Below are 115,343 nucleotides of genomic sequence, written 5' to 3'. Positions count from 1 at the left end.
GTCGACCTGCACCGGGTCGCCGACCACACTGACCGACCGGTTCTGTCGGTGACCTACGAGGAGAGTAACGGGCTGGAGTCCGCACTCCGCGAACAGTTCGACGGCGACGCCCTCGACCGACGGCTGGCGACGTACCGCGATCAGCCCGACCGCCAGCGTGTCTGCGTCGCCGACGACACCGTCTTCGTCCGCGCCGTCGGCCTCGACGACGACGCGGCGGCTGCGGTCGTCGACGGTTTCACGCCGGAGGGTGGCCGCCCGGAACCACTCCGGGTCGCGCGCCTGGCCGCCCGCGGGGCTGACGATTTCCGGCGCGATGGCTCGGCCTGACGACCCGGTGCAGGCGACTCACTTTTGGTCCCGCCTGCCGGAGCGTCCCCATGGGCGAGATGGAGGATCTGGAGGTAGTCGAATGCACGCGCTGTCCCGGCCTCGCCGAGTGCCGGAGCCGGATCGTCAACGGCGTCGGCCCCGCGGACGCGGACCTGCTGTTCGTCGGCGAGGGACCCGGGGCCAACGAGGACGACCAGGGCGAACCGTTCGTCGGCCGGAGCGGCACGGTACTCGACGACGCGCTCCGGACCGCCGGGCTGGCGCGGGCCGACGTGCGGATCACCAACTGCGTGCGCTGTCGGCCGCCGGATAACCGCGACCCCCGGCGCGAGGAACTGGCCAACTGCCGGGAGTACCTCGACCGGGAGATCGACGCCGTCGATCCGACGGTGATCGTCACGCTCGGGAAGGTGCCGAGCGAACACCTCCTGGATCGAGACGTCGCCGTGACCGGCGAGGCCGGCGACACGTTCGACTGCCCCATCGCGGGCGAGACCCGGACCGTCATGGTCTCGGTCCACCCGGCGGCGACGCTGTACGACCGGAGTCAGGAGACGACCTTCGAGGGAACCATCCAGCGGGCCGCCGACCTGACGGGCGCGGGTGGGCAGTCGACGCTCGGCTCGTTCTGAGTGACGATGCAACGTTCGACCGTAGCGGAACTGACTTGACCGGCACCCGCCAACCAGCACACATGAGTGCGACCCAGACGGCCGCCGAAGTGGTCGTCGTCGACTACGGGCTGGGGAACCTCCGGAGCGTGACCCGCGGGCTGGAGCGGGCGGGCGCGTCGGTGGCAGTAATCGAGGAACCGGCCGCCGTCGACAGCGCCGACGGCATCGTCCTCCCGGGCGTCGGCGCGTTCAGCGAGGGCATGGAGAACGCCGGCCCCTTCCGGGCGGCGCTGGCCGACGCCGCCGACGCGGGCACGCCGCTCTTTGGCATCTGCCTCGGGATGCAGATGCTCCTGACCACGAGCGAGGAGGCCGACCACGCCGGCCAGGGCGAGGCCGAAGGGCTGGACCTGATCCCCGGGACCAACCGGCGGTTCCACGGCGACCAGAAGGTGCCCCACATGGGCTGGAACGAACTCGACGTACAGCGAGACCACCCGCTGGTCGACGGGGTCGACAGCGTGGGATCGCAGATCCCACAGGCAGACGGAGTCGCCGAAGGCGGCTCCGTCGACGGGGACCACGCCTACTTCGTCCACTCCTACTACGCCGAACCCGAGGCCGACGCGGCGGTGGTCGCGACGACCGACTACGGACCCGACTTCCCGAGTATCATCGCCGACGAGAGCGGGACCGTCTTCGGCACGCAGTTCCACCCGGAGAAGTCGGGGGAGACGGGACTGCAGATTCTGCGGAATTTTGTCGATATCTGTGCGGAGCGCTAGTCCGTCGTACCGGGTGCGAACGAAGTGAGCACCCGGCTTTTTCGCCCACGTTTTTGCCGCGAGTGGTGCGTGAAGCGCACCCGAGCGGGAAAAAGGTGGATCCGGAGAAGTCGGGGGAGACGGGACTGCAGATTCTGCGGAATTTTGTCGATATCTGTGCGGAGCGCTAGTCCGTCGTACCGGTCGCGAGCGGAGCGAGCGACCGGCCTTTTTCGCCCACGTTTTTGCCGCGAGTGGTGCGTGAAGCGCACCCGAGCGGGAAAAAGGTGGTCGTGGAGATCTGCGCGGAGGGGTGAGCGCGGCTTTGCGGACGGTTTCAGGGTTCCGACGTTGCCAGCGGCAGTGAGACGGTGACGGTGTTACCGTCGTCGTCGGTCTCGAAGCTGATGGTGCCGTCCGAGAGGTCGACGACCCAGTAGACCAGCCAGAGGCCGAGGCCGCTGGTGTGGGTGACGTCGTCCATCTCCTGCTCGCCGGTCAGGACGCGGTACTCGTAGTCGGGGATCGGGGGGCAGGTGTCTTCGATTTCGACGACGGCGCGGTCGTCGACCTGCGCCGCGGTAATCCGGATCCACGGCGCGTCGTCGGCGTGTTTCGCGGCGTTGCCGAGCAGTTCCTGGATCGCGGTGCCGATCTCGCCGAGCGCACAGGCCGGCAGCGACGGCGGGAGGTCGGTCTCCACGTCGACATCGTAGTCGTCCTCGACCGTCGCGATGGCGTTCTCGATGGTGGTCGTCAGATCGACTCGACACGGCGTGACGGGATCGGTGAGCAACTCGATAGTCCGGCGCTGTTTCTCGGCTTTGTGGAGCAGTGCCTGGGCGGTTCGCTCGATGGCTGCGGCGTGGCTCGGCGGATCGTCTTCTGGGTGTTCGGACACGTACTCTGCGTGGCCGATGACGGTGTTGAGGTCGTTGCGGAGGTTGTGTCGGAGGAGCGTGTCGATCACGCGCAACTGTCGCTCGCGGCGTCGCCGGTCGGTCACGTCGCGTGTGAACCCGACGATCCGGACGACTTCGCCCGCCTCGAAGATCGGCTCGGCCTGCACCCAGACCCAGCAGCTGTAGTCCTGCCGGGGGTTGACGCGGTACTCCATATCGACCGATTCGCCGGCCGAGAGACGGGTCATGGCGTCCTGAACTGCCGACCGGTCGTCGGGGTGGGTCGCTTCGAGGAAGCGCCGGGGGTCCGCCCGGATGTCCTCGACCGGCTGGCCGTAGATCGACTCGTAGGCCGCGTTGAGAAAGAGCAACTCCGACCAGTCGGCCGAGAACATCCACAGCACGTCGTCGGCCTTGGCGGCGAGTTCTTCGAGTCGCTCGGCGGTCGCGTCGCGCTCGCGTTCGGCCCGGACGCGCTCGGTCACGTCCCGCGAGCTGACGACGTACCCCTCCTCCGGGTCGGTGAGTTCGGCGATGCGGCTCTCCAGCCAGACGTAGGACCCGTCATCGGTCCGATGGCGGTACTCGACCGTCCTGTCGTACTCCGTACCCGCGACGAGCCGTTCGAACCGCGACAGGACCCGTTCGCGGTCGTCGGGGTGGATGTACTCGAAGGCGGTCTCCCCACGGAGTTCCTCGGGGTCGAAGCCGAGAACCTCCGCTGTCGCCCGGTTCAGGTAGCGGAAGGTCCCCTCCTCGTCGAGAACGACGATCTTGTCCCGGGCGTGTTCGAGTAACGCCTCGGCTGGACCGGACCATTCCATCAGTTAAGAGCGGCCGGCGACGATAAAAAAGGTGCGTGTGAATATCGCGCCGTTTCGGCGTGAAAAAATTCCACTCAGTAGAACGCGATGGGGCCCGTCTCGGACCCCTCTTCCTCGGTGACCTTCTCGCGGGCGTCCTCGAAGTCCGCCATACGGACCTCGGTGCGGCCGTCGCGGATGGCGAACATCCCGGCCTCGGTGGTGAGGCTGGCGAGCTCGGCACCGCTGAAGTCTTCGGTCTCGGCGGCGATGGCCGCCAGGTCGAGTTCCTCCGCGAGGTTGAGGTCCTTCGTGTGGATCTCCAGGATGCGTTCGCGGCCCTCGGCGTCGGGCTTGGCCACTTCGATGAGGCGGTCGAAACGACCGGGCCGGAGGATAGCCCGATCCAACATGTCGAAGCGGTTGGTGGCGGCGATGATGCGGATTTCTCCCCTATCTTCGAAGCCGTCCATCTCCGAGAGCAGTTGCATCATCGTCCGCTGGACCTCGGCGTCGCCGGAGGTCTTCGATTCCGTGCGCTTGGCCGCGATGGCGTCGATCTCGTCGATGAAGATGATGGCCGGTTCGCGTTCGGAGGCGAGTTCGAACAGGTCCCGGACCAGCCGGGCGCCCTCGCCGATGAACTTCCGGACGAGTTCGGAGCCGGCCATCTTGATGAAGGTGGCGTCGGTCTCGTTGGCGACCGCTTTGGCGAGCATCGTCTTCCCCGTGCCCGGCGGGCCGTGCAGGAGGACGCCGCTGGGCGGGTCGATGCCCACTTCACGGAACTGCTCGGCGTTGATCAGCGGTTCCTCGACGGCCTCTCGAACTTCACGGATCTGTTCGTCGAGGCCGCCGATGTCCTCGTACACCACGTTCGGGCTGTGGTCGACCTGCATCGCCTGGGCGCGGGCGTCGGTCTCGGCGTCCAGCAGCGTCTGGACGGAGAAGGAATCGTTGATCGCGACCCGGTCGCCCGCCTCCAGGTCCTCCTTGAGGTTCGGCGACACCTCCGTCAGGACCTCCTGGTTGTTGCCGTGCTGTTTGACGATGACACCCTCGTCGGTGACTTCCTCGGCCGTCGCGATGTACAGCGACGACGTTTTGAGCGTCTCGTTCTCTCGTTCCAGCCGGTCGACCTCGCCGCTGAGGTTGTCGCGACGCTCCTGGGCCGAGTCGAGTTGCGACGAGAGCTCGTCGTTGACCTGTTCCAGCTCGATAAAGTGCTCCCGCAACGCATCCAGCCGCTCTTCCGGAGACATCTCCGGATCGAGGTCGAGGCGCGGCCGGTCCGGGAGCGACGGACTCCGGGACATCTGACTGTCGTTGCTAATGGGTGCTCGTAAAAGGGCCTTTGGGTCGCGGCTATCCTACCCCACCCCAGTCCTGACCGACCGAGCCGGCCGATTTCCGATGGTTTAGGTCAGGTCCGCGAACTCGTCGAGGTAGTCGTCGTAGACGCCGAGTGCCGACTCGACCGGCTCGGGCGAAGCCATGTCGACGCCCGCACCCCGGAGCAGGTCCAGCGGGTACTCCCGGGACCCCTTCCGGAGGAAGTCGACGTACTGCTCGGCCGCCGGTTCCCCCTCGTCGAGGATCCGGTCGACCAGCGCGACCGCCGCCGAGATGCCGGTCGCGTACTGGTAGACGTAGAAGGCCCGGTAGAAGTGGGGGATGCGCATCCACTCGCGCGCGATCCGGTCGTCGATCTCCGCAGGCTCGTAGTAGTCGCCTTTCAGGTCCCGGTAGAGTTCGTCCAGCCGGTCGGGAGTTAGCGCCTCGCCGGCCTCGGACAGTTCGTGGGCGCGGTGTTCGAACTCGGCGAACATGGTCTGGCGGTAGAGGGTCGAGCGGAACCGTTCGAGATACTCGTTGAGGACGTGCCGGCGGAGTCGCTCGTCCGCGACGGTGTCGAGCAGGTGGTGGGTGAGCAGCGTCTCGTTGACCGTCGACGCGACCTCGGCCACGAAGATCTCGTAGCCGGAATAGACGTAGGGCTGTTCCTCGCTGGTGAGTTGCGTGTGCAGGGAGTGGCCGAGTTCGTGGGCCAGCGTGTACATCGAGGACACGTCGTCCTGGTAGTTCATGAGGATGTACGGCTGGGAGTCGTAGGTGCCGCCGCTGTAGGCCCCGGACTGTTTGCCGTCGGTCTCGTACACGTCGACCCAGCGCGACTCCAACCCCTCCGCGAGCCGGGACTGGTACTCTTCGCCCAGTGGCGCGACGGCCTCGACGACGTACTCGCAGGCCGCCTCGTAGGTGACTTCCGGGCTCTCACCCTCGACCATCGGGACGTAGAGGTCCCACATCTGCAACTCGTCCGCGCCGATCGCGTCGCGCTTCAGTTCGGCGTGCCGGTGGAGGCTGTCGAGGTTCTCCCGGACCGTGTCCACGAGGTTGTCGTACACGTCGACGGGGATGTTCGGCCCGTCGAGGGCGGCCTCGCGGGCGGTGTCGTAGTTGCGCGCGTTCGCCAGCTTGCTGTCGGTCTTGACGCTGTTCTTGTAGGCCGCTCCGACCGTGTTACGGACCGTCTCCCACTCGTCGTAGAACTGCTCGTACACGTCCCGCCGGAACTCGCGGTCGGAATTTTTCTGGAGCGTCGTGAAGTTGTTGAGCGTGATCCGCTTCGTCTCGCCCTCGGGCGTCTCCACCGCCGGGAACTCCATGTCCGCGTTGGCGAGCGTGTTGTACACCTCCCCGGGTGCACCGGTGACCTCGCCGAGTTCGGCCAGCAGGTTCTCGACCTCGGCCGAGCGGGTGTGGTCTTTCATCCGTAACACGTCGTCGAAGTAGTGGTCGTAGACTTCGAGGTCGGGTTCCTCGGCCACCATCGCCTCGATCTCCTCGCGGTCGAGGTCCTGTAACTCGGGCTCGATGAACGAGGCGGCGCTCTGGGCCTCCGAGGACAGCGATTGGGCCCGCGCGAGCAGGGCCTGGTAGTGGCTGTCGGTCGTGTCCTCGTCACGGCGCATCCGCGCGTAGGAGGTGACGTTCGAGACGGTCCGCATGATCTCCTCGCGGAGTTCCAGTACCGCCAGCAGCGTCTCGGCGTCTTCGGTCACCTGCCCCTCGTACGCCTCCAGGTCCGCGAGCCGCTCCTGCACCTCTTCGAAGGCGTCCTCCCACGCCTCGTCGTCGGCGTAGAGCGCCTCCAGATTCCACTTGTGTTCCGCGTCGATGTCGCTTCGTTCGGGAACCGAACTCATTGCCCCGGCTACGTGCGGGCGCGAAGTAAGCCTTTACGCGCCGGAGGGACCCGCCGGCTCGTCCTCGGCCCGTGCCGGCCGCGGCAAGCATTTGGGGTTGCCGGCCGAACCCGACCTATGGACATCGACCGGGCGCTCGGCCGTGCCTGGCGCGACGACGCCCCCTGGGATCTGCTGACCCGGCTCTGTGAACTCGACGACCGACTGGGCGGGCACCCGGGTGAAGCCCGCGCGGCCGAACTGGTCGGGGACGCCCTCCGCGATGCGGGGGTCAGAGATGTCGAGACGCACCCGTTCGAGATGGCCCGGTGGACGCGCGGGCGGACCGCTCTCACCGTCGCCGTCCCCGACCGCGATCTCGAACGCGAGTTCGAGGCCGTCGCGCTCCCCTACTCCCCCGCCGGCGAGGTGGACGCGGCCCTCGTCGACGTGGGCCACGGGACACCCGAGGAGATCGCCGACGCCGACCTCCGCGACCGCGTCGCGCTGGCGAGTACGGGCACGCCGGTAGGGGCCGACCGACGAATCCACCGGATGGAGAAGGTCGGACAGGCCGCGGACGCGGGCGCGGCGGCGTTTATCTTCGCCAATCACGCCCCCGGACAGCTTCCGCCGACCGGCGCGCTCCGGTTCGGCGAGGCCGCGGCCATCCCGGGCGTCGGCGTCAGCGCCGAGACGGGCGACTGGCTCCGGGAGTACGCCGACGCGGGGGCGTCGGTGTCGCTCTCGGTTACGGCCGACACCGAGCGCGGGACGAGTCGCAACGTCGTCGGCCACCTGGGACCCGACACCGACGACGCGACCCTCCTCGTGGCGCACCTCGACGGCCACGACGTGGGCGAGGCGGCGTTGGACAACGGCTGCGGCGTCGCGGTCCTGCTCGGTGCGCTCCGGATTCTCGGCCACATCGAGAGCGGTCTCGGGACGCGAGTCGTGGTCGCGGCGGTCGGGAGCGAGGAACTCGGCCTGCTCGGGAGCGAGGCGCTGGCCGCGGACCTCGACCCGGACCGGCTCCGGGCCGTCGTCAACTGCGACGGCGTCGGTCGGTTCCGCCGGCTCCGCGCGCTGACTCACACCAGCGATGTGCTGACCGACCTCGCCACGGGCGTCGCCGACGACCTGAACCACCCACTGGAAGTCAGCGAGCGCCCCCACCCCTACAGCGATCACTGGCCCTTTCTCCGTCGTGGGGTCCCGGCGATCCAGCTCCACAGCGAGCGCCCCGACGACGAGGGTCACTGGGAGCGGGGCTGGACCCACACCCGCGCCGACACGCGCGAGAAGGCGGACGTGCGGACGCTCCGCGAACACGCGATGGTCACGGCCCTGCTCATCAGGCGACTCGCCAGTGACGGCCGCGCGCCGCCCCGCGTCGACCCCGCGACCGTCCGCGAGCGACTGGTCGAGACCGGCGCGAAGCCCGGGATGGTCGCCGCGGGTATCTGGCCCGACGAGTGGTGACCGCTCAGCCGTCCTCCTCGGTCGTTCCGCCGACGCCGGCGATCAGGTCCTCGGCCACTCTCGCTCTCGTCGCGTGCCTGACGCGGCGCTCCCGGAAGATCTCGCGGGTGCTGGCCGCGGCCTCGGGGTCGCGCTCGAACGCCAGGTTGGGGTAGGTCACGTCGGCCAAGACCAGCGGCTCCGCCGGTGCGGCCGGGACGCCCGCGGGTCCGGGCAACGGCTCCGCGGCCAGCACGCGGTCGACGGCCCCGAGGTCGCGCTCGCCGCGAGCGATCTCGTCGAGCAGGGCCACGAGCCGGCGGACGAGCTGGCGGGCGAACCCGTCGGCCTGGACCCGCACCACGAGGTACTCACCGTCCCGGTCGATTTCGCCATCCAGGCCCCGCACCGTGCCGTCGTCGTCGGGCGTCAGGTTGTGGAAGTCGTGTTCGCCACGGAGGGCGTCGAGTGCGGCTGTCGCGCGCTCGTCGTCGACGGTCTCGGCCGGTGCGTGGAGATGGTAGACGTACTCGCGACGCGTCGCGTCGTGGGTGGCGTGAAAGTCGGCCGGTGCATCGGCGACGGCCCACACCCGCACGTCGGGTGGGAGTTCGCTGTCGAAGGCCCGTGGGGTCAGCCAGTCGGGCGCGTCGAAGGCAACAGTTTGAGCGAGCGCGGAGACGCCGGCGTCGGTTCGGCCCGCGGCCGCGTAGTTCGGCGGTGCGTCCGACCCGGCGTCCAGTACGTCCAGGTCCGAAAGGGCCGCCAGCAGGGTATCGGAGACGGTAGCCACGTCGGGCTGGCGCTGGAACCCGTGGAACCGTCGCCCGTCGTACGCGACCCGGTACGCGCGCATGGATCGTACCAGTTCGGCGAGCGCGATGAGCGTTTCGACGGCCCCCAGCTGAACTGGTCCCGCGAACTAAGTAGTGCCCGCTGGAAGCAGGGGGTATGTATCACGTGTTACTCGCGACCGAGGACGAGCCCGCAGCGCTCGTCGACACCGTCACCGACCTCCCCGCCGATCCCGAGGAAATCGAGGTCACCGTCCTCAACGTCTTCGAACAGTTCGAGGTTCGCGACGAGGGCGAAGCCGTCTCCTCCGAGGCTATCTACGACGAAGACGACGTGCCCGAGAGCGTCACGACGGCCGTCGACGCGCTCGAAGCCGCCGGTGTGACTGCGCGGGTCCGCCACGAGCACGGCGACCCCGCGACGGTCATCCTGGAGACTGCGGCCGAACTCGACGTGGACGCCATCGCCGTCCACGGTCGGAAACGATCCCCCGTCGGCAAAGCCCTGTTCGGCAGCGTCACACAGGCCGTCCTCCTCGACGCCGAGCAACCGGTCCTCGTCGCGACCGGCGACGACGACTGACTTCCGAATTCTCCTTTTCAATCTTTCGACCGTTCAACACGGCCGTTCGAGAGAAGTGGCTGTAACCGCACGACGGAAACGGTGTGAAAATCGGTGCAAGTGACGCCAATCCGGTGGAATGCACCGCCAGGGCCATCTCTTTATACGACCCTCCCGCTCCAAGCTGGGGATGCAATGCGCCTGAACACCCGAACTGGTTCGCTGCTGCTGGCGCTCGCGGTGGTCCTCACCGCGACGGTGCCCGCAGCGGCGGCCGCGAGCACGGACGCACAGGTCGAGAACGAGACGGACGGCGAGGCCGAAGCCGAAGCCGGTGCCGAGGTCGCGGTGACGGCCTCCGGTAGCGCCGACGCGGACGGCGAGGCCAGCGGCTCGGCGGCTGTGACCGTCGACGCCGCCGCCAGCGCGTCGGGCAACGGTGATGCCCGCGCGGACCGCGGCGAAGCCGCCGCCGAGGGCTCGGCCGAGGTGAGCGCCGAGGGGAAGGTCGTGCTGCCCTTCGGCATCGTGATCGACCTCCCGTTCGACGGGAGCGCTCAGGCCGACGCGAACACCAACACGAGTGCGAGCGCGGACGACGGTGTGGATAGCGACGAGGGTTTCGTCGCGACCGTCCTGCGCCTGTTCGCCGACGAGAACGCCGAGGCCAACGCCCGGGGCGACGAGAACGCTAACGCGGCGGGCAACGCCGAGGCCGACCTGGCGGCTGACGCCGAGGCCGAAGCCGACGCCGAGGCGGACGCGAACGCCAGCGCCGCCGTCGACGACGCCCGCGAGGACGCACGCGACGAACTGAACGAGGCGCTCGACGAGCTCGACGAGGAGTCCAGTGACGAGCTGGCGGACGCCAACGACGAACTGAGCGAGGAGGTCGACGGTCTGCAGGACGAACTCGAGGACTAACGGCGCTCCCTCCACGCACCCTACCCAACACCCACGCCCACCCGACTCCCCACGGGACCCACCCGAATCCCATTCACATGTTCCGCCCTGACACCCCTGCTGGCGCTTTTCGTGCACCGGGGTCCCGTCCGCGGTTCGCATCCGAAGATAGATTACGATCACTCGACCTATCTCCAGACAGACGGAATGCAACGAGTATCCCGGTGGCTGCTGGTCGGCGTGGCCGTCGTCGTCGCCTGCTGGCTCTGTACCGGCCCGGTGGCGGCCCAGTCCGCCGGCGCGGACAACGAATCGCTGTCGCCCGACAGCACGCTCATCCGGATCGACGCCGGTGCCGACGGGACCGCCGCCTGGGAGATCCAGTACCAGTTCTACCTGACCGATCCGGGCGAGAAGGAGGCCTTCACCGCTTACCGCCAGGAGATCGAGGCGAACCGTTCGACCTACGTCGAGGACTTTGCCGCCGACATCCGCCCGTCGGTCCGGCAGGCCGAGAACGAGACCGGCCGCGAGATGGCGCTCTCGAACGTGACGGTGACGGTTCGCCGCCAGCGCCTCGCCCAGTCGACCGGCATCGTCACCTACCGCTTCGCCTGGTCCGGGTTCGTCGGCGGCAACGCCTCGACGCTCCGGATCGGCGACGCCATCAGCGGCTTCTACCTGGGCCCGGACACACGACTCACCGTCGCCTGGTCCGACGGCTACCGGCTCGACAGCGTGACGCCCGAACCGACCGAGACCAGACGCGACCGGGTCGCCTGGGCGGGCGAACTCGGCTTCGGTTCGACGGCACCGCGAATCGTCGCCAGCGAAACGGTCGACTCGGAGCCGGCGACGGCCGGCGGGTTCCCGTTCCTGGCGGCCGGCGTCGCCGTCCTCGTCCTCGCTACACTCGGAGCCGCCGGCGTGCTGTACGTCCGCAGACGGCCGACCGACGGGGCCGACGGACCCGGCGACGGCGCGGCTGTGGCCGAGTCGACGGCCGGATCGACGGCCGGGACGGCGGCCGCATCCGACGGCGACGACGGGGCCGGCGACGGCGCGGCTGTGGCCGAGTCGACGGCCGGATCGACGGCCGGGACGGCGGCCGCATCCGACGGCGACGACGGGGCCGGAGACGGCCCGTCGGCGGCCCTGCTCAGCGACGACGAGCGCGCGCTGTCGGCCATCCGCGACCACGGCGGCCGGATCAAACAGCAGGAACTCGCCGACGCCTGCGACTGGGGGGACTCGAAGACCAGCCGCGTCGTCTCCCGGCTCAGGGACGACGACGAGATCGAAGTGTTCCGCCTCGGCCGCGAGAACGTCATCGCACTCCCGGAGGAAACCCATGACTGACACCCAATCAGGACTCTCGAACCGCCTGCGCCCGCTCGTCGCCGCGGTGCTGGTCGGCTGCCTCGTCGTCGGAGCCGCCGTCCCGGCGGCCGGCCTGCTGGCCGACTCCCCGACGGCGGACACGGCAGCCACCGACGGTAGCGCCACCGCCGCCACCGCCGGGCACGCCGCCAGTGCCGATGCGGCGCAGGCCGGTGACGCCGGCGGCAACGCGAGTAGCGCGAACGCGACGGCGTCGGCCGGGGCGCGCCTCGCCGGAGCCATCGGGAGCCAACAGTCCGAGGTAGCGGGCGAACTCGAAACCCGGACGCTGGTCGTCAGGCTTGGGCGCGCGGACTCCCTGGAGGAGCGGGCGGCGGTGCTGGCAGTACTCGAAGCGCGCGCCGACGCCCGCCTCGCCTCGCTCCGTGAGCGCCGCGAACGCCTCCGGGCGGCGGCCGACAACCGCTCGGTCTCGCCCGGCGCGTACGCCTACCGCGCGGCCACGGTCTCCGTCGAGGCGGCCGTGAACCGGCGGCTGGCCGACCGCGGCGAACGCGCCACGGCGGACCTCCCCGACGCCGTCACGGCCGAGTACGGGCTCTCGGCCGAACGGTTCCGCGCACTGGCCAACCGCTCGGACTCCGTGCGGGCCGATCTCCGGAACGATCTCAGAGCGCTCGGCCGATCTCTGGTCGCCGACGAGATCGGTGAGGACGAGGGGATCGACGCCGAGGACATCCTCGATGGCCTCAACGAGACCGTCGCCCCGACCAACCGGACCGACTGGCCGTTCGACGAAAACGACTCGACGCTGGGTGACGCGCTCGACGAACTGGGCGCGGACAACGAGTCGTTGGACCTCGGCGACGTGATCGAAGACGACGCGAACGATTCCGACGCCCCGTTCGGCGGCACCCTCGACGGGAACATTTCCGACGAGGACGGCCTGCTCGACGGCACGGACGACGGGCTACTCGGCGACACCGAGACGACGACCGACGACTCGTCCGGTGACGACGGCACCGGTTTCTTCGAGGACGACACGGTAACGGCCGAGGAAGAGCCGGCGGACGGCGGCGAGACGACCGATGACGGCCTGTTCGACGGCTAGAAGTCGTCGAAGGTCGGCCGGTCGTGGTCGCCCGGGAACTCCGTCAGTGGGACCTGTTGCTGGTCACCGGAGGCCATGTCCTTGACCGTCACGGCGTCGTCTTCGAGGTCCTGTTCGCCGACGATGACGACCGTCTCGGCGTCGACCGAGTCGGCGTAGTCCAGCTGGCCGCCGAAACTCCGGTCCGAGAGGTCGGTCTCGACGACGTGGCCGCGCTCGCGCAACTCACGGGTGATGTCGGCCGCCACGGCACGCGTATCGCCGACCTGCAGGACGTAGTAGTCGGTCGTGAACCCTTCGTCGGGCCAGACGCCCGCGCGCTGGAGCAGCAGGGACAGTGGCGCGAGACCGGGCGCGACCCCCACAGCGGGTGTCGGCTGCCCGCCGAAGCTCTCGATCAGGTCGTCGTAGCGACCGCCGCCGAACACCGACCGGGAGACCTCGCCAGTGGCGTCGAAACACTCGAAGACGACGCCCGTGTAGTAGTCGAGTCCGCGGGCGGTCTCCAGCGAGAGCGTGCAGTACTCCCGCGCGCCGAAGTCCGCGGCCACGTCCAGCACGTTCTGGAGGTTCGTCACCGCCGCCTCGACCCGGTCGGTCCCGGCGAACTCGATCAGGTCGTCGAGATTCTCCTCGTCGGTCGCCAGCAGGTCGTCGAACTCGGCGGCCTGGTCGTAGGAGAGCCCCGCCTCGACCAGCAGGTCGTGGTACTCCGACTCGTCGATCTTCTCGGATTTGTCCACCGCGCGGATGGCCTCGCGCGTGTCCACGTCGGCGTCGAACGCTTCGAGGAGACCGCCCAGAATATCGCGGTGGGAGACGCGGAACTCGAACGCCTCGTTCGTGAGCCCGAGGTTCGTCAGGGCGTCGGCGGCGAAGGCGAGCACTTCGGCGTCGGCCGCCGGTTCCGAGGAGCCGAAGATGTCCACGTTGGTCTGGTAGAACTCCCGGAACCGACCCTGCTGGACCTGCTCGTAGCGCCAGAACGGCCGGGTCGAGACCCACTTGATCGGCTTCGAGAGCTCCTGCTGTTTGGCCACGACCATGCGCGCGACCGTCGGCGTCAACTCGGGGGTGAGCGACACGTCGCGGCCGCCCTTGTCCTCGAAGGCGTACAGTTCCTCGACGATGCCCTCGCCGCTCTTGTCCACGTACATCTCGGTGCGCTCCATCGCCGGGGTCCCGATCTCGCGGAAGCCGTACCGCTTGGCCGTGGCCTCCAGCGTGTCGATGACCTCTCGCCGGGGCCCCATCTCCGCGGGGTAGAAGTCGCGAAAGCCCTTCAGGCCGTCGTACATGTGCCCCGATTTGGGGACCCCGCGCTTGAAACTGTCCTTTGGGTACCGGCCTGCCCCGTCGATCGATCCCAGGACAGGCCGGAGCCTTCCTTAGTCTCGGCTCCGAGGTCCCACTATGGGATCGGACGGCCTCGTCGACCTCGATCAAGACTGCTGGACGGCACTCGCGAAGTACAACCTCCTGCTGGCGACGTTGTTCGGCGTCGCCGCCGTCGCCGCCAGGGCGACGCTCCCCTCACAGAATCTACTCGTCGTCCAGAACGCCACGCTCGCGGTCGTCTTCGGCGGCATCCAGACCTACGCCTGGCTCTCGGCCTGAGCCGTCACCGCCCGCGCAACCCCACCACTCGCGTCTGGTCGTGGGCGGGAAACACGTCCTCGACGGCCCCGTCCTCGAACTCCTCGCGGATCACTTCGCGCAACTCCGCCTCGTAGTCGCCCTTGAGAATCTCCTCGCTCGGCCCCTCTTCGACGACCAGCCGCTCGTCCACGAGGTCGTCGACTGCACCGCGACCGAACCCCGACAGCGGCGCGATGTAGTCCACGTCGTGGCGGTCTTCGAGACTCTGGGCCTGTGCCCGCGAGACCGTCGGCACCCGGTCGTCACGGCGCGTGCCGTCCGCGACTGCAGAAAAGGACTCCCCCGCGACGACTTCGAGGACGTGATCGTGAACCTGCTGGATGCCGTTGCGCGGGAAGCCGTCCTCTACCATCTGCGCGGCGGCATCGCGAGCCACCGACTCGTCTACCTCCACCGTTTCCAGTGGAAAGTCCACCGCCTCGGCGGCCTCGCGGGCGTGGTCGGCGGCGTCGGTGATCCCGAACGTCGCCGACACGAGGGTGACCTCGTAGAACGGGTCCAGCACGAGCGCGGCCAGCGTCGAATCTTTGCCGCCGCTGTAGAGGACGCCGACGTCCATCTACCGGCGTTCGATGTCGAAACTCTTCGAGTCGGGCTTCAGCTCCGAGAGCAGGTCCTTCATCTTCTCCTCGTCGATCTTGCCCTGGATGCGCCCGCTCCGGGCCAGCGCGATGACCTGCTTTTCGACCTGCTCGCCGAACTGGGGCTTGGACATCTTCACCGTGTTCAGCCGCTTGCGCGCCCCGTCGGTCAGGTGCTGGCGGAGCAGGGCCTTCTTCTGGGCCTCGGCCTGCTGGCGCTGGGCCTCCTGTGCCTCACCGCCGCCCTGGCCCTGTTGCTGCTCGCGCAGCTTCTCCATTTTCTCCTGTCGCAGTCGTTCGAGTTCCTCGTCGTCGGGCTCGCCACTCATGACTACCCGACACTAGCTCGGTCAGCCGCAAAACCCTAACGGACCACCTTTTTACTGTGGGGGGATTCGCCGGAGGCGAACCCCCCTTGTAAAAACGTGGGCGAAAAAAGGCGCGAGCGCGACCGCCGGTCGCGCTCGCGAGGAACCGGCGGCCAGAGGCCGCCGGATGCTAGTTGCCCACCGCATCCGCTACGCCACAGCTACCGCACTGCGACCGCCACAGCTACCGCACCGCGACACCCGCCGCTACCCGTCCAGAGAAAACCGAGAAGATCGGCTCAGGCGTACCGTTCGAGTTCCGGCCGGTCGAGGTCTTCCAGAACTTCGCCCGCGGTGTCGTCGAGCAGGCTCTTGCCGTCGGGGGCGACCTTGCGGCCTTCGCCCTGGGCGATGTTGATGTAGCCGGCGTCTTCGAGCTGCTGGAGTGCGGTCCGGATGACCTTCCCGGAGCCGTCCGTGCTGTTCGGCGGGCGGACCCGGTAGCGGGTCGAGCCCTGCTTGGAACCGCCGTACTCGGTCCGGAGGCGCTCGACGCCGACGGGACCGTCGACGGCAACCTTCCGGAGCAGGCTGGCGGCGCGGCGCTGCCAGAAGTCCTCCTGCTCGGGGGGGAGTTCGCGACCGGCGCCGGTCTTGGTGTAGCGGGCCCAGTCGGGTGCTGTCACTGCCTCTTCCTCGGCGAGCTTCTCGGCGACCGCCTCGATGAGATCCTCGGCGGGCGCGTCGTAGAGCGTCGTCATTGCATCTCCGTTCCGCGCGGCGTCATAAAAGCGCATCGTTAGCGTCCCGTCGCAACCGTCACTCCGAGTTCGCCCGCCGTTTCTGGCTCCGCCGTGTCCAGATCGCGGCCGCGATCCCGCCGCCGGTGATCGTCGAGAGCCAGTACGTCGCGGCGCGGTGGATGAAGACGGCGGCGAACGCGGTCGACCCGGCGATACCGGTCGTCGCCACGAGTAGCGCGGCGAAGGCGGCCTCGATGCCGCCGAGTCCGCCCGGGAGCGGTGTCACCCCGGCGATGGAGCCGATCGGGACCACGATTATCACGGCGGCGAACGGGACGGTGACTCCGACGGCGTACGCGGCCACCCACAGCGCACTGGCGAGCGAGATCCAGCCCGCCAGCGAGAACCCGAGCGCCGTGATGATCGTCCGTCGACTGGCCGCCACGCGGTCGATGGCCTCGAAAAAGCCCTCGATGCGGCGCTCGATGACCGCGGGTTCGATGGGCTCTCGCCCGGGGACGAGACTCCCGACGCCGCGGATGACCGGTGTGAGAACGCGCACGACGGCGGCTTCGAGTTCGTACCGGTAGCGCCAGCCCAGGAAGGCGGCCAGGGGCACCGCCGTCGCGAGGACGGCGACGGCCCCCGCCGCCAACAGCAGGTTCCGACCCAGCGTCACCGTCTGGACGGCGATGTAACCCAGTCCGAGCGTCGCCAGCCCGATGGAGGGGACGAAGTGGAGCGCGTCCACCGACGCGATGGCCGCCAGGCCCGTCTCGTACTCGGTGTCGGCCGACTCGGAGATCAGCAGTGCCGACAGCGGTTCGCCGCCGGCCTGCCCGAACGGCGTGACGTTGTTCGCGAACATCGCGGAGACGAACACGAGGACGGCCCGTGGGGCACTGACGGGTGCGTCCAGCGCCCGCAGAACTGTGTGGAGCGCCATCCCCCACATGGTGAGCCAGCAGACCGCGACCGGCACGACCAGCAGTGCGATGGGGAGGCTCGCGGACCGCAACGCCTGCACCGTCTTGTCGATGCCGACGATCCAGAAGACGACCCCGAGGACGACGATGGCGGCGGCGAACCCGAGGGCCGTCGCTCCGCGCTCCCCGTCCATATCTCGCCCGTGGACCGGTCGTCGCTTGAAGCCTCCGACTCCGGTCCGAGGGGGTGTTTTCTTAACGGGCGGGTGCGATGACACCCTATGGACGAGCGGGCGGCCCTGTCGCTGCTGGCCGACGACCTCCCCGCCGCGGGCGACGACGCCGCCGTCGTCGGCGAGCAGGTCCTCACGACGGACATGCTCCACGACCGCAGGGACTTCCCCGACGGCACGACCAGGTACACCGCCGGCTGGCGGGCCGTCGGCGCGTCGCTGTCCGACGTGGCCGCGATGGGCGCCGAAGCTACCGCCGCCGTCGCGGTGTACGCCGCCCCCGACTTCGACCCCGAGGCGTTGCGCGCGTTCGTGCGCGGCGCGCAGGACGTGTGTGCCTACGTCGAGGCCGAGTACGTCGGCGGCGACCTCGACGACCACGAGGAGTTCACCGTCGCCACCACCGCTCTCGGTCGAACGGCCGACCCCGTCCGGCGCTCCGGTGCCGAATCCGGCGACGCCCTCTGTGTGACCGGGACGCTCGGCCGGAGCGGGGCCGCACTCCGCCTGTTCGAGCGGGGTGACCAGGAGTGGGCCAACGATCTCTTTCGGTTCACGCCACGGGTCGTCTCCGGACTGGCTATCTCCTCCTCTGCGACCGCGATGATCGACTCCAGCGACGGGCTGGCCCGGTCGCTCCACCACCTCGCCGACGCCAGCGACTGTGGCTTTGCCGTCGAGACGCCCCTGCCCATCGACGACGCCGTCGACGACGTGACCGACGACCCCGCCGACCGCCGCGAACTCGGCGTGTTCTTCGGCGAGGACTTCGAACTCGTGTTCACCGCGCCACCCGACAGTCTGCCGGGGCTCCGGGACGTGTGCGACGTGCCGATCACCCGGATCGGGACCGTCACCGATGGGTCCGCGGTCACGCTCGACGACGTGTCGCTCCCGGATCGCGGGTACACGCACGGCGAGGAATAAGAGTCCCTCAGACGCTGACGGGGACCGGCGTGAAGCAGGTCAGCCCGATCAGGAAGGTGACGGCACCCAGCGCGAACCGCTTCCTGTCGAGTCCGTCGTCGCTGATCGGCGTCGTCGGGCCGGCGTAGGCCAACCCGAGCGCGAGCGTCCCCCAGAGGAACCAGACCAGCGTCACGTCGCTGCTCCGGCCGAGCAACTGGAAGGCCCCCAGTCCGAACAGCGCGGCCGGCACGGCGGCACCGATGGTCTCGGTGCGCTCGCCGAACATCGCGCGGACGATGTGGCCCCCGTCGAGTTGTCCCACCGGGAGCAGGTTCAGGAAGGTCAGGAAAGCCCCGAGCCAGCCGCCGAAGACGACGGGATTGAAGATCAGTTGGGGGTCGCTGTAGACGAGTTGCTGGCCGGTCACGGCCGCGATAGCCTGCAACAGCAGTGGGTGGTTGAACTGCACGCCGAAGGGGTTGGTGACCGGCGGGAGGTGGAGCCCGATCACGGTGACGACGACGGTGGCGACCAGCCCCGCGAGCGGGCCGGCGATACCGATGTCGAACAGCGCCTCGCGGTCGGGGATCCGGCCTTTCATGCGGATGACCGCGCCCATCGTGCCGAAGGGTGGGATCGGCACGGGGATGAAGTAGGGAAGGCTCGCGTCGACACGGTGGTAGCGGCTCGTGACGTAGTGGCCGAGTTCGTGGGTGCCGATCACGCCGAGGACGGCCGCGGTGAAGGGCCAGGCACGGAGCGCGGAGGCGGGGTCGGCGACGGCGTTGCCCTGGTACCACAGCGAGCCGACGAACAGCGTGGTCGCCACTGTAGCCAGTGCGAGCGCGACGTTCGTCCAGGGAATCCCGTCGACGCCGACCGTCCGTGGCTCGGCGACCAGCGCGTACGTGCCGGGTCCTGTCGGGCCGGCCGGCTGGTGTCGTCGGAGAGAGATCTCGTACCCGTACTCGCGAAACAGGGGGTGGACCTCGCGTTCCAGGGCGTCGGCGGAGACGGTCGGACGGCCGACGTAGAGGAGCCTGTCGCCGTCGGTTCGGACCTCGTGGACGCGAAACACCGACGCGAACTCCTCGACGGGCGGGCCGTCCCCCGGCGTCCGGGCAGCCGCCATCGAACAGTAGTTACGGGTCGGTACTGTAAAAACCTCGTGTCGGCGTCGTGGCCGTTCGCAGGGCGTCGAACGGTCGGTGGTCGATTCGGCGGCGGGGCGTCGGGCGGGCGTGGTGTCCGATCAGACGGATTCGATGCGCCACGTGGTCGCACTCGTGTACGACCACTTCTCGATTTCCAGCTCGCTGGCGGAGTCTTTCAGCTTCACCATCAGCGCACCGATCTCCTTGGGCGACAGTCCGACTTCGTCCGCGATGAACTTGCTCTTGAAGTACAGCTCACCGTCCTCGGCCTTCCGGGAGAGGAAGGCCTTGAGTCGTTCTTCCTTGCTCGCGGTCTCGTCGTCCGTCGTGGAGGGCTGTGTGGTTGCACTCATCTGTGACACCTCATCCCTCCCTTCCGACCACGACCACATATAAAGCCAGGAACCTTCGCATCACTTCGGCGGTTTTAGCGACGCTTTGCGTTTGTCCGTCCGTGAACCGGTGTAAAACGAGTCTTTCAGAACGTTTCGAGAATAGTCGAGATGTTTTATAAAGCTCTTACACTCCGTCAGAGGCGGATCGGGAATCCATCGATCTAACTGTATGACGGGCGTCTCACACCAGGCATCTACCGGGTCGTATTGCCGATACTATCGTGGCGCGCGGCCGGGGTGACCGGCGAGCGCGCGGGCCACGACCGGTGGCTACTCCCGTTCGTGGACCCAGAACTCGTCGTCGACGGTGACCTCTTTCTTGAACAGCGGCACCTCGTCTTTGAGACGGTCGATGCCGTCCTCCACGGTCCGGAAGGCCTCGCGGCGGTGGCCCGCCAGTACGACGACGAAGACGATATCTTCGCCGTACTCGATGACGCCGGTGCGGTGGTGCAGCACCACGTCGAGGACGCCCTCGCGGTCTTCGAGTTCGGCCGCGATGGCTTCCATCCGGTCGTCGGCGACGCCCTCGTACTTCTCGAAGGCTAGGTACTCCGTCGGGTCGTCGTCGGGGGCGTCCCTCGCGCGGACGCGTCCAGTGAAGGTGGCGATGGCACCCGCTCGCTCGGCCCGCGGGGAACGCTTGACCCGCTCGACCAGCGATTCGAGCGTCTCGCGCGGTTCGGTCCCGGCCAGCGCGTCGAGAACGGCGTCGAGGTCCACGTCCTCGGCCGTCGGCGCGGCGGCCAGTTCCGGCCCGGCGTGGTCACGGTTGCCCAGCACGACCTGCGGGATGGCGGCGTCGCTGAACCCCTCGACGATGGCGTAGTCGTAGTCTGGGGCGAGCGCGTCCAGTGTGTCGTCGAGCGTGCGGTCCTCGCCCGTGGCGAACCAGCCCTCGTCGTCGGTGAGGCCGTAGGTCGTCGCCGCACCGGCCGTCCGGTGGCGTGCGGTGTCTTTCCCGTCGGTGTCGATGTCGGGCGCGTGCGTGAGGTGTTTGATCGTCGCCACACGGCCGCGCTCGGCCAGTCTGCCGGCGAGCCGTTCGACCAGCGTCGTCTTCCCCGAGTCCGAGGGCCCGACGACCCCGAGTATGTGCATACCTGCTTGTCGGGTCGCGCGGCGCATAGGCCTTCGGGACCGAGCGACCGGCCACCGCCCGGGTGGTCCCACTCCACGTCCGCCTGTGATGATTAAGGCCGTTAAATGAAAATATACACAATACTTAATCCTCGCCGATCTCACTCCATGCTTGTGTTATGAAAGTCGATAATCGCAGACGACGTACGTCGCTTATCGAATCATTTTTTGATATTCTAAACTTCCCCCTGCTGGGGGTTGGTGTCGCGTGACCGGACGGGCGACCGACATCGCCGATCCGGAGCGACGTGCGCTCGTGAACGCACGTGGCGCGCTGAAAGTCGTTCGGACGGCGTCCGTCTCCGTCGACGACGGACTGGGTGATATCGACGACAGGATGGCGACGCAGGCCGAGGAGATGCGTTCGGTCCTCGCGGACGTTTCGGATCTGAGTGCGACCATCGAGGAGATGGCCGCGAGCTCGCAGGAGATCGACGAACGGACGACCCGCGCGGCCGAAGCGGCGAGCGAGGGCCGTGCCGCCGCCGGGGCGGCGATGGAACGCATGGAGTCAGTCCGTGAGACGGGTGTCGCCGCCACCGAGGAGATGCAGCGACTCCAACAGCGGATCGACAGCATCGAGAGTGCGCTCGGGAACATCGACGATATCGCGGAACAGACCAATATCCTGGCGCTGAACGCGTCCATCGAGGCCGCCCGAACCGACGGTGACGGCGACGGGTTCGCCGTCGTCGCCGACGAGATCAAGGGACTGGCCGCCGAGTCACAGCAACTCTCGGACGATATCGCCACGACGCTGACCGAAGTCCGCGAGGCGACCGACGCGACCGTCTCCAGCCTCGACGAGGCCGTCGACGAGATCACCGCGAGCGCACGACAGATCGAACGAGCGGCCGACAGCCTGGCCGACGTGGCCGAGACCGTCGAGACCACGTCGGAGGACGTGGCCGCCATGTCGGCGACGACCGACGAGCAAGCCAGAGTCAGCGAGAGCGTCGCCGACCGGTGTGAGCGCGCGGCAGAGCGGACGGACGCCATCGAAGAAAAACTCGCCACCATCCGCGAGGCTCGGACCGAGCAGACCGCGATGCTCGGTGAAATCTCCGAGGCCATCGGCGATGCCGTCCCGCCGCTCGCTCCCGACACCGTCGAGACGGTGCCGACCGGAATCCCCGAACTCGACGAACGGGTCGACGGACTCGTCCGTGGTGGCCGCATCGTCCTCCGGTACGACGTGGGGTCGGTCGCCGATCTGGTCGCGGGACTGTGTTCGGCGGCACTTGCTACCGGTCTCGCCGTCTCGCTCACGCCGCCGCCGGGCCTCGACGAGGCGACGCTGGCCGAATCGCTCGAACGCCAGCCACGAACTGCACTCGAAAGTGACCGGCTGTTCGTCCTCGACGCGTTCGACGACTGGCGTTCCCGCCGGAACGTGTTCGATCTGTCGTCGTCCTCGCTGTCGACGGTCAACGAGCGGACCGTTCGGCGCCGCGATGCGCCCCTGCTGGTCGTGGGCAACGTCGCGGCGGAGATCCGGACGCTGGGCGAACAGCGGGCACGCGAGGCTCGCTACGAGAACGACGCCGGCGTCTTCGACGCTCGGGATACGGTCCTGAACGTCGTCGACGACGGGACCGTCGACGACACCTTCGGCGCGTTCTACGCCGGCGCGGCCGATCAGGTGTTCGAGCTGTCCCGTTCGGCCGGTGAACGTCGCCTCCAGGTCCGTACCTCCCCGACCGGCGGGGACGGCGCTACGGTTTCACTCACCGGTCTCGACAGTGTCCGACCATGACAGCTACCACACCGGAAGACCGATTCGGCCACCTGTTCACACTCATCGGCGATTCCGTCGTCGAGATCGAACTCGTCGACGACGAACCCATCGTGCGAACGGTCAACCCCGCGTTCGAGAACGTGTTCGGCTACGGCCGCGACCGGATCCGGGGCGAGTCACTCAACGACTTCATCGTCCCGGACGACTGCGCTGACGAGGCGACCCGCTTCGACCGGCGGACCGCCGCGAACAAACCCAACACGGGACTGGTGACCAGGATGACGACCCAGGGGCCTCGTGAGTTCCTCTATCGTGGGGTTCCGTACGAGCGGGACGCTGGGCAGTATGGTTTCGCCATCTACACCGACCTGAGCGATCAACGCCGGTACGAACGCCACATTCAGGTCGTCCACCGGTTGCTCCGACACGACCTCCGGACCGACCTGCAGGTGATCATGGGAACGGCGACCCAGGTGGTAGACCGAACGACGGACGACGAGATCGCCGCGCTCGCAGAGACCATCGCCGACCGTGCCGAGCGCCTCGCCACGGTCGGCGAGGAGGCCAAGACAGTCGAACGAATTCTGCTCGACGAACACGACCCCGAGCCCATAGACGTGGCGGGACTCTGCCGGACGGTCGCCGACACGGTGGCCCACACCTACCCGGAGACGAATATACAGGTGTCCACTCCGGACACGCAATCCGCCATCGGCGTCTCGCGGCTCAAAGAGGCCATCGAGGCCCTCCTCGACAACGCTGCCACGCACGGTGGTGACACCGTGGACCTGTCCGTCCGCCCGCACGGCGACCGGGTCGTCGTCGAGGTGATCGACGACGGGCCCGGTATTCCGAAGAACGAGCGGGCCCCCGTGTTCGAGGACAGCGCGATCACCAAACTCGAGCACGGGCGCGGGTTCGGTCTCTGGCTCGTCCGCTGGGTGGCCGAGATCTGCGGCGGCCACCTCGAATACGAGCGACACGACGGGCTGACGGTCGTCAGACTGCGGCTCCGGCCGGCCCGGACCGACGGCCAGCCGCCGGCGGCGGACACGGACCATGCCTCCGTCTCCCCGCTTGACAACCCTTAAGCCGGCAACAGGGCAACCGTGACGTAATGAAAGTCGTCGTCTCTATCGGCGGGAGCGTCCTCGCACCGGATCTCGATCCCGACCGGGTGCGCGCCTACGCGGACGTGGTCGAGTCGCTACTCGCGGCCGGCCACCGCGTCGGCGTCGTCGTCGGCGGTGGCACGGTCGCCCGCGACTACATCGCCTCGGCCCGGGAACTCGGAGCCAACGAGATGCAACTCGACCAGCTGGGCATCGGCGTCACGCGGCTGAACGCCCGCCTGCTCATCGCCGCGCTCGGCGAAGCGGCCGCACCGACGCCCCCCGAAACGTACGAGGACGCCGGGGCCGCCTTCCACCGTGGCGACGTACCGGTGATGGGCGGCGTCGCGGCCGCACAGACCACCGACGCCGTCAGCGCCGCGCTCGCGGAGTACGTCAACGCCGACCTGCTGGTCTACGCCACGAGCGTCCCCGGCGTGTTCAGCGCCGACCCCAACGAACACGACGACGCGACGAAGTACGCCGAACTCTCGGCCGACGAACTCGTCGACGCGATCGCCGACATCGAGATGGCCGCCGGGAGCAACGCCCCCGTCGACCTGCTGGCCGCGAAGGTCATCCAGCGGGCGAACCTCCGGGCCGTCGTGCTCGACGGCACCGACCCCGAGGCCGTCGAGCGCGCGATCCTCGACGACGACCACGACGGGACCGAGATCGTCCCGGGTGATGGGACGTGACCGACGACCGTGCACCACCCGCAATCGACGTGGACCTGGACGAGGACGCGATCTACGACCCCTACGCCGTCGGGACGAACGACCGGCGGGCCTTCTGGGCCGACGCCGTCGCGGACGCCATCCTCGAAACTGAGCCCGCCGACCCCATCGTGATCAAGGGCGGTGTCTCCCCTTCCGGCGTGCCCCACATCGGTCACTTCAACGAGATTCTGCGGAGCTACTTCGTGGCCGAGGCTCTCCGGGATCGGGGCCGTGAGGTCCGGCAGGTGTTCACCACCGACGACAGGGATCCGCTCCGAAAGATTCCCCGGACGCTCGCGGACCTCGGTTGGAACGTGGTCGACTTCGGCGACGACGCCGTCGACTCCGCCGCGGTCGGTCAGAACCTCGGCAAGCCCTACACCGACATCCCCGATCCGTTCGGCTGCTGTGACTCCTACGGCGCACACTTCTCGAACCTGTTGCTCGACGCGGCCGAACTCGTGGACGTGCCCATCGAGGTCGTCTCGAACACGGAGCTCTACGCGGCCGGCGAGTTCGAGCCCGTCACCCGTGACCTCCTCTCCCGGGCCGACGCGGCCCGCGACCTCCTGAGCGAGTACCAGGACAGCGTCGACGAGGACTACACACCCTTCACGCCCCGGTGTTCCGAGTGCGGGACGCTCACGGGCGAGGTCACGAGCGTCGACCTCGACGCCGGCGAAGTCGAGTACACCTGCACGGACCTGGAAGCCGGCGACCGGACGATCCAGGGCTGTGGCCACGAAGGGACGGCCACGCTCCGGGACGGCAAGCTCCCCTGGCGGTTCGAGTGGCCCGCCCAGTGGGACATCCTCGGGGTCGATTTCGAGCCGTTCGGGAAGGACCACGCCGAGGGCTCCTGGCCCAGCGGCGAGGATATCGCCCGGAACCTCCTCGATATCGACCCGCCAGTCCCGATGGTCTACGAGTGGTTCACGCTGAACGGCGAGGCGCTCTCCTCGTCGTCGGGCAACGTCGTCACCGTCGCGGAGGTCCTCGAACTGCTCGAACCCGCGGTGTTCCGGTACTTCTTCGTGAAGAACCCCCGGAAACAGCGGGATTTCAGCGTCGAGACGCTCGACCAGCTGGTCGACGAGTTCGACCGGTTCGAGCGGGTCTACTTCGGCGACGCCGAGCCACGCGACGAGACCGAGGCCGAACTCGTCGAGCGAGCCTATCCGATGATCGTCGATTCGGTGCCCCAGCAACAGCCCGTCCGGATCCCCTACACGTTCGCCGCGGTGCTGGGGATGACCGACGACTTGGAACTGCGAGAGACGATGGCCCGCAGGGAGGGCCACATCCCCGACGACGCGACGCCCGAGCAGGTCCACGCGGCCCTGTCCCGCGTCGAACAGGCCCGCGCCTGGGCCGAGCGGACCGACAACGAGTACAACTACCGGCTGGCCGAGGCCCTGCCGGACGTGGAGTTCGACGCGGCGACGGCCGCCGCGCTGGACGACCTGGCCGCGTTCGTCGCCGAGCACGACGACGGCGAGGAGATCCAGGGCGAGATCTACGAGGCCGCCAAGCGCCACGACATCGAGGTGAGCGACTTCTTCAGCGCAGGCTACCAGCTCTTTCTCGACACGGATCAGGGCCCGCGCCTCGGCCCCTTCCTCGCGGCGCTGGACGAGGCGTTCGTCCTCGACCGGTTGCGCCGGGAGGCCTGAGGGTCGTTCGCGGCTGGCCGCCCCTGCCCCGTGATCTCGCCTGATCTGTGCCGAACCAAACCCTCTTGACCGACAGGCCCCTCACTTCGAGCGATGGCAGACCTGTGGCTGTGGGTACTCGCCGGCATCCTCCTCTACACCCTGGCGATGATGGCATTGCGGACGCAAGGATGGCTTCCGAGCTACATCCGCGTGTCCGGTCCGATCACGACCATCCACACCCAGCGCGGGCGGGCCTTTCTGAACTGGCTCGCCAGCCCAAAGCGATTCTGGCGCGCCTACGGCAACTTCGGCGTCGGGATCGCCTTGGTGACGATGGGCGCGATGCTGGTCGTCGTGCTGACGGCCGCGGCCGGAAGCATCCTCTCGCCCGAAGCGACGCCCTCCGAGGTGCGCAACCCCCAGAACGTCCTCGTGATCCCTGGCGTCAACGAGTTCCTCCCGCTGTCGGCCGCCCCCGGAATCGTCTTCGGCCTCCTTGTCGGCCTCGTCGTCCACGAGGGCGGCCACGGCCTGCTCTGCCGGGTCGAGAACATCGACATCGACTCGATGGGACTGGCCTTCCTCGCCTTTATTCCCGTCGGCGCGTTCGTCGAACCCGACGAAGAGAGCCGCAACGAGGCCGACCGTGGCTCCCAGACCCGGATGTTCTCCGCCGGCGTGATGAACAACTTCGCGATCACCGTCGTCGCCTTCGCCCTGCTCTTTGGACCCATCGTCGGTTCCATCGCTGTCGCCGGCGGGACGCCGGTCGGCCAGTCCCTCCCCGGGTCGACTGCCCAGGAGGCGGGCGTCGAGCGCGGCGACCTCATCACGGCCGTCAACGGCACCGAAATCGTCGAACCCGGCGAACTGGAGACCGTCCTCCGCGAGACCGAGAGCCAGCGGGTCGCAGTCGAACTCAACGGTGAGCGGACGATCCAGGTGACCAGGGAGCCGACGATTACGGCGTCGATCCCGCAGGTGATCGACGGGCGCGGGAACGAGCGCGGGATCAACTGGAGCGAGCGGAGTCCGACCGACGTGGTCGCGGTCAACGGGACGAACGTCAGCACCGAACGCGAGTTCGAGCAGGCAGTCACGAACCACACCGTCGCGACGGTCGAGACCGAGAACGGCTCCGCAACGTTCCCCACCGGCGCGTTCGTGATCCGGGTCTTTGAGGACGGGCCGCTCGGGAACACGACGGCACCGACCGACCGGTACCTGATCGTCACTTCGGTCGCGGGCGAGCGGGTGATCGACCCCGCGACGCTGAGCGAGGCCCTGCGCGACGAGCAACCCGGAACCACGGTTGCGGTCGAGACGTACGTCCTCCGGGACGGGGACTTCGACCGGGAAGTCTACAACGTCACGCTCGATCCGCACCCGAACGAACCGGGTGGGTTCGTCGGCGTCGCACCCGCCCGCGGCGTGAGCGGTCTGGTCGTCAACGACTTCGGAATCAAGACCTACCCTGCCGAGGACTTCCTCGGACTCCTCCAGGGTGACGCCGGTGCCTTCGGCGGCCTGACGGACGGATCCGTACTCGGCCGCGTGTTCATGGTGTTGATCCTGCCCTTCATCGGCGTCCTCCAGCCACAGATCGGCTACAACTTCGCCGGGTTCGTCCCCGAGGTGGCCAACTTCTACACGACGACCGGATTGCTCGGTGGCCTGGGCAGCGGCGTCCTGATCGCGGCCAACATGCTGTTCTGGACCGCCTGGGTCAACCTCCAGCTGGGGATGTTCAACCTCGTCCCGACCTTCCCGCTGGACGGTGGCCACATCCTCCGGACCAGTTCGGAGGCGATCATCTCGCGGCTCCCCGTGGAAGGTGGTCGCCGGCTGACGACGACGGTCACCGTCTCGATCAGCCTCCTGATGCTGGCTGGCCTGTTCCTGATGATCTTCGGGCCCGGTCTGATCGCAGGCGGCTGACCGACCGGAGAACGGAAACCTCCTTACGGAGCCGTCCTAACGGACGCGTATGACTCAGCGTGACCCGCCGCCGACGGAGGAGGGATGGTACGCACTGCACGACTTCAGAACCATCGACTGGGACGCCTGGCGCGAGGCCCCCGAACGCCGTCGCCAGCGCGCACTCAGTGAGGGCATCGAGTACCTGCAGTCCCACGCCGCGCTCGAGGACGTAGCCGACCCCGGCGAATTCGGCGGCGGCCACACGGCCGTGTTCACCGTCGTCGGCCACAAGGCCGACCTCATGATCGTCCACCTGCGCCAGACGGTCGGCCAGGTCGAAGCCGCCGAACGCCGGTTCGAGCGGACGGAACTCGCCGCGTTCACCGAGCAGCCGACCTCCTACCTCTCGGTGACCGAGGCCTCGGGTTACACCGAGCGCGCCCGCGAGTACTTCGAGGGCGAGGTCGACGACGACTCCGGGCTGGCCCAGTACATCCAGCAGCGACTCCACCCCGAGATCCCCGACGCCGACCACGTCTGTTTCTACCCGATGAGCAAGCGCCGCCAGCCAGAACAGAACTGGTACGACCTGCCCTTCGACGAACGGGCCGAACACATGGCCCGTCACGGCGACATCGGCCGGAGCTACGGCGGCAAGGTCGAGCAGATGATCGCCTCCAGCGTCGGCTTCGACGACTACGAGTGGGGCATCACCCTGTGGGCCGACGACCCCACCGACATCAAGGACCTGCTCAACGAGATGCGTTTCGACCCCTCCAGCTCGAAGTTCGCCGACTTCGGCCCCTTCTACTTCGGCAAGCGCTTCCCGCCGGAAGACCTGGACGCCCTGCTCGCCGGCGAGCCCGTCCCGACCGACCGCGAGGCCGCCGACGCAAGCGGGTCTCCGCATGGCGAGGGCCACGGTGACGGCGACGCGGACGATCACGGCCACTCCCACGGCGGCGACGACCACGCCCACGGCGAGGCCGACGGCGACGACCACCCGCCGGCGACCGAGGCGAGCGACGACAGCGACGACGGCGACTCGGGGTCCTCGGGCGGCCGCCCCGACCCGGGCGACGCCGACATCGATGCAGACGACGAACTCGAAAGCAAACTCGCCAACCTCGGCCTGTTCCCCGGCCAGGACTACGACGAGGGGACCTACGGGCTGGTCTTCTACTCCGAAGCCGACGCGAGCGACCTGGCCGACGAGGTCGACGGCCTCCGGGGTAACTTCGACCACTACGACACGCACGTCCTCACGACCGTCCGCGCCAACGAGGGCCGGGCGGCCATCGCCAGCGTCTGGCAGACCGAAAGCGCCGCCGACACCGCCGCTGGCTTCCTGAACGACCTGGCGGGCATCGTCGAGGGGTACCGCGGGCCGCTCGGCGAGCAGGATGCCGACGACGAACCCGAGGCGGCCGGGACTGACGACGAGATCCGCGGCCAGCTGGTCGAGGAAGACATCTACGCCGGCCAGCCCCGCGGCGAGGACGTGTTCGCGCTGGTGCTCTACTCGGACGCCGATTCCCAGACGCTGTTCGCGGAGGTCGAGGATCTGCGGGAGAGCTTCGATCACTACGACAGCCACGTCAAAACCGCCGTCTACGACACCCGAGCAGAAGACAGCGACCGCTCGGCCGTCGTCTCCCTTTGGGAGACGGAACAAGCCGCCGAGAAGGCCGGTGGCTTCCTCTCGGACCTGCCGAAGGTCGTTGGCCGCGCCGGCGAACAGGACGGCTTCGGGACGATGGGGATGTTCTACACCGTCAAGCCCGACTACCGCGCGGAGTTCACCGACCGGTTCGACGACGTGGGTGAACTGCTCGCCGACATGGACGGCCACCGCGAGACGGCCCTGCTGGTCAACCGCGAAAACGAGAACGACATGTTCATCGCCAGCCAGTGGGACTCACAGGACGACGCGATGGCATTCTTCCGCTCCGAGGAGTTCTCCGAGACCGTCTCGTGGGGCCAGGAAGTCCTCGACGACCGGCCAAGACACGTTTTCCTGGCCTAGCATCTTTTTACTGCGGGGGGTTCGCGGAGCGAACCCCCGTCTGCTCACGGGCGGCGAAGCCGCCCGTTCGCATGGTCTGCGGGAGCTTTGCTCCCGCACTACTTGCAAAAACGTGCGTGAAAAACCGCTCGGCGCTCACTGCGTTCGCGCCGAGTGAACCGCGCTCGCTTCGTCGCCGGCGTGGTTCAAGAGAGCAAAGCTCTCTCGTCATCACCAGAACGCTCCGCGTTCTGGTTAGCAGCCAGATGCCGACGGCGTCTGGCGACATCACGAAAGGCGCCTCGCGCCTTTCGAACGACGACGCGCCGGCTGCCAGCGGGACCTCCGGTCCCGCCCTGCTCGCGCGGATGCTAGTTTCGGGTAGCCTTGAGTGAAACAGTTGATACAGTGAGTATGCATATGCAGTATCCAGACCGAAAGTGACTCACTCCCGTCACAATCCTCAGAGTGGGGCTTCAAGCCTTGACGTACGAATTCATCCTATTATAACAGTGGTTCGGCTCGTGAGAAGGACTCAGGCACGGTTAGTGTAACAGTAGTGACTGTACCCCTTTCTGTATTGAGATTGATTTTTACTTTGGCTCCGGGCTTTAGTCCGAGTCCTGATTCAACTGCAGCCATGTTTAGGTGTAGTGTGACCTGCTCGTCATCTTCAAGAACTACATTGTTGTCTTGCAGTGGTTCAGTTGTGAATCTAGTTTTGTTGGCGCTGGCCTTAGTATATGTAAAATGCTGAACAGTCGATGAACTCACATACGTTACAACGGCGTTGGAAAGATCAATATCCCCGGCCCCTGGTGCGCTCCGAACTGTAACACTCACCCGTGAGAGACTCTCTTTTGCAGATCGAATTTCAGCTGGGCGCTGCTCATCAACAAACCATCTTGAATCGTCTCCCCCGATCTCGCGGAACTCCAACTCCGCGGTGCAGTCTGATGCTGCGTCAACTTTTGCTGAGAGTGGTGACGACGCGGTCGTGATGACGTAATTGGAACCATCTGCATCAATATGCGTGACTCGAATATTATCTTCAGACGTTTTCTCAAATTTCAGTCGATCATCAAATGGTAGTGGTTCGTCTGAACGGACCCCATTAATTATCAGATGATATGGTGGCGAGCAACCACCCCCGCCCCCACCTTGGCTAAACACTTCTACTTCCCTACCTGATGGAATAATAAGCTCTTCTTGTACCAAACTGTTCTCGGTGAGGAAATCCAGATAGTGCACTTGGCTACTCTTGAGTATAATCCGATCGTTCGCTTCTGCGACGGTCCCATACTTGCTTATGAAAGTGACACGATCTGAAACCTGTGCAGATGCTGCTTCCCCAGTTTCCTCGGACTGGCTTTGTAAGAACTCCGTCGTTGAAAGAAGCACACCACCAGCCATGCCTGCAACCAATATCATCGCAATAAACACAATCAGCGTCCCAATCCCGACCTGCCCCCGGTTTGGCCTTCTTGAACCGGGATGCCGCAGTGCCATCGGTTGGATAAGCATTAGCTATTCTATTAATACTGGCGCACGAGTTTCAGAATTGAGATTACCTGTGTTTTCTCTGTGACTTCTCGAAAATCATCATGACAACGGTGGAGTGTCGTCTCAGTGTGTGAGCGAAACTGAGCAACAGTCCGCAGTCGAATTATGATTCTGCCGGGATTTATTTTGATTATTCTTGATCAGACGTACAACTCTATGAACCGGAGGGGTGAAGATGTATTGATCCTCTATCCTGGGAACTAGCATCCGCGCCGAGCAGCGCGAGGCGCGGTTCACTGAAGCCGAACGGAGTGAGGCTTCAGCCTTTTTTGCCCACGTTTTTGGCGAGGGAGTCGCCCCCGACCCCCTCGCCAAAAAGGTGGTTCCGTAAGGGCTTACCGTCCCATCCGTCTTGCCTCTGGTATGAGCGTGATTCGGCTCGTGTGGGCCACTGCGACCGGGCCGACGCCCACGGCCTCGTACGACGCGGCCCTGGCCGAGGCCAACGTCCACAACTTCAACCTGATCCAGGTGTCCTCCGTCATTCCGGCGGAGGCACGACTGGAGGCCGTCGGCGAGGCTCCGGACCTCGGCGCGGTCGGCGACGGGCTGACGGTGGTGCAGGGTCGCCACACCGCGCCGCCGGGCGAGGCGGGCGCGGCCGGCATCGGCTGGGCGCGCAGCGATTCCGGCCGGGGCATCTTCTACGAGGCCGACGGCGAGAGCGAGGCGGTCGTCCGCGAGCGGATCGCGGACGGGCTGGCGGCGGGCAAGGACCTCCGGGACTGGGCGTTCGTCGAGGACGATTCGATCGTCGTCGCGGCCGAACCGGATCCCGACGCGTACACGACGGCGCTGGTGATCGCGGCGTACGGGGAGAGCCGGTCACTTCTACAGTAGCCGGCGGATTTTTACGTGGGTCGCACCTATCAGGGGGTCAATGTACGGGAACACTCCGTTCGCGGGTGCAGACGACGACGGTGCCGCGCCACGGCTCACGGCCGAGCAGCGCCGCCATCTGCGCCGCGATCTCGCCAACGTCGCCGCCCAGACCCGCGACCTCCTCCCCGACGAGTTCGCCGTCGGACTCGAACTCGCACAGGGTGCCAACGGCCCCCGGGCGACCGTCGCCGTCCAGCCGCCCGTCGGCTCCGCCGTCAGCGCGGGCTACACGCCCGAGGACGACGCCGACCTCCGCATCGGCGAGGACGAACAGACGGATCTGGCCCAGGGACTCGCGGCCAGCGCGGCACTCCAGATGAAACAGGCGATGGGGACCGACCACTCCCCGACGGCGCAGTGACTACTCCCACGACCGAAGTCGCGGGCTTCCCTCACTGAGGGTGAGGCCCACGTTGTCTGGGGAGTTCGCAGGTTCCATCTCGCCGTTGGTTCCAGTGAGTACGACCTGCGTTTCGGGCTGAGCCACAACAGCCCCCGCCGTCGATAGCGGGCTCTGAATGTCCTTACCGACGGCTCGTTGTCCGATGTTCAGCGCACCATTCTTGTCCGCGTTGTCGTCCAGTCCACAGTCGTGACACTCCAGTCGTCCCTGCACGTCACGCCTCGTGTTCTGGGACCCACAGCGCCAACACGTCACAGACGTATCGTATTCCGCCACTGGAGTGCACTCGCGCCCATCGAGGTGGGCTTTGTACGTCAAGAAGTTCGCCAGCTTCGCATACGGCATCTTGTGGGTCTTGTCGTTCACGTACCTGCCCTCGCCGGTGTCGAAGCGCAACCCTGTCATATCACCGAACACGATGACGGCGTTGCGCTCCCGTGCCCGGGCGATGAGGTCGTTCGCCACCTGATGCAACTTGTGTTCGACTGTCCGCGACTCTTTATCACCGAGACGCTCGATAACCTGCGCTCCCGACCGCACCTTCGCTTTCCCGATGGACTTGCGGAGTTGCTTGTAGTGTTCACGGACACGCCGAACTTCCGCGCCGTGGAACGTGGTGTCGCGGTCGGAGAGGAACGTGCTGACGGCGATCCATTTCGCGCCCATATCGACGGCCAGCACGTCGTCGTACTCGTCTGCGACGGCCACAGACCGCTTGCAGACGAGATGAACGTACCACTCGCCGTCCCGAGAGACAAGTTCCGAGTCACAGATATACTCGTCTTCGAGGAGATGTGTGTCCTTCTCGGGAACGTGGACGGGCACCCAGATGCTGTCTCCCTTCTCTTTCTCGGGATTGTAGACAGGGAGTTTGAACCACCACGACGAGAGAACCGTCGCCTCGTCGTGTTCGATGGTGATGCAATCGTTGCGGAGAACGACGGGTTGCTCGGTATCCTCTCGGGGATTCTTGTTCGACCGGACTTTCTCCGCCTGTTGCATGGTCGCGGAGTAGAGGTTCGCGTCGTCACCGTGCACGGCGTCTTGGAACGCACCGTACTCACGCTCGACGAGGCGAGCCTTCCGCCCGGTGAGCGAGTGAAGTTTGACCCGAACCGTGGTGGTGACCTCGCGATGCATCGTATCGCCCGGTCTGTGTTTTGTGTGACGAGTGCTACCTATATATTAGGTTGCCAACCGGAGTGAAAGTGGTTGCAGGACAGTTGTCGGATTCATCCCACGACTGAAGTTATAGGCTGAGTAGGCGCAATACCACGGTCTTCAGGCCGTGGATACGCGCCGTCAACTTGGGAGAGAGTCCACGTTCGACGCCATTCTTGAGTTTCAGAATACCGGCGTTTAACTGACAGGCGTGCATATTAACGGACAGGAATCGGTCGAAACGGAGCGGATTCCGAACCGTCCTGCGGAGGCGGCCTGTCCGCCCACGTAACGAGGCAGTATCCGAAAGACCAGTCGGTGAACGCCACATCTTCGAAAGGTGTGCCAACGTGCCGACTGCTCAAAGCACGCGATACGATACCCCCAACTCCGCTGACGCCTGCTGGCGTCCCCGTGGCAAAAACAACACCGGGACGCCCTACACGGTCGAGGATAGGGGTACCGGCGGTTTGGCACCGCCAGCAGTCCACCAGTCCGATACCGTGGGACTACCCGCGCCCGAAAGGACTGGTAGTCCGCTGCTTGGACTGCACACCTGAAACTCCCACCGCTCGGGATTCCTCCGCGTTCACGCGGAGGAGGATGTCAAGGGCCTTCTCCTTTACCTTCTGTAACTACCGGCTTCTTCCTGTCGCGGTCGACTTCTCAGTGGCTGTGTCACCGTCGACCGGCGGGCGGTAGAACAGCGCGTAGCCGACGACGGCACTGCTCGGCACGCTCCCGACGGCCAGCGCCAGCGAGAGCGGGACGCCCAGCAACACGCCCAGCACGGCCGCCAGCGCCACTGGCCCGGGAATCGCGGACAACACGAGATCGGGTCGTGACACCGATCCGAGCGGGTGCTCCGAGATAGTTGCCTCCACCCGACACTGTCTGTCTCCCGCTAATTAAATATTATTACTCGCGCAACGCTCCGGCGGGATTGAGTTACTTCCCCCAGAAGGGGTCCCGATTCCGCTGTTTTTCGAGGTACTGGTTGAGCGCTTCGCGTTCGTCGCCGGGGATCTCGTCGGTCAGTTCCTGTTCGAGGATCTTGGCGTGCTTCTCGGGGAGATAGATCCAGAGTTCGTCGCCTTCCTCGATGTCGCGGCCGACGGTGGGGCCGTCGATGGAGACGGCGACCTGGTCGCCCATCCGGGCCTCGTCGATGTCCTCGCCGGCGTCCTGGATGGACTTGAGCTGGCCGACGCGCTCGAACTCGCCGTCCTCGAACGTCGCGACGTTGGAGTTGCGCTTGACCGTGCCGGTCAGCACTTCTACGCCGACGACGGCGGGGTCGTTCTGTCGGAAGGTGTGGTCGTTCAGGATCTGGAAGCGCGCGGGCCGGGTGATGTTTTCGAGCACCTGGGTCTGCTGGGCGCGTTCCATCTCCTCGACGTACTCCTCGTACTCCTCGACGAGGCGGTAGATCACGTCGTGTTCGAAGATGCGGACGCCTTCCTGTTCGGCCAGCCGGCGGGCGTCGTCCAGCACGTCCACGGAGAACGCGAGCAGGACCTCGTGTTTCTCCTCCTCGGCGGTCTCGGCGACCCGGACGTCTCGGGGCGCCACGTCGCCGACCTCCGCGCGGACGATGGGGATATCGACCTCGTCGAGGGTGCTGGCGATGGCCTCCAGACTGCCGAGGGTATCGGCTTTGACGACGACGCCCTGCCCTTCGGTGGTGACCTCGATTTCGGCCAGTTCCTGTTCCACGTCGGCGATGACCTGGCCGCGGTCGCGGTCGCGGACGACCCGGATCGGTGCGCCGGCCATGGCGTCGTCCAGATCGGGCGCGGCGATCTTGACTCCCGCGGCGGCCGAGACTTCGGGCACTTTTTCGAAGGCCTTCTCGGTGCGGATCTCCTCCAGCGGCTTGGGCTGGAGCAGTGCCCGTACCTCGGTGGTGATGGGGGCTTCGAGACCGCCAACGACGATCTCGTCGTCCTCACGGATGGTCCCGTCGTAGAGGACGGCGTCGACGGTCGTCCCGAAGCCCTGGGCCTCCTTGACTTCGAGTACCGTGCCGGCCCCCGGCCCTTCCACGTCGATCTGCATCTCGTCTTTCATGTACCGCTGGGACAGGCCCATCAAGACTGTGAGCAGGTCCGGGACGCCCTCGCCGGTCATCGCGGAGACGGGAACGACGCCGACGTTGTTCTGGAAGTTCTGGACCCGCCAGTACATGTCGGCGGCGAAGTCGTGATCGGAGAGTTCGCCGATGATGCCGTAGAGGCGTTCGTTCAGGTCGCCCTGGACCCGTTCGGACTGTTGCTCCATGCTCTCCTGGATCGGGAGGCCCTCGTTGGGGTTCCAGCCGGGGACGGTATCGACCTTGTTGGCGGCGACGATGAAGGGGGTCTGGGTCCGCTTGAGAATGTCGACGGCCTCCTCGGTCTGGGGCTGGAAGCCGTCGTTCACGTCGACGACGAGGACGGCGATGTCGGCCAGGGCCCCGCCGCGGGAGCGCAGCGTCGAGAAGGAGTGGTGGCCGGGCGTGTCGATGTACAGCAGGCCGGGGAGGTCGAAGTCGGTGGGATCGACGAGTTCGCCGGCCATCTCCGAGATGGTCGAGAGCGGCACGGCCGTCGCGCCGATGTGCTGGGTGATCGCGCCGGCCTCACCCTCGCTCACCGCGGAGCCGCGAATCTTGTCAAGTAGCGTGGTCTTTCCGTGGTCGACGTGGCCGAGGACCGCGACGATGGGGGTCCGGAGCGTGGCTGCCCCGTCGGCGTCGGCGTCGGCTTCTGTAGAGTCAGACATTGGCACATCACCCTCGAGAATCCGTACGCGATACCAACCGGCCAGCCCATTTAACTTTCTCCATTTCGGTCCTCGCTCCTGGCACGGAACGCGCGGTTCCTCGGCGTCAGACCTGCGTCACACGTCCCCGTGGCGTTTATGTGAGTGGAATACGCTACGCTGTGTATGGCAGAAATACTCGCGGAGAACCTCTCGGGGAAGGCCGTCATGGGTTCGGACGGCAAGGAACTGGGAATGCTGTACAACATCACGATGGACGCCACATCGGGCCGCCTGGAGAATCTCGTCGTCGAACCCGACGAGATGCTCCGGGACTCGGATTTCCCCACCGACGAACGCGGCCGCCTGCTGGTTCCGGTCCCCCGTGTCCAGGCCGTCAAGGACCACATGATCGTCGACCGATAATCCGCACTCTTTTTCGATGTACATTCTCGACTCGTCGGCGTTTATCAACGAGTATCACACCCAGGAGCGCAAGGCGTCGATCCCGATGGTCCGCGAGGAACTCGAAGACGAGAGCGCCTATCGGTTCGACGCGCTGGAGGGTTCCGGCATGCACCTCCACATTCCCGAGGAGGAGACCGTCGAGCGGATCGAGCGGGCCGCCCGCGAGACCGGCGACTTCGACGAACTCTCGCGCACCGACGTCCGGCTGGTCGCCGCCGCCTTCGAACTCGACGGCCACCTCGTCACAGACGACTACGCGATGCAAAACGTCGCGGAGAAACTCGACGTGGCCGTCGAGGTCATCGCCTGTGAGGGGATCACCGAGCAACGGGACTGGCGGTTCCAGTGTAGCGGCTGTGGCCGCGAATTCGACGACGATCACGACCGCTGCCCCGTCTGCGGGAGCGACCTCTCCCGGAAGAACCCGGCCTAGAGCCGGTTTCGCGTCCGGGTCGCCTCGTCCAACCCCAGGTCGATCAACTGGGTGAGCACTTCCTCCTCGGTGAGGTCGTACTCTCGGGCCAGCGACTCGACCTCGCTCGCGAGATCGTCGTCACAGACCACGGTGAAACGGGTTGGCATACCACGCAGTTCGTCACGGGACCGCATAAAAACCCGTCAGACGACCGTCTCACGCCCGTTCGGGGTGTTTCTCCTGATCTGTTGCGGAAACTAGGGGACGGCAGGGGTCATGCCGTGGGGATGCGCCCGGTGGCCTGGAGATAGACTGCGAGGAACTGGAGGGCGTTGAACGCGCCGTGGACGAGGATGGGGACCACGAGGTTCTCGGTGCGGTAGTAGACGTACCCCAGAAGCAGGGAGAGCAGGAAGATTACGGTGAGCGTGGTCAGCGTCGCCAGCGGGTTGGCGTTCTGATACTGGCTGAAGTGGACGGCGGCGAACACCGCCGCGCCCAGCACCACGGCCGACCGCTCGGTGAACGACTCGTAGAGGTACTTCTGGACGACGTTGCGGTAGGCCAGTTCCTCGACGGGCGCGATGACGAGGACGGAGAGCACGACGAAGTACAGCGCCAGCGTCGGGTTCTCCATGGCTCGCTGCTGGATCTGAGAGTCCGACGACGGGAGCCCGAGTTGCTGGACCAGCGTCGTGATCGTGCCGAGCAACAGGAGGAGTGCGAACAGTCCGCCGACCGCGACGAGCAGGCCACGCGCCGACGGTATCCCCACGTCGAGGTAGTCGAGTGACAGGTCGCGCCCGTACAGGTACAGCGCGACGAAACCGACGCTCCCGAGATAGCTGAACGCTGTCAACACGGCCAGGGCGATCGGCGATGTCCGGGGATCGACCGAGACGCCAAGCAGTGCTCCCCCGACCGACACCGGGATCAGCGCGACGAGCTGGCCGACGAACAGGCCGGCGAAGGCCCCGCCGCCGAGCACGAGCGCGACGGCGAACCCCTTCGTCCTCCCCCAGAACGCGTCGTCGTCGATGGCGTCGTAATCCGCGACGGCGACGACGGCTGCGCCCAGCCCCGCGACGGCTGCCATGGGAAGGCCGATTCCCACATCCGGCACCACGTCGGTGCCGATGGCCGGGCGCATCAACTGGTAGAGCGCGTACCCGAACAGCGCCGCAGAGAGAAACCCCGCCGCGGTCGCGCCGATCCGGCGGTCGACGGTGCCGTGACGGCGCAGGCTGAAGGTAAGCGCCGCGGCGGCCCCGAGGGCGAGGCCGACCACGCTCCCGTCGATCCCGGGGACTGCGACGATTGGCGTCCTGCCGGTCCAGGGGAAGAGACTCGCGACCAGTGCGATCCCGGCCAGCACCAGCCCCGTCGTCGGTGCCGCGGTCGTCCGGGGCCCGCGGCCGTCGACTGTATCTACTGCTGCCATTGGCTCGCACCACGGCGGCGGGCGGTTTAGGGACTGTGCTTCGGTGCCACCCGCTCACTCGACGACGAGTTCCGTCTTGTCCGCGACCGCCGCGGCCTCCTCGAACTCCCCACCGCCGAGCAGACCCCGCGCGGCCCGCTTGCCCCACTCGACGGCCGGCTGGTCGAACGTCGAGACGTTGGCCAGCTCGCCGTACAGCACGCAGGCCGCCTCCATCGCGTACAGCAACTCACCGACGCACTCGGCGTCCAGCCGGTCGATCTCGACGCGAACCGACGGCCGGTCCGCGGCCGCGAGGCTCGCCTCGGTCGCCTCGAACTCCGCGTCGAGCAGGTCGCCCAGCGTCGACCCGCCGAGGTAGGACAGCCCCTCGATGTCGGTCTCGGGAATCGTCCGGTCGGCCCGCTCGCGCGGGCGCACCATCGTCACGAGCTTGTCTCGCGGGCCGGCGCGGTAGAGCTGGAGCTGGGAGTGCTGGTCGGTCGCGCCGAGCGCCCGCGCGGGCGTCTGGCCTAGCCCGTCTTTCCCGAGGCTTTCGGCCCACAGTTGCGCGAACCACTCGGCGAAAAACTCCAGGCGCTCGGCGTAGGGGACGACGGCGTTGATGTCGGCCCCGCGCTGGGCAACGCCGTAACTCACCGCACCGTAGGCGTAGGCAGGGCAGTCGAACAGCGAGGGCGCGAGCGACTCGGCGGCCCGCTGTCCTCCGGCCAGCAGGCCCTCGATGTCGTGGCCCTGGATCGCCGCGGGCACCAGCCCGACCGCCGAGAGTGCGGAGAACCGCCCCGGCACGCCCGTCGGCACGTCCAGCGCGGGCATATCGTGGCGGTCGGCCAGCTCCCGGAGCGGCCCCGCCTCGCCCGTCGTGACGACGGTTCGTTCGGTCCAGTCGACGCCAGCCGCCTCCATCGCCTCGCGCACGACGAGGAAGTTCGAGAGCGTCTCGGCGGTGGTGCCCGACCGCGAGACGACGTTGACCGCGGTGCGGTCGAGCGGAACCTCCGTCAGAATCTCGCGGACGTGGGCGGGATCGACGTTGTCCAGCACGTACAGCGGCGCGGCGTCGGCGGCCTTGCCCTCCGTGTCCAGTCCGCCCAGCGCCTCCGAGATGGTGGCCGCACCGAGGGCACTCCCGCCGATGCCGACCGTCAGGATGGCCTCGGCGTCGGAGAGCGGTTCGACGGTGGCCTCGATCTCGGCGGCGTCGGTCCGCTCGGGCAGGTTCAGCGCGGCGTAGCCGAACTCCTCGCCGGCCCGGCCGGTCGCGATGCGGTCGTGTGCCCGTGCCACGTCTTCGTCGAGTCGCGCCAGCGCGTCGCGGCTGATCCCCGGGTCAGCCTCGGCCGCGAGCGCGTTGCCGATGTCCACTTGCATGGTCGTCCGTCCACACCGGGCGCGCAAAACGCTACTGCTCTGGCCGGGTGGGGGCGGAATCGCGTGGCTTTTCGGTCCCGGCCGCCTACCCGTGTGCAATGACCGGCGAATCCGTCGACGACCGGACGGACCCGGAGAACGCCCCGACCGCCGAGGGCGGTCCCGAGCACGTCGAACCCGAGTCGGCCACGGAGGAGAAGTCGTACGGCGGCCTCTTTGGCTCCTACCCGTACGCCTTCCGGCAGAGCGACTCCCTGCTGTTCAAGACCTACGCCGTCGTCGGGGGCCTGCTGGCACTGTTGATCGCGCTCCTGTTCACCTTCGGACTGGTCGGTGTGATCGCCAGCACGACCGGCACCGGTGGTGGCGTCTTTTCGTTCTCGCGGGCCTTCTTCATCTTCGTCGGCCTGCTCGTCGTCTTCCCACTTTTGGCCCCCGTCCTCTCGGTTGCGCGACGCCACCGCCGGGTTGGGTCCAACGCCCGCTACGACGCCGCCATCGCGTCGGCCGGGTACCTGTTCCTGCTGACCCTGTATCTCGCCCTGCTGATCTCGACGCCGCCGGAACAGCAACAGCCCGTCTCGGGCGCGTACGCGCCCCTCGTCGAACTTTTCTACGCCCTACCCGCCATCGTCGGGCTGGTGCCGCCGGTGGTCGGCGCGGCCGCGATCTACGCCACCCACAGGCTGACGCGATAAACGCATCAGCCCATCCTCCGCTCGCTCCGTTCGCGGGGACACCCGACTGACGCGATGAACTCGAAACGCCGAAACCGTCCGGGGAACAAGCGACACCCGTGAAAGACGCTACCTTCCTCGTCACGGCTGCCGACGACGAGTCGGCGGTCCTCCGGGACGTGACCGACAGCCAGGTCCACACGCTGAGTACCAACCCGGGCGTCGAGGTCGGCGAAATCGTCGCCGCGAGCATCGAGCCCGAACCGCCGATGGAAGTCGCCTGGCAGGTCGTCGAGATCACCGACCAGCGGACGATCCCGGTCGAGCGGAGTCCGGAACCGCCGACCAAGCAGGCCAGGGAGATCGCCGCCGACCAGCCCGTCGGGGAGATCACGCGCCAGGAGCGCGCCGGCGAGGGCGAACTCCACGTCATCACCGTCCCCGACGGCGAGGCCGACGACGCGGCCGCGGACGTCCTCGACGACGAGGAGACCCTGGCCCGTGCGGCGCGGCTGGGCGTCGACCGCGTCGAGGTCCGCGCCGACGGACAGGCGCTCAGCGTCCGCTATCTACCCTGACTGGTCGCCACCGACGGCCACACCGGGCCCGCCAGTCGCGGCGCTCACCTGTACTTAAATATTGCCGGACTCTGACGGCTCTACTCTTATGCAGGTGGATCTAACAGTGGTAAGTGAGCCCGAGAAGGGGTGTAGGGGGTAGTCGAGAACGTGTCTGTTTCACTGTACGCGGCAGCGCTTGGCGTGCCCGTGGTGCTCGTGGCAGCGTTCCTCGTCGAGACGTGGCGTCGCTGCAGCGGGCCGGGTGTCAGAGCCCTGCGTCTCCTCCTGTGTTCGATTGCACTGTGGGCCGGCGGGAGTGCGCTCGCGCTCCTGGCACCGGACAGGGCGACCTGGATCACGTTCGAGCAGGTCGCCTGGATCGGACGGATCGGCGTCCCGGTGGCCTGGGCCCTGTTCGCGCTGCAGTACACGGGGTACGGTGACCGGGTCACGCGCCGGTCGGTCGCACTACTGGCCCTGCCGGCGGTACTCATGCTCGCACTGGTCTGGACCAACCCGCTCCACGACCTGGTGTGGTCCGAGGTCCGGATGGTGTACACCCAGGGTGTCGCCGTGGGTATTCTGAGCAAGGGCCCGGCGTTTTGGGGATTCCTCGCGTACGCGTACACACTCGTCCTGGCCGGCATCGTCCTCATCATGCGGCTGGTGTTCACCGCCGATCACCTGTTCGTCGACCAGGGGGTGGCGCTCCTGCTGGGCGTCTCCGCCCCGCTTTTCGCCAACGTCGCCAGCGTCACCGGAGCCGTCCCGATCACTGGGCTGGACATGACGCCGTATATGTTCACGATCAGCGGCATCACCTACGGCTACGCCTTCTACCGGTCGGACCTGCTGGATCGCGTCCCGGCGACCCGACAGATCGGCCGGACCGCGGTCGTTCGGAACATGCGTGACGGCGTCATCGTCGTCGACGAGGACGACGTGATCGTCGACGTGAACCCGCTCGCCCAACAGCAGTTCGACCTCTCGAAGGACGTCGTCGGCCGTCCAGTCCGGAACGTGTTCGACGATCCGGAGTTCGAGTTGCCGGTCGGCGAGGGGACCGTCGTCTGGTCGTCGGACGGCCCCTTCGAGTACGAGGTGAAAGTCTCGACACTGACCGACCAGCACGGCCGCCAGCTCGGTCGGATTCTGGTCTTGCGGGACATCACCGACCGGACCAACCGCCGCCAGCAGCTGCAGGTCCTCAACCGGGTCCTCCGGCACAACTTCCGCAACGATATGAACGTCATCGACGTGTGCGCGACCCAGCTCGTCGACCGCCTCGACGGGGAGGACGCGGAACTGGCCGACCGCATCCGGTCGGTCGCGCGCGACCTGAGCGAGACCGGCACCAAAGCCCGCGAGATCGAGCGGATCATGTCCCGCCGGCACAACGATCCCCAGCCCATCGACCTCCCGTCGCTCGTGACCCGCCAACTCGACACGCTCCGCCACGAGTACCCCGCGGCCGAGATCGAGGCGGACCTGCCCGACGAACTGGAGATCCACTCGACCGGCATCCTCGAATCGGTCCTGCAGAACGTCTTCGAGAACGCCGTCGTCCACAACGACAGCCAGCAACCACACGTCTGGGTGCGTATCGAAGGCGACGACAGCCAGGTCGAGATTTCGGTGGCCGACGACGGCCCCGGCATCCCCCAGCAGGAACGGGAGGTGCTGGTCAAAGGCACCGAGACGCCCCTGGAACACGGGAGCGGCCTCGGCCTCTGGCTGGTCAACTGGGGCGTGACGATGCTCGGCGGCGACATCGACTTCCGCGACCGGGTGGCCTTCGGCCGGGACGACGACGTGAGCGGGAGCGTCGTCACCATCTCGATCCCGCGTCAGGGACCGACCGTCCACTCCGCGTCGGGCCAGCCCCCCGTCGACGCCGATTGACTCGTTTCACTCGCCAATCGAGCCCTCGGTTGTGGCACTCGACGACCAGTCACCGTCCAGGCGTGTAAAACGTGTCTGTGTTTCTGGACACCTGTGCTAAATATTTCCCGACTCTCGTTACCAGTCAGACGTTTTTTTCGCCGTTCGGAAACCGTTGTAAGGAGGTAGCTATATATGTCACACGTTCACACCACACAGTTATGTCCGTCGACAGTGGGTCGGGTCGGTCGCGACCCGTCCTCCAGCAGTTGACTTCGAACCTCGCCGGACTGCGGCGCTGTCGTCGCAATGGGGGATGCCGAGTCGACTGCCGACACGAACGCACTGCGGCGCACCGATTACCGTGGTCCACCAGCGGGTACGGCGGCTGGGGTGGCCACGAGCACCACGCCACTGACGCCGGGTCCTCGCAGACGCCGGTCGTGTTCGTCCACGGGAACCAGCGCGACGCCTGTGACTGGGATACCCACGCCGAGTTCTGTCTGAATCGCGCCTTCTCCGGGGACGACCTCTGGGCGATCACCTTCGAGTCCGGCAGTCCGAGCCACGCGCGCATGGCCGACCAGCTCGACGACTTCGTGGCCGAGGTCCGGGCGTACACCGGCAGCGATCAGGTCTCGGTCGTCGCCCACAGCCTCGGCGTGACCGGTGCCCGGTACTGGCTCCTTCGCGAGGACCGCTACGACTGGGTCGACACCTGCGTGTTCATGGCCGGTGCGAACCACGGGTCGGTCCTGAACTCCTACGCCGCCTCCGCCGGCCTCACCGGCGGGACCTACAAGATGAGCGATTTCCTCCGGCGTGACTACGATTCCGTCGACGGGCACCCGCTCGCGGCGCTCAACGAGAACGAGACGCCGGGCGACGTGGACTACTACACCATCCGGGGAACCGACGACCCGCTGTTCTGGAATTGCGAGGATAGCCCCGCCCTGGCGGGGGCAGAGAACGTCCTTCTGCGGACCAACCACGACGGCGTCCGGGCGAGTCTCACCAGCATGGAACTCACCTACGAGTGGCTCACCGGCGAGAAACCGTACAACCTGAAGACGACGCTACGGTCCTGAAGACCGGGTGACCCGAGAAAGGAAAGGGAGTTAGGCGCGCCCCACCTCCGGTCGACAATGACAGTGCTTTCGACCGCCCGTCGGGCTCTCGATTCCGGCCCACTCTGTGACGCCTGTCTCGGGCGGCTTGTGGCCGACCGGAGCTTCGGACTGACCAACCGCGAGCGCGGCCGGTCGCTCCGCGTCGCCGTCGCCCTCGAAGACGACGAGCCCGTCGGCGACCTCGAACCCGACGACCCCTGCTGGGTCTGTGAAGACGAGAGCGACCGCTACGAGGAGTGGGCCGACCGCGCCGTCCACGCCGTCGGCCCCTACGAGTTCGACACCTACCAGATCGGGACGAAGGTACCGCCTCTGCTGGAGGAGAACGACCGCCTCCTCCGCGAAGAAGTCGGCCTCGAACCCGACGCCGGCGAACCCCTGAAAAGCGAGATCAACCGCGAGGTGGGCAAGCGACTGGGAGCCGAGACCGACACCGAGGTCGACTTCCAGCGCCCGGACGTGCTGGTTCTGCTGGACCTGGCGACCGACGAACTCGAAGTGCAGGTCAACTCCGCGTTCGTCTACGGCCGCTACCGCAAACTAAAGCGCGACATCCCTCAGACCAAGTGGCCCTGCAACGACTGCGGTGGGACGGGCCTGAAGCGCGGCGATACCTGCGAGGGGTGTGGCGGCTCGGGCTACCGCTACGACGAGAGTGTCGAGCAACTCACCGCTCCCGTCGTCCTCGACGCGATGGACGGCGAGGAAGCGGTCTTCCACGGCGCGGGCCGCGAAGACGTGGACGCGCTGATGCTCGAATCGGGGCGGCCGTTCGTCATCGAGATCAAGGAGCCCCGCACCCGCGACGTGGACCCAGCCGAACTGGAAGCCGAGGTCGACGAATTCGCCGACGGCAAGGTCGAAGTCGAGGGGCTCAGGCTCGCGACCCACGACATGGTCGAGCGCGTCAAGGAACTCGACGCGAACAAGACCTACCGGATGGACGTGGCGTTCGACGACCCCGTGAGCGAGGACGCCTTCGCGGACGCGCTTGCGGAACTCGACGGCGCGACAATCTACCAGGACACCCCCCAGCGCGTCACTCACCGCCGCGCGGACGTGACCCGGACTCGCGAGGTGTACGACATCGACGGGACCCTCGAGGGAGACACCGAGGCCGAACTGGAGATCAACGGCGAAGGCGGACTCTACGTCAAGGAACTCGTCAGCGGCGACGAGGGCCGTACCGACCCCAGCCTCGCCGGCCTCCTCGACACGGGAGCAGTCGTGACTGCCCTCGACGTGGTCGACGTAGAGGGCGAGGACGAACCGTTCGCCCGCCCGGAGTTCTTCCGGAACGACGACACCGAGTGAGCCGCCACAACCCTTAGGAACGACCAGTCCCTCTCTCCTAGCGGTGCGTGATCATGTGCCATAGCATGGACGAGTACATCGACTGGCGCGAGCAACTCCGTGAGGCCGAGGCCGACGACGACGAGCCACCGGCGGTCGACATCGCCGAACCGGAGATCGGCGAACCGGAGGTCGAGGAGCCGGAACTCGACGAACCAGAGTTGGGGCAGGCCGAGCTGGACGACTGATACTGTCGGCGGAAACCCACTGCTTTTTGTCCGCGTCGTCCGACGCCGTAGCCATGCAGTTCGGCGTCGACGAGGCCGGCAAGGGCCCGGTCCTGGGGTCGATGTTCGCGGCGGCCGTCCGGGCCGACCCGGGCGCGCTCCCTGACGATATCGACGACTCCAAGAATCTCACACCGAGCCGGCGCGACGAGCTAGCTGCCCAGCTGCGCGCGGACGAGCGGGTCGAGATCGCCGTCGCGGAGATCACGCCCGCGCGGATCGACGAGCCGGAGACGGACATGAACACGCTCACCGTCGCTGCACAGGCCGAGGCGCTCGACGGCGTGGCCAGTGACGGCGACGATGGGGTCGTCGATGCAGGTGACACGGACGCCGGACGCTTCGGTTGCCGCGTCGCCGACCGGATCGCGGCCGACGTGTCGATCACCGCCGAACACGGGGCCGACGAGGTGTACGCGCTGGTCGGGGCCGCGAGCGTCCTCGCGAAGGTCGCCCGGGATGCCCACGTAACGGACCTGGGGGCCGAGTACCCCGACACCGACGTGGGGAGTGGCTACCCGAGCGACCCCGCGACCAGAGCCTTCCTCCGTGAGTACGTTGCCGAACACGGCGACCTGCCGCCGTGTGCGCGGCGGTCGTGGTCGACGAGTCAGGACGTGCTGGCGGCCGCCGAACAGTCGGCGCTCTCGGAGTTCTGAGTGGACGTGGCGGTCGCTCGTCGGTCGGGAACGAGAGGAAGGGGGGACAGATTGTGGGTGGGGTGGGGGTGTTGGGGGAGCCGCAAGCGCATCGCAGTGTGGGGTGACTGCACCCGAGCCTACGGACTACACCAGTACAAAAGGACAGGAGCGTTTTCGGCGCGTGAAAATACCGGCGACGAAGGAAGACGCGGAAACCGCTACTGTTCGGTGTAGCGGTCGCGCTCTTCCTCCGAGAGCATCAGGTTCCGGAGGATGTCACCGTAGGCCGGACGGGTGACGAGGACGCCCAGGAGGACGCCGACGATGGTGACGATGGCGAACCCGGTGAGGTCACCGAGGCTGAGCACCGTCAGCGGACTCATCGCGAGGATGGTCGTCGCCGCCGCGGCACCGATGACCCAGAACGCCTTCTTGAAGCGGCTCTGGAACACTTTGCCGGTAGCGACTTTCCCCTCCTGCAGGATCTCGTCGGCGATGATAATCAGGTCGTCCACCCCCGTTCCGATCACGGCGATGAACCCGGCGATGTGCGAGAGGTCCAGCGCCAGTCCGATGGCCGAGGCGAACCCGAGCAACAGGAACACCTCGCCGGCGGCCGTCGCCAGCATCGGCACGGCGACCCGTGGACTCCCGTACCGCAGGAACACGACCGCACTGACAGCCAGGTACGCAACCAGACCCGCGATCAGCGAGAACAGTTTGAACCGCTCGGCGACCGAGGGCAAGAGCGTGTAGGTCGTGCCAGCGGTGAAGTTCAGCTCCGTCGGGATCGACCCCGCCCGGAGGTTGACCGCCAGCTGCTGGGACTCGCTGATGTTCGTAGTCGTCATCACGAACGACGGGCTCTGTGCGAAGTCACCGTTCTCCATCGACTGCGCGAGTTGCTGGCCCATCGAGGCCGCGTAGACGACCCGATCGTTCTGGACCGTGTACAGACAGTATCCGCTCGCGTTGTCCGGGTTCCGGTCCGCGTTTGGCGGACAGCTGCCGATCCCCTCGCGGGTGAAGCCGAACTGCTGGAGCTGCTGTGAGTACCGCTCGGCCGACCCGTCCTGCCGGATCGCCACCGGGACGTGGGGCTGGTTGATCCCGCTCTGGGGGTCGGCCTGCTGGGCGGCCCCGATGTCCGTGAAGTCACTGTTGTTGAGCAGTGGCGTCTCGCGGTAGACCGTCGTCCCGTTCTCCTGCACGGGGTAGCGAGCGACGATCTGGACGCGACCGGTCCCGGAAATCAGGTCCCTGACGTCCTGTTCGCCGGCGTTGGGCACCTCGACGACGATGAAGTACTCGTTACCGGCCGCGGCGGTCTTGACGTTCCCGCCGGTGATACCGCCCTCGTTGATCTTGTCCGAGAGGACGTTGACGACCGTCTCCCTGGTCTGGGCCGTGACGCCGTCCCTGATCCGGTCCTGGGACACGTCGAACCCGTTGTTCTGGAGCGTCGTGGCGAACTCCACCTGCGTGACGTTCCGCGAGAACACCTCGATTGTGCCGCCACTCTGGGCCTGCTGGCCCTGCGCACGCCTAGCGGCACTCAACCGCACCTGGCTCGGTTCGAGGCCCAGGTCGCTGGCGATGGCCCGGCGTTTCTCCGGGATGCTCGTGTTCTGTGTGAACTCGACGCTTTCGGCGGTCATGCCGACCAGCGGCGCGCGGATCTGCGTGCCACCGGAGAGTTGCAGTCCGTAGTCGAGGTTGACCGGTTTGGCGTCGCCGCCGGTCGCCTGTGCGGCCACGTAGGGACCGAACAGGAGGGCGGCGCTCGCGAGCGTGAACACGACGAGCAGGACGACCCGCCAGTTCTCTCGAAGGTTCATCGGTCTTCCCCCGTCATCGTGTGACTCCCTCGTACTTGTACCAGCGTAGCAGGCTGAGGTTCAACATGTAGGTGTTCATGAGGTCCGCGGACAGCCCCATCACGAGGACGAGTCCGATCTGGGGCAGGAGCGGAATTGCGAGCAGGAACGCCGCCGCCGACATCACCGCCATCGCGGCGATGGAGGTCAGCGTCATCGTCACCCCGGTCCGCATCGCCCGGTAGGCCGACTCGTAGAACTCCCCGCGCCGCCGCAGGATGTGGTTGTTCAACAGTACGTCGGAGTCGACGCTGTAACCGATCAACATGAGCAGCGCCGCGACCGTCCCCAGCGAGAGGTTGATCCCGAGCAGATTCATCAGCGCCAGCGGGATCACCAGGTCGGAAAACGCCGAGATGACGATCGCGATCGACGGGACGAACGACCGGAACAGCAGGAAGATCAGCAGGCTCATCCCCACGAACGCGACCCCGAGTCCGAGCAGCGTGAGCCGCACCGAGTCGGACCCGAAACTGGGCGAGGTCTCGCTGAACGAGGCGATCTCGTACCCCTCCCCCTCGATCGCCTGCTGTACGCCCTCGGTCTGCTGGGTCGTGATGATGTACTCCTGTGTCCCCTGGCTGACCTGGACTGGCTGAACCGTCGGGTTGAGTCCGCTGAGACTCTGCTCGACCTCGCTCTGGGGAGCGCTGGTCTGTATCTGTACCTCGGCCCCACCGGTGAACTCGATCCCGAGTGCCACCGGTGTGCCGTTCATGACGTACCAGGCGGCCAGGATCGCCAGCGCGACCGCGAGGACGGCGAGCGGCACCGCCGCGAGTTGTCTGTTCGTGTACCGCGTGTAGTCGATGTCGGGGAACCGGTCCGGGAGGTCGGTCATCGCGCTCATCCGGACCATCCCCCGTTTCCGACTCCCGGTACCTCGAACTCCACCATACGCCACCGTGTGCAACAGCCCTGAATAAGCCTTCTTATCTCGGCTGTCGGTTGCACCTGGCCACGGGAACGGTGATCGCTGTCGAGAGTGGCGTCAGGCGGGGTCGAACGACGAGTGCAAGAGTCAGTGTCACTGCCGACGACGGTGAGTTCCCGCCGTGGGAACGGGATCGCGATGCCGTCCTCGCGGAACGCGGCGTGGACGACCTCGACGGGAGGATTGGTCACACACGACACCAACTTAAACGGGCGAACAACTGAGGCGGTACTCGTTTTTGTCGGTCCGGTGAACGACGGAAGGAATGCAGCGCGAGTACTTCGATTCCGATCAGGTGGACGTGGGGGCGTCGGTCGCCGAGAAACACGAGCAGGTCGCCAGCGAAGCGGTGGGTGAGGAAGAGTACGGCATGCTCATCGGCGGCGAGTGGGTGGAATCGTCGAGCAGCGAGACGGTCGAGTCCGTCGACGCCACGACCGGCCAGCAGTTGGCACGGTTCCAGAAGGGGACACCCGCGGACGTGGACCGCGCCGTCGAGGCCGCCCAAGAGGGCTTCGAGAAGTGGTCGGTCATGTCGCCCCAGCAGCGCTCGACCAAACTGCTGGAGGTGGCGGACCGACTGGAGGACCGCCGTTCCGACATCGCGCGGCTCGATTCGCTGGAAGTGGGGAAGGCGAACCAGCACTCGATGTTCGTCGATCTGGAGGTCGCCATCGAGCAGTTCCGCTACTTCGCCAGCCTCGCCCGGACCGCCGACGAGGGCCGCCGGCCGCCGGCCAGCCCCGACCGGCTGACCTACACGCAGAACGAGCCCTACGGCGTCGTCGGCCTCATCAGCGCCTGGAACTTCCCGGCGATGTTCGTCGCCTGGAAGATGGCCCCCGCGCTGGCCGCGGGCAACGCCGTCGTGTTCAAGCCCTCCTCGCGAGCCTCCCTCTCGACGCTTGAGATGGCCCGCACGATCCAGGAAGTCCTCCCCAACGGGGCGGTCAACGTCGTCACCGGCGCGGGCAGCGAGGTCGGCAACGCGCTGACCGGTCACGCCGGCGTCGGCAAGGTCGCCCTGACGGGCTCGACCGCTGCTGGCCAGTATACGATGCAAAACGCCGCCGAGACGATTACGCCCGTGTCGCTGGAACTCGGCGGGAAGAGCCCCAACATCGTCTTCCCCGACGCCGACATCGAGAAGGCCGTCCAGGGGAGCATCATCGCCTCCTGGTTCAACGTCGGCCAGCAGTGTACGATGGGCTCGCGGATGTTCCTCCACGAGGACATCTACGACGAGTTCTTGGAGGCCTTCGTCGAGGCCACCGACGACCTCCAGATCGGCGACCCCCTCGATCCACGGACCGACGTGGGCCCGCTCATCGACCACGACCATCTGGAGGACGTGCGCTCGTACGTCGACACCGCGCTGGAAGACGGCGCGACGCTGGCCTACGGCGGCGAACAGCCCGCCGACGCCGACCTCGACGGCGCGCCCTTCTACAAGCCGACGATCCTCACGGACATCGACAACTCCGACACCATCGCCTGCGAGGAGGTGTTCGGCCCGGTCCTGAGCGTGCTGGAGTGGTCCGACTACGACGAGATGATGGCCGAGGCCAACGACACTATCTACGGGTTGGCCTCCGGTGTGTGGACGACCGATCTGGAGAGCGCAAAAAAAGCGGCCGACGACCTGGAAGCCGGGACGGTCTGGGTCAACACCTACAACGACATGTTCGAGCCCAGCCCCTACGGCGGCTACAAGCAGTCCGGCATCGGTCGCGAACTCGACGAGTCGACGCTCGATGATTACACCCAGCAGAAGTCGGTGACGATGAACTTCGGCGGCCTGCCGGATATGTGATCAGGAGTCGTAGCTGACGACATCTACGTCGGGCAGTCTCTCGAAATCCGCTTCGTTGTTCGCTACGACTGGCTCACCGAAATGACGCCCTGTTGCCCCGATGATGATATCGCTCTCGGATACTCGGTTGCCTTCGCGTCGGAGTTGTCCGTCCATTCGTCCAGCCAGGCGAGCTATCTCCGGCGTCGTTTTCACGGTTGGACGTGCGTCGAGGACTGACTGAACCTTCGAGATCTCTTGTTCAGCCATTTCCGTGTAGCCGACACCGACGAACAGTTCGTACACGACCTGCGCAGGGACTCGTTGCGTCGCGCCGCCCGATTCGAGTTCTTTTGCGAACTCGATGGCGCTCGCACTATTCTCCATCAGGTCGATGAGGAACGACGAATCCAGAATCATTCGAACCGATCTACGAGTTCGTCGATGTCGTCTCGCGCATCGGTGTCGACATCGTCGATCACTTCTTGGAACTCGTCAGCTTCCTCCGGAGAGAGTATTCCGGTCAATTCCAGCAGTGAGGGACCACCGATCAATCGGTCGATGGCCTCCGAAAACGTCTCGTCGTCGCGCTTCTCTGCCCGGACCCGATCATACACATCCTCGTCGAGCCGGATCGTCTTCGTCCCCATGTGTATACGGTCGTATACGAGAAAACAAGAAGCTTACTCCTATCCCGGCAGAATCTCGGTGAGTACCCGCGACTCGATCTTCCGGAGGTGTTCGCCGACCGTCACGGGGGCCAGGTCCAGTTCGGCGGCGATGTCCTCGTAGGTGGCATCGCGGGGCACGTCGTAGTAGCCCAGTTCGGCCGCCGTGCGCAGAATCTCCTGCTGGCGGTCGGTGAGCATCGAGAACAGCTGGCGGTCGTCGGGGTGGTACTCGCGCATCGCCTCCAGTTCCACGTCGACGCTGTCGGGGACGACCGCGAGCGCCTCGGTGATCGTCTCCTGATCGCCCATGCCGGTGATCCGGATGCCGCCGTCGGCCAGACACTCGACGGGCGTGTCGACGACGATGCTGTACTCCTGCATCGCTCGGAACAGCGCGTCGACCAGGTCGTTGGGCTCGAAGTGGATGTACGCGTGGAGCTTCGAGCCCTCGCGGGAGACGCTGTACTCCAGTACGTCCTCGTGGCCGTCCATCAACTCCCGGGCGCGGTCGAGGGCCCCCCGGGCCTCGTAGAGGAAGACGATGGTCCCGTCGTCGAGCTGGTTGAGGTGGTGGATCGCGACCCGCTGGAGGTCCGGATCGTCCACGATCGCCTGCTCGGCCGGGTGGAAACCCTCCCGGTCCGGCCGCAACACCATCTCCACGTAACGCATGCCCCTCGCTAACGGCCGATCCCATATGGGTGCGGCGGTTGCCGCGGCTCGCGAGTCCCGGCTCGATCGATCCCCGCATTCGGACCCGTGCTATTGGGGCCATATAAACGACCCACTGATGATTTGCACCACGGATAGGGGACTCCTACCGAACAGTTGGGTGTACGATGACACAGGTAGAAGACCACAGCCGCGAGATGCGACTCGACTCCGACTCGTTCGCACAGGGCTACTTCAAAAACGCCGTCTACCGGCACTGGGACCCCTACGAGATCGAGGGGCTGGACGACGACAAACGAAAGATGGTCGAGTACGGCCCGGGCGAGGATGAATTCGACGAACTCCGGACCGCCATCGCGCGCTTCGGTGCGGGCGAGGAGGCCGTCACGGAAGACCTGATGCCGCTGGCGATGGTGCTGGAGGATATCAACGACCAGATGTTCCTCTCCAGCCAGATCTACGAGGAAGCCAAGCACACGCAGTTTTTCGACCGGTTCTGGCGTGAGGTCATCAACCCGGTCGCCGAGGAGATGGGCTACGAGGTCACGAACCCGACCGACCAGCGCTACTTCAACGACGACTACATCGCGCTGTTCGACAAGACCGAGGACGCGATGGAACGACTCCTGACCGACGACACGCCCGAGAACCGCGTCCGGGCGTACTGCCACTACCATCTGGTCGTCGAGTCCGTCCTCGCCCAGACCGGCTACTACGGCTTCCAGTCGGCCTTCTCCGACCAGGGCTCCGACGAGGTCACCGACGAGGACTTCCCCAACTCCGAGGGACTGGTCGGGGGGATCGCCAAGGTCCGCTCGGACGAGGGTCGCCACGTCGGCTTCGGGATGAACAAGGTCCGTGGCTACGTCCAGTCCGGCGAGGTCAGCGAGGACGTGGTCCAGGAGACGCTCCAGAGTCTGATGCCCCACGTCGCGGGCACGTTCAGCGACCTCACCGAGAGCCTCAACCCCGGGCCGCTCGTGGCCTACTCCCGGGACAAACTCACCCGCAGGATCGAGATCATCACCGACGCCGAGGCCGAGGTCCCAGACGTGGACGAACTCGTCGAACTCGGCAGCGACGACGCCGCCGCCGCCGATTGACTCACTCCGCTCGTCAATCGAGCCCCGTCCCGTGCGCGCGACAGGATGGGGACTGAGCCACTCCGTTTCCGCCACCCCGATTGCGAATCCCAACGCACGCTCCCCAACACCACGACGCGACCCCCCAACTGCGCGTGATCCGGGTCCCGCTCCCCACACTCCGGGACCCACTCACTCTCCGTCGGGCCCGCGCCCCCTCGCGGGTCCACGCGTTTTCTCGACTCGGTGACGACAAGTCGCGGGTTCGCCACCACAGTATCGAACCATATTTGCCGCGTGACGCCGGCCCCGGTGTATGGACGAGCAGTTGCTCGCCGTGATCGTCGGGATCGTGCAGGGCGTGCTGGAGTGGTTGCCAGTCTCCAGCGAGGGGTCGGTCGCGCTGGTGTTGAACCTGCTCGGGAACGCCGATCCGGGCGCGGCGGTCCAGTTCGCGCTCTTTCTCCACGCCGGGACGGCGCTGGCGGCGACGGTTTACTACCGCGACGAGATCCGGGACGTGCTGGAGACACTGCCCGATCTCTCGGCGGACGATCCCTTCGGCGAAGGGACCGCCGACGTGTCCTTCCTGCTCGTCGCCACGGTGTCCTCGATGGCCGTGGGGCTGGCCGCCTACACCGCGCTGGAAGCGCTGGTGTCGGAGCTGGCCGGCGGCGCGTTCGTGGCGTTGATCGGCGGTCTGCTGGTCGTGACGGGCGTCGTCCAGAAGGTCGCCGAGTCCCGGGGCGGCGTCGACCGCCGGACCGAACCGGACCTCGTCGACGCGCTGGCGGTCGGCGTCCTGCAGGGACTGGCGATCCTCCCCGGCGTTTCCCGGTCGGGAACGACCGTCAGCGCGCTCCTCCTGCGGGGCCACGAGGGCGTCGAGTCCCTCCGGCTCTCCTTCCTGCTCGCCATCCCTGCGTCGCTCGGTGCGGGACTGCTCTCCTTCGGGGGACTCGGGATGGCACCGACCGCGGCGGTGACGGCGCTCGCGGTGAGCGCTGTCGTCGGCTATCTCACCGTGGGCGCGCTGGTCGCGCTGGTCCGCCGGGTCGCCTTCTGGGGCGTCTGTGTGGGCTTCGGCACGCTGGCCCTGGTCGGCGGTGGCCTCCTGTTGCTTTGACCGACCGTCGTTTCCGGTCGAAATCGCCCGTGGTCCCGCCAGTCGCGTACAATATCTGAGAACGACCCGACAACGTTTATCTTTCAGAACGGGGTAGGTACCGACGAGTTCGACCAGTTCGGCGGGGTCGGCGGCGGTCGGCCGACCGCGCGCGACGGCTGGTCACGCCAGGCACGCATGGACCGGAGACAGGACATTCGCCGAGGTGATCGCCTGTGAGTGACGCCGAGCAGAAGCTGCTGGACGCGCAGGGGGATTTCCTCTATGCCGTTCGGGGCGGGGAAGTCGACGAGGGTGCGGACTGGCAGTCCTGTCGCCTGATCGTGACGAACAAGCGGCTGGTGTTGGCGACCGGCGGGAACAAACAGACGGTGCCGCTGGCGAAGCTCTCGCTGGTCGACGACCCGCCGGAGATCGAGGCGACCGAATACGTCGCCAGCTTCACCGCCATCCAGGTCGGGAGCGCGGTCATCTTCCTGACGCTGCCCGACGCCCAGCTGGAGGAGACGATCTGTCGGGCGACGCTGCACGACGAGATCGTCCTCGTCAAACACCCGGCCGTCGAGGGCGGTGTCGTCCAGGACACCGAGTGGGAGAAAGCGAAGTTCCGCTACGTCGACGACACGATCAAGATGGCGCTCTCGGACGGGCGGGTCGCCATCGACATGGACAACGTCGGGACCATCGACACGAGCCAGTCGACGGTGCGGGGCACCGACCGCACCGTCATCTCGGTCGAGCACACCGAGGACGATCTCAGCGTCGAGACCCACCTGACGGGCACCGAACGCCACACGCGAGCGCTGACCTCGCTGTTTTCCAGCGCCGTCGAGCGCAACGAGGGTGACGTGGACGAACTCGACGACATGGAGAGTCAGGTGCTGATGGCGCTGTATTCGGGCGTCTCGCCGTTCGAGATGTCCGACTTCGTCGGCATCCCACCGGACGAGGTCGAGGAGATCTACCAGCGACTGCTCGACATCGGCGCGGTCGACGAGGTCCGGGTTCGAACGGAGGTCGCACTGAACGCACGTGGGAGAAATCTGGCCAGTGATGCCATGAGTGACGAGTAGTCGGCCGTTACCCGTGCCCGAATTCCCGTAATAAATCGACTAACGTGTGGATTAGTGGGGAAATAGGGGTCGCCAGCCGGAAGCTTGAAACGGGCCGCCGGCAACCAATTTGTATGAGCGTCAGCACGGCGGTCGTCCTCGCTGCCGGTGAAGGAACTCGGTTGCGTCCGCTGACGCGCAACCGCCCGAAACCGATGTTGCCCGCCGCGAATCGCCCGATCCTCGAACACGTGTTCGACGCCCTGGTCGACGCCGGCATGGACGAACTCGTCTGTGTCGTCGGCTACAAACACGACCGGGTGCAGGACCACTTCGGCCCGAGCTACCGGGACGTGCCCGTCCAGTACGTCCGCCAGCACAAACAGCTGGGGAGCGGCCACGCCCTCCTGCAGGCCCGCGCGGCCGTGGACGGCCCCCCGCTGGTCGTCAACGGCGACCGACTCATCGAGTCCTCGATGGTCGAGGCCGTCGCCGAGGGGTTCGAGCGTCACGACCCCAGCGCCGCCCTCGCGGTGATGGAACATCCCGACGCCGGCCAGTACGGTGCGGTCGTCCTCGAAAACGACGAACTCACCGAGATCATCGAGAAACCCACGACCGGAGAGTACCGGCTGATCAACGCCGGCATCTACGCCTTCGACGCGAGCATCTTCGACGAGATCGCCGACACGCCCCGATCCGCGGGGGAACTCGCCCTGACCGATACCATCGCCCGTCTGGCCGAGCGCGAGCAGGTCCGCGGGGTTCGCTGTGAGGGGATGTGGGTTGACGCGACCTACCCCTGGGACCTGCTGACCGTCGCCCGGACGGTGCTGGCGCGAGGGAAAGTCGACGTGACCGAGCGCGAGGAGGGCGTCTGGATCCACGACGAGGCTCGCGTCCACGACGCCGCGACGCTTCGTCCGCCCGTCGTCGTCGGGCCGGACTCGGAGATCGGACCGGGTGCGGTCGTCGGTCCCGACGCCGCGCTGGGGTACAACGTCACCGTCGGCGCGAACGTGACCGTCGAGCGCACAGTATTAGACGCCGACGCGCGCGTCGACGCCGGGAGCGTCCTCGTCGACACCGTGACCGGCCAGGACGTGGACGTTGGTGCGGGCTCGGTCGTCCCCGGCGGGCAGGCCGACGTGCGCGTGGGCAACGAGGTGTTCGAGGACCAGCGCCTCGGTGCAGTCCTCGCGGACCGCGTGACGGCGGAGGGCGACGTGAGCTTCGACCCCGGGACGCTCGTGGGGCCGTCGGCACACCTCCACACCGGCGCACACGCCCGCGGCCAGATCCCCGACGGCGCGGAGGTGATGCGCTGATGTGCGGGATCATCGGCTGTGCCGGCCGCGAGAGTGAGACTCTCGATGTGCTGGTCCACGGGCTCTCGAAACTCGAATACCGGGGCTACGATTCGGCGGGTGTCGCGCTGGCCGGCGAGGGGTTGGACGTGTGCAAGACCGCCGGCGAGATCGACGACCTCCGGGCGGCGCTGGAGGAACGCAGTCCCTCGGGATCGGTCGGGATCGGTCACACCCGCTGGAGTACCCACGGGCCGCCGACCGACGAGAACGCTCACCCGCACCTCGACTGCAACCGCGAGGTCGCGGTCGTCCACAACGGCATCATCGAGAACTACCAGGAACTCCGCGACGAACTCTCGACGGCCGGCCACGAGTTCCGGAGCGACACCGACACCGAGGTCGTGCCGCACCTGATCGAGGACGAACTCGCGGACGGCGCTGACCCCGAGGACGCGGTCCGGCAGGCCATCGCACGGCTGGATGGAAGCTACGCCGTCTCGGTCGTGATGTCGGGCGTCGACCGTATCTTCGCGGCGCGCAACGACTCGCCGCTGGTGCTGGGAATCGACAGCGACGCCTACTACCTCGCGAGCGACGTGCCCGCGTTCCGGGACCACACCGACCGGGTCGTCTACCTCGACGACGGCGAGTTCGCCGTCCTCGACGCCGACGGCTACCGGGTGACCACCCTCGACGGCGAGCCTGTCGAGAAGACCGAGGACACCGTCGACTGGGACCCCGAGGAGACCGGCAAGAGCGGGTACGACCACTTCATGCTCAAGGAGATCCACGAGCAACCCCGCGCGCTCCGGCAGTGCTTCCGGGGACGCGTCGACGAACTGTCCGGAACCGTGGACCTCGCCGACCTGGGCGACCTCTCGCCCCGTGGCGTCCAGCTCGTCGCCTGCGGGACGAGCTACCACGCGGCCGTCTACGCCGCCCAGCTGTTCCAGCAGGCCGGGATTCCCGCGCAGGCGTTCCTCGCCAGCGAGTACGCCACCAGTCCGCCGCCCATCGGGGACGCGCTGGTGATCGGCGTCACGCAGAGCGGGGAGACCGCCGATACCTTGAGTGCGCTTCGGGAGGCCCGCAAGCGCGGCGCGCGGACGCTCGCGGTGACCAACACGGTGGGTTCGACGGTCGCCCGGGAGTGCGATCACGCCATGTACATCCGGGCCGGACCGGAGATCGGTGTCGCCGCGACCAAGACCTTCTCCAGCCAGATCGCGGCGCTGAACCTGCTGGCGCTGGCGATCACGAGCGTCGGCGACGCCCGCGAGGTCATCAGCGGCCTGCGCGACCTTCCGGGGGCGGTCCAGGAGATCCTCGACACCTCCACCGCACAGGAGATCGCCGAGACCTACCGCGACGCCGAGTCCTACTTCTTCATCGGCCGGGGTCTGCACTACCCCGTCGCGCTGGAGGGCGCGCTGAAGATGAAGGAGATCACCTACAAACACGCCGAGGGCTTCGCGGCGGGCGAACTCAAACACGGGCCGCTGGCGCTGGTCACGAGTGACACGCCCGTGTTCGCCGTCGTCACCGGCGACGACGAGATGGCGACCAAGACCGTGGGCAACGTCAAGGAGGTCGAAGCCCGCGACGCGCCGGTCGTGGCGGTCACCGACGGCGCGAGCGACGTGGAGCGGTACGCCGATCACGTCCTCGAAGTGCCCGACACCCACCGCCGCGTGGCCGCGGTCGTCGCGAACGTCCAGCTCCAACTGGTCGCCTACCACACCGCGGACATGCTCGGTCGGTCCATCGACAAACCGCGAAACCTGGCGAAAAGCGTCACCGTCGAGTAGTCAGTCGCGGTCGCCGTCGTCGCTGTTTCTGCGGTCGCCGTCGTCGTCGCGTGGCTCCGGTGGTTCCAGAACCGCCCGGAGGAGTCGGCCGGTGCGGGTCTCCGCGAGCTCCGAAGCCGACAGCGGCACCTGGATCGCCAGCGCGGCGAACCCGAACACGACCGCCCGAATGAGGAGGCCGGACTGCGTAAAATCGCCGAGGGCCAGCGAGAGCGCCGTCTCGACCAGTACCGCGACCGCCACGACGATTCCCAGGGCACGGACCGGTGCGTCCGCGAACCCCGACAGCGTCGCTTCGACTGCAGAGCCGTCCCAGGACTCGGCGAGCGGGTCGACGACGCGGTCCAGCACGCGGATGATCGGGCCGACGGTGTAGGTCTCCCGCAGGTCGATGACGATCACCTCGGGATCGGGTTCGGCGGTCAGCCAGCGATAACACCAGGAGGCACGGACCCAGTCGCCGACGGTGGCTGCGGCACCGCTGACTCTGGACTTGGCGGTCGCGACCGCGAACCTGTCGGAAAGCCGGTCGAGGGATCGGGCCATCCGGGTGTTTGCGGCCCAGTCGCTCACGGAACGACAGCGGCGCACGACGACTGATCCGTCACGGATCGACGACTCACTCATTCGCCTCGAAATCGAGGACGGTTCCCTGGAGAGTCACGGTGTCGAACTCGAGCGTGACCGTTCGGCCTTCCGAGAGCGGTCGGCCGTGGAACCCGAGTTCCGACCCTGTTTGTCTGGCGGTTGCCTCGACGGTCAGCGTCACGTCGCGCTCGCCTGGGTGCTCGCTGACGACCAGCTCGCCGCTGTCGGTCGGGACAACGACCTGTGCTGGACCGGCCGTCACGTCGACGATCCGCGCCGTCGCCCCGGGATGCCGCTCTTCCAGTCCCTCGGTGACGGCCTCGGCGACTTCGGACCGGACGCCCTCCCAGGCGACCGTCATCGTGACGTTCGTCGGATCGCCTGCAGGTTCGACCGAGCCGACGGTTTCGATCGTGCCGTTGAGCCCCTCGACGCCGTTCGTCCGGAGCGGTATCGCTGTCCCGATCCGGAGGGTTCGGTCGGCGAACTTCGGCTCACCGTCGACGGTACGGGTCGCGAGCGTGACGCCGAGGTGAAGTCGACGGAGACCGCTCTCGTTCGTCGGTAGCGAGGCGACGGATTCGACAGTCGCGAGGGTGTGGTCGCCGACGGTAAGTCGGTCACCTGCGTTGACCGCCGTGGCGACCTCGGACTCGACCGTCGTCGTGACCGAGACTGGCGTTCGCTCGGTTCGGAACATCGACCTGCTGTCATTTACGGATTGGACCGCTGCGTCCGTCTGGTAGTCGTCGCCTACGATTGTCACGCTCCGTCCGGCCCGGATCGGTCCGCTCCCGACGACCGTTCCGTTCGGGTAGGCGACCCGGGCGAACACGCGGACCTGTCCGTTCGACGCGCCGGTCAGGAATACGTCGGTGACGTTCATCGTCGCGCTCGATCCGGCGAGCGTGACATTCTGTCCGACCTCGATGTTCGACGCGGACGAGGCCGGTTGCTGACCGAGTGCGAGCGTCGCGTAGCGAGTCTCCACGTCCTCGCTGGTCCCGTCGGAGCCCAACGGACCACCGCCGCCGGTCACCAGCGCGACGCCCGCGGCGACCACCGCGAGGACGACCAGTACGACGAGCGCGTCGACCACGTTGACGCGACCGAACAACCGTCCCTCCTCGTCGATCAACTCCATCGGTTGTCACTCGCGTCGCCCCCCGCGGGTATAGTGGTTTCGACAGGTTCGCCGGCCGACGCCCCCGTGTCGGCCGTCCCGACGGTCACCCGCCGTGACAGATCACAAACTATTTAGCCACAGGCGGTTACTCGCGAGGTGAGTAACTAATGACGATACTCGTCACTGGCGGTGACGGCTACGTCGGGTGGCCCACCGCGCTCCGGATCGCGACCAGAACCGATGACCGAGTGCTGGCCGTGGACAACTTCGCGCGCCGGGACTGGGTCGAGGAAGTCGGCTCGACCAGCGCCGTCCCCATCGGCTGGATGGACGAGCGCCTCGCCGCAGCACGGGAGGCCCACGACGTGCACAACCTCTCCTTCGTCCAGGGAGATCTCGTCGAGAAGGACTTCGTCGACGAACTCCTCACCGTCCACGAACCGGACGTGATCGTCCACACCGCGGCCCAGCCCTCCGCGCCCTACTCCCAGATCAACGGCGAGCGGGCCAACTACACCCAGCACAACAACATGCAGGCCACCCGGAACCTGCTCTGGGGGCTCGAGGAACACGATCTCACCGACACGCACTTCATCGAGACCACGACGACCGGCGTCTACGGCGCGCCGGAGTTCCCCATCCCTGAGGGCGGCGCGGTGATGGAGAACCAGGGCGAACGAGACGAGGTCCCCTTCCCGGCGATGGCGGGGAGCTGGTATCACCTCACCAAGTCCCACGACGCCGCCAATCTCCGGCTCGCGCAGTCGCAGTTCGACATCCCGATCTCGGACGTGCGGACGGCGATCGTCTACGGCACCGAGACCGACGAGACCCGCGCGGACGACCGCCTCAAAACGCGCTTCGACTTCGACTACTACTTCGGGACCGTCGGGCACCGCTTCGCCGCCCAGGCCGTCGCCGGCTACCCCGTCACGGTCTACGGCAAGGGCGAACAGCGCAAGCCCTTCATCTCGCTTGAAGACACCGTCGAGGGACTGGCTCAACTGGCGCTGACCGAGCCCGACGAACGGCCGGACGGGGACGACGGCGTCACCGTCTACAACCAGGTCACCCGCGCCATCAGCATCGTCGAGATCGCCGAGACCATCGCCGATGTGGGCGACGAGTTCGACCTCGACGTGGCCGTCGAACACTTCGAGAACCCGCGCAACGAGGACGAGACCCACAAGATGGAGATCGAGAACGACCGCTATATGAACGTGATCGGCGAGCAGGAACAGGACTTCGAGGGCGGCGTGCGGGACATCTTCGAGACGCTGACCCGCTACACCGAGACCATCGAGGCCCACGAGGACCGGTTCCTCCCGGGCGTGCTGGAAGACTCGGAGGACTGAGCCGTGGACGTGCTGGTCACCGGCGGCTGTGGGTACATCGGGAGCGCGCTGATTCCGATGCTCCGGGCCGACGACGCCGTCGATCGCGTGGTCGTCCTCGATTCGCTCTCCAGCGGCTCGCCCCGCGCGCTCCTGGGGACGCTCGCCACTGATCCCGACGACGGCGTCGACTTCCGACGGGGCGACGTGCGCGAGTACGGCGACGTGGAGAACGCCATGCGGGAGGTGGACACCGTGATCCACCTCGCGGCCATCACCGGCGCGGCCAGCACCCACGACCGCCGCGCGGAGACGATGGCGGTCAACTACGACGGCACCGAGAACGTCCTCAAGGCGGCGGGGAAACTCGGCGTCGAGAACGTCGTCTCGGCCTCTTCCTGTAACATCTACGGCCGGGCGATGAGTCGCGACATCGACGAGTCGGTCGAACCCGACCCGATCAACCCCTACGCCGAGGCCAAGTACGAGGCCGAATCGCTGCTGGCCGACTACTGCGAGGACCACGACATGGCCGGGACCGCGCTGCGGATGAGCACGAACTACGGCTACTCGCCGGGCGTGCGCTTCAACCTCGTCGTCAACCACTTCGTCTTCCGCGCGCTGACCGGCCGCTCGCTGACGGTCTACGGCGACGGGTCGAACTGGCGGCCCTTCATCCACGTCGAGGACGCTGCCGCGGCGTACAAACACGCCGCCTGCAACCCCGAGGACTGGAGTCACGACGTGTACAACGTCGGCACCAACGACGGCAACTACCGGATCAGCGAGATCGCCGACCTCGTGCGCGACGAGGTGGGCCCCGTCGACGTGACCTACCTCGAAGACGAACATCCCGGTCCATCGTATCACGTCAACTTCGATAGACTGGGCGAGACCGGGTTCGAACCGGAGTGGTCGCTCCGGGAAGGCGTGCGGGACCTGGCCGACCGGTTCACTGGCGCGGAGTGAGCGCTTCGCGGTCCAGATGACACGCAAGTTTATCCGGGAAAACGCCCAACTACCGGGTATGACCGAAATCGTGCGGACGGACGACGTGCTCGGCGGTGATCCTCGTCTCGACGGTCGCCGTATCTCCGTTCTCCAGGTTGCCGAGATGGTTCTCGAAGCGGACCGATCACCGGAGTACGTGGCCGACCAGCTCGACATTTCTCTCGCCGAAGTACACACCGCTCTGGCGTACTACTACGACCATCTCGACGAGATAGAGGCGATCCGTGACCGTCACGACCGGCTCGAAACGTCACTCGCCGAACGAGCGGCGACGCCGGACCACGTCGAGCAGTAGCCGATGGCGGGGTTGTCCTTCTGTACTGACGAACACGTTCCACACGCGTTCGTGACGGCACTCGAATCAAACGGGTTCTCGGTTATCACTGCCGCGTCCGAACACGGACAAGATACCGTCGACGAGGAACTACTGAAGTGGTGTGGTGGTTCGGACCGCGTTCTGGTCACGAACGACCGGGATTTCGTCGAACTCGACGAGCGGGTCGACCACGCCGGCCTCGTAATATACACGTCACAAGCGATTTCCCCCAGCGATTTTGCGAGAGCTATCAGACGTGTCGACCGTCAATTCGGACCGACAGAGATGCGGGACGTTCTGGTGTGGCTCGATCAGTGGCTGTGGCAGTTCGGAACCTGTCCCGACGCTTCCTTTTCAGTCTTCGATTTGGTCGACTGTCCCGGACTCGAAGATTCCCTGCCCGGTCACGTCGGCCAGTTTTCCGCCGGCCTCGAGTCGAGCCTCGATGACCTCGCTGAAACTTCGATCTCCTTTCTCCCGTTTCAGCTTCCAGTACACTTCGTCGGAGATCGTGATGGTCTTACTCATACTCTGTGTGTGGGTGTTTGCTCGCAAAACTGTTCCGCCGACTCAGTCGTCGCCCTCGACCTGCGCGTGTTTCGTGCTGTCGACGCTGACGGTCTCCCACTCCTGATCGGTGTGAGCCCCCTCACGTTCGCGGGCGCTGGCGGCGACGCGGATGAACTCGGCCTTCTCGCGGGCGTCGGAGATGGTGTGACCGCCACAGTAGGAGAGGCCGGACTTGATGCCTGCACAGAACTCCTCGGCCACGTCGGCGACCGGTCCCTTGTAGGGAGTCAGCCCCTCGACGCCCTCGTCTTGCGTTACGTCCTCCTCTTTGTCCGAGCGGTCCTCGGCGGCCGCGGTCGTGGCCATCCCACGGGAGCGCTTGTAGCGCACGCCGTCGACCTCGACGGTCTCGCCGGGGGCCTCGGCGGTGCCGGCGAAGAGACTGCCCAGCATCACGGTGTCCGCGCCGGCCATCAGCGCCTTCACGGCGTCGCCGGAGGTCCGGATCCCGCCGTCGGCACAGATCGTCACGTCCAGATCCGCCGCGGCCTCGGCGCAGTCGTCGACTGCCGTGAGTTGGGGCACGCCAGCGCCGGCGACTTTGCGGGTCGTGCAGTGCGAACCGGGCCCGATCCCGACCTTCACGCAGTCCGCGCCGGCCGCGTAGAGATCTTCGACGCCTGCGGGCGTGGCGACGTTGCCCGCGACGAGTTCGAGGTCGGGGTAGGCCTCCCGGATCGCGGCGACGGTGTCGAGCGTCCGTTCCATGTGCCCGTGGGCCACGTCGACGACGACGGCGTCGACGCCGGCAGTCACGAGTGCTTCGGCACGGCCCACCGAGTCCTCGTCGATCCCGACGGCGGCCCCGACCGGCTGGCCGGCGTCGGCGACGGCCGCGACTTCGCTCGCCTGTTCGTCGACGGTCAGAAACCGGTGGATCGTCCCGAGGCCGCCGGCCTCGCCGAGGGCGATGGCGAGTTCGGCTTCCGTGACGGTGTCCATCGCCGCCGAGACCAGCGGCGTGTCCAGTTCGATGCCGGGCGTCAGGTCGGTGGTGAGGTCCACGTCGCTCCGGCTGTCGACCGGCGAGCGCTGTGGCACCAGTAACACGTCCCCGTAGCTCAGTCCTGTTCGCGGTTCGTTCATGCCGCACAAGCCCAGTCGCTTCGAGCGGATAAATCCGCTGGTCGTGTCAACTATCGTTTTTCGACGTCAAGACGTGACACCTGTGGACCACGAAGTTTGTAACCCCTCGCGTGGACACCCAGCACATGAGCGACACCGCCGAGTCCGTCCACGTCGCCGTCACCGGCGCGGCGGGCTACATCGGCAGCCGCGTCGTCACACAGCTCCAGCGGGACCACCCCGACTGGCAGATTACCGCACTCGACAACTTCTACCTGGGCGACCTCCGCGAAGTCGGCGATGTACCCGTCGAGCACGTCGACATCCGCAACCGCGACCGGCTGGAGGCGGCCCTCGACGGCGCGGACGTGGTCTTGCACCTGGCGGCCATCTCGGGCGTCGACGACTGCGACGAGAAGCCCGACCTGGCTTACGAGGTCAACGTCACCGGGACGAGCAACGTCGCCTGGTTCTGCCGGAAGACCGGCGCGGCGCTGTGCTTCCCCTTCTCGATGGCCGTCATCGGCGACCCGGAGACGTTCCCGATCACCGTCGACCTCCCGCGGGACCCGCTGAACTGGTACGGCCGGACGAAAGTGCTCGGCGAGCGCGCTATCGACACGTTCGCCGACGGGAGTTTCCCGGCCCACCAGTTCATGATCTCCAACCTGTACGGCCGTCACGAGGTCGGCGGGCGGGAGGTCTCGAAAGGCACCGTCATCAACTTCTTCGTGAACCGCGCGCTGGCGGGGGAGACGCTGACGGTCTACGAACCGGGCAGCCAATCGAGAAACTTCATTCACGTCAAGGACGTGGCCAATGCGTTCGTCAAGAGCGCCGAGCGGCTGGTCGAGCAATCTCGGGCGGGCGAGACCGGCGTCGAGAAGTACGAGATCGCCAGCGACGAGGACCCCGGCGTGATGGCGGTGGCGGAACTGGTGCAGTCGATTGCGCGAGAAGAGCGTGGCATCGACGCCGACGTGGAACTGGTCGAGAACCCCCGCAGCGGGGAGACGCTGGTCGACGAGTTCGGCGTGGAGACGGCCACGGCGCAGGATCGACTGGGGTGGGAACCGGCCGAATCTGTGGAGGCGTCGATTCGTGGGCTGCTGTCGGAATCGGACTGACTCTCCGACGTACTGGTGAGGGGGCCGCTCAAATGAACCCCGCGGAACTGAGGACGAAAACGAGGACGCCGAGAACACCCAGTATCATACCCGCGGTCAGTGGCGTGTTCTCCATGAGTTTCTCGTGGACCGGCATTTCCTCGTACTCGGTACGGAACTGTTCGAGGTTCTCCTGATCGTAGAAGTACTTCCGTGAGAGCATGAACCGCTCCGTGACGGCACAGCCCGTACAGATCGGCTCGCCTTCGAGCCGCTCGGTCTTCGTGTGCGAGTCGCAGTTGATGCTCCCGCAGTTCTCACAGTAGCTGTAGGTCCCCTCGCCGGCGCTCTCACAGTGGACACACCGGTGAATCCCGTTTTCCAGCGTCACCCGGGACGGACCCGCGTGTAGTATTCGAGCGGGTGGCTGTACTGCTGGAGCGTCGTGAGCTGGCGGATCTGGGGGAGATACACCGGGTCGGTCGACTGGATCGAGACAGCCGAGCGGTTCGGCTCACAGGTCTTGGTGTAGGTGACGTTGTTGTCGCCCGTGTACTCGACGGTCGTCGTCCGTCGCTCGCGGATGCGTTCGACCGCCCAGTCCTTGTACTCGGTCTCGGTCTGGCCGAAGCGATGGACCTCCATTTCGTCGAATGTGCGTCCTGACGCGACCGCCGTCCGCGACGGTCCCTACCCACGCCTGTTCTGGCCCGACCAGCCCGAGGGTGTACTCGTCGACCTCCAGTTCGCGTTCGATCTGTTCGGACATCGTCTGTGAGGTACGTCAACGATAGACACAATGATGGCCCGCGAGTCACGATGGCGGACGTGTGTGATCCTCTCCCGGATCGAGGGTCGAGTCCCAACATTGAACCCTCGCTAGGGGTGGGGTACCGACTAGATGATGACACCGTCGCAACAGAGCACCACGCCGGCCGAACCGTTCCGCTGAATCCATGAGCCTGGTACAGCAGGCCCTGGAGGGGACGGACTCGACGATATTCGTCGGCTCGCTCTCACTCCTCCTCGCGATAACGGCAGTGATCATCGTCTGGCCGGACGCGACTGCCACACAGCTGGCGACCGTCAACGCTTACGTCGTCTCGAACTTCAGCTGGTTGTTCCTCTGGCTCGTCTTTCTCTCCTTCGTATTTCTGCTGTACGTATTACTCGGCCCGTGGGGGAACATCAAGCTGGGTGACCCCGACGAGGAGCCGGCGTTCTCCTATCTCGGCTACCTCGTGATGATCTTCACTGCAGGGCTGTCGTCCGGCGGTCTCGAGTACTGGGGGCCGGTGGAGCCGCTGGTCCACTACCAGACCGCCCCGCCGTTCGTCGGGTCCAGTTCGGGGGGCTGGGCGGGGATGGTGAGTGCACTCCAGTACGCGATCTTCCACTACGGAACTTCGGCGTGGGCCGGGTACGTGGTCTTCGGCATCGCCGTCTCGTACTTCGCGTATCGCAAAGATATGCCGTTCCGTCCCGCCGTCATCCTCGCTCCGTTCGTCGGCACCGACAACGTCGACGGCTGGCTGGGCAAGGCGGTCGATACGCTGGCCGTGGTCGTCTCGGTGAGTGGAATCACTATCTCCTTCGGACTCGGTGTCGACCAGTTCTTCGCCGGCCTCTCCTACAACTGGGGCGTCCAGGTCGGCGCACTCGGGGAGGTCCTGTTCATCCTCCTCATCACGGGCCTGTTCCTGCTGTCCGTTACGGCCGGGATCCAGGAGGGGATCCAGCGGTTCGCGAACCTGAACGTGGTCCTCCTACTGGTCCTCATGTCGGCGGCGCTGGTCTTTGGCCCGCTGTCCTTCCTGCTGAATCTGGGGACGCAGGCGCTCCGGGGGTACGTGACCGACTTCGTCGGGATGAGCCTCTACTTCACGCCGGAGGCCAGCGGCTGGTTCGGCTCCTGGACGGTGTTCTTCTGGGCGTGGTGGCTCACGTTCGCGCCCATGGTCGGCGTGTTCATGGCCCGGATCTCCCGCGGCCGGACACTTCGCCAGCTCGTGTTCGCCGGCATTCTCGGCTCGTTCGCACTCACCGTCCCCTGGTACGTCGCGACCGGCGGCTCGGCACTCTGGCTACAGACGACCGGGCAGGCCGACCTGCTGGCCGTGTATTCGGATGTCGGCCTCGCTGGCGTCAGCTTCGCCCTATTCGACCAACTGTTGCCGTTCGCCGATCTGTTCTCCGCGATCCTGCTGGGACTCGTGTTGAGCTTCCTCATTACCACGCTCGATTCGGCGACCTTTAGCTTCTCCATGATCGCGAACAAGGGCGAACCGTCGCCGTCGACCCTCAACCGGATCACCTGGGGGCTGGTTCTGGGATTCCTGACCGTCGCGCTCACCCTCGCCGGTGGGATCTCCGTTCTCCGCTCGTTCACCGTCCTCGCCGGCATCCCGGCCGCGATACTGTGTCTGATCGCGCTGGTCGGCATGGTCGTGCAACTCGAACGTCACGCCCCCGTGTTGCTGAGTGAATCCAAGTACACGGACACCGACATCGCGTCGAGCGTTCGACGGAAATTACCGGACCGGGTGGCGGAGAACCAACCGACGGACGATTGACGAAGGACCCGGACAGCACCGTCCGATCGCCGGGTCCTGTGAACGGGGCCGGGACCGTTCCGGTCACCCCTCGTCCGCGCGCTCACGAAGCTTCCGGCGCTGGATCTTCCCGGTCGTCGTCGTCGGCAGAGCGTCGACGAACTCGACCTCGCGCGGGTACTCGTATTTCGCGAGGGCGTCCTTGACCAGCTGCCGGATCCCGTCGCGGAGGGCGTCGTCTCCGTCGACGCCGGCGACGGGTTGGACGAACGCCTTGATGATCTCGCCACGCGTGTCGTCGGGGAGGCCGACGACACCGACCTGTTCGACGTCCGGATGTTCGAGAATCGCGCTCTCCACTTCCCCGGGGCCGACGCGATATCCGGCCGTGATGATGATATCGTCGTCGCGCGATTTGAACCAAAAGTAGCCCTCCTCGTCACGGTAGCCAAGGTCCTCGGTGAGGTGCCAGCGAGCGCCGTCGGGGCCTTCGAGGGTCGCCGCGTCGGTCTTCTCGGGTTGGTTCCAGTACTCCTGGAATATGACCGGATCGTCGTCGCGACGCACCGCGATCATCCCCACCTCGCCGTCGGGGAGTCGCTCGCCCGTCTCCTGGTCGACGATCGCCACGTCGTGACCGGGGACCGGTTTGCCCATGCTGCCGGCCCGTGCCGGGAACCACTCCCGGCAGTTCGTCACGAGGAGGTTGGCTTCCGTCTGCCCGTAGAGTTCGTTGACGGGAACGCCGCCGAGTTCCTCGTCGGCCCACTCGAGGATCTCCGGCGTCAGCGGCTCGCCGCCCGAGCCGATCGCCTCGAGCGCGAGGTCGTACTGCTCCGTGGGCTCGTCGATGGTCATCATCATGCGGATCGCCGTCGGCGGCAGGAAACTGTGGGTGACGCCGAACTCCTCACAGATCTCGAAGGCCGTCGCGGCGTCGAACTCCCCCATCGGATAGCCGACGACGGGCTGGCCGTAGTGCCACGCCGGGAAGACCACGTCGCCGAGCGCGCCGATCCACGCCCAGTCGGCCGGCGTCCAGTAGGTCGAGTCGAAGACGTCCTGCTCGAAGTACATGTAGAACGACGGGCAGTGGCCAGCCCAGAGGCCGTGGCCGTGGAGGACGCCCTTGGGCGGGCCGGTGGAGCCGCTCGTGTAGATGATGATCGCCGGCGTCTCCTCGGTTGTGTCGACGATTTCGAAGTCGGTGTCGTGCCCGGCGTAGAACTCCTCGAACCGCTCCACGTCGTTGGCCGTGTTGTCGGCTGTTTCGTCGGCATCGACGGCGACGACGTGGTCCAGATCCGGACACTCCTCGCGGACGTCGGCGACGGTATCGAGGATCGAGTGGTCGGCGACGACGGCTTTCGCCCCGCTGTCCTGCAGGCGGTACCGGAGTGCTTCAGTTCCGAAGAGTACCGACAGGGGTAGCGAGATCGCGCCGAGCTTCCAGCACGCGAGATGCGTCAGGGGGTTCGCCGGCTTCTGCGGGACGACGATCGCGACGCGGTCGCCACGCTCGACGCCACGCGCAGCGAGTGCGTTGGCGACCTGATTCGACAGCTCGTCCAGGTCCCGAACGCTGTAGGTCTCCCGTCGCCCGTCCGGATACGCCTGGTGGAGCAGCGGACGCTCGGGGTCGTCGTGTTTGCGAAGCAAGTCCCAGGCGAGGTTGTATCCGTCCGGAAACTCCCACTCGAAGTTCTCGTGGGCCCGTTCGTAGGTCTCGTACTCGGGTGTGATATGCCAAGTCATGACGGACGGTCCGGGGGCTACTACCATAGAACCCGAGATTTACATGTAAAACCGCAGGCGGCGGTGAGTGCCGTCTCGACTGCCTGATGGTTGCTCGCGTCGGACTTGCTCCGCAGGGCTTCGACGACATCTTCGACCGTGAACAGCCCCAGATCGTCGCGTTCGCTTGCGACTGCGTCGACCGGGGGTGTGAACCCGCTGCGTGAGAAGAGTGCGGTCCGATACTGCCGCTGCTTTTATGAGTCGGTCTCTCCCTGGTCGCGCCTGTCGTTGAGGAAGGCTCGCGTCCGCGCGGCCACCTCGGAGCGGAGCTCGCTCGTATCCACGGACTGCTCGCCGTGGTAGAGCCGTCTGTGCTCCTCCCGAACGATGTCCTCGAGGACCTGCTCGTAGAAGGGCTGGAACGTCACCGTCTGCTCTCGGTCCTCGAACTTGGCCGCGAGTTTCTCGAACCGGCGTCGAGTCGCGTACTTCTCTGCCAGTTCCGACGCCGACCCGTCGACGGGAACCGTGTCGTCGACCTCCCGGAAGTTCGGGTGGACGAGTTTCGCGCGTTGGCCCTGCTTGTTCCGGACGACGACACCCTCCGCAGGACCGTCGTACCACGCCGATTGCGGGACGGTGTACGATTCGGGGTCGAAATCCCGCGCGTTGCGTTCGCGCTCGACGGCGTTCACCGGCTGGAGCCCCAGGCGCTCGAAGATCTGTTCGACCGTGTCCGGTGGGAGGAACTGCTCGTCGGTTGCCGACCAGACATCGAAGCCGAGAAACGACGGCGCCCACTCCCAGTCGTAGTCGATCGCGTGCTGATGCATCGCTTCGCCGAAGAACACGACCGTTTCGACCTCGTCGACTGCTTCCCGGAGCGCGTGTCGGTCCAGTTCCGCCCGGACGTGCCGAACGGCGTGCTGGTACGGGTCGGGAACGTCGTCCGGCGTCTCGTAGACGCGACTCCGATCGCCGAACCGCAACTGGCCGGACTGGCGGAGCTGAAACCGGAAATTCGCCCCGTCGACCTTTTCGAGCAGCCAGAGGTGACCGCTGTCGAAGAGGCCGTCCGGGGCGTTCGCGACTCGTGGGATCGACGGGAACTGTTTCATGCTACTCCTCCGGGTGGTCGAGACCGCTCTGCAGGTCCTCGCGGTCTCGCTCCAGTCGTTCGACGTGCGTTTCGAGTTCGTCGACGGACATCAACGCCAGCCGGAGGAACTGCTCGTCCCGATCGGGCATCAGCGGCAGCCGGCTCTCGGATTCGTCCGGGCCAGCGCTGCGGGACTGCTTGCGGACCAGTTCCTCGCGCGCTGCGCGCAACTCCCGTCGAAGGCGATCTTCCTCGTTCATAGTGATCCACGCGTCCGGAGACGCAGCCCGCTACGGCCCGGGAAGGCGGTCGCGCGAACCGCTCACCGGACGCGTGGGTGTCCGACCAGCGGCCGAGACATGTCTTCGGATTTCCGTCACGGTTATAAGTGCTTTCTGCCGGTGCGGTCCTCGCTCACGAGGGGAACTGTACTCCCGTGGGACACTGCTGCCGGTTCACTTGTCGAGTTGTTCGGCAACATCCTGAACCATCCGCGTGAGGGGCGAGTCGAGGCTGGCGTTTGCGGTCCGCCTGGCTTCTTCGAGATGCTCCCGCCGTTTGCCGTCGTATCGTGTGGCCATCTCGTCCAGCTCTGCCCGAACCGCTTCGATCGTGTCGCGCTCGTCGAGTGTGTCGTAGGTCCGGAAGACGTCCTGCAGTCCCTGCTTGGCCGACTGTCGGACCCGGCCGTCCTCGTCGGTCACCGCTTCGAGAAAGAACCCACACAGCGCATCCGTCTGGTCCACGACGGTCTCTCGATCCGGGCTCGCTGTCTGCTCGTCTTGCAGGTTGACCGCGGCCGCGAGTCCGGGCGCGAGTTCGGACGCGACGCGGACACAGGACTGTCGCACGTAGCCGTCTTCACTCGCCCCGTACAGCGTCGTCAGACCGTCGAACAAGTCCTCGAACGATCGAACGCGCTCGTCGATGTCCCACGCACTAATCTCCTCGATGACGGGGTTGACACGCTCTGCATCACCGGACGCGATGTCGTCGCGAAATTCGTCCCAGGACTGGGGCATACGCTTGTGTCTCTCACGTCGTTCCTTAATCAGACGTGATTCAGCAGGTTGGCGTTGCAGATGTACGCCCTATACTGGCGATAAAACTCCGCTACCGGCACCGGTTCATAACCGGTTTCAGCTACTGAGTGACGAGTATAGGCGATTTTGGGGCAGTTAGGACCATCGTTGAGACTCATAAACAGGCCCCACAGCCCGCAAGATAAGAGAATGAGAACTGGAAAACGAACTAGGACTGGGCGGACTGTCGAATCAATGGGCCGATTCGGCCGGTAGCGGCCTTGTATACCCGTATGTGGCTCCGGCGACAGATTTTCATAACGAGTGATTGGAGTATTTTGGCAAGCCAGATTTTCATAATCGGCCCACGTATGGTGGTTTAGTCCGATTATGACTCTGGTATGACTGTCGATATATCGGCACCCCACGGTTCGGATTCGGTCGTGCTCTGACCGCTCTACTTGCTTTAGCAACGTGGGGCCAGTCGTGGTCTCGTCTGTCGGGGGGTCACCCATTTCATAGGGTATTGTTATTTTATCTTGCGGGCCTGCGACCCGATTATGGACACTCCCTGAGCGGCGCAGGGGGCTAAGCGGTGCTCTTGGCAGCGGGAGGCTGGTCTTGCTGGTTATGATTCTGAGGGAAATCAATCCACGCTGGATACAAGGCGCGTATCTTGGACGTGACTGGTTCTCCAAGTCGGCAGGCACCGACAACACTAACAGTATGAAAAAAGTATGAACTCGTATGGCAGAACATACCCGGAAAGTCGGTGAGCGGGGGCAAGTCACCATCCCGAAAGAACTCCGCGACCGCCGCGGGATCGAAGGTGGCGACGAGATCAGGTTCGTCGAGGTTAACGACGAGATCGTGATCAAGCCACCGACGGACGAAGAGCGCTTAGCGGAAGGATACAAGAAACGAGCAGACCGGTCTCGGCAGCTGGTCGAAGAGATGGACGGAACGTCAGCAGAAGCAACCGAGCGACTGGGGGATGCTCCGGAGTGGGGCGAGTGACCTGTGAAGGTGCGTCGCGGAGACATCGTCACTGTCGAATTGAATCCAACAAAGGGGAGTGAGCAACAGGGTTCGAATCGGCCCTGTGTCGTTATTCAAAACGACGTTGGCAACCAGTACTCCCCAACGACGATCGTCGCCCCCCTCACGAAGCAGTACGATCCCACTGACATCTACCCGTTCGAGGTGGAAGTCCTTGCCTCGAACACTACTCTCAACCACGATTCGGTGGCCGATCTCAGTCAGATCTGTGTTGTCGATATTAGCAACCGTGTCACGAAGAATATCGGGTCGGTGCCGGCGACGCGAATGGCGAAGATCGATGCTGCGATCAAAAACAGTCTCGGTCTGTGAATTACTACTGTCACACGATCTGCTGAGCGGCAACACCACAGGTGTCGGGTGAAAATCCTGAAATCACTCTTCGTCTGCTTTTCCCAAAGATGACGATGGAACCACTGCTGACTTGATCCTCTGAATCCAGCATCAGGCTCTATCGGGAATCGTCTTGCACCTGTCGCTGGAGCCAGGTCATCGGATAGATCGCGGTGAGTCCGGGTTGGTCGATCCGGAACTGCTGTGGTGGCGTGGTCGAGCTGTACGTCTTCCCGACGCGGGGCTCTCCCTCCGGTGGGTCGTTGAGTGCTTCGAGAATGTCGTGTCCATCGGCCTGGCTCAGAACAACCCAGATGGCCTCCTCGGGATCACAGGCAGCCATCTTGTCGTAGTCCTCCGGAACAGCACGGGTGACATCGTGGTTGATCCGCTCGGCCTCGACAGCCACGACGACGTCACCGGTCTCGTCGAGAGTCACACAGTCCAGTCGACGCTGTTCGAGATTCTCGACGGTCGTGTCATCATCACCACCCATGAACGCGGCAGCGTCGGCACTCCCTTCGCGGACTTCGTAGTAGGTGACGACCTCGACATCGGGACAGTCGGGGTCGGCGACGCGCTCCTGTCGGAGCCACCGGGCACTCACCTCGATCATCGCGACGTGTTGGCTGGACTCGTCGAGGTCGCCTTTCCCGTGGCCGAAATCGACGCCCGCCTGGAACTCCTCGCCGATCGCGTCACGGCCCGCTGGCGTCACTGTGTAGTACCGTTGGGGATGGTCGCCGTCGTGGCGGAGTAACCCGGCATCGAGGAGGTCGTCGATTTCCTCCTGGTCGATCCCGACGTCTTCTTTCAGCCGGACCATACTGTCGTGGACGATGTCGTATTCGATCCGATCGTACCGCCGCTGCTGGGCGTTGTGGACTGCCTGTAGAAACGTGAGCTGTCGCCGTGACCACTTGCTGGCCTGGACCTCCTCGGGACTCAGCGTCACGTTGCAGCTACAGATGGGCACGTCGTCCAGATCCACGCTGTCGAGATCGTGACAGCACTGGATCGCCGTCCGCAGCCCGTCGGCTGTGGAATCGAATCGGCTGTTACAGGTCGTACACTCCAGGGCGTCACTGTCGGCGGTGTACCTGAGAAACGAGGGCATCCGGCTGGTGGTAGCGAGGATCGGTGGCATCTCGCCCTGCTCCTCGGGAGCTGTCTCACCGGCCGGACCGCCCGCTCGCTCGCGGTCGACTTCGGCACCGATTGGTCCATCCTCTGATTGCCACGGATCACCAACGTCCCCCGCCGTCGATCCCTCGGCTGACTCCGTGGCAGTCGCATCGACCGACAGGCCGAAGTCCCGTTTCGTCCATTCGAGCAGGTCGTCGTGTGCCGCAGTGAATTCAGGGTCCGGTCCACCATCCGAACGGTCGGGATGGCCTTCCGGAAGGGGGAGTGACTCGGCCATCAGTGGCCGTGGATTGCGACCCTGAAATACACCGGGAAGATCGACGAGCCACTGACCGGCCGAGAGTCCGCGCAGGCGGTTCGCTATCGACTCCCGCCCCATCGCTTCGGTGGCGTAGCGATGTGCGAGATCGTGATCGACACCGATCTTGCCGGTGACGTACGTGCCGACGTTGTTCAACAGTTCCTGATACAGTTCCGAATCAGTAGCTTCGAGCTGACCGGGGAATTGCATCGCCAGGACCAGCGCACAGCCAAACGAGCGGCTCTGGGCGAGCAGTTCGGCGAGCAAATCCCCGTTTGCAACGTCGGCGGCCTCCTCCAGATACACATTGACGAGCGGGAGGGTGACGTCGACGTTCCGGCGACGACGCCGCCGAAGCGCAGACCAGAGATTCGACAGCAAGACGAGCGTCAGGCCGCGCTTGGCCTCGGACTGGAGCCGTCCGGTATCGAAGAGAATAATCACGTCCTCGTCGAGCCAGTCGGCGAAGTCGAAGGTTGGCTGGTCGGCCTCGATGCCGCTCGGTCGGTGATTGAACACGCGGCTGAGATGGGGCGATGTGGCCACCTCATCCACGCGATTCACCGCGCCGCTCATGACCTTCTTGAATATGTCTTTGTCGTCGTTTTCGATCGCGCCCTGGAGACGGTCTCGAAGGTCGGGATTGCTGACGGCGGGCGGCGATTTGCGACCCCGGAACCGTTCGAGTGCCTGTCTTAGGCCCCGGTTCGTGACGACATCGCGCCCGTGGATCGGATCGTACAAGGCGCGGAGCATGTCCTCTATCATATCCGTCGACTCCACGGCGTTATCGTACTGCTCGGCACCCATGAGCTGGCGGAGGATCTCCTGGTAGTGCCCGATCCGGTCCTGGACGGCGACGTTGCGGGGGACACCAGCCTCGAGGTCGGGTTTGACATCGAAAAACGAGATGGCAGGCAGCCACTCCGCACAGTCGAAGTAGATGACATCCTCCAGGTCCCCGAATTTGGCGTAGTGACAGCGGAGATACTCGTCGGTCATCCGCCCACCCTTCGGGTCAAAGACAATCTCCGGGCCGTCAGTCGCCTGGTGGTTTTCCAGGGCCGCGGTGATGAGGCTCGTCGACTTTCCGGTCCCGGTCTGTCCGACCCACGCCACGTTGCGGGTCTGCACCCTGGGTGGCAGGGCGATCGGGTCGGCCGTCGTCCCGTCGTTGGTTTGGGGTGCACCGATGGCGAGGCCGGGCTGGCGGTACTGGGCTAATACCGATTTGGGCGGAAGCGTAATCGAGGTCTGGTCTTCGGGGATCGTTTCGAGTGCACGGCGCGCGTCCGGCGTGAGCTGGTTACCGTCGACCGCGAAGAAGTGGGGGAGTTCCTGGTGGTCGACGACGATCCCACGGCTGTCGTTGGCCGTGAGCGGCACTGCCGTCTCTGGGCGCTGGTAGGTCGGTTCGTAGAACGCGCGTTTGTGGATGGCACCGAGCAGTTCCCGGCCGGCAGGGACCAGATGCCCGTCGTCGTCGGTCCGGACACGACCGGTGACGGTGTGGAACTCGCCACTGATGTGACTGAAGGCCGACTGCAACTGGGTGGCGACGTGGTCGGCACGGTGGGACCCGTCGGCCGGGGCGAAGGCGGCTGCCCGGGCATTGACGGCGAAGGAGTGGGCCGACGCCCGGGTCTGGATATCGGCCCGGCGTTGCCGGTCGGACTGGGAGAGATCCACTCGGTCGAGGTCGACTTCGCGGAACTTGCTGAGCTGGCCCCAGAGCGTATCGGTCCCGGTTTCGATGGCTTCGATCCGGCCGTCGGCTGCCCGGTGCCAGTTGTCGAGGGGGCGAAAGAGGACCTGATAGACCATTGGCAGGGAACTCCTCGCCATCGTCTCGATGATCGTCGTGAGCGGGCTGTGTTCGTGGTCGTTCTGACCCGTGTGGTGGCTGTTGTAGTCCTGTGTCTGCTGGTGGGTCCGGTCACTCGTCGCGAACGGTTCCAGTCGGGTTTGCCAGTCCCGGCGGCGGTCGGCTTCCCCGACGTACTCGACGCCGGCGACGTACCAATCGTCACCGGCGTCCTGCGGCAGATGGGTGACACCGAGATTCTCCCGATACGTGCGCCTGAGTTCGTACTCGTCCGGAAACAGCGTCCGGAGGCTGGTTTCGAGTACATCGAGCCCGCTGTCGTCGACATCTTCGATGCTAAAGCAGTATTCGAGTGCGTCGGTTCCCCGGGAGCGGATCTGGCATTCGATCCACGGCGGAGCCTCGCCCATGTCGAGCGCCCGGGCGAGTTTGTGGGTGATCCCATCCGGGAGACGGCCCTTGCTCAGGCCGTGGAACTGCTTGGCTTGGTTGCTGGCGGCGCGTGGTGAGAGGGCGGTTTCAGCGGGGCGAACCTGGATCGCGTCCGGTTGCTGTCTGTCTTTTTTCACCGGTAGCTCGTCCGGATCCATGCGAGACTACCTCTCTGGCTGACATTTATGTGTTGTGGATTTGAACAGATTTGGGGTCGGTCAGTGAGCCCTCGCCCGGCTCGCGGTCGCTGCGCGGCATCTAAAGAGAGGGGCCGCGCAGGCGACCACGCGGGCGCGACCCGGGCTCGCCCTCACAGTCCGCCAGGACGTGGCAAGACCAGTCGGTCGTCTTCGGTTCCGAGTGGCGGTGCAGGTGTGAGTGTACTGCCTATAGCATCTCTATGGAACGTGCGACAATTGCTTTTCGAGTTCTGTCGTTCTCGTCCACGAAAAGCACTGATTCAGTGAGTCGAGGTGGGCGAGCGAGTCAGTAATTACGCCGCTGTACGACGGTGTCCGACCGTCAAGTTCGGAGTCCAGGTACGAGTCAAGATCCTGTGTCGAGATATCCAATCCGTGGTCACGAGCGTGTTCAGCGAGCGCGGCAAGTCTCTCGTCGAGGTTATCAGCGTGATATGCTAGTTCGACGGCCCGAGCACAGACCGCATCCCGTGTCGTGAATCGAGACTCGTCATCGTAGCGTTCCTCCAGTGCTCGAGGGAAGAGATACGTGCGATCGAGCAGCGTCGGCCGTTCAACGCGCCCAAATTCGGCGACAGCACCGCCAGTGTCGTGTTCGAGGATGAGTGGAATCGCATCCGCGTAGAGGGCGTGGAGAAAGAACTTCACTTTGAGATCTGGAACGTCATTCGATACGTTGAGATCGGGTTGCGTGGCGAGGAGATACGCGTAGGCATCGTGCCGGTGGTTCAGCACGTCGAGCGCTTCATCGAGTCGGTATTTGAACGGCGGTTCGTAGCTTCCCAGAACGAAATACGTCGAATGCGGGCCGAGTGACCTCCTCCCCGCGGTAAACGGCGAGGCTTCCCGAAACCGCACCGCAAGCGTTGGGATATTTGCTGGTCTACGGGTAGACCTGTTCTTGTGGGGCGATTCGCCCCGTTGACTTGTCGAACAGTCGCACCGATGGCTGGGCCAGACAGCCGTTACTCCTATCCATCTCTGGATTCGGAGTTACCGTTGCTCGCATATTCTCCGCCGCATTCAGGTCGCTGTTAGCGACCAGTTCGCAGTTCTCACACACGTACAAGCCACGTTCAACACGGTTTGAATCCGCTTTCGCCCCACACGCACAGCACGTTATCGACGTAGCCAATTCGTACTCATCAACTTGTTCCACCTCGATACCACGTTCTTCAGCCTTGTACTCGATGTGCTGAATCAGCGTATCAAACGCCCAGTCGTGCAGGCGCTTGTTCCCGTGCCGCCCCCAGTCTTCATCCGCACGAATGTCCTTTGGATGCCCGACCGCTATCGTCTCCACACCACGATCTGCACATTGGTCCACGATGTCTTTCGAGAGTGCGTGCAGGTAGTGGGTCTGCCGCCGAGATTTCTTCTGGCGTGCCCACTCAGCATGTGTGCTGGGGCCGTTTTCCCCTTCTGTATTGTATTCTTCCTGGCGGAAGTAGTGGGCGTCTTCTTTCAGAGCGTTCCCCGGATACAACACGGTTTCGTCACCGACAGAGACAGCGGCAGTGTTGCAGATGCCGAGGTCAACACCAGCCGTCTTCTCGCCAGACGAGTCGGCGGCGTTGATGGCGACTTTGCAGACGAAGTGGAGTTCCCAGTGGTCGCCGTTCCAGACGATGCGGACCTGTTGTACGTCTTCGACAGCAGTCAGGTCTGCGTCTGGCCCGGTGTCGTATTCGCAAAGGATGAAGTCGCTCCACCCGTCTTTCAGGTTTTTGCCTTTGGAGAGGCGGACTTGCTGGTGTTTCGTGTCGAGTTTGAATCCGTCTTCTTTGAACGTGATTGTTGAACGTGGTCGTTCGTCGCCGTCTTTGCGGTAGCCCGGTGGGTTGGCGTCTGGGTTGTCTTGTTCGAACCAGGACTGGAAAGCGCCAGCCAATTCTTCGACGATTGCCTGACTTGATTGGGCGTTCAAATCTTTCCAGCACGGTTGGTTTGTCATGTAGGACTTGAGCGGTCCTTCCTCGGGTATTTCACCGGTTGCGTCCCAGATGCGGCCAGCAGTCCACCGAGCAACGTTCCAAATTTTACTGCCGGAACGGGTGAGTGAATCTAGGTCTTGTATGACACCCTCACGGTCGTTTGTGAGCGCCGCTGTAATGGTGCGTGTGGTGACCAGATTCACTATACATAGACAATGACAGTACAATTACTTAATGATTCCGTGTCGACGTTGAATATCCAGCCGAGCGAAGCAGTGACGGCCCCTCACCGGAGCTTGCGCGATTCACTCCCGCCCTATTCGGTCTTCGGTTCCGACAACAAGTGTCGGAACACTCGCCCCTCACGGAAAGGACGGGATTCTCTCGCTGAATCAAGATAGGTGTTCGTGGCGGTCGCGCATATACGAGAGGAGTTGTTCACTGTCCACTGGGTCGAGTTCCAAGCCGTAGAGAACGTCGTCTAGAATGAGGTCCGTGAGTTCGTCGGTGTTTTCCGGTATCTTCGTCATGCCGACTGATATGGTAATATAGATGTTTAACCATACTGGTCTAACTTAGTGAAGTCTGCCCCATATGCTTATGCGGGCTGGGACTGTACGTCTAGATACAATGGCTGATATCTCCGCACACTCAAACTCTGACAGGGAGGAAAACCCGTTAGAACGGCAGCGGGAGTTGATGGAGCTGCTGTCGCAGGAAACCCGGCACAGTATCATTCAGGCTCTCTTAGGGCATCCAGAAGTTCTGGCGTCGGCAGACGAGATCAATCACTTCATCCCGAGCAAATCGAAGAAGACGGTGGACGAGCAACTGGAGGTCCTCGTGGACGCGGAGATCCTTGGGATCTACGAGTATCCGCCAAACAAAGAGAAGCGCGGGCTGCCGTGGAAATTCTACGGGTTCACCGAACACGGTGTCGAGATCATCGGCGATTTCAATTACCTCAAGGGTGTCCCGATGGCGCGAGCGGTGCATCGGAAAACGCGCAAGCCCGAAAAGATCGACCGGCACGAGACGGCCCCGCGACCCGCCCTCCCAGAGCCAGTTCGTGTAGCCTTCCGACGTGACGAAAACTCGGACTGACCGCGATCGTCCGTAACTGGTTGGTGTCGTAGAGATCAGTTCGTGTACTGCGCTGTCCGCGGCTGCTCTGACTGTTCTTGATCGGGACGAGAGCGAATAGTTCGACGCTGCTGCTACTCCCGGGGTTGACAGTCCACAACGTCCGTGACCAGCACCACAGCCGTTCTGTCTGGTGGCTTTCGGCCGAGTGGCTGTCCCTATCGTCTCGGTTGTTGTTGGGTAGTTTGGTTGTCTTACTGAGGTGTGTTCGGGGGTGTAGTCGGTACGGGCCGCCCTCGGGGCTGTGTTCGGTCTCATCCCGACGTGGAGGTCGGTGGGCTACTGGATGTGGCTGCTCAGTGGCTGGTACTGGCTCGCCGCGCTCAGCGGCCAGCCGCCCGGGACAGCGCTCACGGTTCACGGAGCCGTTCGCGCGCGTCGCTCGCACCTTCCCGGTGCGCCAGCAGTTGACCTCCTCCCATGGCTAAACAGTAGTCGCTCATTCGACAGATATCGCTTTTGACGAGCGACCTCTGAGAACTCGAGATCTCCGTGCATCTGGTGCACGGCACTCAGAACCAGTAAGAGCCGGAGCAGAAAATATCAATAACCCTACTTCAGCAACTACTGTGAACAGGTGGGTTTTCGCCTCGCTACCGCTGTAAGCCAGTCGGCTGCACGTCGTGGGTGCTCACCCTCGACTGGGAGGGCTCTATTTGAGGTGTCAAAGAACTGTTTACGGGGTGGCTATTTTCGCCGTAGGAATCACCGAATTCGCTGGCAAGTAGATATGCGTACTGACTGGTGTTTTCAGGCTATCTAACGTATCAGACATACCGCACTGCGAGCCGCCCCCAGGATGAGTGCGGTAACACCTGCAGTCGCAAACGCGTGCATCCCGCCGATAGCCACAACAGGTGCCATGATGGAGCAGGTAGCAGGGATATGCTAAACGCGACGATACCGGATACAAATGCTAGTACAAACCCATACCTCGGTTCACTAGCCCACGCTGGCAGGATTGGCCAATGGCTGCCATTGTCGGTGAGGTGGCCAAATAAATAATCGGTAATGATTGCCAACACGAAGCCGATAGCGAAACTTTGTATGCTGATACCATTGACGAACTCCTTGGGAGACACAGCCAGCATCAGTGGCAGAATCATAGCCATCGCTAATGCACCGGTTACACCCGTTGCGATGCCCCGAAAGGGGAACTGATCCACCGCGTCAGTACTCTTTTGAGTAAACTCAGAGGGCAGGGTCATTGCTCTCTAATACAACGACTGAATTGGATGATTTGTCTTTCGGTACGGTTCTGTCTTTGAGTGATGTGTACTGGCCAGATCACGACTTATTGTATAAGTCGTAATTACGCTCTCAGAGTTACTTTCACCACTAAATAGGTGGAGAGCCTGCTCGGTAGGCCTGCGCAGTTTACTCCGTACTAGTTCCGATCTGGTATAGCAACAGGCCGCTAGCTAAAAGAAGCCCTCCAAATATCAATTCAAATATACCGGCCGGAAGTAACTGTGAGTAGCCTAATAATGGGTTAGTGAGGATTATTATACCGATGAGTAGAACAAATAGAGACAGAATATATTTTACGGTCTACTGATAGTTCATCCTAGCAAACCTGTCGTATCTGACTTGACTAATGTCTTGATGTACTGTACTGAGCGTTTCAAACCAATTGAGACAGCTGTTCTACAGAATTGGGCAGAGGCGTCGATGGTCCCCAACGCCCTGCCCACATTACCCTTTGCACAGACCATTAAAATGGTACTGCTCATCAAATTGTCCCCATAACTTCAAGATGATGTTACATTTGTATGGCAAAAACATGGCTAACTCAAATTTAGCTGGATACCGACCTTGGCATACAACAACCGCAGGCAAAAATCACCTGTCAGGCGTGGCAGACGTACTGTGTGCCACTATGTGCTGGTCCCAGCTCCACTGCCGGTCAAGCTGAGATGGGAGTCGGGGAAGGGATGGTATGGTACGACGACCCTGCCCCGGAAACTAGTATTAAGACTGGCGTTATAAACGTTTGTGCATAGACGCGGGTAGTGTTCAGACTCAGCACCTCACAAAGCTGGTTAGTTAGAACGTCTGCTTGCTGATGGTGTGTCTAGGACCAAGCAAGCAGACAGTGAAATCCACGAAAACCAGCTTCTTAACTTTCTCGTCAACACGCTTGACGAGGAAGTTTCTCTCGGCCTTGCGAACAACGCTGAAATCAATGCTGAGGACATCTATGAGGTCCTCGTCGGCGCGTGCGCCGACGGGACCTCGGTCTCTACGCTCTGTGGCTCCAGCGAGGATTCACCGCCTGCGAACACGATTCTCTACCATCTGCGGACGAAGTTCGAGCCGGAACGGCTCGAACGAGTCGCTAACACGCTTCTTCGACGAGACATCGTCGAACTGCTCCCCGAGCAGGTGGAGGTCTGCGCAGACCTCCACCTGCGGCCCTACTACGGTGACGAAGACGACACAGACGGCCTCTACCACTCGGAAGCGAAGCGGGGAACCACCGCGTTCCACGCTTACGCGACACTCTACGCGCGTGTGAAGAACAAACGCTACACGCTGGCGGTGCGCCGTCTCGAAGACGGCGACACCGCCAGCAGTGTCCTCGCCGAGTTTTTTTTGGAATACTCGATGGCCTTGACACCGAGGTCAAGGCCGTCTACCTCGATCGCGGATTCTACGACAGCAAGTGTCTCACGCTGCTTCAGGCGCACAACTACGCCTACGTGGTCCCGATCATCCGGTGGGGTGGGGCGATTCAGCAGGAACTCTCGGAAGGCTGGAGCCGCGTCATTCAACACGACTTGACAGGGAAACTCGACGGTCATAGCTGGACCGTCGAGTTTCCCGTCCACATCGACTGTACGTACCTGAATGGACGGTATGACGAGAACGGCGTGGCGCGTCACGGCTACGCCGCTGACGCGCCGTTCATCGAGACTCCACGCGACGCTCGATACCACTACTCGAAACGCTTCGGTATCGAGTCGAGCTATCGCTTGTCCGAGCAAGCGATAGCGACGACAACGACACGAGACGCAACGGTGAGACTGCTGTACGTCGTGGTGAGTTTGCTGTTGCAGAACGCGTGGCGGCATCTGCACTACGAATACGTGGCGACGCCCCGCTGGGGCGGGCGTCGCCTCTGGTGGTGGCCGTACAAGGGGTTCGTGAATATGATTCGGCGGGCTGTGTGGACGGCCCTCGCGGTGCGTCGGGCCGTCCCCGCGAACCGGCCACCTGACGACCGGTTCTACCGGTAGCCACTGACCGATCGAGCGTCTTCGGAAGTGGCAACGCTGTCGCGTCGGCGGCTGATCGCCGCCGACAGCGACAGCTCCGCCATCAGTCAGTGTTGTTCAACCGCTATCGACGACTCATCACGACAGAATATGTGGCTCAGGTCAGGCTAACCGACGATGCTTTGTGAGGTACTGAGACTAGCTGATTCCATGCGAAGGCGAACGATTGGAGCCAGTCGTCAACTGTGTCTCGCTCGGCGTTGCTGAAACAATTTGAGAACGAAAAGGTACGGCGTTTTACCTCACGAAAGATACGTTCGACACTGTTCCGATTTCCGTCGCGTTCGTATCTGAAATCGAGGCCGTGTCGTTGGCGGTCGTTTTTTCGGCGCTGCATACTTGACGAAAAACAACGTCTCGTAAACACGGTGTGTCTCACGGAGTGCGATAGTATAGATGGGCATGTCAGGCACCACATAAAGAAACTGTCAGATATACGCTGCCACGATTAGTGATTACAACACCAATTCCAACTTGTTCTGCATTCTTGTATAATAACTTCCGACGATCCTGGTTCGAATTTGTCCATGTATTTAATGCAGTTTCTGCCACTGTAGACGGATCTCCATTATATCCTGCTTCAACGTTTTCGTATGGTGGTACTCTAACTGGGGTGGCCACCAGTTCTAACTTCCCGATAGAAGGATCAATAGTTGAATAACCACTGTTGGATGGAAATGAACACCTCTTATTTAGCCCAGCCTCGCTATAGCGATCAGAACTGGTACTTCCGCGCAAAGAGATTCTAGCAACACCGACTGTAGCCATATCTTGGCTATGGTTTGTCGCTATTTGTCTGAGCCGATTTGTTGGTGGTCCTGTATTATCTAACGGGCTACGACCATGTTGAATCCGATAACTGTTAATCGTATTTAGTAGGACATCCTGTAATTGACGGTTGGGTGATTGTGGTGATGTCGTCTGCGTGTTTTCATATGGTGTCTGGTTTGGACCTGAAATGGGGGTCGGTGTTGGATTGTCTGGTGGATTTTTTTTGTCTGGTTGGAAACCGGAGAATCAGTTCCGTTACTGAACTGAATCCCAATTAGAATTCCAACGCTCATTGAAGCTAAAATGAGCATTCCCAGAACAAGTAAGACACTTCTTGTCATGTTGTAACATCAATATTGGATCCGTATCAAGTTTTCTTCCAACCATCCCTACAGGCGGGACAAGCCGAGCGGCTCACGGGTAGCGGCCATACCCTCTGATTAAACGTGTTTCGTGCGCTCTGTATGGTGTCGGTTGAGATCTTGTCTGTCGTTTCCACACAGTCTGATTTCTCCTAAAATTCGGGACACCATAGATATCCGCTGTCCTGGACATCCACGTATCAGTACATGGGCCCATACACAAGTCGCCCGTTGAGTGCCCGGCTGTGATTACATAGCCCTGCATCCGTGAGTAGTAATAAGCCGGGCATGACATAGCAAACTAGAGCACTCTCTTAACCCGCCACACAAGGCTTATTACAGTAAACAAGTAACGAATCGGTGCATGAAACGCTACGCTCAGCGAATTTTTTGGTTCACTCTTACTATATTTTTGTTAACTACGTTAGTGTGGACCGGCACAGCTGTTGCCGAGACTAACTCCGATGGCAGAAGTGACAAATTTCATACCTGCAATTATAATAATTCAAACATCAGGGTCGGAAGGGCACCAGCACAATTCTCAAATCCGGCAAAACTGGTAAACAAAATTCAATATAGTGATTTCAACCACGTCGCGAGTGAAGACTGGTTGTCCATTCAATTTCCAAAATCGAGTAACACAAGTTGCTTGTATAACAGATCTGTTGGTAGTAACATAGCATATGCCTCCCCAGCAACCCCTGGCGCAAATACGACCCACACGGTCGTCCCCGAGCTTAATAAATCAATTACTGAAATACAACAAATTTCGATTAAATATGAGATCCGGCCTCATTTAAATAATATATTGTATAAAAATAATATAACACTGTTCGGTGTTGATGAGAATCAGGATGGATTCATTGAGAAATCATTGAATGATTCTATTGAATATGTATCTGCGCCTGATTCAAACACTATCCAATTCTCGATAGACGGAAACGCAACTATCCCCTCTGATAGCTATCTTGTTGTTCGGTATGAAGGTATATCTAATCCTGAATATCCTGATACTCATACGGTAAACACGACGATAGTAGGGAACCGGACAGAAACTGATCGTGGGGAAATAAAATATAGTACAAATCTAACTGGACTACTCGGACATGGGACTGAACTATCGATTAGTAGAGATGCCTCTCGCTTAGTAACTTTGCGCCCCTCTAAGACTGCGATTACTAACGACTCTGTGTATCTCTTCCTTCCCACCCAACCCAATATTGACCGAAGGAATACATATTCACTAACTGTCGGTGATGAACAACGATCTAATGCGTCTACTCTCAGCCACTCCCAGGGTGCTGTGACGAGCTTTACCGTATTCGGAAGGTTTGCTTATGTATTCTCAAATCCAAAAATAAAAAATGACACAATTAGAATACAAGGGTATACAAATGTTGCACCTGGCTCCATAATCGCTGTGCAGGTATATGATATGGGTAGGCTTCGAGAAAAAACAGTAACTGTGGACGGACCACAGTCTCTATCAGTCAACATAACGCTGCCAAATGAATTATTGAAATCAGATGTACTGTTTATAAATGTTCTTGATTACAACCGGAACCGACTGGGTCGGAGCGTATACACCAGACGTCAATTACCTACAGGCTTATCTCGTGAAAATCGATAACATACCTGATTTGGTGGACAGTTGGGGTATATCAGGAGCTATCCGTCTCTGAACCTCTTCGCTAGAAGTGCGGTCATCTAACGCTTGATCCGGTCGGTATCGGTTGTAGTCGTGGTTGAACCCTCTAGCCCTATTTTGCACTTAATACAATACCACGTCAGAACGAGTGGAATCGGTCGATCCCCCTGGCGACGGTCTAGAATCTTACAGGCTATGTGACTGTCCGGATCGAGGAGTCGGTTCGTCTCGACATTGCCGACGCGACTGGTAAGCAACTCTCCGATGGTGCTGCTGGAAGTATCTCGATAACAGTCACAAATGGTGGGACGGAAGTCGCCCGGAACACTGAACTCAGCATGGTCGAGTCTCCACATTTTACAGGCGGTTGAGGCGAATGCCCCGAGGCTTGACCCCGAGGTTGAAGCCGACAACCTGTGATACAAACCATTAAGTGAACACGTCTCTAATCAAGAGAAAGCGATGGAGTACGGTCACCGCTACCCCGCATACCCGACACAAGAGGTAGCCGGTGAACTGGAACGTCACATCGACATTCATCGCCAAGCGTACAACTACACCCGGTACGAGTACGAAAACGTGGACGCCGACAACATCGGCTCCACGTACAAACACCACTACCGACTTCCCGACTGGAAAGACCAGTTCGTCTCCTCGGAAGTCAACTCGAAGGCCCTGCAACGAACCGTCACGCGGTTCTACGACAACCTTGACGGACTCTCCGAGCAGAAACAGAACGGGCGTAAGGTCGGCAAACTCAGGTGAAAGTCACTAAGGGAGTTCCAGAGTATGACGTTTTCGCAGTCTGGCTTCGAACTCAAAAACACGAGTGGCCGACGTGCAACGCTCTGGCTCTCCAAAATCGGTGACATCCCCATCCGCTACCACCGCGACATCCCAGACGAAGCCGACATCAAGGAAGTCACGGTCAAGAAGGAGGCGACCGGCAAGTGGTTCGTCTCCTTCGCCCTCGAAACCGACGACGCCAGCCTCCCCGAGAAACCCGACGTTGACTCGCTGGACGCGAGCAATAGCGTTGGCGTTGACCTCGGCATCCTGAACTATATCCACACTTCCGACGGCCATACTGTGGATTGGCTCGACCCCGAAGACGAGTACGAACGACTCCAACGAGAACAACGCATGTTGTCGCGGAAGGAAGAAGGGTCGAACAACTACGAGAAACAGCGTCGAGAAGTGGCGAAGGTGAAGCGCCACATCCGTCGGAAGGTGCTGGATTACCAGCACAAGATTACGACGTGGCTCGTCCGCGAGTACGACGCCGTATTCGTCAAGGAATTGAACGTAAAGGGGATGCTTGAACAGTCGCACAACGCTCGAAGCAAGCAGGACGCGGCGTGGCGACAATTCATCATACTCCTTGAATACAAGGCCGACCTGTACGGCTGTCACGTCAAGCAGGTTGAACCCGAAGGGACAACCAAAGAGTGTGCGTCGTGCGGTGTGGAGACGGCGAAGCCCATCTGGGTTCGGGAACATTCTTGCCCGGCGTGTGGGTTTGAGTGTGACCGTGACGCGAATGCGGCGATGAATGTCCTGCAACGCGGTTTTTCTGAATTAGGGCTGGGATGGCCCGAAGACACGTCTGTGGAGACTGCGCTCCCTACGGACACCACTACGGTGTCTGCAAAGCGCGTCATCGAAGCAGGAAGCCTCAGGGCTTGACCCCGAGGCTATTCACGCCCCAAAACAACGGGGTCGCACTGGGCCGTTTTGCTCGAGGCGAGACGACAACAGCGACATTCCAGACAAAGGTTACGGGTGCCGAACTCTTATGTCGTTGACTTCAGACTGCGTCACGAAGACGAGAACGACAATCCGCGACAGTTGATAAATCGCATGAATGACATTACGGTCACTGCTGGCCCTCAATTTGATCCTATGATATCAACGTCAGCACTGCAGGTAAACTCAGTACCTCACAAAGCCGGTTAGTTGAGAGGTCTGCTTGCTGCGAATGTGCCTAGCAAACAGCAGCAAGCAGACAGTAAAATCCACGAGGACCAACTCCTTAACTTCCTCGTCAACCGGCTTGACGAGGAAGTTTCTCTCGGGCTTGCGAACAACGCTGAACTCAACGCTGAGGACATCTACGAGGTCCTCGTCGGCGCGACTGCCGACGGGACCTCGATCTCTACGCTTTGCAACTCCAGCGAAGACTCACCATCAGCAAACGCGATCCTCTACCATCTGCGGACGAAGTTCGAGCCGGAACGGCTCGAACGAGTCGCTAACGCCCTTCTTCGACGAGACATCGTCGAACTACTCCCCGAGCAGGTGGAGGTCTGCGCAGACCTCCACCTGCGACCCTACTACGGTGATGAAGACGACACAGACGGCCTCTATCATTCCGAGGCCAAGCGCGGAACTACTGCGTTCCACGCCTACGCCACGCTCTACGCACGCGTGAAGAACAAACGGTACACGCTGGCGGTGCGCCGTCTCGAGGACGGCGACACCGCCAGCAGCGTCCTTGCCGAGTTCTTCGGAGTGCTCGACGGCCTTGAGGTGGAGGTCAAGGCCGTCTACCTTGATCGCGGCTTCTTCGACAGCAAGTGTCTCACACTACTACAGGCACACAACTACGCCTACGTAATGCCGATCATTCGGTGGGGTGAGACGATTCAGCAGGAACTCTCGGAAGGATGGAGCCGCGTCATTCAACATGACCTGACAGGGAAACTCGACGGTCACAGCCGTGACCGTCGAGTTTCCCGTCTACATCGACTGTATATACCTGAATGGACGGTATGATGAGAACGGTGTGGCGCGTCACGGCTACGCCGCTGACGCGCCGTTCGTCGAAACACCACGCCAGGCCCGATACCACTACAGCAAACGCTTCGGTATCGAGTCAAGCTATCGCTTGTCCGAGCAGCGATAGCGACGACAACGACGCGTGATGCGACGGTGAGACTGCTGTACGTCGTGGTGAGTCTGCTGTTGCAGAACGCGTGGCGGTATATCCATTACGAATACGTGGCGACGCCCCGCCGAGGCGGGCGTCGCCTCTGGTGGTGGCTGTACAAGGAGTTCGTGAATATGGTTCGACGGGCTGCGTGGACGGCCCTCGCGGTGCGTCGGGCCGTCCCCGCGAACCGGCCACCTGACGACCGGTTTCACCGCTAGTCACCGACCGAGGACGCCGCTTCGTGAGTGGCAACGCTGTCGCGTCGGCGGCTGGTCGCCGCCGACAGCGACAGCTCCGCCCTCGATCAACGTTCTTCGACCGCTATCGACGACTCATCCAAACAGAAGAGGTGACTCAGCTCAGGTTAACTGCCGATGCTTTGTGAGGTACTGAAACTCGACTGGAGTCGTTGAATTGTCAGTAACGAATACGAGCAGTCAACCAGCGGCAAATGCTCGGCCCCATCTACACTCGATGGAACCATTCGTGTTGCTTTCGAATGGTTTGAGCCTCAGGACGCTTGAACCGGGCGAGTCCTCGACTGTGTGGTTCAAATTTGAAGTACCAGATCGAAGACGCCACTGTTCAGGTTCGTGACACTACGGCCAACAACCGACGGCTGCCGTCGTGAGCGGTCGCCCCACGAGGAAATCGACATATACGCAGTTGAAACCGGTGCCGATCCAATAGTAATAGACCCACGGCCGTGCTGGTCTTCAACGACACCTCTTGGGAGCGTCACAGAACGGACGCTACGTACAATGGATCTCCAAGTGCTGGCTGTTCATATTTCTGATTGATACAAACGGCCATCAGATACGCTGAACAATTTTCTTGCTACCGGGTCGTTGTTTGCGACGTCGATCTCCTGTAAGAGTTAAACAGAAGGGCGCATTGGTTTAGCACTGATGGTTGAATGTTCGGACTGGCGGACACCGTATATTGCTGGGCTTGTTGACAATCACGCTGGCATTGTGATTACGGTAGCGAAGAGGTCAGACAGTCGCATCGGCTTTGGGATCCAAACACAATGTCGAATCAAGCTTTCTGCAAAAGAGAGTCTCGACTTATTAACTAGCTTTTGTGAGGATCACGATATCGCATATCGTGTCGACTCTGACCGGGAGACAACCTATGATTCGTATCAGCTTATTGTTAGCCGTAGAGATAGTCTTCAGACCTTTCTTCAATTTGTCGTTCCGTATCTCGTCGTCCGAGATGATGCAGTTGATCTCCTCTGTGAGACTATTATTCCCCGTCTCAACGACGGGGATCATCGTGAAAAACAATCGTTCCTCTCTTTGATGGAAGACATTGAGACATTCCGGGAACGGGTTGGGCGCGCTAATCGAGCAAAATACGATCTAGAATTCTTCCAAAAGGAATGGGGTGACATTTCCTAATATTCTTATCTGGCTATTTTCAAAATGGAATGCACTCAGGGCGACCACAAATGAATGGTAAGATAGAGTTCTATGATCGATAATAATAATAAGTTTAGCGACACTAAACAGGAGATCATGCAGGCAACGTATGATGCAATCCAGCAGCATGGATATGCAGGACTCACGATACAATCAATAGCCGATAACTTTGGTAAATCGAAGGCAGTATTGCATTACCATTATGACACGAAGGAAGATCTTCTCGCAGCATTTTTGAATTATCTTCTCTCTGAATTTAGAGAGACGATTCAGATCGACGAAGATTCATCTCCAGAGCAACAATTGTTGGATCTTGTAGATGTGCTATTATATGGGCCCGATGATTCTTCTAGCGAAGAGATTTTCCAGATGCAGACCGCTCTGCTGGAAATCCAGTCTCAATCTCCACACAAGCAATTATACCGCGATCAGTTCACTCAAATCTATCGCTGGTTGGGGAATCTGTTCGTCGAGATCATCAATAATGGAATAGCAGAGAATGTATTCCGAGACGTAAATACTCATCTGACAGCACAACACCTCCTGTTGATAATTGTTGGTGGAATACTGAATAGACACACTACAAACTCAGAGATGAACCCCGACCAGATTCGAGAAATCGTGACAACCCAGTTCCTACCCTGTCTCAAAAAATGACTTCAAGTCTGCAAATATACGGTATCACTGGTAGTTCTCTTCAATTCCTAAGCAACCGCGACCGAATATACTCCTTTATTTCGTGTTCAATACTGGCAGCGTCTCCACTCTCGTGAGTTGTGACTGATAACACGATCTGTCCCAGAATTGTCGAATAGAGGTACGATGCGACTGTCTCTGGATCAACCGTACAGTATCGATCGTTTTCGATTCCCAACTCAATGAGTGTCGAAAAGTGGCTTTTATACACCGAATCTATCCGCTCAAACTCCTCCTGAAAGCGAACGTTCTGCTGTGTATTCGCCCGCAGTACAGCAATGGTAACCAGTCCGTTTCTATCCACTTTTTTATTTGGGAGATTCAACAAACCATCAATCTGTGAGAGTAATTGCTCATGTGGGTCTGCATCTGTAACGGGTTCTTTTGGCTCAAGCCATTGCAGCAGATGTCGGAGCAGATCGAAGAGAAGATGCTCTTTCCCGTCATAATATGTGTATATAATGGATGTGCTTCTCGGTAATTTCTCGCCAATTTGTTGCATGGTGAGATCAGCATAGCCATGTTCTAACAACGCTCGATAGGCCGATTCTATAATGAGTCCTTTTGTCCCGGTCGATTTAATCTCGAATGGAATGTCGTCATTCATATCGGACTCACCTCTCGTGCCTCATCCCACATCACTAATGTTGTGGGCAGAATGACGACCGAAGCGACAAACGAGTACAGGACACTCAAGGCAATGAGAAGGCCGAATTGCCCGAGAATTGGTGTAATTGCGAGTACGAGTACACCAGTACCCGTAGTTGTTGTGAGCATACTTCCAGCTAGCGCTCCCCCAGTCCCGCTTACTGCAATTGAGAGGGCCTCAAAGAGAGTTGTCGATTCTCGGAACTCCTCAGAGAATCGATGGACGAGGTGTGCTGAGTAGTCAATACCCAGTCCGATACCGATTGACAGTGTCGTTCCAGTTAGCACGTTGAATGGAATATCGAGGTACCGCATTGTAGCTGCCAGTGCTGCAATAGTGACAAGAATCGGCACTAGATTTGCAATCCCGAGGCTAGGCCGCTGTTCTATGATCCAATAGGCGATTACGAGGAAGACAGCCGAAGCGAGTATCGCCAGCGCCAAGCTGATATACGCGGATTCAGCAATGACATCTGAGACTGCCTTCAGAACAACCACGCTGCCAGTTGCTGTTGCTTCAAACCGCATATCGTTTGCTAGCTCTCGTGTATCCGCGGTGACTTCTGCCTGTGACGCATCGGATTTGACTGAATACACGATCCGGGCTTTCGAGTAATCATCTGTCAGATACGAACGAGCTTCGTCTCCATACGGTGATGCATAGAGTTCGTCGTAGATCGCTGGCAAATTCTTGTCCGGGATTCCATTGTTATCAATGTCGTTCGCCTGAACGAGTTGTCGGAATTTCGGCGACTGTCGTTCGTACTGGTTAATGACACCCAGAATGCTTGTGGCGCTGGCGCGTCGGCCATTACTCACGAAGGAATCCGGTGGGTTTTGGTTTGCTTTGTATATGGATTCTAATGCGTAGTCTCGCTGCATCGGACCTTCCATATATATTGTGACAGAATCCGATTCACTGCTCTCGAAGTTCTCTTCCAAGAAGTTTATTGTATCTGTCACAGTGTACTCGCCAGGTGCGAGTGATGCTGGTAACTCCTCGAAGTATTCGGGATTCTCTTCTGGTGGTAGGAAGTCTTCCGTGGTGAAGCGGGTATCGACGCCTGTTCCGTAGGCACCCATCACGGCTGTCGAGAGCAACACAATAACGAAGAACGTATGTGGGGTTCGCCGAGCAATACCCACACCAACAGTCAAGACACGTCCGACGGCCGAATCTTCAGACCCGATCGGTGCGATACTGAATGTCGGCAGGTTGTATTTCTCGCGTTTGCGGTCGATAAAGTGTTTCAGCGACGGCAGGAAAATACCAAAGATCAAGAATGTAAAGACGATACCAACCGCAGCGACCAGTCCAAAATCACGGATCGGGGCGAGATCGCTCGCACCATTGGCAGCGAATCCGAGGACCGTCGTCCCGGTTACGATGAAGAAAGCCGGGAGAAGCTGGTCAGTCGTCAAGCGCATGGATGTCGAGACTTCTGTTCCCTGAACGCGTTCTTCGCGGTAGCGATTGACGGCATGGATTCCAAAGTCAATACCCACTGCAAGCAAAAGCGGTGGAACGGCGATCAACATCTGAGTAAATGGGATTCCTGCCCAGCCCATGAACCCAAATGTCCACAGTATCGTCATTCCAAGACATATCAATCCGATCAACAGATCAAATGGGTCGCGATAGGAGACGATCAGGAAAAACAGAATGAGAATTACAGCGGCAGGAATTACGAGAATCAGTGAGTCACTGATGACACTCTGCAGTTCGGCAGAAATCAACCCACTGCCAAAGACCGTAATATCAGCGCCTGTTGATCCAACAATGAATACAGCCTCTTGCTGAATCGGTGTTAGTGGTGATGTTCCCTGTGTACCTGCAGAATCAGAAGTCCCCCCAACGCGGTGACTAACGGTCGCAATAGTTGCTGATGCGGAGGGTTCTCGTCGATTGAGATCCTTACTAAGCAATCCAGCGATACTCGGCCGCTCTTCGAGTGTCTGCTGGGCTGCTTGTTTCACCACTGATGCCGGAGCAGATTCAACTGCGTCGATTTGAGCAGATAACGTTGTGGCGTTTGGATCAACGGTTAGCGCAACTGACTGTGCAACACTGTTCGTTCCGACAACGTCCTGAGAGTCATCTTCTTTGAGCCGGTGCTGGGCCCGTAGCATTTCGAGAATAGAGGACTTCGAGAGGACATTGCTACTCCTATGTATGAGGGTTGTACTCCCAGTCCCACGTTCGAAGGGCTGCCGCTCAAAATTATCATTCACGTTATCGAATGCTTCTTGTGCTGGAACATTCTCCGTGAATTGTGACGTTCCCGAATCAGTAGCCGTCATCCCGAGGCCTCCCGAGAGCAGCAGCGTCACAATCAGGAAGATACCAACGACTGTGGTATCGCGATTGACGATCCAGTCGTCGATTATTTCAATATATTTCTGATAATCAATCATATATTCTATGATGGAGTTTATTTGATTCTACTCCCGCCGCGCATACCAAACAATACCAGCACCGAAGACAAGAACAGCAACGCCGCCAATCAGTGGGAGTGGAAGCCCTCCGTCCTCTTCGATTTGCTCAACCTGGATCGGGACGTTGTACGTTTTCGAGACTTCGGTATCGCCATCTGGCATTTCATACTGGAAGTCAATCGAGAACGGATAGGTTTTTTCGAGAGCTCCGCTACCAACACTGAGCGCAACTGAAACATTTGTGGTTTCTCCAGGCCCTAACCGATCAATGAACACTTCATCATCACTACTGCTCAGTGGATCATCAAGGAACGCTTTCCCTTCGATACTACGCAGAGGCTTCTCGCCATTGTTGGTCACCCTGAGTTCCAGAGTGGTTTCTTTTCCAGCTATTGCTGTCTGGTTGACGGGTTCGACAATGAATTGGTCTTGCTGCTGCTTAATACGGGCGTTTGCTAGGATTAGGTTACTCGTCCGCCGCTCACCGTTTTGGTTGTCGTATGCAATCTCGAAATTGAATTGCTGGACAGCAGCATCGGCTGCACTGCTCACATCAACCGTGTAATTCACGCGTGCCTGTTCCCCAGGCGCAAGATCGGGGAGTGCAAACTCTGGATTATTGATGTTGAGGTTCTGATTGTTCGATCGAAGAGTAGCAATAGGAGCACTGATAGTTTGGGGTCCTTGGTTTACAATCGTCGCTTCTAACCGCCCTTCTCTGGCAACACGGAGTGTAGATTCAACATTTTCGACGTCGAATTCCTGTGCCGAGACCGTCGGCACTCCCGCTTTCAATGTGCGGGAGGTCTGACCAATTCCATCCGTATCAGTGTAATCGACGTTCAGATCGAGTGTATAGGCTCGTTGTGTTGCATCATCAGCGAGCGCAACACTGTAATTCACGGTTTTGCGTTCGTTCGGTTCCCATGTACTGCCGGCGTATGCGGTTGAACTTCCCGAACCAGTCCCAAAGGTGAGTTCGTCGCTCCGGGAAGAGGCACTCACACTCGCGTCACTAGCAGGACGGGTCCCCGTGTTTTCTAAGGTGAGACTGATATCGCTTGTGTCGCCAATCTGTGCTGTCGTCTCCTGCTCTACGACCTCGAACTGTGCCTGATTACGGACACGAATCGTAATGGAACTACTGACGCTTTCAGTGAAGTCATTGTATTCAGCGCCATAGCTGTCGTATGAGACGATTCGGGTGTACTCGTACTCGTATTCGACTGGTATCGTATACGTTCCGGGATCTACTTTTTCAGGTACAGTTATCGAGATCGGATCTGTCTGGACCGTTCCTGTTGGAACGTTTCCTGCTGTAACTGTTCCAGTTGAAACATCAAACGGTGTGTTACCATCTTTAATTTCGATAGTGACACCCCGAGCAGTAGTGACGCGGTTTTGATATCGTGAGGGGCCGGCACGCTTGATTTCACCCCGGTTCGTCAACGATAGTCGGAATTGTGATGATGTCCCTGGACTAAATTCTTCGACTGTTGAACTAATCGAAATATCGGGCTCACCGATCACTTGTCCGGAAGATTGACTAATCTGAGCTACACTGGCTTCCTGAGGACTCGAGTTGGTATTAGCACCGGCTGTGGGCGCAATTCCGACGGTCGATATGAGTACAGAAAACGTTACAAGTGAAATTATGATCTTTCTCATTGGCTGTTAAACACTGTAGATGGGCGCACTCTGTTATAGAATGCATTGTCTGCGACATTTTGTTTGCAGACTGATTTTGCTCTCACAGGATTGTGACTAACCATTTATTCAGTTTCTTCTCTGCATCTCAAAGTGATATACTTTTGGTTATCTTGATGCACTTTCATTGATTCAGTGGTAAACATATTAAATTATATTTTCTCTCGTCATTGAACAGTTTGACATCGAAGCCACCGGCGAAATCGGGCCAAGACGGAACACTGAATAGGGGGTTATGGTTGATATCAAAATTCTTGAAAAGCATCACGCCCGTTACTATGACTTCGGGTAATAGACCTGCAGTGGGTGCAACACTGCTACGTGCTGGCTTCTCAAGTGCACTCTCAACCAGAGCGGCGGCTGATTGTGGGTGCCGGCAGATCACCCGTTTTCATCGGCTAGCCCATTCGGCTGATATCGACCGAGCGTACGACACTGTTTTCCCCACGGTAATACTCGCACAAAATACCTGGCTTGAAACTTCGGGAGATCGCTTAGTCCACAATCAGTGAACTACCCCTGCCTACTCGCCGTCTTCGGCGGCTCCTTGAGGCAGGGGCTTCCTGCCTCCACGACGCGCTTTGCAGACACAACCGCAGTCTCCACAGGCGTTCCTTTGGAGTGACCCAGTCCTAGTTTGATGAGTCCGCGAGAAAGGACGTTCCACGCTGCGTTTGCGTCTCTGTCAGCCTCGAAGCCACAGGCAGGACAGGAGTGCTCACGCACCCACAGCGGCTTCTCGGTTTCGACGCCACACTGAGCGCACTCTTTGGTGGTGCCTTCGGGGTCAACTTCCACGAAGTGTGTGCCTTCCCGCTCACACTTCGTTTCGAGCATATCGGTGAAGATATTCCATGCTGCCGACGCCGTGTTGCGGCTGTTGCGCGGCGATTCCAGCATCCCCTTCACGTCGAGATCTTCGACGGCAACCAGCTCGTACTCCCGAGCGTAATAGTTCGAGAGTTTATGCAGGAAATCGCGCCGCTTGCGCTTGATTTGTTGGTGACACTCAGCGACACGCTGACGTTGCTTCTCCCAGTTGTTCGAGTTGTATGCTTTCCGGGAGAGCTTCCGTTGCTCTCGTCCGAGCCTGTTGCGTTCTTCCGAGAGGTCGAGTGATTCGACCGCAGTGCCGTCTGTGTCGTGGGCATATTTCAGGATGCCCACGTCGATGCCGACCATCTCGTCAGTGTCAATATCTTCCAGCGGTGGCTTGGCTGGCTGTTCTGTGTCCATCTCGATGCCGAAGATGGCGAACCACTCACCGGTTTTCTCTTTTTTGAGCGTGACTTCTTTGACTGTGGCATCGTCGGGTAGTGGTCGGTGGAGTTCGATGGGAATGTCCGCGAGTTTCGAGAGTGACAACACGGTCTGACCACTCTTCTTGTCGAACTCGAAGCCAGACTGGTTGTAGGTGAAACTGCGAAACTCCCGAGGTGACTTCCACCGAAGCTCCCCAACGTTGTAACCCTGTTCTTTGAGTTGGCCGAGTCGGTTGATGTTTTTCGCAATCCGCATGACAGTGGGCTGAAGCACTTTCGAGTACACGTCGGTGAGTGCGTCTCACCAGTCTTTGAGGGCGGGAAGCTCGTCACGGATTTTTCGAACCCGCTGTTCGACGGTGCCTTCGTCTTCTGGAATCTGGCTGAAGCGGTACAGGGCGTGGTTGTAGAGTTGTCTACAGGTATCGCGGTGGTAGTCCAGCGTATCTCGCTGGCTATCGGTCGGCTTGAGGCAATACCTGTAGTTGTAGTTCATCGTGTTAGCCGTCGTGATCGGAGGTTCGGACGATTTTCACGTCTGCGCCACGCCACCGTTTCGGGACGAGGACGTGTGCGCCGTTGCCAGTGGCTTTCACTTCGCCTTCGATGACTTCGTGGCCTTCGATTCCGTGCCTATCCATCACCACAGTGTATACACGGTTTAAACATAAGTGTGTCGGTGCATGGGCCTATGGGCCAGCAACAAGACTGTGTGAGAGAGTCGATGACGGCGCTGTATCCCCTCCCTACTGCGCTCCTTGTCCGCTGACGCGGACTGCGGTGCTTCGTGAGGGAGGGGGCTTAGCGCCTGCGTTCAGCTAATCTCCGCCCAAATCGGTCCCAGGATGACAATGATACCAGCAACCACCATAGTGGCACCCAACCATACTCCGGGGCCCGTATAGATGAGTCCGATGGCAACCCCAATCACTGCCAATCCGCTTCCTAACACTAAATCTCCCCACATCTACTCGCTCGTTCATTTCGGATATCCTAATAACTGTGCCAAAGACGATGTGGGAAATCGCTCTGCTACCCCGCTGCTACGACAGTCAAATCGCACCGAATGTACCCTCTGATTGAGGTACTGTCCATGATCGACGAACTGGACTTTCTCGGTGAGCGGATCAAAGAGGTTCCACATGGGATCCGAGCAATCAGTACTGTCTCCGTTGAGAACCACGTGGCCGGTATCCTAATGCTCGTCCTCGGGGCAGGGCCCGCCATGCGATGGCTACCAGTACTGCTCGGGATTTGTGTGCTGATAGAGATAAGAGCGCATACCCCCCGCCTTCCCGTGAGTGACGGGTGTTCCGACGCTCTGTGGGAACCGAGAAGCGAACAGGCGGGGTCGAGCGGACAGCAGGGTGTGACAATACACCGTTCTATTGCAGTGCCGGATTTCCCACCGTTTCACTTTCACCCTGGATGGCCCAGGTATATGTCTCTCACAACTCACAGATGGAGTACGGCGACGATGGGCGAGGTCACGAAAACGCTCGAACTGAAGCTTGTGGACCCGACCGTCCACAAGCGACAGAAGCTTCGCGAGACACGGGATGCGTACCAGCAGGCGCTTCAGGCCGCCTTCGCCGCTGGCTGTGACACACAGTCAGCGGCCAACGACGTGGTTGTCAAGTACGACCTGAGCGGCTACGCGAAAAACGCCCTCAAGCAGTACGTCCCACAACTCCACAACAGCTACGACGCCGACGAGCCTCACGACAACCACCCGGTACGGTTCACCAACGAAGGCCTGCAACTCGACCATCAGCCACAGAACGCGATCGAGTGGTACGCCAAAATCCCGCACCACGAGGATTACCACCTCTGGATTCCGGCTCGGGCCAATCCCGACCAGCGGGAGTGGCTTGAAGCACTGTACGCAGACGACGCCGAGATGGGTGAAAGTCGGTTGTTTGAGCGGGACGGAATGTGGTATCTTCACATCACCGCGACCCGCGACGTGGAGGACAAATCTGCGGCGTCCACCGACGAGCGGACGCCCATCGGCGTGGACATTGGAGAAGCGAGTCTCGTCACGGTGTGTCACCGCGACGACTCTGGCTCTCCTGTTCGCCCCGAACTGTGGGCCGATGACGGCAAAGCCGTTCGTCGACTCCGCAAAACCTACTTCACCGCCAAGCGACGGCTTCAGTAGCGCGGCAGTAAGCGAATCGCAGAATCCTACGGTGACGCGCTGTGAGACCAGATTAACGACGTGTTCCACCGTGTGACCCGTGAAGTCGTTGAGTACGCTGAGTCTATCGAGAACCCGGTACTGGTACTGGAAGACCTGACGTACATCCGCGAGAACATGGACTACGGTGAGTACATGAATCGGCGGTTGCACGGGTGGGGCTTTGCCAACCTTCACGCACAGATTCGCTACAAAGCCGCCGAGCAGGGGATTCCCGTCGCAACGGTGAATCCCCGGAATACGTCGACGGCGTGCTACGCCTGCGGTGAACATGGCTCCCGGCCACGACAGGCGACGTTCAGATGCTCGAACGACGACTGTTGGGTCAGTGAGTACCAAGCCGACGTGAACGGGGCGATAAACATTGCAGACCGCTACCGTAGTGGAGAGAGTCACGACCGAAGCGACCGGGCTTCCCGGCAGAAGGCCGGTGACGATGACTCGGCTACGGATGGGGTTGTCGGAGAATCGAAGATTCTCGTGATCACAGAAATCTCCGATTTCCGAACGACCTCTTTGACCGGGTCACAAGACAGCCACGCCGATGCTGAAACCCAGCAAGAGACGTGTGGAACGTATGCGTCTTGAAACCAACAGGCCGCTACACTCGGCCTGAAATCCCGTGGTGGGATTCCTCCGCGTTCACGCGGAGAAGGAGGTCAAGACTGGCTGTGCGGACCGCGACTTAACAACTAATTCGCCCACCGAAGATTCGACAGCCACAGAAAATTTGTGTACGCACTTTCTCTCTCTTCGCGAATTTTGTTAGGTTCCTTGTGACTGGTTTTGGACCCAGCCGGGCTCTTGGACCCGAACATCACCATACCTGAGTGTTCGATACTCTTGGAACATTGCTTCTACTGTCCCATTCCGGACGCCTAATGTTGTAAGTGAGATATCTCGAATGAGGCCGCGATCGTCAATGGTCATTGATCCATTGAACCGTTCGATTACCGGCGGAAAACGACTAGAGTTAGACCCAGAGACATCTGTTACATTATACACAATTGCATCGTGGCCATCAATTGCTGTCGTATTAACAGCAGTAAACTCCGCTGCAGTCAGAAGCGCCGTCAGTAGACTACCGGGCTGTGCTTCGCGTTCATGAATCGCCTCAAACGAATCTACCTCACTTTCGCGAACGGAAGTTTCGTTTCCAATCTCAGTCCGAGAAAGTGATCGATTTGCTGTATAATACTCTTCCAGCGTTCGACCGGGTAGATCACTCCGGAGATATAGCTGTTGATGACTTCTGTTACTGGCGATGATGGTAGTCGTATTAGCGACCCCTCCAGCTGCAGCATGCGTCAGATTGATCCCAACACGGTAGTCCTGACTCGCTAACAGCGATTGCTGCGCTGTGAGGACCTGCGTTTCGTTAATGTGGGTGGCTGTTGTTCCATCCGGCAACTGGACGCCATTATAGACTACTTCCGGTTGGTCTGTCTCGTTTTCTCCGGGCTCAGTGGTTGTACTCGATGGAGACTGTGGACCCGTTGCGCCATTACAGCCAGCAAGAACAACAAGGACGGACAGTCCAATGAGGGCGGCTAGACGTTTGTCCATAACTACGCTATAACCGAAGTACCAGATTAGTGTTGTGACTTGCCCTGTAGTCACGTAGCCGAGAGATGCCACAACGAATCTCGTCCACAGATGAACTGAAACATGGATTTATATTCCCAAGTCGACTATCAGTGGTAGATGTGGCTGATGCTGACTCGTCACTGAATGGTGAAAACAACTGTCGAAGACAGATTACGGGTATTCTGAGCGGTATAACTCTGACTACTATTCTCCTCTGTTTCGCTCTAAGCTGTATGGGAAGTGCCGGTGGCACACCAATGCTCGTCGAAAACAATTCGACGATATCGAACGACACCACTCAATCGGCGATTCCTTCTAACACAGATGTTACTGTGACTGTGAATGGTGGAGTGCTACAAAATGGATCACGAATCACCACTGGTGAAGACCCCCGCCTGGGGATCTCAATTCGATCAACAACTGCTCTCGAATCGGTTCTTGTCCGTATCGATGGCCGGACTCAACGAACGTACTCTCCAAACGATACAAAATTCTCGACAACAACTACACTGAATCTTCGCGATGGTGGCCATCGTGTGTCCGTGATTGCAGTCGGAAATACAACTACAGTTCACTCGACAACCATCGTTGAAGACGCGATTGCACCCCGGATCAATTTTGAGGAACCATTCGTTACAACAGGCCTGCAACCACCGGAGCAAAACTACACTCTCAATACCTCAAATATCACGCTCAGTGGAGAATTGACCGACCGAAGTTCTGTACAACGAGTTGTAATTAAACACCGCTATGAGTACACATTCAACGGGGAACAGACAGAACGATCGCGATACGTTATCGACGATCCTGGAAAATCATTCACACAGCAACTAACGCTTGGTCCAAATCGAAAAAACCAGACGAATGGCACGAATTATGTCACAGTCGAAACAACCGACGCGAAAGATAACCACCGCAAGTATACGTTTGTCCTGAATATCTCCGATCAAGAGTCTCCGGATATAGAGATTTTAAAAACAACTCCACTGCATAAACAATCAGCAGTTGCACTCAAAATCCAGGTGACAGATAATGTCGGGATTTCCTTGTTCGGTCGTCAGTTGGGGTCCGGCAATACCACGGGCCTTCATTCATATTATTCTGAGAACAATATCTATAAACAACAGAGAAAGTACACCACTACTGTTGAGATTCCTGCTTCACTAGCCAGAAATGGCATTTCATTGTGGGCAACTGACCTTGTTGGAAATAACGCAACGCTAAATTATTCAATTTCTTATGCGGATTTTGTCTCCCCCAATATCGTTATCGACACGCAGGCTACCCAACGACTCGGGGACCAGACTGCAAGAGTTGTGGGTACGATTGACCAGGGGCAATTTTCCAATGCCGAGATCGAAGCACGATTGGATGATGGAACGCTCTCGGATATTGCTATTTTGCAGGCTGATGAAACGACCAGTCGTCTAGAATTTAACGAATCCCTCTACGTTGACTCGTATCCAGTTACCGTCCAAGTGCGAGTTCAGGATGTGGCTGGTACAGAACATATTCAAAGATACCAAATTACCCGTCCGGATCCACAGCAGACCTCACAACCGACACCAAATGTCCCGACAGAGACAGTGATGACACCGCCCCAGTCGCGACCGACGACGACTGAAAAGAAAGGCAGTACACCAACGTTGACGCCCACACAACAGCAGAGGACAACACAGGTGTCCACTAGAACGGCAACAGCTACACAGAATCTCTCTATTTTTGAGTCGTTGATCTCGTATTTCGTATCTATCCTGCCGTATACTCTTGGTAGTGCCTTCTGCACCGTGGTACTCTATGTTATTGCACGGAGGACGCTCGCCAACTGATGAGAGAACAATTTAGCAGATTGCAGGCGCTAATCCTCCTTCCTCAACGAGCACCGCAGTCCGCGCAAGCGGACAAGGAGGGCAGTAGGGAGGGGATACAGCGCTGTCATCATCTTGCAGACGCCTTCTTGTTGCTGGCCCACAGGCCCACGAACCGATACATTTATGTTGAAACAATATTTAAACACTGGTGATGGATAGACACGAAATTGAAGGCCACGAAGTCATCGAAGGCGAGGTGAAACCCACCGGCAACGGCGCACACGTCCTCGTCCCAAAACGGTGGCGTGGCGCAGACGTGAAAATCGTCCGAACATCAGACCCAACCGAGTAACCAATGCACTACGCCTACAGGTTCCGGCTCAAGCCAACCACCGAACAGCGTGAGCTGTTGGATTACCACCGAGACACCTGTAGGCAACTCTACAACCACGCCCTTGGAGAATTCACCGAGATTCCCGAATCGGCGGGAACACTCAACCAACGAGTGCGACAGGTCCGCAATCAACTTACCGACCTCAAAGACTGGTGGGAGGAGTTGAACGACCTGTATTCGACGGTTGCACAGGCCGCTGTCATGCGGATTGAGGACAGCATCAAAGCCCTGTCTGAACTGAAAGAGAAGGGCTACAACGTCGGGAGTCTCAACTGGAAGGCACCTAGGGACTTCCGCAGTTTCACCTATGTCCAGTCTGGCTTCGAGTTCGACAAGAAGAACGGTCAGACTGTACTCTCGCTGTCGAAACTTGCGGATATTCCAATAGAGTGCCACCGGAAAATTCCCGACGATGAAACAGTCAAGGAAGTCACGCTCAAGAAAGAGCCGACCGGAGAGTGGTATGCCTCCTTTGCCGTTGACAATAAAGAGGAACCGCCCAAACCGTCGCTGGCGGAGATTGACGCCGACGACATGGTTGGCATCGACGTGGGGATTCTGAAGTACGTTCACGACACTGACGGCACAGCAGCTGGCTCACTTGACCTTTCGGACGAACGCGACAGACTCAAACGGGAGCAACGAAACCTCTCGCGCAAAAAACATGGGTCGAACAACTGGGAGAAGCAACGTCAGCGTGTTGCTGAGTGCCATCAGCAAATCAAGCGCAAGCGGCGCGATTTCCTGCACAAACTCTCGAACTACTACGCTCGGGAGTACGAACTGGTCGCCGTCGAGGACCTCGATGTAAAAGGGATGCTGGAATCAGCGGGGAACAGCCGCAACACCGCGTCTGCTACGTGGAACACCTTCACCGATCTGCTCGAATACAAATGCAAGCGGGAAGGGGCACACTTCGTGGAGGTTGACCCAGAAGACACGACCAAGGAATGTGCGTCATGTGGCGTCAAAACAGACAAGCCGCTGTGGGTTCGGGAGCACTCCTGTCCGGCCTGTGGCATCGAAGCAGATAGAGACGCAAACGCAGCGTGGAACATTCTTTCTCGCGGACTTTCGGAACTAGGAGTGGGTCACTCCGAAGAAACGCCTGTGGAGACTGCGCTCCCTACGGGAACTGCGGTTGTTCCTGCAAAGCGCGTCGTAGAAGCAGGAAGCCCCTGCCTCAAGGAGCCGCCGAAGGCGGCGAGTAGGCAGGGGTAGTTCACCTCTTCGATTGCACCTGCAAAAAGTACTCAATTTGTTATACTATCTATTCGTAGTTCGCATCTGTTTGGATCTGGTTGGTCCGACGGTGTCCGTATTGAGGGGTTTGATGCGCTGAAGTTCCACTGTTCGTTGGCATCTAATCGATTGGATGTCGTCGTAACTGTTCCTCTAAATCGGTCCTCTGCATCATAGACCAAGCCGATCAGTTGGAGCTGACCACTGTAGTCTCCTGTTGAGATTGTGCCAGTAACGGTAACACCTGTTCCGGAATCGGCTGTTAGCGCAGATTGTTCAACCTGGATAGTGTCTGGGGTGGTGATATTTAAATTAGTTTCAGCTTGTTTGATACGAGCCTCAACGGATGCTACGGTGTCTCTGTTGGTGGTTGTAACTGGGTCGTATATTGTCCAAGTTGTTGTTGTTGGAAATATGGCGATCGAATGCGAGCGCTGTTGAAGCAGTGAGTTGGTACTATCGTAGAAGCTTATGCTAAGTTCTAGTTGTCCTTGGTCAAAATCGGTATTATTTGAGACTGTTATGTATGCCCACGGTACTTCACCAATGAGTGATCCAGCAGTAATCAGACGTTCAGTTCCGAGGCTTGCATATGTCGGCCCAGCACCGGTATTTGACTGGGGATGAAGGGTTGCAACAGGATCGTGTTCCATACAGCCACCGGAACCGATAGCTATACTGGCGGTGAGCAGATATTCGCGCCGCTTCATTGTTTATTTATCATGTGTGTTTCAGGACATGGAAACAATCCGTGAGGTTCCAATTAACCCGTTGGAAGACACTTACTGATGCGTGATCAAATCCTTTACTACTGAATATTGTCCTCCTTTGAATAGCTTGAACCGCGATATCGAACACTCCTTCGATAGGAGAGTGTTGTGCTTTCCTCAAAGCCCCTTACAGTCAAACTCCTCAAGTTGACAATTCCGTTGGTCTGGTAAGTTTGTTGGATACATTTCAATAGTCGCTGGTGGTGCATAATCAAGGTCAAGTCGCTGACTCGTAGCTGATTGGGGAACTGCAAACGTCATACTACGAATTACCGACTGATCTGGGTAGATCGCGTCTGAGGTAGTATACGATCTTCGACCAAGAAACGTATACGGTACCGGTCCCGTTGGTGTATCAACGGTTTCATTATCTCCTATCCAGTGAAAGTCTGCTGGTGCGAGTGAAGCGCCACTACTGCCGGAATTATACGCTTTGTATCGTATAATCAGCCATTGCTTTCCTGACGGTGCTGCCTCACCACCGAAATGATCACGAAAATGAGCCTCGTAACCGATTCTGAGATTGACCGGGTCTGAGTGAGGCGTCCGTGTCCTTGTCACGGTCTCAGTTTGTGTGCTGGTGTTCGTTGTCGGTGTCTCCGATGTGCGCATTTGCGTTGGTGACTCGCGGGGTGTATCCGTGTTCGATGTTTGATGAGGGCTTGAATTCGACTCTTCTGGTACGGTTTGGCGGCGAGTTTGTTGACCTTCGGTGGATCGTCCCGAGCAGCCAGCCAAGCCGAGGGCAGCTACGAGAGCTCCGAGGAGGGCACGTCGCTGCATACAATTATCCCTCCGATGATAGCGATAAAAAAATTGCGGCGCTAACATCGATGTTTGTGATCTGTCGCCAGCAGAGTGTGCAGGAACTCTTGACCTCCTCCCCCGCGTGAACGCGGGGGAATCCCGAGTGTTGGGATATCAGGGTTTGCGCGTCACCCGGCGGGTGCTCGCGGTTGGAATCCGCGAGTCCGGCTGAAGTGGATGACACGAGGCTGGGCCAAACAGCCGTTATCGCTATCCCTGAGTGGGGGAGTCACGCTTAGCGTTTTTTGCCTGATGTTGTCGGCTCCGTTCACGTCGCCATGCGCGACCACTCCGCACCGGTCACATTTCCACAATCCACGCTCAACACGATTGTCGTCATCCTCGTGCCCGCATACGCTACACGCGGATGATGTCCCGCGTTCATCCGGCATCTCTACCTCGATACCGCGCTCACGAGCTTTGTAGTCCAACATGTTCATCAACCGCTTGTACGCCCAATTATCGAGGCGTTTGTTGCCGTGTCTACCCCAGTTGTCTTCGTCTACTCCGCTTGGGTCGCCTACAACGAGTGTTCCGACGTTGTGCTCGACACACCGTTCAACGATGTCTTTCGAGAGGGCGTGCAGGAAGTGGTCTTTCCGCCGCGACAGCTTTTCACGCGCCCACTGCGCTTTCTGACTGGGGCCGTGATCACCCTCCGTCTGGTACTCTTCTTGCTGGAAGTAGTGCTTGTCTTCACGCAACGTGTTCCCCGGATACAGCAACGCGTCGTTGGAGAAGGCGACGGCGGCGGGGTTGCAGATGCCCAAATCGACGCCAGCTGTGTTCTCGCCGGGTAACTCTGCGGCGATCTCGGTCTCACAGACGACGTGCAACTCCCAGCGACTCTTGGCGCTGTTGTAGACAGCACGAACCTATTGGATATTCTCCAGTTCAACAGCAGGCGGCGTCTCGTATTCGCAGAGGATGAAATCGCGTCCGTCTTTGTGGTTCTTGCCTTTGCTCAGACGGATTCTGGCGTGTTTTGTGTCGTGGCGAATACCTTTTTTCTTCCACGTCACCGTCGAGCGCGGATGTTCTTCGTGGACTCTGTTGCCGTCACTATCGTAGTAGTTGGTTTTACGGTATCCCGGTGGGTTGTCCCGGTTGTCATCGGAGCCGAACCACGAACTGAACGCTTCAGAAAACTCTTCGAGAACTTTCTGACTGGACTGGCTATGCAGTCCTTTGTATTTCGGGTGGGTTTTCAGTTCGCGTTTGAGTTCGCCTTCATCGGGGATTTTCCCGGTTTCATCCCACTGCTGACGGGCGTAGTAGTTGGCGACGTTCCAGAGTTTGGATGCCGACCAGCCGTGTCTGTCCAGCGCACCAGCCACTTGCGAGTGGTTTTGGATGCGGCAAACGTATGTGCGGCGTGTTGTTGGCATCCGCTATATGTTGTTATGAAGTCGATTTGTTTAAGCACTGTGGAATATCCAGCCGTGGTGTAACTGGTAGTCTGCGTGGTAGAGTGACGGCGCGTATCCACGGCCTGAAGGCCGTGGTATTGCGCCTGTTCCGCCTATAAGTATTCTACAGCCATCTCTGGTTGTGCGCAGTGGGGTGATTAACTCATTCTGTGTGACGGTCATAAAGACAGCGAGCGCATACCCCTGCCTTCAGGCGGGGGTTAAGCGGGCACCATAGTGTGCCAATCCACCGTTCTGTTGCAGCCCCGGATTTCCCACCGTCTACCCGAGATATTTGTCCACCGAGATACATAGTGTGCAGTACGGATGAAGACCACACGCCACGCGACCTACAACCTCAATTACCACATAGTGTGGATACCGAAGTACCGGCAATCGGTACTCGCGGGAGAGGTCGCAGACCGTGTGGAATCCATCATCCACGAGATAGCCGACGACAAAGGACTTGACACCCAAGACCTCGCCATCCAGCCGGACCACGTTCACCTGTTCGTGAGCAGCCCGCCAAAGCACAGTCCTGCCCTGCTCGCCAACTGGTTCAAGGGCATCAGTTCGCGGAAATACAACCACCGTCACGCCGACCACGACGGCGAGAAAATCCAGTGGGCACGCGGCTATTACGCGAGCACGGCGGCACACGTCTCGCAAGAAACCGTCGAACAGTACATCCAGAACCAAGAGGAATATGCTTGAACTCACCAAAACGTTGGAGTTGCACCTCGTCAACCCCAATACGCACAAGGAGCGCAAGCTCCGCGAGACGAGAGACGCCTACCAGCAGGCGCTTCAGGCCGCCTTCGACGCGGACTGCACCACGCAGTCCGCCGCCAACGACGTGGTGGTCGAGTACGAACTCTCCGGGTACGCGAAAAACGCCCTCAAGTAGTACGTTCCACAGCTCTGTGGCGGCAGCTACAACACCGACGAACTTCACAACGACCACCCTGTGAAGTTCACCAACGAGGGCGTCCAGCTCGACCACCAACCGCAGAACCACTACGAGTGGTACGTCAAAATCCCGCACCACGACGATTACCACCTCTGGATCCCCACCGGCGTAAACCCCGAGCAACGCCCGTGGCTGGAAGCGTTGCACGCGGGTGACGCCGAGATGGGTGAGTGTCGGCTACTGGAACGCGACGGCAAGTGGTATCTGCACGTCACCGCGACCCGCGATCTCGAGAAGCGGTCGGCGTCCGACCCTACAGACCGGACGCCGGTCGGGGTGGACATCGGGGATGCTGCCTTGGCTACGGTGTGTCACCGTGACGAGCGCGGCACCCCGACCGCTCCCGACATCTACAGCGACGAGGCATCGCAGGTACGGCACCTCCGCAAGACGTACTTCTCGGCCACCCACCGCCTCCAGCGGCGCGAGAGCGAACGGATTGCGGAGGAGTACGGTGACAGTCTCTGGGAGCGCATCGACCACATCATCTACCGTGTCTCGCGGCAGGTGGCCGAACGCGCTCAACAGGTCGATAATCCCGTGCTGGTACTGGAGAATCTCCGGTACATCCGCGAGAACTTGGACTACGACGCGTTCATGAACCGCCGACTGCACGGGTGGGCGTTCGCCAAACTCCACGCACAAATCCGGTACAAGGCCGAAGAAGCCGGGATTCCCGTCGCAACGGTGAATCCCCGGAACACGTCCAGAGAGTGCCACGTCTGTGGCGAGACAGGGACACGGCCACAGCAGGCGACGTTCCGATGCACGAACGACGAGTGTTGGGTCGGAGAGTATCAGGCGGACCTAAATGCCGCGCTCAACATCGCAGACCGCCACCGTAGCGGAGAGAGCCAGCCCCAAACCGATCAGGATTCCGCTCAGAAGACGGCTGGCGATGACTCGGCTACGGATGGGGTGGTTCGAGAGAGCGGAGCTCTCTCATCATCACGAAAGGCGCGCAGCGCCTTTCGAACGACCTCTTTGACCGGGCCACAAGACAGCCACTCCGAGGGCGAAACCCGCCCGGCGACGAGTGGAACGCATACGTCTTGAAACCTCGAAGGGCCAGTAGCCTGGCCCGAAATCCCATGGCGGGATTCCACGGCGTTTAGGCCGTGGAGGAGGTCAATGCAGATTGAGAATCACCGCTTGCCAGTACCATTCCTTTCGATGATACAGGATATTGAGGCATTCCGAAAGCAGCTCAGCTCCCTAACACTTCACACGCGCGCACGACAGGACTAGCCGATTACCTGGATCCTTTCGAGAGGCTCTCACACGCCCGTCTAACACACAAAGTATTTACCACACCCGGCGTTTGACACGACTGTACCCCTACCCACCGGTGACACCAACGAGTATAGAACTCGTGTCCAATCGTGGACTCGGGGCAGAAAGTCGGTGACACCGCCCGAAACGCAACACAACATAAATTATGACAAGCACAAAAACGAAGCTTCGCAGTCTGTTCCTGACTGCGCTGATGGTAACCAGCGTCTTCGCTGGGACCGTCGCGTTCGCTGGGACAGCGACTGCGGCAGCGAATTCGAGTAGTTCGTTTTCGCTCAACCCAACGAACGTTAACTCGGATGCGACTGTAACGCATGACTATCAACTAAATGCAGACAGTGTCCAGACTGATGGCGCGACTGACACTTTCAAGGTTTCACTACCCGGAAGTGCAATCTTCGACAATGCTGGCCCCAATACGGTCAACATTGTCAACGCCACATCTGGAGAAACGATCACCCCAGACTCCGTGACCGGTGTGGGCACCTCCACGCTGACGGTTAGTCTGAGCCCTGGGGATAGCACAAACACTCAAACCCATAATCTGGTCATCAGTGGTCAGATCACGGTTGATTTCCCCTCGCCGTCAAGTCCGACCTCTGTGTCAGTTGGTGTTGACTACAATGACGCAGGCGTATCGGACATCTCGAGAACCCTGACGCTCGACATTCAGGGTCCGAACATCGACCGTGGTGCTGGTCCTGGTACCTACGATATTGCTGACAGCAGCGGGACCATCGGTGACAACGGCCAGACCATCTTCCAGGGCGAGGAAGACATCCAGTTCGCCTCCAACACTGTTAGCTCCTACGAACGGACTGGCGGTAGTGCTGAAGGCGAGCCGTTGGTGTTCCCTGTCCCCACCGATCAGCCGACCGGTAGTTACCAGATCGGAACCGGCGGTGACACGGTCACTGTTCAGACTCCGCGCGTCACGACTCTTGAAGTCACCAACCAGAACGGTGATGACATCGCTGGTGGTGCGGTCAACGTCGACGATCAGACCGAACTGACAATCGACGCCGAATATAACTTCCAGAATGCTGAGCGTCTAGATGTTACTGTTGAGGACTCCTCGGGTCTGGAAGTGACCGACGAAGTGCTGGAAAACCCTGCGAACGATCCGGTTCGTTCGAATAACGGTGAACTCACCTTCTCACTGGATGAGGACGCCCTCGACAACGAGGAATACACCGTGACTGTCGAAGGTGACGAAGACCTTGACTTCGGTGAGGCTACCCAGAGTGTGACGTTCGACGTCACGACTGGCGAGGAAGCCTCCATCGAAGCACAGGCCGACTCCGTCACCCGCGGTGAGAACGTCCAGTTCGAGATCGGCAACTCCGCCGAAGGTGAGACCCACCTTGTCGCCATCGAGGGCGGCGACATCACTGGCGACGCCGCGAGTGTCTTCCGGAACGTCGGCGACACGCTTGACACCGGTACGTCCGACGACGAGCAGGCCGTCGCGCTGGTCGAGATTGACGACGGTGTCGGTGTCGGTAGTATCAGCACGTCTGAACTCGATACGACCGACGTCGATATCACGGTGTACGCCGCAGGTGTCGCCAACAGCGGCGACGACCTGAGTACGATCGATGTCGCAGAGCAGAACGAAATCGACGATGATTCCTTCGAGGTTAACGAAGGGTCTGTGACCCTGGACAACCCGCAGGGGACCTACGTCGTTGGCTCTGAAGTCACTGTCAATGGGTCGACCGCTCCGGGTATCGAAGAGGTCGCACTCTACGCTCGCGACGAAGGTGACTTCGAGTATCTGGACACCTACAACGTTGACGGTGACGACACCTTTGAGGAAGAAGATGTCGTCCTCAGCAGTGTCAACGGCGCTGATGTCCTCAGCATCCCCGGCACCTACCGGATCGCTGCGGTGGACGCCAACGACGAGGATGTCGACACGGACGATGACGGAACGGCTGACGCGACGCTGACTTCCTCTGAGGTTAGTAGCGCCGTTGGCCAGCAGTCCTCACTGCGCGTGACGGATACTGAACTGACGGTTGACTACGTCAGCGTCATCAACGGCCAGGTTGCGACGGAAGACGCTGGGACCGGCATCACGATCAACGGGACCGCACCTGGTCAAGACTCTGTCAGCGTGAGCTTCTACGGCCCGCGCGGCACCTACGACCGGACCACTGTCAGTGTCGATTCGGACGGTACGTTCGACTCTGAGAGTGTCTATGTCGGCGGCAACATCTATGACGAGCTTGGCTTCGCCGGTATCGACATGGGTCAGTTTGGGCTGTCCGAAGTCGATGAGGTCGACACTGAACTGAGCCAGGGCAACGTCGTCATGTCCGTGTTCTCCTCGGGTCGTGACGGCCAGGCTGGTGACGGCGAATTCCCGCGTAACAGTTTCCCCGCATTTGCAGAGGGGCTGAACGCGCAGTCGCTCACCCAGCAGCAGGTTATTGACACGGTCGCCAGTGAGACTGTTGAGGACACTGGCAGCGACGACATCTCCGAGGTCTTCCAGTTCCGCTTCACGGAAGGCCGCGTGAGCGTTGACTCCGTGACCGGTGAAGCCGGGCAGGCGTTCACGGTCGAGACCAACGACACGATGACGGTCTCGGGTGTGACCAACCGCCAGCCTGACGACAACACCATCACGGTGGAAGTCATCGAAGGCCCCAGCTCGAGTTCCTTCGACATCGAGTCGACGGACGTGTGGGGTACTGATGGCCAGTGGAGCGTCGAGATCCCCACTGAAGGTGTCGAACCGGGCAACTACACGGTCGAAGCGAGTGTCGGTGACAACTCCGACATCCGCAGCTTCCAGGTGACTGGCGACCAACTCATGGAACCGGAACCGGAACCGGAACCGGAGCCGACCGAGACGGCAACGCCGGAGCCGGAGCCGGAGCCTGAGCCGACCGACACCATGGAAGAGCCGATGGACACCACGGAAGAACCCGTGGAAACCACGGACGCGCCTGCGGACACCGAAGAGCAGACGACCACCGCAGACGGGCCCGGCTTCACGGCCGCCCTCGCCCTTGTCGCGCTGGTCGCCGCTGCGCTGCTGGCAGTCCGCCGCCGCGACTAACTACCGGAACTCCTTCCGGCCCTAACTGACGCTTTTTTTCGATCGCTTGCCCACGAGCGACTGCTCCGACGTACTACATCAGTAGCGGCAGCTGAGGCTGTCGGAGGCGCTGGCAGTGGGCGTAGGCACACCTGACAGAGCTGTTGCTGGGCGGACAGGCCGAACCGTGAGTGCGGTGCGTGGACAGGAATGACAATTCCGACCCAGTACGCGAGTACAGCGACTCGTGGCGATCGCGTGTAGCTGGACACGCCTGTCGCGAGTGCTGGCGCTCAGCAAGAGGAAAGACAGAACAGGGCCGACACTGCTGTCGACCCTCAGGTTGGCCATCTAAGTCAATGTAGTTGATGCTGATAAGCGTTGGCACCTGCCTGTGCGTGGATATATACCGGTGTGGACCTGTTGCACTTGCGACTTGGCTCTAATTGTGCCTCGCGCTTGCAGGCAGTTGGCCTGTGCCGGTGAGGCCTCGGCGTCCCGTTCCTATCGGCCTGTGTAAACATACCACATTGTAGGTTCGAACGCTCGCGTATACGCTTGCACCAGCTGCGTCTCCACTCCGTGTAGATCTACGTCGCCCACACGCGCAGCCACTATTCCGGGTATCACCGGGCGTCTCGAAGAGCCGGCGCGTCTGCCAGCCATCGGCGTCACTCTGGGACCCATCAGACGGGTCGTCGTCAGTGGTCGTGTTGGTTACGCAGTGGCGCTGTCGTCATGCCAGCCCGATCTCAGAGGAGCCCACTGCGGCACACTCTCTGCTAAGTGGCGCGACAACCACGGTACGGTATCGAAAAGGGCGACGAGAGAGCGACATGGGGGCACAATGACGGCGACTCAGCATTATAGAAAACACGAGGCGAAAACCCACGGCTTTAGCCGTGGAATGAAGCCGACAACTGGGAATCAAACCACGCTCCAGTAGCAGGCCGACTCCCAAATGTTTAAGAATTACCCGTGCTACATATAAGATATGGAGGTGCGGCGTACTGTCCCCGTTGCGCTCGATGTAGACAGTGACGACGCCGCACTCCTCGAAGACACCGTAGACACCTTCCTCTGGTGCGCTCAGTACGTCGTAGACCACGCTTTCCAAGGCGAGTACGTCACCACCAGCAAGACCACGCTGGATGACGAGACCTACGACGATGTGCGAGAAGCCACGGACGGCTTCAACGGTGGACTGGTGCAAGCCGCTCGGAACAAGGCCGCTGAAGCCTGTAAGAGCGTCGTTGAACGCTGGAAGCAAGGCAAGAAAGCGTCCAAACCCATGTTCACCAGCTCACACGTCGTCTACGACCACCGCACCGCGACGTTCCACGACGACTACGTGAGCCTCGCTACCACAGACGGTCGCATCGAAGCCGATTACGTACTGCCCGACGAGGATAGCGACACGCCGCACTCGGAGTACCTCTTTTCAGACAAGTATGAAACAACGGGTGCGGAACTGCACTATCACGACGGCGACTGGGTGCTTCACGTCCACTGCAAGCGGGACGTGGAGTCCGA

General features: G+C 62.1%; 92 protein-coding genes and 11 pseudogenes (1 of these 103 running past the window's edge). 56 read left to right on the top strand and 47 right to left on the bottom strand.

Annotated features, from left to right (window positions below; translation table 11 throughout):
• The 3 genes from MU521_RS13055 to hisH all read left to right on the top strand — a co-directional run.
• Positions 1-330, top strand: partial view of an endonuclease dU gene (locus MU521_RS13055; RefSeq protein WP_092691193.1) — the 3' portion only. The gene continues 234 nt to the left of window position 1, outside the view; 330 of the gene's 564 nt are visible here — the last part of the coding sequence; the start codon falls outside the window, past its left edge; it ends in the stop codon at positions 328-330.
• 50 nt (positions 331-380) lie between these two features.
• Entirely contained in the window at positions 381-965 is a 585-nt protein-coding gene (locus MU521_RS13050) for a uracil-DNA glycosylase (protein WP_092691196.1), read from the top strand.
• A gap of 62 nt (positions 966-1,027) precedes the next feature.
• On the top strand, positions 1,028-1,732 hold the full coding sequence (gene hisH, locus MU521_RS13045; protein ID WP_250864804.1) for an imidazole glycerol phosphate synthase subunit HisH: 705 nt from the start codon (positions 1,028-1,030) through the stop codon (positions 1,730-1,732).
• Positions 1,733-2,048: 316 nt separating this feature from the next.
• Here hisH and MU521_RS13040 read toward each other — a convergent pair whose 3' ends face one another.
• The 3 genes from MU521_RS13040 to pepF all read right to left on the bottom strand — a co-directional run bounded on the left by MU521_RS13040 (position 2,049) and on the right by pepF (position 6,625).
• The gene (locus MU521_RS13040) at positions 2,049-3,437 is read right to left on the bottom strand and encodes a PAS domain-containing sensor histidine kinase (protein WP_092691200.1); all 1,389 of its coding nucleotides are present in this window, start codon (positions 3,435-3,437) and stop codon (positions 2,049-2,051) included.
• 74 nt (positions 3,438-3,511) lie between these two features.
• Entirely contained in the window at positions 3,512-4,732 is a 1,221-nt protein-coding gene (pan2, locus tag MU521_RS13035; protein ID WP_092691203.1) for a proteasome-activating nucleotidase Pan2, read from the bottom strand.
• A 102-nt stretch (positions 4,733-4,834) separates the two neighbouring features.
• Positions 4,835-6,625 (bottom strand): oligoendopeptidase F, encoded by a 1,791-nt coding sequence (gene pepF / locus MU521_RS13030; RefSeq protein WP_092691205.1) that lies wholly within the window; start codon positions 6,623-6,625, stop codon positions 4,835-4,837.
• A gap of 117 nt (positions 6,626-6,742) precedes the next feature.
• On the opposite strand from pepF, the gene MU521_RS13025 reads away from it, so the two are divergent.
• Positions 6,743-8,086: a M28 family metallopeptidase gene (locus MU521_RS13025; RefSeq protein ID WP_092691208.1), complete on the top strand. Its 1,344-nt coding sequence runs from the start codon at positions 6,743-6,745 to the stop codon at positions 8,084-8,086.
• A 4-nt stretch (positions 8,087-8,090) separates the two neighbouring features.
• On the opposite strand, the gene truA is transcribed toward MU521_RS13025, so the two are convergent.
• On the bottom strand, positions 8,091-8,921 hold the full coding sequence (gene truA, locus MU521_RS13020) for a tRNA pseudouridine(38-40) synthase TruA (protein ID WP_092691210.1): 831 nt from the start codon (positions 8,919-8,921) through the stop codon (positions 8,091-8,093).
• Between the two features lie 95 nt (positions 8,922-9,016).
• Between truA and MU521_RS13015 the strand changes: the two genes are divergently transcribed.
• The 4 genes from MU521_RS13015 to MU521_RS13000 all read left to right on the top strand — a co-directional run bounded on the left by MU521_RS13015 (position 9,017) and on the right by MU521_RS13000 (position 12,776).
• A complete protein-coding gene (locus MU521_RS13015; RefSeq protein ID WP_092691213.1) occupies positions 9,017-9,442 on the top strand; it encodes a universal stress protein in 426 nt (141 codons plus the stop codon).
• A gap of 174 nt (positions 9,443-9,616) precedes the next feature.
• Positions 9,617-10,345, top strand: a complete 729-nt coding sequence (locus MU521_RS13010; RefSeq protein WP_092691215.1) for a hypothetical protein — start codon at positions 9,617-9,619, stop codon at positions 10,343-10,345.
• Positions 10,346-10,531: 186 nt separating this feature from the next.
• Entirely contained in the window at positions 10,532-11,683 is a 1,152-nt protein-coding gene (locus MU521_RS13005; RefSeq protein WP_092691218.1) for a helix-turn-helix transcriptional regulator, read from the top strand.
• Positions 11,676-12,776, top strand: coding sequence for a hypothetical protein (locus MU521_RS13000; protein ID WP_092691221.1), 1,101 nt, complete (start codon positions 11,676-11,678; stop codon positions 12,774-12,776). The genes MU521_RS13005 and MU521_RS13000 overlap by 8 nt, the downstream gene beginning before the upstream one ends.
• Here MU521_RS13000 and hisS read toward each other — a convergent pair.
• Positions 12,773-14,074 carry a histidine--tRNA ligase gene (hisS, locus tag MU521_RS12995; protein ID WP_092691223.1) on the bottom strand — a complete coding sequence of 434 codons (1,302 nt, stop codon included), beginning with the start codon at positions 14,072-14,074 and terminating at the stop codon, positions 12,773-12,775. The genes MU521_RS13000 and hisS overlap by 4 nt on opposite strands.
• Positions 14,075-14,189: 115 nt before the next feature.
• Here hisS and MU521_RS12990 point away from each other — a divergent pair, with 115 nt between their 5' ends.
• Positions 14,190-14,393 carry a hypothetical protein gene (locus MU521_RS12990; protein ID WP_092691227.1) on the top strand — a complete coding sequence of 68 codons (204 nt, stop codon included), beginning with the start codon at positions 14,190-14,192 and terminating at the stop codon, positions 14,391-14,393.
• Positions 14,394-14,397: 4 nt separating this feature from the next.
• Here the strand turns inward: MU521_RS12990 and MU521_RS12985 are convergent, their stop codons facing one another.
• The 4 genes from MU521_RS12985 to MU521_RS12970 form a co-directional block, all read right to left on the bottom strand.
• Positions 14,398-14,994 (bottom strand): DUF7411 family protein, encoded by a 597-nt coding sequence (locus MU521_RS12985; RefSeq protein ID WP_092691229.1) that lies wholly within the window; start codon positions 14,992-14,994, stop codon positions 14,398-14,400.
• On the bottom strand, positions 14,995-15,345 hold the full coding sequence (locus tag MU521_RS12980; protein ID WP_092661566.1) for a DNA-binding protein: 351 nt from the start codon (positions 15,343-15,345) through the stop codon (positions 14,995-14,997).
• A 278-nt stretch (positions 15,346-15,623) separates the two neighbouring features.
• Positions 15,624-16,085 carry a 30S ribosomal protein S19e gene (locus MU521_RS12975; protein ID WP_092691231.1) on the bottom strand — a complete coding sequence of 154 codons (462 nt, stop codon included), beginning with the start codon at positions 16,083-16,085 and terminating at the stop codon, positions 15,624-15,626.
• A 58-nt stretch (positions 16,086-16,143) separates the two neighbouring features.
• A complete protein-coding gene (locus tag MU521_RS12970; RefSeq protein ID WP_092691234.1) occupies positions 16,144-17,187 on the bottom strand; it encodes a lysylphosphatidylglycerol synthase transmembrane domain-containing protein in 1,044 nt (347 codons plus the stop codon).
• Positions 17,188-17,274: 87 nt separating this feature from the next.
• On the opposite strand from MU521_RS12970, the gene thiL reads away from it, so the two are divergent.
• On the top strand, positions 17,275-18,153 hold the full coding sequence (gene thiL / locus MU521_RS12965; protein WP_092691236.1) for a thiamine-phosphate kinase: 879 nt from the start codon (positions 17,275-17,277) through the stop codon (positions 18,151-18,153).
• A 7-nt stretch (positions 18,154-18,160) separates the two neighbouring features.
• Here the strand turns inward: thiL and MU521_RS12960 are convergent, their stop codons facing one another.
• The 3 genes from MU521_RS12960 to MU521_RS12950 form a co-directional block, all read right to left on the bottom strand.
• On the bottom strand, positions 18,161-19,267 hold the full coding sequence (locus MU521_RS12960) for a site-2 protease family protein (RefSeq protein WP_092691238.1): 1,107 nt from the start codon (positions 19,265-19,267) through the stop codon (positions 18,161-18,163).
• Between the two features lie 120 nt (positions 19,268-19,387).
• Positions 19,388-19,642: a DUF7123 family protein gene (locus MU521_RS12955; RefSeq protein ID WP_092691421.1), complete on the bottom strand. Its 255-nt coding sequence runs from the start codon at positions 19,640-19,642 to the stop codon at positions 19,388-19,390.
• 312 nt (positions 19,643-19,954) lie between these two features.
• On the bottom strand, positions 19,955-20,785 hold the full coding sequence (locus MU521_RS12950; protein WP_092691241.1) for a molybdopterin synthase: 831 nt from the start codon (positions 20,783-20,785) through the stop codon (positions 19,955-19,957).
• A 247-nt stretch (positions 20,786-21,032) separates the two neighbouring features.
• On the opposite strand from MU521_RS12950, the gene MU521_RS12945 reads away from it, so the two are divergent.
• From MU521_RS12945 to MU521_RS12920, 6 genes are all read left to right on the top strand, one after another.
• Complete coding sequence (locus MU521_RS12945) at positions 21,033-22,580, top strand: methyl-accepting chemotaxis protein (RefSeq protein ID WP_092691244.1); 1,548 nt, start codon at positions 21,033-21,035, stop codon at positions 22,578-22,580.
• On the top strand, positions 22,577-23,653 hold the full coding sequence (locus MU521_RS12940; protein ID WP_092691246.1) for an ATP-binding protein: 1,077 nt from the start codon (positions 22,577-22,579) through the stop codon (positions 23,651-23,653). Before MU521_RS12945 ends, MU521_RS12940 begins: the two co-directional genes overlap by 4 nt.
• Before the next feature lie 26 nt (positions 23,654-23,679).
• Positions 23,680-24,372 carry a UMP kinase gene (gene pyrH / locus MU521_RS12935; protein WP_092691248.1) on the top strand — a complete coding sequence of 231 codons (693 nt, stop codon included), beginning with the start codon at positions 23,680-23,682 and terminating at the stop codon, positions 24,370-24,372.
• A 50-nt stretch (positions 24,373-24,422) separates the two neighbouring features.
• Entirely contained in the window at positions 24,423-26,066 is a 1,644-nt protein-coding gene (gene lysS / locus MU521_RS12930) for a lysine--tRNA ligase (protein WP_092691424.1), read from the top strand.
• Between the two features lie 93 nt (positions 26,067-26,159).
• Complete coding sequence (locus tag MU521_RS12925; protein WP_092691251.1) at positions 26,160-27,986, top strand: site-2 protease family protein; 1,827 nt, start codon at positions 26,160-26,162, stop codon at positions 27,984-27,986.
• 49 nt (positions 27,987-28,035) lie between these two features.
• Positions 28,036-29,994 (top strand): heme-binding protein, encoded by a 1,959-nt coding sequence (locus tag MU521_RS12920; protein WP_092691254.1) that lies wholly within the window; start codon positions 28,036-28,038, stop codon positions 29,992-29,994.
• A gap of 483 nt (positions 29,995-30,477) precedes the next feature.
• Here MU521_RS12920 and MU521_RS21655 read toward each other — a convergent pair whose 3' ends face one another.
• The gene (locus tag MU521_RS21655; RefSeq protein WP_092691257.1) at positions 30,478-31,482 is read right to left on the bottom strand and encodes a flagellin; all 1,005 of its coding nucleotides are present in this window, start codon (positions 31,480-31,482) and stop codon (positions 30,478-30,480) included.
• 417 nt (positions 31,483-31,899) lie between these two features.
• Here MU521_RS21655 and MU521_RS12905 point away from each other — a divergent pair, with 417 nt between their 5' ends.
• Together MU521_RS12905 and MU521_RS12900 are read left to right on the top strand one after the other, a co-directional pair.
• On the top strand, positions 31,900-32,376 hold the full coding sequence (locus tag MU521_RS12905) for a pyruvoyl-dependent arginine decarboxylase (protein WP_092691259.1): 477 nt from the start codon (positions 31,900-31,902) through the stop codon (positions 32,374-32,376).
• A 40-nt stretch (positions 32,377-32,416) separates the two neighbouring features.
• Positions 32,417-32,779 carry a DUF5811 family protein gene (locus MU521_RS12900; RefSeq protein ID WP_092661541.1) on the top strand — a complete coding sequence of 121 codons (363 nt, stop codon included), beginning with the start codon at positions 32,417-32,419 and terminating at the stop codon, positions 32,777-32,779.
• Here MU521_RS12900 and MU521_RS12895 read toward each other — a convergent pair whose 3' ends face one another.
• The 3 genes from MU521_RS12895 to infB all read right to left on the bottom strand — a co-directional run bounded on the left by MU521_RS12895 (position 32,780) and on the right by infB (position 36,745).
• Entirely contained in the window at positions 32,780-33,961 is a 1,182-nt protein-coding gene (locus tag MU521_RS12895; RefSeq protein WP_092691261.1) for an RNA-guided endonuclease InsQ/TnpB family protein, read from the bottom strand. It lies immediately after the preceding gene.
• Positions 33,962-34,617: 656 nt separating this feature from the next.
• Positions 34,618-34,866 carry a DUF8015 family protein gene (locus tag MU521_RS12890; RefSeq protein WP_092691264.1) on the bottom strand — a complete coding sequence of 83 codons (249 nt, stop codon included), beginning with the start codon at positions 34,864-34,866 and terminating at the stop codon, positions 34,618-34,620.
• A gap of 64 nt (positions 34,867-34,930) precedes the next feature.
• Positions 34,931-36,745 (bottom strand): translation initiation factor IF-2, encoded by a 1,815-nt coding sequence (gene infB, locus MU521_RS12885; protein ID WP_092691268.1) that lies wholly within the window; start codon positions 36,743-36,745, stop codon positions 34,931-34,933.
• Between the two features lie 165 nt (positions 36,746-36,910).
• Here infB and MU521_RS12880 point away from each other — a divergent pair, with 165 nt between their 5' ends.
• Together MU521_RS12880 and MU521_RS12875 are read left to right on the top strand one after the other, a co-directional pair.
• Positions 36,911-37,150 carry a PRC-barrel domain-containing protein gene (locus MU521_RS12880; RefSeq protein WP_092691271.1) on the top strand — a complete coding sequence of 80 codons (240 nt, stop codon included), beginning with the start codon at positions 36,911-36,913 and terminating at the stop codon, positions 37,148-37,150.
• Positions 37,151-37,166: 16 nt separating this feature from the next.
• Positions 37,167-37,625, top strand: a complete 459-nt coding sequence (locus MU521_RS12875; RefSeq protein ID WP_092691273.1) for an NOB1 family endonuclease — start codon at positions 37,167-37,169, stop codon at positions 37,623-37,625.
• Here the strand turns inward: MU521_RS12875 and MU521_RS12870 are convergent.
• The 3 genes from MU521_RS12870 to MU521_RS12860 form a co-directional block, all read right to left on the bottom strand.
• Entirely contained in the window at positions 37,622-37,774 is a 153-nt protein-coding gene (locus tag MU521_RS12870; protein WP_092691276.1) for a CopG family transcriptional regulator, read from the bottom strand. The genes MU521_RS12875 and MU521_RS12870 overlap by 4 nt on opposite strands.
• Before the next feature lie 107 nt (positions 37,775-37,881).
• Positions 37,882-39,048, bottom strand: a complete 1,167-nt coding sequence (locus MU521_RS12865; protein WP_092691278.1) for a CPBP family intramembrane glutamic endopeptidase — start codon at positions 39,046-39,048, stop codon at positions 37,882-37,884.
• A 54-nt stretch (positions 39,049-39,102) separates the two neighbouring features.
• The gene (locus MU521_RS12860; RefSeq protein ID WP_092691281.1) at positions 39,103-40,422 is read right to left on the bottom strand and encodes a glucose-6-phosphate isomerase; all 1,320 of its coding nucleotides are present in this window, start codon (positions 40,420-40,422) and stop codon (positions 39,103-39,105) included.
• Between the two features lie 98 nt (positions 40,423-40,520).
• Here MU521_RS12860 and MU521_RS12855 point away from each other — a divergent pair, with 98 nt between their 5' ends.
• From MU521_RS12855 to rnhB, 7 genes are all read left to right on the top strand, one after another.
• Positions 40,521-41,120: a DUF8056 family protein gene (locus tag MU521_RS12855; RefSeq protein WP_245681165.1), complete on the top strand. Its 600-nt coding sequence runs from the start codon at positions 40,521-40,523 to the stop codon at positions 41,118-41,120.
• A gap of 98 nt (positions 41,121-41,218) precedes the next feature.
• On the top strand, positions 41,219-41,677 hold the full coding sequence (locus MU521_RS12850) for a DUF5812 family protein (protein ID WP_092691285.1): 459 nt from the start codon (positions 41,219-41,221) through the stop codon (positions 41,675-41,677).
• 150 nt (positions 41,678-41,827) lie between these two features.
• Entirely contained in the window at positions 41,828-43,561 is a 1,734-nt protein-coding gene (locus MU521_RS12845; protein WP_092691288.1) for a histidine kinase N-terminal 7TM domain-containing protein, read from the top strand.
• A 200-nt stretch (positions 43,562-43,761) separates the two neighbouring features.
• On the top strand, positions 43,762-44,628 hold the full coding sequence (locus MU521_RS12840) for an esterase/lipase family protein (protein ID WP_092691291.1): 867 nt from the start codon (positions 43,762-43,764) through the stop codon (positions 44,626-44,628).
• A 57-nt stretch (positions 44,629-44,685) separates the two neighbouring features.
• Positions 44,686-45,984 carry a tRNA pseudouridine(54/55) synthase Pus10 gene (locus MU521_RS12835; RefSeq protein WP_092691293.1) on the top strand — a complete coding sequence of 433 codons (1,299 nt, stop codon included), beginning with the start codon at positions 44,686-44,688 and terminating at the stop codon, positions 45,982-45,984.
• A 65-nt stretch (positions 45,985-46,049) separates the two neighbouring features.
• On the top strand, positions 46,050-46,211 hold the full coding sequence (locus MU521_RS12830) for a hypothetical protein (RefSeq protein ID WP_175452834.1): 162 nt from the start codon (positions 46,050-46,052) through the stop codon (positions 46,209-46,211).
• Positions 46,212-46,264: 53 nt separating this feature from the next.
• Positions 46,265-46,909 carry a ribonuclease HII gene (gene rnhB, locus MU521_RS12825; RefSeq protein ID WP_092691295.1) on the top strand — a complete coding sequence of 215 codons (645 nt, stop codon included), beginning with the start codon at positions 46,265-46,267 and terminating at the stop codon, positions 46,907-46,909.
• Positions 46,910-47,109: 200 nt separating this feature from the next.
• On the opposite strand, the gene MU521_RS12820 is transcribed toward rnhB, so the two are convergent.
• Together MU521_RS12820 and secF are read right to left on the bottom strand one after the other, a co-directional pair.
• Entirely contained in the window at positions 47,110-48,729 is a 1,620-nt protein-coding gene (locus tag MU521_RS12820; protein WP_092691298.1) for a preprotein translocase subunit SecD, read from the bottom strand.
• A gap of 13 nt (positions 48,730-48,742) precedes the next feature.
• The gene (gene secF / locus MU521_RS12815) at positions 48,743-49,618 is read right to left on the bottom strand and encodes a protein translocase subunit SecF (RefSeq protein WP_394327222.1); all 876 of its coding nucleotides are present in this window, start codon (positions 49,616-49,618) and stop codon (positions 48,743-48,745) included.
• A gap of 349 nt (positions 49,619-49,967) precedes the next feature.
• Between secF and MU521_RS12810 the strand changes: the two genes are divergently transcribed.
• A complete protein-coding gene (locus tag MU521_RS12810; RefSeq protein ID WP_092691300.1) occupies positions 49,968-51,515 on the top strand; it encodes an aldehyde dehydrogenase family protein in 1,548 nt (515 codons plus the stop codon).
• On the opposite strand, the gene MU521_RS12805 is transcribed toward MU521_RS12810, so the two are convergent.
• Genes MU521_RS12805 through MU521_RS12795 form a run of 3 tightly spaced genes read right to left on the bottom strand, consistent with a single transcriptional unit; the run spans position 51,516 to position 52,837 of the window.
• Positions 51,516-51,914, bottom strand: a complete 399-nt coding sequence (locus MU521_RS12805; protein WP_092691303.1) for a PIN domain-containing protein — start codon at positions 51,912-51,914, stop codon at positions 51,516-51,518. It abuts the gene before it with no gap.
• On the bottom strand, positions 51,911-52,144 hold the full coding sequence (locus tag MU521_RS12800; RefSeq protein ID WP_092691305.1) for an antitoxin VapB family protein: 234 nt from the start codon (positions 52,142-52,144) through the stop codon (positions 51,911-51,913). The genes MU521_RS12805 and MU521_RS12800 overlap by 4 nt, the downstream gene beginning before the upstream one ends.
• 39 nt (positions 52,145-52,183) lie before the next feature.
• Positions 52,184-52,837, bottom strand: coding sequence for a helix-turn-helix domain-containing protein (locus MU521_RS12795; RefSeq protein WP_092691307.1), 654 nt, complete (start codon positions 52,835-52,837; stop codon positions 52,184-52,186).
• Between the two features lie 167 nt (positions 52,838-53,004).
• On the opposite strand from MU521_RS12795, the gene MU521_RS12790 reads away from it, so the two are divergent.
• From MU521_RS12790 to glmS, 5 genes are all read left to right on the top strand, one after another.
• Positions 53,005-53,940: a ferritin family protein gene (locus tag MU521_RS12790; RefSeq protein WP_217630131.1), complete on the top strand. Its 936-nt coding sequence runs from the start codon at positions 53,005-53,007 to the stop codon at positions 53,938-53,940.
• A gap of 295 nt (positions 53,941-54,235) precedes the next feature.
• On the top strand, positions 54,236-55,045 hold the full coding sequence (locus MU521_RS12785; RefSeq protein ID WP_092691312.1) for an undecaprenyl-diphosphate phosphatase: 810 nt from the start codon (positions 54,236-54,238) through the stop codon (positions 55,043-55,045).
• Positions 55,046-55,260: 215 nt separating this feature from the next.
• Positions 55,261-56,118 carry a CheF family chemotaxis protein gene (locus MU521_RS12780; protein ID WP_092691314.1) on the top strand — a complete coding sequence of 286 codons (858 nt, stop codon included), beginning with the start codon at positions 55,261-55,263 and terminating at the stop codon, positions 56,116-56,118.
• A 113-nt stretch (positions 56,119-56,231) separates the two neighbouring features.
• Complete coding sequence (gene glmU, locus MU521_RS12775; RefSeq protein ID WP_092691317.1) at positions 56,232-57,425, top strand: bifunctional sugar-1-phosphate nucleotidylyltransferase/acetyltransferase; 1,194 nt, start codon at positions 56,232-56,234, stop codon at positions 57,423-57,425.
• The gene (glmS, locus tag MU521_RS12770; protein WP_092691319.1) at positions 57,425-59,215 is read left to right on the top strand and encodes a glutamine--fructose-6-phosphate transaminase (isomerizing); all 1,791 of its coding nucleotides are present in this window, start codon (positions 57,425-57,427) and stop codon (positions 59,213-59,215) included. Before glmU ends, glmS begins: the two co-directional genes overlap by 1 nt.
• Here glmS and MU521_RS12765 read toward each other — a convergent pair whose 3' ends face one another.
• Complete coding sequence (locus MU521_RS12765; protein ID WP_217630138.1) at positions 59,216-59,788, bottom strand: hypothetical protein; 573 nt, start codon at positions 59,786-59,788, stop codon at positions 59,216-59,218.
• A 46-nt stretch (positions 59,789-59,834) separates the two neighbouring features.
• The gene (locus MU521_RS12760) at positions 59,835-60,947 is read right to left on the bottom strand and encodes a DUF4330 domain-containing protein (RefSeq protein WP_092691324.1); all 1,113 of its coding nucleotides are present in this window, start codon (positions 60,945-60,947) and stop codon (positions 59,835-59,837) included.
• A gap of 149 nt (positions 60,948-61,096) precedes the next feature.
• On the opposite strand from MU521_RS12760, the gene MU521_RS12755 reads away from it, so the two are divergent.
• The 4 genes and pseudogenes from MU521_RS12755 to MU521_RS12740 form a co-directional block, all read left to right on the top strand.
• Positions 61,097-62,284: an NAD-dependent epimerase/dehydratase family protein gene (locus MU521_RS12755; protein ID WP_092691327.1), complete on the top strand. Its 1,188-nt coding sequence runs from the start codon at positions 61,097-61,099 to the stop codon at positions 62,282-62,284.
• A 3-nt stretch (positions 62,285-62,287) separates the two neighbouring features.
• On the top strand, positions 62,288-63,232 hold the full coding sequence (locus MU521_RS12750; protein WP_092691332.1) for an NAD-dependent epimerase/dehydratase family protein: 945 nt from the start codon (positions 62,288-62,290) through the stop codon (positions 63,230-63,232).
• Positions 63,233-63,290: 58 nt separating this feature from the next.
• Positions 63,291-63,569, top strand: a complete 279-nt coding sequence (locus MU521_RS12745) for a DUF433 domain-containing protein (RefSeq protein WP_092691335.1) — start codon at positions 63,291-63,293, stop codon at positions 63,567-63,569.
• A 3-nt stretch (positions 63,570-63,572) separates the two neighbouring features.
• A pseudogene (locus tag MU521_RS12740) lies at positions 63,573-63,839 on the top strand (DUF5615 family PIN-like protein); the annotation flags it as partial.
• 105 nt (positions 63,840-63,944) lie between these two features.
• Here MU521_RS12740 and MU521_RS12735 read toward each other — a convergent pair.
• Positions 63,945-64,118: an antitoxin VapB family protein gene (locus tag MU521_RS12735; RefSeq protein WP_092691337.1), complete on the bottom strand. Its 174-nt coding sequence runs from the start codon at positions 64,116-64,118 to the stop codon at positions 63,945-63,947.
• A 42-nt stretch (positions 64,119-64,160) separates the two neighbouring features.
• Positions 64,161-65,246 carry a guanosine monophosphate reductase gene (locus tag MU521_RS12730; RefSeq protein ID WP_092691340.1) on the bottom strand — a complete coding sequence of 362 codons (1,086 nt, stop codon included), beginning with the start codon at positions 65,244-65,246 and terminating at the stop codon, positions 64,161-64,163.
• Positions 65,247-65,371: 125 nt separating this feature from the next.
• On the opposite strand from MU521_RS12730, the gene MU521_RS12725 reads away from it, so the two are divergent.
• On the top strand, positions 65,372-66,352 hold the full coding sequence (locus tag MU521_RS12725; RefSeq protein WP_092691345.1) for an NAD-dependent epimerase/dehydratase family protein: 981 nt from the start codon (positions 65,372-65,374) through the stop codon (positions 66,350-66,352).
• 28 nt (positions 66,353-66,380) lie between these two features.
• Here MU521_RS12725 and MU521_RS21650 read toward each other — a convergent pair.
• A pseudogene (locus MU521_RS21650) lies at positions 66,381-66,988 on the bottom strand (restriction endonuclease); the annotation flags it as partial.
• Between MU521_RS21650 and MU521_RS21480 the strand changes: the two are divergent.
• Together MU521_RS21480 and MU521_RS12710 are read left to right on the top strand one after the other, a co-directional pair.
• The gene (locus MU521_RS21480) at positions 66,987-67,109 is read left to right on the top strand and encodes a hypothetical protein (protein WP_281187041.1); all 123 of its coding nucleotides are present in this window, start codon (positions 66,987-66,989) and stop codon (positions 67,107-67,109) included. The pseudogene MU521_RS21650 and the gene MU521_RS21480 overlap by 2 nt on opposite strands.
• A 178-nt stretch (positions 67,110-67,287) precedes the next feature.
• The gene (locus tag MU521_RS12710; protein WP_250864803.1) at positions 67,288-68,904 is read left to right on the top strand and encodes a BCCT family transporter; all 1,617 of its coding nucleotides are present in this window, start codon (positions 67,288-67,290) and stop codon (positions 68,902-68,904) included.
• 63 nt (positions 68,905-68,967) lie between these two features.
• On the opposite strand, the gene MU521_RS12705 is transcribed toward MU521_RS12710, so the two are convergent.
• The 4 genes from MU521_RS12705 to MU521_RS12690 form a co-directional block, all read right to left on the bottom strand.
• Positions 68,968-70,638: an acetate--CoA ligase gene (locus tag MU521_RS12705; protein WP_092691355.1), complete on the bottom strand. Its 1,671-nt coding sequence runs from the start codon at positions 70,636-70,638 to the stop codon at positions 68,968-68,970.
• Positions 70,639-70,874: 236 nt separating this feature from the next.
• A complete protein-coding gene (locus MU521_RS12700) occupies positions 70,875-71,738 on the bottom strand; it encodes an RNA ligase family protein (protein ID WP_092691359.1) in 864 nt (287 codons plus the stop codon).
• 1 nt (position 71,739) lies between these two features.
• Positions 71,740-71,979 (bottom strand): hypothetical protein, encoded by a 240-nt coding sequence (locus MU521_RS12695; protein ID WP_092691362.1) that lies wholly within the window; start codon positions 71,977-71,979, stop codon positions 71,740-71,742.
• A gap of 195 nt (positions 71,980-72,174) precedes the next feature.
• Positions 72,175-72,741, bottom strand: a complete 567-nt coding sequence (locus MU521_RS12690) for a hypothetical protein (protein ID WP_092691363.1) — start codon at positions 72,739-72,741, stop codon at positions 72,175-72,177.
• A gap of 747 nt (positions 72,742-73,488) precedes the next feature.
• Here MU521_RS12690 and MU521_RS12685 point away from each other — a divergent pair.
• Together MU521_RS12685 and MU521_RS12680 are read left to right on the top strand one after the other, a co-directional pair.
• Positions 73,489-73,758 (top strand): AbrB/MazE/SpoVT family DNA-binding domain-containing protein, encoded by a 270-nt coding sequence (locus tag MU521_RS12685; protein WP_092691366.1) that lies wholly within the window; start codon positions 73,489-73,491, stop codon positions 73,756-73,758.
• A gap of 3 nt (positions 73,759-73,761) precedes the next feature.
• The gene (locus MU521_RS12680) at positions 73,762-74,112 is read left to right on the top strand and encodes a type II toxin-antitoxin system PemK/MazF family toxin (RefSeq protein WP_092691368.1); all 351 of its coding nucleotides are present in this window, start codon (positions 73,762-73,764) and stop codon (positions 74,110-74,112) included.
• A gap of 139 nt (positions 74,113-74,251) precedes the next feature.
• On the opposite strand, the gene MU521_RS12675 is transcribed toward MU521_RS12680, so the two are convergent.
• The 4 genes from MU521_RS12675 to MU521_RS12660 all read right to left on the bottom strand — a co-directional run bounded on the left by MU521_RS12675 (position 74,252) and on the right by MU521_RS12660 (position 80,501).
• Positions 74,252-77,995 (bottom strand): ATP-binding protein, encoded by a 3,744-nt coding sequence (locus tag MU521_RS12675; protein WP_092691370.1) that lies wholly within the window; start codon positions 77,993-77,995, stop codon positions 74,252-74,254.
• A 240-nt stretch (positions 77,996-78,235) separates the two neighbouring features.
• Positions 78,236-78,895: a DUF8170 family protein gene (locus MU521_RS12670; RefSeq protein ID WP_217630132.1), complete on the bottom strand. Its 660-nt coding sequence runs from the start codon at positions 78,893-78,895 to the stop codon at positions 78,236-78,238.
• Between the two features lie 25 nt (positions 78,896-78,920).
• Positions 78,921-80,177, bottom strand: coding sequence for an RNA-guided endonuclease InsQ/TnpB family protein (locus MU521_RS12665; RefSeq protein ID WP_175452838.1), 1,257 nt, complete (start codon positions 80,175-80,177; stop codon positions 78,921-78,923).
• 186 nt (positions 80,178-80,363) lie between these two features.
• Positions 80,364-80,501: a hypothetical protein gene (locus MU521_RS12660; protein WP_175452825.1), complete on the bottom strand. Its 138-nt coding sequence runs from the start codon at positions 80,499-80,501 to the stop codon at positions 80,364-80,366.
• A 100-nt stretch (positions 80,502-80,601) separates the two neighbouring features.
• Here MU521_RS12660 and MU521_RS12655 point away from each other — a divergent pair, with 100 nt between their 5' ends.
• Complete coding sequence (locus MU521_RS12655) at positions 80,602-81,075, top strand: helix-turn-helix domain-containing protein (protein ID WP_092691376.1); 474 nt, start codon at positions 80,602-80,604, stop codon at positions 81,073-81,075.
• A 2,109-nt stretch (positions 81,076-83,184) separates the two neighbouring features.
• A pseudogene (locus MU521_RS12650) lies at positions 83,185-84,353 on the top strand (ISH3 family transposase).
• A gap of 136 nt (positions 84,354-84,489) precedes the next feature.
• Here MU521_RS12650 and MU521_RS12645 read toward each other — a convergent pair.
• Both MU521_RS12645 and MU521_RS21830 read right to left on the bottom strand, forming a co-directional pair.
• Positions 84,490-84,702: pseudogene (locus MU521_RS12645) on the bottom strand (hypothetical protein); the annotation flags it as partial.
• A 95-nt stretch (positions 84,703-84,797) separates the two neighbouring features.
• A complete protein-coding gene (locus MU521_RS21830) occupies positions 84,798-85,259 on the bottom strand; it encodes a CAP domain-containing protein (protein ID WP_432613034.1) in 462 nt (153 codons plus the stop codon).
• Positions 85,260-85,889: 630 nt separating this feature from the next.
• On the opposite strand from MU521_RS21830, the gene MU521_RS12640 reads away from it, so the two are divergent.
• From MU521_RS12640 to MU521_RS12620, 4 genes and pseudogenes are all read left to right on the top strand, one after another.
• Positions 85,890-87,155 (top strand): hypothetical protein, encoded by a 1,266-nt coding sequence (locus MU521_RS12640; protein WP_139171087.1) that lies wholly within the window; start codon positions 85,890-85,892, stop codon positions 87,153-87,155.
• Between the two features lie 480 nt (positions 87,156-87,635).
• Positions 87,636-88,859 (top strand): annotated as a pseudogene (locus MU521_RS12630) (RNA-guided endonuclease InsQ/TnpB family protein).
• Between the two features lie 294 nt (positions 88,860-89,153).
• Positions 89,154-90,323: pseudogene (locus tag MU521_RS12625) on the top strand (ISH3 family transposase).
• Positions 90,324-91,580: 1,257 nt separating this feature from the next.
• Complete coding sequence (locus MU521_RS12620; RefSeq protein ID WP_092691385.1) at positions 91,581-92,186, top strand: TetR/AcrR family transcriptional regulator; 606 nt, start codon at positions 91,581-91,583, stop codon at positions 92,184-92,186.
• Between the two features lie 40 nt (positions 92,187-92,226).
• Here MU521_RS12620 and MU521_RS12615 read toward each other — a convergent pair whose 3' ends face one another.
• The 5 genes and pseudogenes from MU521_RS12615 to MU521_RS12595 form a co-directional block, all read right to left on the bottom strand.
• Positions 92,227-92,832, bottom strand: coding sequence for a TetR/AcrR family transcriptional regulator (locus MU521_RS12615; protein ID WP_092691388.1), 606 nt, complete (start codon positions 92,830-92,832; stop codon positions 92,227-92,229).
• Entirely contained in the window at positions 92,829-95,288 is a 2,460-nt protein-coding gene (locus MU521_RS12610; protein WP_092691390.1) for an efflux RND transporter permease subunit, read from the bottom strand. Before MU521_RS12610 ends, MU521_RS12615 begins: the two co-directional genes overlap by 4 nt.
• A 27-nt stretch (positions 95,289-95,315) precedes the next feature.
• Complete coding sequence (locus MU521_RS12605) at positions 95,316-96,977, bottom strand: COG1361 S-layer family protein (protein ID WP_217630133.1); 1,662 nt, start codon at positions 96,975-96,977, stop codon at positions 95,316-95,318.
• A gap of 552 nt (positions 96,978-97,529) precedes the next feature.
• Positions 97,530-98,774: pseudogene (locus MU521_RS12600) on the bottom strand (RNA-guided endonuclease InsQ/TnpB family protein).
• A gap of 4 nt (positions 98,775-98,778) precedes the next feature.
• Positions 98,779-98,919, bottom strand: coding sequence for a DUF2080 family transposase-associated protein (locus tag MU521_RS12595; RefSeq protein ID WP_139171089.1), 141 nt, complete (start codon positions 98,917-98,919; stop codon positions 98,779-98,781).
• 836 nt (positions 98,920-99,755) lie between these two features.
• On the opposite strand from MU521_RS12595, the pseudogene MU521_RS12590 reads away from it, so the two are divergent.
• Positions 99,756-101,066, top strand: a pseudogene (locus MU521_RS12590) (RNA-guided endonuclease TnpB family protein).
• Positions 101,067-101,243: 177 nt separating this feature from the next.
• Here the strand turns inward: MU521_RS12590 and MU521_RS12585 are convergent.
• The gene (locus MU521_RS12585; RefSeq protein WP_139171090.1) at positions 101,244-102,044 is read right to left on the bottom strand and encodes a DUF7537 family lipoprotein; all 801 of its coding nucleotides are present in this window, start codon (positions 102,042-102,044) and stop codon (positions 101,244-101,246) included.
• A 254-nt stretch (positions 102,045-102,298) separates the two neighbouring features.
• Here MU521_RS12585 and MU521_RS12580 point away from each other — a divergent pair, with 254 nt between their 5' ends.
• From MU521_RS12580 to MU521_RS12570, 3 genes are all read left to right on the top strand, one after another.
• A complete protein-coding gene (locus tag MU521_RS12580) occupies positions 102,299-103,894 on the top strand; it encodes a P-loop NTPase family protein (protein ID WP_217630135.1) in 1,596 nt (531 codons plus the stop codon).
• Between the two features lie 193 nt (positions 103,895-104,087).
• Complete coding sequence (locus tag MU521_RS12575) at positions 104,088-104,228, top strand: DUF2080 family transposase-associated protein (protein ID WP_139171092.1); 141 nt, start codon at positions 104,088-104,090, stop codon at positions 104,226-104,228.
• 3 nt (positions 104,229-104,231) lie between these two features.
• Positions 104,232-105,491 (top strand): RNA-guided endonuclease InsQ/TnpB family protein, encoded by a 1,260-nt coding sequence (locus tag MU521_RS12570; RefSeq protein WP_092691396.1) that lies wholly within the window; start codon positions 104,232-104,234, stop codon positions 105,489-105,491.
• 32 nt (positions 105,492-105,523) lie between these two features.
• On the opposite strand, the gene MU521_RS12565 is transcribed toward MU521_RS12570, so the two are convergent.
• Entirely contained in the window at positions 105,524-106,165 is a 642-nt protein-coding gene (locus tag MU521_RS12565; RefSeq protein WP_139171093.1) for a hypothetical protein, read from the bottom strand.
• Positions 106,166-107,217: 1,052 nt separating this feature from the next.
• Positions 107,218-108,477: pseudogene (locus MU521_RS12560) on the bottom strand (RNA-guided endonuclease InsQ/TnpB family protein).
• 348 nt (positions 108,478-108,825) lie between these two features.
• On the opposite strand from MU521_RS12560, the gene tnpA reads away from it, so the two are divergent.
• From tnpA to MU521_RS12540, 4 genes and pseudogenes are all read left to right on the top strand, one after another.
• Positions 108,826-109,212, top strand: coding sequence for an IS200/IS605 family transposase (gene tnpA, locus MU521_RS12555; RefSeq protein ID WP_092691397.1), 387 nt, complete (start codon positions 108,826-108,828; stop codon positions 109,210-109,212).
• Positions 109,205-110,524: pseudogene (locus tag MU521_RS12550) on the top strand (RNA-guided endonuclease TnpB family protein). Before tnpA ends, MU521_RS12550 begins: the two are co-directional and overlap by 8 nt.
• A gap of 382 nt (positions 110,525-110,906) precedes the next feature.
• On the top strand, positions 110,907-113,831 hold the full coding sequence (csg, locus tag MU521_RS12545) for an HVO_2072 family ArtA-dependent S-layer glycoprotein (protein ID WP_092691400.1): 2,925 nt from the start codon (positions 110,907-110,909) through the stop codon (positions 113,829-113,831).
• Positions 113,832-114,804: 973 nt separating this feature from the next.
• A pseudogene (locus tag MU521_RS12540) lies at positions 114,805-115,343 on the top strand (RNA-guided endonuclease TnpB family protein); the annotation flags it as partial.

Source organism: Halorientalis regularis (genome assembly GCF_023698535.1).
GTDB lineage: Archaea > Halobacteriota > Halobacteria > Halobacteriales > Haloarculaceae > Halorientalis > Halorientalis regularis.
Note: the sequence above shows the minus strand (reverse complement) of the source record. Positions and strands in the feature narration are given on the sequence as shown.

What these genes read in the sequence shown, in the direction of transcription:
- MU521_RS12835 (WP_092691293.1), top strand. Translation starts at nt 44,686, where the DNA reads ATGACAGTGCTTTCGACCGCCCGTCGGGCTCTCGATTCCGGCCCACTC.
- MU521_RS12975 (WP_092691231.1), bottom strand. Translation starts at nt 16,085, where the DNA reads ATGACGACGCTCTACGACGCGCCCGCCGAGGATCTCATCGAGGCGGTC.
- glmS (WP_092691319.1), top strand. Translation starts at nt 57,425, where the DNA reads ATGTGCGGGATCATCGGCTGTGCCGGCCGCGAGAGTGAGACTCTCGAT.
- MU521_RS12970 (WP_092691234.1), bottom strand. Translation starts at nt 17,187, where the DNA reads ATGGACGGGGAGCGCGGAGCGACGGCCCTCGGGTTCGCCGCCGCCATC.
- MU521_RS12575 (WP_139171092.1), top strand. Translation starts at nt 104,088, where the DNA reads ATGGATAGACACGAAATTGAAGGCCACGAAGTCATCGAAGGCGAGGTG.
- MU521_RS12880 (WP_092691271.1), top strand. Translation starts at nt 36,911, where the DNA reads ATGGCAGAAATACTCGCGGAGAACCTCTCGGGGAAGGCCGTCATGGGT.
- glmU (WP_092691317.1), top strand. Translation starts at nt 56,232, where the DNA reads ATGAGCGTCAGCACGGCGGTCGTCCTCGCTGCCGGTGAAGGAACTCGG.
- MU521_RS12585 (WP_139171090.1), bottom strand. Translation starts at nt 102,044, where the DNA reads ATGGACAAACGTCTAGCCGCCCTCATTGGACTGTCCGTCCTTGTTGTT.
- pepF (WP_092691205.1), bottom strand. Translation starts at nt 6,625, where the DNA reads ATGAGTTCGGTTCCCGAACGAAGCGACATCGACGCGGAACACAAGTGG.
- MU521_RS12785 (WP_092691312.1), top strand. Translation starts at nt 54,236, where the DNA reads ATGGACGAGCAGTTGCTCGCCGTGATCGTCGGGATCGTGCAGGGCGTG.
- MU521_RS12830 (WP_175452834.1), top strand. Translation starts at nt 46,050, where the DNA reads ATGGACGAGTACATCGACTGGCGCGAGCAACTCCGTGAGGCCGAGGCC.
- MU521_RS12820 (WP_092691298.1), bottom strand. Translation starts at nt 48,729, where the DNA reads ATGAACCTTCGAGAGAACTGGCGGGTCGTCCTGCTCGTCGTGTTCACG.
- MU521_RS12710 (WP_250864803.1), top strand. Translation starts at nt 67,288, where the DNA reads ATGAGCCTGGTACAGCAGGCCCTGGAGGGGACGGACTCGACGATATTC.
- MU521_RS12610 (WP_092691390.1), bottom strand. Translation starts at nt 95,288, where the DNA reads ATGATTGATTATCAGAAATATATTGAAATAATCGACGACTGGATCGTC.
- MU521_RS21655 (WP_092691257.1), bottom strand. Translation starts at nt 31,482, where the DNA reads ATGGCACTGCGGCATCCCGGTTCAAGAAGGCCAAACCGGGGGCAGGTC.
- MU521_RS12870 (WP_092691276.1), bottom strand. Translation starts at nt 37,774, where the DNA reads ATGCCAACCCGTTTCACCGTGGTCTGTGACGACGATCTCGCGAGCGAG.
- MU521_RS13040 (WP_092691200.1), bottom strand. Translation starts at nt 3,437, where the DNA reads ATGGAATGGTCCGGTCCAGCCGAGGCGTTACTCGAACACGCCCGGGAC.
- MU521_RS12615 (WP_092691388.1), bottom strand. Translation starts at nt 92,832, where the DNA reads ATGAATGACGACATTCCATTCGAGATTAAATCGACCGGGACAAAAGGA.
- MU521_RS12690 (WP_092691363.1), bottom strand. Translation starts at nt 72,741, where the DNA reads ATGCCCCAGTCCTGGGACGAATTTCGCGACGACATCGCGTCCGGTGAT.
- MU521_RS12660 (WP_175452825.1), bottom strand. Translation starts at nt 80,501, where the DNA reads ATGACGAAGATACCGGAAAACACCGACGAACTCACGGACCTCATTCTA.
- MU521_RS12655 (WP_092691376.1), top strand. Translation starts at nt 80,602, where the DNA reads ATGGCTGATATCTCCGCACACTCAAACTCTGACAGGGAGGAAAACCCG.
- thiL (WP_092691236.1), top strand. Translation starts at nt 17,275, where the DNA reads ATGGACGAGCGGGCGGCCCTGTCGCTGCTGGCCGACGACCTCCCCGCC.
- tnpA (WP_092691397.1), top strand. Translation starts at nt 108,826, where the DNA reads ATGAAGACCACACGCCACGCGACCTACAACCTCAATTACCACATAGTG.
- MU521_RS12730 (WP_092691340.1), bottom strand. Translation starts at nt 65,246, where the DNA reads ATGAACGAACCGCGAACAGGACTGAGCTACGGGGACGTGTTACTGGTG.
- MU521_RS12695 (WP_092691362.1), bottom strand. Translation starts at nt 71,979, where the DNA reads ATGAACGAGGAAGATCGCCTTCGACGGGAGTTGCGCGCAGCGCGCGAG.
- MU521_RS12920 (WP_092691254.1), top strand. Translation starts at nt 28,036, where the DNA reads ATGACTCAGCGTGACCCGCCGCCGACGGAGGAGGGATGGTACGCACTG.
- MU521_RS12705 (WP_092691355.1), bottom strand. Translation starts at nt 70,638, where the DNA reads ATGACTTGGCATATCACACCCGAGTACGAGACCTACGAACGGGCCCAC.
- MU521_RS12755 (WP_092691327.1), top strand. Translation starts at nt 61,097, where the DNA reads ATGACGATACTCGTCACTGGCGGTGACGGCTACGTCGGGTGGCCCACC.
- MU521_RS12570 (WP_092691396.1), top strand. Translation starts at nt 104,232, where the DNA reads ATGCACTACGCCTACAGGTTCCGGCTCAAGCCAACCACCGAACAGCGT.
- MU521_RS12795 (WP_092691307.1), bottom strand. Translation starts at nt 52,837, where the DNA reads ATGCGTTACGTGGAGATGGTGTTGCGGCCGGACCGGGAGGGTTTCCAC.
- MU521_RS12860 (WP_092691281.1), bottom strand. Translation starts at nt 40,422, where the DNA reads ATGCAAGTGGACATCGGCAACGCGCTCGCGGCCGAGGCTGACCCGGGG.
- MU521_RS12960 (WP_092691238.1), bottom strand. Translation starts at nt 19,267, where the DNA reads ATGGCGGCTGCCCGGACGCCGGGGGACGGCCCGCCCGTCGAGGAGTTC.
- MU521_RS13015 (WP_092691213.1), top strand. Translation starts at nt 9,017, where the DNA reads ATGTATCACGTGTTACTCGCGACCGAGGACGAGCCCGCAGCGCTCGTC.
- MU521_RS13005 (WP_092691218.1), top strand. Translation starts at nt 10,532, where the DNA reads ATGCAACGAGTATCCCGGTGGCTGCTGGTCGGCGTGGCCGTCGTCGTC.
- truA (WP_092691210.1), bottom strand. Translation starts at nt 8,921, where the DNA reads ATGCGCGCGTACCGGGTCGCGTACGACGGGCGACGGTTCCACGGGTTC.
- MU521_RS13025 (WP_092691208.1), top strand. Translation starts at nt 6,743, where the DNA reads ATGGACATCGACCGGGCGCTCGGCCGTGCCTGGCGCGACGACGCCCCC.
- MU521_RS12855 (WP_245681165.1), top strand. Translation starts at nt 40,521, where the DNA reads ATGACCGGCGAATCCGTCGACGACCGGACGGACCCGGAGAACGCCCCG.
- MU521_RS12925 (WP_092691251.1), top strand. Translation starts at nt 26,160, where the DNA reads ATGGCAGACCTGTGGCTGTGGGTACTCGCCGGCATCCTCCTCTACACC.
- MU521_RS12805 (WP_092691303.1), bottom strand. Translation starts at nt 51,914, where the DNA reads ATGATTCTGGATTCGTCGTTCCTCATCGACCTGATGGAGAATAGTGCG.
- hisS (WP_092691223.1), bottom strand. Translation starts at nt 14,074, where the DNA reads ATGTACGACGGCCTGAAGGGCTTTCGCGACTTCTACCCCGCGGAGATG.
- MU521_RS12895 (WP_092691261.1), bottom strand. Translation starts at nt 33,961, where the DNA reads ATGCATCGCGAGGTCACCACCACGGTTCGGGTCAAACTTCACTCGCTC.
- csg (WP_092691400.1), top strand. Translation starts at nt 110,907, where the DNA reads ATGACAAGCACAAAAACGAAGCTTCGCAGTCTGTTCCTGACTGCGCTG.
- MU521_RS12990 (WP_092691227.1), top strand. Translation starts at nt 14,190, where the DNA reads ATGGGATCGGACGGCCTCGTCGACCTCGATCAAGACTGCTGGACGGCA.
- MU521_RS12620 (WP_092691385.1), top strand. Translation starts at nt 91,581, where the DNA reads ATGATCGATAATAATAATAAGTTTAGCGACACTAAACAGGAGATCATG.
- MU521_RS12950 (WP_092691241.1), bottom strand. Translation starts at nt 20,785, where the DNA reads ATGCACATACTCGGGGTCGTCGGGCCCTCGGACTCGGGGAAGACGACG.
- MU521_RS12875 (WP_092691273.1), top strand. Translation starts at nt 37,167, where the DNA reads ATGTACATTCTCGACTCGTCGGCGTTTATCAACGAGTATCACACCCAG.
- MU521_RS12810 (WP_092691300.1), top strand. Translation starts at nt 49,968, where the DNA reads ATGCAGCGCGAGTACTTCGATTCCGATCAGGTGGACGTGGGGGCGTCG.
- MU521_RS12840 (WP_092691291.1), top strand. Translation starts at nt 43,762, where the DNA reads ATGTCCGTCGACAGTGGGTCGGGTCGGTCGCGACCCGTCCTCCAGCAG.
- MU521_RS12725 (WP_092691345.1), top strand. Translation starts at nt 65,372, where the DNA reads ATGAGCGACACCGCCGAGTCCGTCCACGTCGCCGTCACCGGCGCGGCG.
- secF (WP_394327222.1), bottom strand. Translation starts at nt 49,618, where the DNA reads ATGAGCGCGATGACCGACCTCCCGGACCGGTTCCCCGACATCGACTAC.
- MU521_RS12790 (WP_217630131.1), top strand. Translation starts at nt 53,005, where the DNA reads ATGACACAGGTAGAAGACCACAGCCGCGAGATGCGACTCGACTCCGAC.
- hisH (WP_250864804.1), top strand. Translation starts at nt 1,028, where the DNA reads ATGAGTGCGACCCAGACGGCCGCCGAAGTGGTCGTCGTCGACTACGGG.
- MU521_RS12565 (WP_139171093.1), bottom strand. Translation starts at nt 106,165, where the DNA reads ATGGAACACGATCCTGTTGCAACCCTTCATCCCCAGTCAAATACCGGT.
- MU521_RS12900 (WP_092661541.1), top strand. Translation starts at nt 32,417, where the DNA reads ATGTACGGGAACACTCCGTTCGCGGGTGCAGACGACGACGGTGCCGCG.
- MU521_RS12580 (WP_217630135.1), top strand. Translation starts at nt 102,299, where the DNA reads ATGGGAAGTGCCGGTGGCACACCAATGCTCGTCGAAAACAATTCGACG.
- MU521_RS12735 (WP_092691337.1), bottom strand. Translation starts at nt 64,118, where the DNA reads ATGAGTAAGACCATCACGATCTCCGACGAAGTGTACTGGAAGCTGAAA.
- MU521_RS12865 (WP_092691278.1), bottom strand. Translation starts at nt 39,048, where the DNA reads ATGGCAGCAGTAGATACAGTCGACGGCCGCGGGCCCCGGACGACCGCG.
- MU521_RS12640 (WP_139171087.1), top strand. Translation starts at nt 85,890, where the DNA reads ATGAAACGCTACGCTCAGCGAATTTTTTGGTTCACTCTTACTATATTT.
- pan2 (WP_092691203.1), bottom strand. Translation starts at nt 4,732, where the DNA reads ATGTCCCGGAGTCCGTCGCTCCCGGACCGGCCGCGCCTCGACCTCGAT.
- MU521_RS12605 (WP_217630133.1), bottom strand. Translation starts at nt 96,977, where the DNA reads ATGAGAAAGATCATAATTTCACTTGTAACGTTTTCTGTACTCATATCG.
- MU521_RS12745 (WP_092691335.1), top strand. Translation starts at nt 63,291, where the DNA reads ATGACCGAAATCGTGCGGACGGACGACGTGCTCGGCGGTGATCCTCGT.
- rnhB (WP_092691295.1), top strand. Translation starts at nt 46,265, where the DNA reads ATGCAGTTCGGCGTCGACGAGGCCGGCAAGGGCCCGGTCCTGGGGTCG.
- MU521_RS12595 (WP_139171089.1), bottom strand. Translation starts at nt 98,919, where the DNA reads ATGGATAGGCACGGAATCGAAGGCCACGAAGTCATCGAAGGCGAAGTG.
- MU521_RS13000 (WP_092691221.1), top strand. Translation starts at nt 11,676, where the DNA reads ATGACTGACACCCAATCAGGACTCTCGAACCGCCTGCGCCCGCTCGTC.
- MU521_RS12940 (WP_092691246.1), top strand. Translation starts at nt 22,577, where the DNA reads ATGACAGCTACCACACCGGAAGACCGATTCGGCCACCTGTTCACACTC.
- MU521_RS13010 (WP_092691215.1), top strand. Translation starts at nt 9,617, where the DNA reads ATGCGCCTGAACACCCGAACTGGTTCGCTGCTGCTGGCGCTCGCGGTG.
- pyrH (WP_092691248.1), top strand. Translation starts at nt 23,680, where the DNA reads ATGAAAGTCGTCGTCTCTATCGGCGGGAGCGTCCTCGCACCGGATCTC.
- MU521_RS12800 (WP_092691305.1), bottom strand. Translation starts at nt 52,144, where the DNA reads ATGGGGACGAAGACGATCCGGCTCGACGAGGATGTGTATGATCGGGTC.
- MU521_RS12675 (WP_092691370.1), bottom strand. Translation starts at nt 77,995, where the DNA reads ATGGATCCGGACGAGCTACCGGTGAAAAAAGACAGACAGCAACCGGAC.
- MU521_RS13050 (WP_092691196.1), top strand. Translation starts at nt 381, where the DNA reads ATGGGCGAGATGGAGGATCTGGAGGTAGTCGAATGCACGCGCTGTCCC.
- MU521_RS12985 (WP_092691229.1), bottom strand. Translation starts at nt 14,994, where the DNA reads ATGGACGTCGGCGTCCTCTACAGCGGCGGCAAAGATTCGACGCTGGCC.
- MU521_RS12955 (WP_092691421.1), bottom strand. Translation starts at nt 19,642, where the DNA reads ATGAGTGCAACCACACAGCCCTCCACGACGGACGACGAGACCGCGAGC.
- MU521_RS12760 (WP_092691324.1), bottom strand. Translation starts at nt 60,947, where the DNA reads ATGGAGTTGATCGACGAGGAGGGACGGTTGTTCGGTCGCGTCAACGTG.
- MU521_RS12700 (WP_092691359.1), bottom strand. Translation starts at nt 71,738, where the DNA reads ATGAAACAGTTCCCGTCGATCCCACGAGTCGCGAACGCCCCGGACGGC.
- MU521_RS12980 (WP_092661566.1), bottom strand. Translation starts at nt 15,345, where the DNA reads ATGAGTGGCGAGCCCGACGACGAGGAACTCGAACGACTGCGACAGGAG.
- infB (WP_092691268.1), bottom strand. Translation starts at nt 36,745, where the DNA reads ATGTCTGACTCTACAGAAGCCGACGCCGACGCCGACGGGGCAGCCACG.
- MU521_RS12685 (WP_092691366.1), top strand. Translation starts at nt 73,489, where the DNA reads ATGGCAGAACATACCCGGAAAGTCGGTGAGCGGGGGCAAGTCACCATC.
- MU521_RS12905 (WP_092691259.1), top strand. Translation starts at nt 31,900, where the DNA reads ATGAGCGTGATTCGGCTCGTGTGGGCCACTGCGACCGGGCCGACGCCC.